Source organism: Shewanella sp. MBTL60-007 (genome assembly GCF_019654915.1).
Taxonomy (GTDB): Bacteria; Pseudomonadota; Gammaproteobacteria; order Enterobacterales; family Shewanellaceae; genus Shewanella.
Genome location: NZ_BPET01000015.1, coordinates 1 through 94,850, shown reverse-complemented (window position 1 = coordinate 94,850; position 94,850 = coordinate 1). Strand labels below are relative to the sequence as shown.

Here is a 94,850-nt window from a genome sequence, read left to right as displayed (position 1 = left end):
GTGCATTAGCAAACAGCAATCTAATCTCGTTGTTCCTCTACTAATTTAGACAAAAAAATTTGCTTTAGCTTGATTTTTATCACTCTTTACTCAAATAAATTTAGTTTTATTTCGACATTTAATTCCAATCAGACACTTACACACAAAAACCTTCACATTCATTAGCAAAAAAATCGCTCTAGCTTAAGCTAGAGCTCGCCCCCTAAGGCTCTCAAAGAATCAACACATTTGAGAGCTATATCTCAGTTTGTAATCCTTGCAAGTAAACACGAATGAAAACAGTTCTCAATTGCGTTATTTAATGTAGAATGCAGTGAACTTTTTAGCAGCTTTTAAACTTACAAGTAAAATTAGGTATACCTAGAAGTGCAAACTATAAAAATATCCTTACCTAAAACAGTGGATTCGGAAAAACTCAAGATAGGCTTTCGTGCCTTTTCCGCTATATTTGCTGGCTACCTTTTAGCCGCCACAGTATCAGGTTTGCTTGCCTTAACCCTTCCCTTTTCGCCGCTGGACAATGTACTCGCGGCCATGATGTTGTCGTTTGCTGTCTACGCGACCGCTGGAATATGGGCATTTAGTGTTCACAATCACTGGCGCGCATTAAGCGATCTGCTTTTAGTTAGCGGCCTTTTTTACCTGCTTACTCGCCTGATAGGTTAAACAATGAAAGAAACTTTTTTTCGCAGCATGACTTGGCTGCACACCTGGGTAGGCTTGCTTGTTTGCTGGGTATTATTGCTAGTGTTCTTTGCCGGAACCTTAAGTTATTACCGCTATGAGATGACGCTATGGAGCAAGCCTGAGCTACATAAAAACGTATTCCAGCAATATGATGCTAGCCAAGTTGCCAGTGAGCTTGAACGTGCTCAACGCTATTTAACTGAACATGCTCCAGATGCACGTGACTGGCGAGTCAACTTCCCAACGGATCGTAAACCTTATATGAGCTATGGCTGGCAAACACAGCCTGAAGAGGGGCAGCGTCGCGGTCAGTTTGTTGAACATATCGTACCAATCGAAGGTGATAAGTTAATCAGCGAGGTGCGTGAGTCTAAAGGCGGACACTTCTTTTATCGTTTGCATTTCGACCTCCATTACATGCCCGCAAAGATTGCTCGATGGATCGTAGGCTTCTGTACCATGTTTATGCTTGTGGCACTGATCAGTGGCATCGTCATTCATAAGCGGATCTTTAAAGACTTCTTCAGCTTTAGACGCAACAAAGGCAGTCGCTCATGGCTAGATGCCCATAACGTAAGCTCGGTTATTGCCCTGCCTTATCATCTAATGATCACCTACACAGGACTTGTAACGCTGATGGTGATGTATATGCCATGGAGTGTTATCACTGCCTACGATGGTGACTTTAAAGGCTTTAGCAAAGAGCTTAGACCTAGTCGAGTACTCGTTAAACCAGTGGGCGTTGAGGCGCAAACTGTTTCTTTGACTACACTACTCCCGCAAGTTCAAGAACTCTGGGGACAAGCACCACTCAAACAAGTGGTAATCAATAACCCTAGCGATCAAAATAGCCGAGTAAACTTTTATAAAGAAACGGGTGAAACCGTTACCGATAGAAGGACCGCCATTACCTTTAATGGCATCAACTCTGAATTGCTTAACCCAGGTGTAGAGCCAGACTCTGGTGTGCGTAATACCCACGATACGCTTATCGCACTGCATACTGGACGCTTTGCCGAGCCGATATTACGCGCACTGTTTTTCATCTGTGGTGTATTAGGCTGCGCTATGATCACAACTGGAACATTACTCTGGGCGGTGAAAATTCGCCAGAAACAGCAAAAGCAGATCAAACAAGGTGCCAAACCTAGCCTTGGCTTACGCCTAGTCGAGGGGCTAAACCTAACATTTATTACTGGTCTACCGCTTGCGACTGCCGCCTTTTTCTACGCTAACAGGCTACTACCTGTGGACATGGTTAATCGTGCACAATGGGAAGTAAACACCTTCTTCATTACACTTGCGGCTGTAGCGCTGTTGGCTTGTTTTAACCGTACTTTGACTGCCTGGCGTCTTGTCATCACCATAACCGCAGCAAGCTTAGTTGCAATCCCACTCTTAAATGCGTTGACCTCCAGTAGTCATCTATTAAGTAACATAGCCCAAAACCAGTGGCCGTTAGTGGGCTTTGATCTAATGTGTGTATTTATCGGCATGTCACTCTTTTTTGCTCGAACGAAACTAGTAGCTAAACAAGCTGTCACATCAAAGAGAAACGTCAATACCACCAGTAAAGGCCGTCAGATTACTATCGATGCCTCACCAGCAACGAAAGAAGGAGTATAAGCGGTGATAATAAGTCTCTTAGGATTTAGCTACCTCGCATTTGGGTTATTAGCTCTGGCTATGTTTTCCCACTACCGGGACACTTTTGGTAGCGCACCAAGCCCGACACAGGCTAAAGTTTTATATATTGCCGGATGGCTAGCCATCGGGGGCACTTATTGGGGATGTATAGCTAACCTCGGCACCGCTTACGGCAGCATTTTATTCTTTGGCTTACTCTCTTTTTCAGGACTGTTGGTCATTCTAATGCTGAGCTATCGAGCTAAGCTCTTACCTTACTCTATGGCATTGAGTACCCTATTTAGCTCTATTTTAGTCGGATTAAACTAATGATAACTGGACGTGAGCTAAAGCTCAGCCAGTCATAATTCAGCTAAGCAAGGTGTTCTGTATTATAAAGAGCACACCATCAATAAAGCCTTTTGCGTTAACTTTACGTTGATGCAAAAGGTTTTTTGCTCTCAATACCAAACGAAAGAATCAAACATAAACAACATGGTTCAGCTTACATTCAGCTAATAAGCGCTATGGTGATCCTCATAAAGAGTCGCCATGGAAAGATTATGCTTGTTTCAAATCCGCCGATATCAAATCATAGCCAACAGCATGTAGGCAACACGGCGCAATCAAATGACCAAGTCCAGGTCAGCTCAAGTTCACAATTAAACAAGCAGCGAGATCCTCACTCCACCAATGCCGCAGTGGTACAAATCGATACCGTGACTCTTAGCGCCAAGTCGATTGCACTTAGCAAGCAAGCTCCTGACTCCAAATCCCCACAGACGCTCCCTGCACAGCCAAAACTGCCTAACGAGGGAGAAAAAGTTGAAGCCTATGTGGAATATAAAAAAGCAAAGGTGCAGTACCAGATCTATGCAGACATTGCAGGCGTTGCCACAGGTAACGGCAACGGGCTCTCTCCTGCAACGGCTTACTATCTTTCAAACAATGATGACGCTCGCGCAGCAACGGTAAACGCTAAGGCCCAGCAACAACAGCTGGCAAGTATGCAAACTTATGTAGAGACTAGCCAAAACAGCAACAAAATGTATTAACTTTCAAAACCTTACAACAGCTCAGGTGACACATAAGCATAATCAGAACCGGAACTTGCTATGTTACTAAGCTGCTATCTCTCAAGGAACACGCCAAAGTAAATTCCTGCAGTTGATTAAAATCAAGCTATCAGTTCCCTTCTACGAGTACACTCCACTTTAGTTATTTGCAGTTGCAATCTATTGACTCAAAGAGTTAGCTTAAACACTTCCCCCTAGTCATTAGTCATGTATTCGCATATCCATCACTAGAAGAGTTAACAGTATGACTTTTAATATTAACCTCAGTTGGAGCGCCTCTGAGGAGCCTATTAACGATCCCCAAAGCTTTTGCCGTGACCACCAGATTAACTTTGGTAGCGGGCAGCAGATCCAAGCCTCATCCGCACCGGAATATAGCGGCAATGCCGCTAATATAAACCCTGAAGAGAGCCTACTCGCCGCACTGTCCTCGTGCCATATGCTAACATTTCTGACAATCGCACACCTAAAGCGCCTGCCTATCGTGTCCTATAAAGACAGTGCCTTTGCCGAGCTTGGCAAGAATGGCGCAGGCAAAATCTTTGTTAGTAAGATTGTCCTATGTCCAGAGATCGAATTTGCCACTGAAGTAAACCAAGAGGTCATCACTAAAATTCATGAGAAATCTCACGAGAACTGTTTTATCGCCAATAGCTTAAACCCTGAAACTCAGTTTGAGATTAAGTACTAAAGAGGTAGCTCAAACCTATCTCTGGACGATACAGATCTAGGCATAAAAAAAGCTAGGTCATAACCTAGCTTTTCTGCTTAGATAAGTGAGTGCTAACCGTCATTCTCAACGAAGTCATCGGTAAAGTCAGTTTCCCAATACTTATAACCTTGAACCGTAGCCTGAGCCGCGGCGCCCATCAAGTTAACTTGGTAAGTCTTCACACCAGACACATCAACCGACTGGTTTGCCGATGCCTGCTCACCACTGCCCTCATATTCGGCACTGGCTTCAGCCTGAGCCTGTCCTTCATAGCCCGACTCTTTAAAACGCGTTAATGCATCACGCTGAGTAAAAGCTTGTACAAACGCCATCTGCTTCCAGCCAATACCCGCACCAACACCACCTGTTGCGAAGCGATAGTAAGAGAGCTTGCTGCCTTCATGTAGCACGCAAATTCCACCACCAGTCGATAAAGCAAACAGATAGCTATTGCTACCGGTACACACCACATAACCAACTGAGTTAGCCACTGCCGTTTTCGCCGCAGGATGCTCGGTATAGATCTCCTGAAGCGCTGCCTGAGTCTCTTCTCTAGCATGCATCTTCTTAGATTCTGGGGTATCACCTGTTGCACAACCAACAAGTAATACAGGTAGGGCGACAGCTGCCAGTTTAAGTTTGTTTAGTCGAAACATAGTTTCATCCTTATCGGTAGATATTGATGAGTGTTCGATACACTCTCGTAGTATGTGGTGCTCAAGAACTTGCGCCATTTAACATATAGCACATGAACCAAGTTATTGATTCAGTTATATATCATAATTTTGCTTAACCAATCCTTTATCAAGCTTCATCTCTAAGGCGCATGCTCAATTAATTAAGATTTGTTAAAACAACCAAGCTATCCACAGCCTCACACTGTAAGTACTGGCCTCCATGTTATTGCGTATCACGACTGAATAATTGCCCTTTGGTGACACCATTCGCTAACAAGTTATTATCAGCCGATAAAAAAGCCTGATTACGCTGATTTATAAGCTATTGCGTTTTTTCAAGAACTTCCAATCTCTGGACTCTAAGAAGAAGGAGGCAAAAATCATATAAACGCCCACTAAAAATAGCTGCAAAATCCTAAGATAAAAATTCACCGCAACATCTTTATCCGTAGACGATGCCGTTGAGCCTACAACCACTAATAGTGCCGATAAAATACCAGCATAGAGGGGAGCTTTAGCTGGATCGGCATAGATCTTTTGCCCGAAAAATAGAGCCGCTAACATCGACATGCCAATATAAAATTGGACCTCTGGCACTATGGTGAGTAAGTTATAAAACACGACTGCTAAGGCACCACCGATACCGTTAGTGACCAAAAGGAATAGACTCACCTTAACGCTTTTAGCCCCCGCGGCCTGCAAAGACAAAATAGCAATAAAAATCATGGTTAGCAGCGCACCAGAGATCTCTAAGAAATAGAAGAAACAGATCACAGGAAAAGCGATAATAAGGGCGCGAAATGCCTCATGCGTTCGTTCATCATGGCTCTGAACTGCATCCGATAATTGCTCTTTCTTAGGTGACAAATCGGGTAACAAGGCGTGAAGTAACGCAAATATAGCCACAGCGACAACACCTGAAAAACTTAACCCCCCCCCTACAAGAATTGCGGCTCCGGGCTCTAATAAACTCAAATAAGGCAGTAGCAGCGTCGCCACGATGAAAATAGTGGCAAAGAAGTTCCATTTAGGGTCGCTAAACAGGTAATAGCCCCATAACATCATCATAGCGAGCAGTGGCAGTAACACCATAGGATAGTGAGTCGGTCCAAAACTCACCAACCAAGCTAAGCCGATAGTACAGATCATCGAGATAAGCAGCTCATACACGGTTTGTATTGTGGGCTCTTGCCTATCAACCAAAAACTTAGCTACAAATACCGGCACGATAAACGCGAGCGGCCATGCCCAAATAGCTGACACAGCAACGGCGAGACCTATTCCCAAGGTAAAACGCAGTACCCTGCGAGTGTAAATGGCCTCTGCAGTTACTCCTTGTGCTGCATTAGCAACGGCAAGTGAGCTGTCAGCTCGTTTGCTATCTGACATAAGAGAACCAGCTCACGAGGCGGATCCAGAACTTACCAAATAGATTGATGATACTGCTATCACTGGTATAGACAATCACATCGGCTTGACCACCGACACGTCTTAATCCCACCGCTTCATTGGCAGGCAGCACAATGGTAACCGGGAAGCGCTGGGATTGACGTAGCCAACCTGTTTGACCCGATACCTGCGCCAGCTTACCAGTCTGCTCACTCTGCCCCCAGTCGATACCGTAATCGATGCTGCCGACCTTAGCCTTAAAGACTTCACCGGGAGCGTAATCGAGGGCAAACTCAACTTCATCGCCAGGTTTCATATTGCCTAAACTGTTTTCTCTAAAATATGCCTCAATCCACACATCTTCCGATGAGATAAAGGTCATCACAGGCTGCCCAGCGCTAGCGTATATGCCCTCTTTTAACCTGAAATTTGAGGCAACACCATCGGTCGGTGCCGTGATGGATGTACGAGCCAAGTCCAACTGTGCTTTCTCTAAGCTCAACAAGGCTGACTGTACATTAGTATTGTTCTCACCTTCTGCGCCTAAACGCTCCTGCGCCTTAGCCAAATCAGCTTTAGCGCTAGCGACACCGGCTTCAGCCTTAGTCAACTCGGCTCTGGCATTATCGGCATCCGCCTGTGACATTACGGCTCTGTCAACCATGGCAAAAATACGCTTAGATTGAACCTGAGCATTTTTCAGGTTTGCCTCGGCATTAGTCACCTTTGCCTGAGCCGCAGCGACATTGGCCGTCTGAGCACCGACATTTTGCCCAGCTTTCTTGAGCGATTGCTCGGCTTGGTGCAGCGCAATTTCATAATCTTTTGGGTTAATTTTGGCCAGCACATCCCCGCGTCTTATAAGGGTGTTAGGCGCCACTAAAATGTCGATGATCTCACCGGACACTTGAGGACTAATGGGGACCACATAGCCGCGAATACGGCCGAGATCGGTTGAGGGGATAAATCTATCTGCGATAAGGTGAAAAACAAATAAGAAGCTGACAACAATTAAGATGATATTGGTCGCTTTACGGATTTTCGTGTTTTTCTTGTTTTCTGTCTGCTCGACCTCTTTACTGAGCTCATCATTAGCGGCGTCATTCCCACTTACACCTTTATCTTCAGTCATACTCATCCCTTTAGTAACCGATAAGCCTGTACCTAATGCCCATTAGTACAAGCCTCAATATTGGTGTCAATTAACACCCTAATTTTTGAACTATTTTTATCCAGTTTAGTGCCTTAAACAGTTAGCTTTCAATTATTTTTTGCAAAATATTTAATGGGCTATCTATTAATAAAACACTTTGAAATGATAGCTGAATAACAGCAAGGTTGATGCCATAAATAAGAAAATGGGCGTTATTAACTTATTGCTAATAACGCCCAAAATAATGAAGTAAAGCCAACCTCAATGTAAAAACGATTGGCGTGCTACTTATTTAAAACGCCTTATGAACGTCTTCAGCCATCCCCTTTGTAGGCATAGGTTTTGGTCTTAGCTCTGGAACAGGTTGCGCTTGCAGGGCCTCCTTTAAGTAGCTAATCGCTTTATTGAGCTGGGCATCTGTTCCCATAAACGTCGCATAAGGTAAGTTGTCGACCTCAATGTCGGGACTCACCCCGCGCCCTTCAATGATCCAACTGCCGTCCATCGCATATTGTGGATACTCAGCAACTCGTGCCATACCTTTATCTGTCAACGAATTACGACCAGATAACCATACACCTGCGCCCGCCGTCTGCTTACCAATCAAGGGAGCGATGCCTAGTGCCTTTACACCGGCCGAAAAGGTTTCACCATCAGAATAGGTGAGCTGATCGGTCAACACCACCAGCTGGCCCCTAAAGGTCTGCTGCATATTCCCCGATGGCGTGCCATGGGTCGGAGCCCAAAATGCCCATGTACGGCGCAGTAACTTTTCGATGATCCAACTATCAATATTGCCACCGCGATTACGGCGCACATCGATAATCAAGCCATCCTTGTCAACGTTAGCGTAAAACTCTCGAGCAAAGCTGGCAATATCACCGCTGCCCATAGCATACAGGTGCAAATAGCCTATCTTGCCGTCACTGTTTTTAGTTACTTCATCACTGTTGTGACGTACCCAATCTACATATCTTAGCTTGGCATTCTTAGAAGCAGTAACGGGTTTAATGATAGTCTGATGGGTTTTGCTACCGCGTTTTAGCGTCAGTAAGACCTGTTTGCCGTCTTGGTTACGCAAAAGCCTTGTTACATCGGCAATATTACTTAGCTTTTTGCCATTGATGGCGACTATCACATCACCAACTTTTGCATTAACGCCCATCTGCATCAGCGGAGCCGCCTGTGTTGGCAACTCAGGATCGCCCTGATAGATATGCTCAATCACCACGCCCGCTTTAGTTTGCTCTAATCGTGCCCCTAAGCTTGCCGACTTAGCCTTGTTAGGATCTTTAGGGCTATCACCACCACGCACCTGAGAATGCAGTGAGTCCAGCTCACCCATCATCTGCATAAAGATATCGTTGAGCTCATGACGATCTGTGAGTCGATCAACCAAAGGCTGATACTTGGCCTTGGTTGCCTGCCAGTCCAATCCGCGCATGCTCTTGTCATAGAAAGAGTCCCTATGCATTAACCACGCATCTTCATACATCTGTTGCCACTCAGCCGCTGGTTCAATCGCAAGTTGCCATAGTTCGGTTTGTACCTTGGCTTGCTTAAGCTCTTTAGGTAGCTTGTCAGCTGCATCGACGATCAACATCTCGCTGCCCTGCTTTGACTGCTTACGGATAAACAGCTTTTTACCATCTTGAGACAGTTGGTACTCGCCAACATCTTTAGAGAAAGTCTCAACCTTAGGGCTTAGAGCATCGAACTTAACCACTTTCAGCGTCGACTTACCACTCGTTGACGTATCAAGCAGATAGAACTTATCTTTTGCCATCTGCAACGAGCCATAGTTACCGGCGGCAATAGGGACTTGCCATAAACGGCTCGCTAATCCATCCCATTCAACCTTAGTTTCTACCTCATCGTCATCAGCTTGTGGGGCAGACATTAGCTCATTTGGCTTTTGAAAGGCAAAGCGTGCATCTTCATTCAGAGCGATAGCAAACACTTGCGTGCGCTTATCAAACATCGGGCCTAAGTTTCTATCTCCCCAAGGCGAGCTAGGCGTTGAGACAAACTGTCGATTAGACAGGAAGTATAACCAATCACCATCGGCGCTAAAGCTCGGTGAAAACGACTCATATTTATCACTCGTCAAAGATTCGGCGCGATCCTTATTTAGCGAGTACAGCACGATTTGTGGTCGCGCCTTGCCCATCTCAGCCTTGGTTAAGGCGATAAAACGGCTATCACCAGACCAGACGATATCCGCATACGGTCCAAGCCCCTCACCTTGGCTGATGATCTTCTTATTACTGCCCTTCTTAAGATCTAGCAACCAAACATTACCGTCATAATCATCATGGGCAAGGTAGCGGCCATCCGGAGACTGATGCAAATTAAGCCTTAGGCTTTTACCATCTTTAGTCAGTTGCTTAGACTTTTCACTGCCATCGGCGGCAAACTGCCAAACCTCTTGCTCGCCAGAGGCATCGCTAATACCGTAGACCCAAGCACCATCTTGACTCATTATCGCACTGCGAAGACGGCTATTTTTCGGCAGGGCAACTTCTACTAAACGCTGACCATCGGTGCCCGCAATCGCGACATGGCTGCGAGCGGTTATCACCACCTTATCGCCCTGAGGGGCTAACAGTGTCGAGGTTGCGTACTTCATCGGCTCTTTTACCCAGTGCTCTCGCTGCTGGGCAAAATCGGAAACGAGCTGAAGATCAAGGAGCTGCTCTTTCCCTGAAGCGATATCAAATAGCTTTATATCCGCCCCTTGCTGAAACACGATACGACCTTGATCTAATCGAGCCGTACGAACCTGCCACTCTTTATAATGAGTGTGCTGCTGTAGATCGCCTCCATCTGTCGCCATTGACCAGATGTTGTCATTACCATCACTGTCACTAATAAAATAGAGGCGCGACTGCCATAACATAGGTTGTCTTACAGAGCCTTGGTGGGATTGAGTCAGAGGTGTTGCCTCTTGTTTACTGCCTAATTTAAATTTCCACAGCTCGCCTTTAGCACCACCACGATAAACCTTGGCGTTATCGCCTGTTGTCTGCAGGCCAAATCGAGTGAAATAAACGTACTCTCCCTTGTCGTCTATCGCACCTTCAATCGCATCGGCTAACGGAAGATCAGTTGTTATCAAGGTTTCGGGATCAACGGTTCTTAGTACCCAGTAGTTAGCAGGGCCGAAGGCATTATCGGTTGAATAAAGCACCTTACCATCGGCAGTCCATCCTTGAACACGCACGCGGCTGTTTTCAAAGCTCACCCGCTTTGCTTGACCACCAGCAATGGGGATAACGTAGACTTCGGTCGATCCTTCGTAGTTGGCGGTATAGGCCACAGATTGTCCATCAGGGGAGATCGTCGCCCCTAACTCCTGCGCCGGTAAGCTTGTTAGACGTGTCGCTTTAGTATCAGCCAAAGATTGGGTCCAGAGGTCCCCTTCCGCCGTAAATACCAAGGTTTGCTGGTTCAATGCTGGAGCACGAAAGTAACCAGGCTTAACAGTGGACTGCGTGGCGAAAGCGGGGGAGATATTAATCGTGCCTAAGGCAAGCATACAGCACGCGAGAGAGTGACGGAGTTTCATCTGAGCTAGCAATCCTATTGTTTTTGTTCTTAATTGAGGCAATAAGGTAGCAAACTTTTCACAATACAGCAGCAAAACACTACCAAATAAGTGGTTAGCAAATGTGTTTATCCCCTTAAGTAATATTAAGCAAAACTTGCTTAGTTTCCGCTAATTAATAACTGCTAAGCTTAAAGTTAGTGCTTTGACTATATGAGGTATTAATGCCAAGAGAGTATGTCCGTCCATCACAAAAAGATGACATTCGCGTTAATCGCGCTTTAGGAAACATGCCTAAAGTTCATGCGGAAAGTTATTCTGAAACCCAATTACTCTATCTTAGGCGAGCATTAATGAATAACCGCTGGCAGAAACATATGATTGATAATCGTGGCAGTTTCTATCTTCCCTTTATTGGCTGGCGTTTTTTCTATGTCTTCCTGCTTGGACGCAATAAACGTGCATACAGTCGTAAAGAGAAGCAACTTTCCTTGGCCCTTTTCCTGCTCAGTATTGTTGCGTTTATCTTAATGTCTGTAGCCTTGGGGTTGCTTCTACTCTATTTGCTAAAATCTATGTTAGGTATCGACCTGTTTGAGGGGACTTCCCTTGGGGTTGGGGACTGGTTCAAATCGCTTTAATGGTGAGGCACTTTAACAATTAAAAATAGAATAAAGCCCGCAATGGCGGGCTTTATTCTGTGCGTTAATCGACGTTTTATACCAATCACTGCGAGCGAGATAGCAATTAATGACCCGACATCACCGCTTTGCGTAACTTAAGAAACCTCTCATTAAGCGGGTGAGTCGTCTGTAGCAACTGCGGTGCTTGCTCTGCCAACTGCTGAAGCAAGTCATAAGCTTCTGCGATCTCTTTGTCTCGGATAAGTTGCTCGATATTATCCAGTTGCGCCGTTAAATCAGCATCCACAGGAGCACTGTTCTGCACAGCCTGAATAACGTTGTCATCCAATTGCTCAGCCATTTGCTTAGGCGCGTCCATCGAGCGCATCATCTGTGGCTTAGGCGGAGATGACATCATCACGGGTTCCCCTTGCTCTAATACATCACCACTTTTCATCGCAGGGTTTATCACAAACAGAGTCACAACGACTAAGACCGAGGCGGCAGATGACAATGGCCAGCGATATTTACGCCAAAAAGATTGACTCTGAACAGGCTTAGCGACTCGACTACGCGCCATATTTAAGATCTGCTCATCGAGCTCTGTTGAGGGCTGCTCTTTATCAATTTTTTGATAAAGCGACTTAATTTCATCCTCTACTGCTTCATGCTCTTTATCTGTCATGCTCAGCTCCTTGCCATTTCAAGTCAACGCAATCCTTAAGCCCCTTATAGGCGTAGCGAATACGGCTTTTCGTCGCTTCTAGGGTTGCTCCTGCAATATCGGCGATAATCGCTGCAGTAAAGCCCATCTCGACATTAAGCAAAAATGCCTCTTTTTGCACTTGTGGCAAATTGGCCACACAGCCTTTAAGCAGCGTTGACTTTTGTCTATCTAACTCCTGCTCTTCAGGGTTAAAGTCATCATTACTGAATTGAGCCTCTGTATCTTGCTCAGGTTCAAACACCTCAGTGAAACTATTCACAGGCTTAACGGCTCTTACGTGGTCGACGATCAGGTTATGAGCGATTCGATACAACCAAGTGGTAAATTTAGCGCTGGTTTCATAACTGCTGGCTGCCTTTATCACTCGGCTCCAGGTCTCTTGATAGAGATCTTCTGCTAACTGTTGATCATAGATTTGACGAACGAAGTATCGGTATAGCGGACCTTTATGCTTACGGTACAGTAACTCAAACGCTTGAGCACTACCGGCTGCATATTGCAACATCAAGGCTTGATCTGAATCGACCTCATTGGACGGTTCGACTGAGGGCAAAGGCTGCTCCACGGTATCTTCCTTAGCTAATAAATTTTACACATTATCGACCGCTAAGCTTTGTATAGTTTAACTTAGATTGCAAGTGCTTAGGTCACGGGCTGAGTATTAGACTGGTAGCGAGAATTTACAGTAAAAAAGGAGGAGCAAAAATTTGAAGCGGCAAGAGGCTGCAAAACTTTCTGCAAATTGCTTGAACAGCTTTCCTCATAAAAAATGCCACCTAAATAATTATCTAGGCGGCATTTGATATTGACTGGCCAAGGGCCAGTTAAATTAAGCTAATTTAGCTTGTAGAGCAGCATCTTTAGCTTGAACGGCTTCAGCAGACTTAGCGCGCTCTTCTTTTACGGCTGCAGCAAGTGCATCATCGCCAACGGCTAGCATTTGAGCTGCTAGGTAACCCGCATTTTTAGCGCCAGCACTACCGATAGCAACAGTTGCTACAGGAACGCCGCCAGGCATCATAACGGTAGATAGAAGTGCATCGTGACCTTGTAGTGGACCACAATCAACTGGAACACCGATTACTGGACGAGTAGTGATACCCGCAACAGCACCGGCTAAGTGCGCAGCAAGACCTGCAGCACAAATAAAGACTTTACAACCACGCGCTTCAGCATCAGTAACATAGGCATGCGTAGCAGCAGGCGTACGGTGCGCAGAAGTTACCTTTGCTTCAAAGTTGATTTCGAATGTTTTAAGCACATCGAGGGTGGCTTGCATTGTAGGCAGATCTGAATCAGATCCCATTAATACTGCAACAAATGGTTTGCTCATTTTAAGTCCTTGCGTAGGGCGGTACATTATTATATTTGCGCGCATTATAATGAAATTTAGCGCACTTAGTAAACAGGCTTCCCCCAAGCCTGCGGCGCAATTATCCCTAAGGTTGGCCTCAACTGCAAATAACTTATTAATACATATGTATAACAAACCAGTAAAATTACACTGGTTTAATTGAACTCACGAAAGCGACTTCACTGTTAAGCCAGTTATGCTAGGGGCTTCGACAAATGTAACCCAGCTCTCATAATCAAGAATCACTGCAACAACTAAACTCTCATCTGGCTCGGATTTTGGTATAGTTATCGACTTTTCAAGTTATTTTTATCATTAAAATTAACATGATAAGTTTTCAAGTAGCTAATAAAAACTAAACGCTGGCACCTTTTGGGATCTGCCCATTTAAGTATCAGCCTTATTTAACGAATAAAGATAATCATGCTACCCATCAAAGATAGTTTAAAAAGAGAGATGATTGACTCACTAGGCCTAAAAACTCACCTTGTGCTTTTAGGCGTACCTATATTCTTACTGCTTACCTCTTGGGAAGGCTTACTCAATATTAGTGCCCCTTACAATCTTGTTATGGTTGTCTGCATTTATCTGTTCGGTTATGCCCTGAGCTATTACTTTCATCAGTGTCGCCTAAATCGGCTCTGGAGCCACTTGCAACAGGTGATCCATCTAAATAATACAACCTTCGATCTGATGAACAGCGCCAACCGATATCAAGACGAATCCAAGTTTTTAAATGCCTTATTAAGCAAAGCCGTTAATGGTGTTCAAGCCGCCGAGATGGGCTCTATTATCAGAGTCATACCCGACACCGATGAACTTTACTTTGAATCTACCATAGGTATTGATATCGAAAAGCTTAGAAAAATAAACTTTAATCTTAGCCAGTCCTTCGAATATCGGTTTTCTAAAGGCATCTGCGATCGAGTTGTATTGATTGATAATATGGCCAATATTAATGGCCATAGCACTCTCACACCTGAGGACCAAGAGGCACTATTAACCGCACCACTATCACCGATAAAGTCAACGCTATCGAGTCCAATTCATATCGAAGGTAAGCTTTATGGCATGCTTAACCTAGACAGCTCAAAAGTGAATGCCTTTAGCCATTACGATAGAAACCTCGCGGCGGTCTTGACCCATGAGGCAGCTAATGCCATCGCTCTTTATCAAAAGTCGCACCAAATTTATCAACTGGCAAACTTCGATAGCTTAACCGAACTATATAATCGCCAACACTTTGAGTCCGCTGAGAAAGAGTGGCAAATCAATAGTACTTTAGGCAGTTACTTAGTCATTTTGGACTTAGATAACTTAAAAACAATCAATGATAACGCGGGGCATCAAGCGGGAGACAAGGCGTTAAAAAGTCTCGCCTCAGCGCTAAAGCAGCAATGGCACCCAAAGCATCTAGTGGCGCGTTATGGCGGGGATGAGTTTATCGCTCTGTGTTACGGTCCCATATGCGAAATAGAGGATGATCTTAATCGGATCCAGCAAATTCTAGCAGCGCAGTACTCGCAGGAGAAAACTGCAGGAAGGCAAGCGATTGAAGTTAAGTTTAGCTTTGGCATCGCTAGCTACAGCCGTGGTTGGAGTCGATGCTTTAAAATCGCTGATGACAACATGTATCAACAGAAACGGAAAAAACAACGAGTATCGCTTAAAGAGTAAAGCTAATAAAAAAGCCTCTACATTTGTAGAGGCTTTTTAGCAGTCTTTCAAAAAAAGAGGTTTCTAACCAAAAAAGAGTCGCCATAGCCAAGAGGAATCTAAATCCTCCTGACACTGTCTGTACTGTGCAGCATAGCGTTTAGAACGAGCATCAACCTTACCTGCCACCTTAATTAACCAAGCCTTCTGGTTGTAGGTTTTGCGTTGGTATCCCCCCCAGCCTTCATGATAATTGAGGTATTGATTACGGGCATCCCACTTAGATACACCATTGATCTTGTGAGTTTTGTAGATAAACCAACCCATAAAATCCATGGCATCATCGAAGTTACTACGGCTCGACCAAGAGTTACCCGTCTCCCTCACGTAATCATCCCATGTCATAGTCTTAGCCTGAGCATAGCCATAGGCATCACTGGCACGTCCGATGGGAATAAAACCTAGAAAGTATTCCATTGGCGGCGCCGCATTATGTTTAAAGGAACTTTCTTGATACATCATGGCTAAGGGCACATGTACCGGGACGCCCCACTTCTCACGGGTATTTTTAGCGGCACTATACCAAGAACGGTTTTCGGTGTAGATCGAGCATAGGTTCTCGGGATCTTTTGGCGGAGGAGTTGCACACCCAGTCAACAGTGTTGCCAGAATAACAGTCGCAAATAATGCAGGCCATTTCATATAAAACAGTACCAATAGACAATAATAGCAAAGCGTTAGTGTCACACTGATAGGCTAAAGATGCAATTAAGCGTTTAGGGAATTGTGTTATAAATCAACTAGGGGAGAGATGGAACAAACCAGCTATAACTCTGGCGTAAATTCACAATCATGGGCTTCTTGTTGCCACACTTCAGGCTGCCAAAAGCCACTATCATTGCCCCGATACACCTTGTCGGTATTAAATTTTGCACCTATGTGATAGCGCTGATTATGCACAACATTAATCGTAAGCTGTTTAGGCGTGCGAGCGCTAAGTTTGACTTTCAGCTTGGGGGCATCGATTAACTCGGCAACCGTAAAGGTGTGCTCGCCGATACTCAGGCGGTAATTAGGCTGTGAAATAACAGGTTTACCATCGAGATGGGTCACAACTACGCGGTAAATATCGGCCTCACGGTCGGGCTCCATATAAGTCGCAACAATACCACACTGGTTAGCGGTATCGGGTTGTGAAGCACATCCCGATACTATCAATAGTAATGCAGTAATGCCGAGTACACTTTTGAAGCCCTGCATCATAGCAACTATACCTTGAAGTAATCTGCTAAGTATTGCTCGAAACTGACACTAGGCTGCGCCTCTAGCTGAGCCTGTTTCTCAAGTGATTCAACAGCGTCTTGCTGGTATCGCTTATCGATATGCTCTGCTAGCGGATAAGCTTTCAACTGCTGATGATACTGCTCAGCAAGCTCCAGCACCCATTGACTGTGCTCCACCTGCTCATTCTTTAAGCCTTGCATGATTTTGCCAGACAGCGTCTCGTCAGGATTATCGACCGCTTTATGCCACTTAGCCAATGCGACTTGATAGTCATCACTGCCATCATCATCGAGTAGTTGCGCAATGGCCTTTAAGTCGGTGAATAAGTTCTCTAACCAGCTTGCAAGTGCAACCTGCTCACCGTTTCGCGCCAGCATGAGTCCCGGCTTACGCCCCTCTAATACTACTGACTTAAGGTTAGCTGCAATTTCGACCTCTTCGTCGGCATCCGATGCGTGCGATGGCTGCAGCAGACAATTCAACAAAAACAGATCTAAGAAGCGGATCTGTGACTTTTCGATGCCAACAGCGCTATATGGGTTAACATCTAACGCCCTCACTTCAATATATTCGACACCAGCACGGGCAAGTGACTCCGATGGCTTCTCATTCCCCTTAGCCACACGCTTCGCACGAATAGGAGAATAGAATTCATTTTCTATTTGTAAGATATTGTCATTCAACTGACGGTATTCACCATCCACCTTCACGCCAATTTTGGCAAAGTTTGCCGACGGCATATTGATCGCCGCTTGCATACCCGTTAAATAATCACTAAGACTGTTATAACTGATATTTAAGTTATCTTGCTCTTGGTTGGTATAACCTAGGTCACTCATACGCAATGAGGTTGCATAAGGCAGGTACAAGGTGCCATTACCAATCACCTCAAATGGGAAATTACTGGTTTTGGGATCCTGAATAAAGGTGCTACACAGAGCAGGAGACGCCCCAAATAGATAGGGTAACACCCACACTAAGCGGCGGTAGTTACGAATAAGGCCAAAATAAGACTCAGAAATAAATTCTTCTAAACTTAAAGATTTATCCGATAGCTCATATAAGCTGTCCCAGAGCTGATCCGACACAGAAAAATTAAAATGCACACCTGAGATGATCTGCATTTGTGCGCCATATCGATAAGTTAAACCCTTACGATATAAACGCTTCATTTGACCAGTGTTAGAGCTGCCGTAGTCGGCAATTGGAATATCAGCACCATCGCCTAAATAGCAGGGCATACTCACAGGCCATAAACGTTGGCCATTGAGGTGACGCACGCTGTAGGCGTGGGTCTGAGTAAGATCGTCTACGAGTTCATCGATATCATTAAAAACTGGCGTAATAAACTCAAGCAAGGATTCACTGTAATCTGTGGTGATCCGCGAATTCGTCAACGCTGAGCCCAATGCTTTTGGATGTTTATCCAACGCCAAATGACCTGACTTTTCAATTCTTAACGCTTCACGCTCAATGCCTCTCTGCATCGATTTTAGCGCTTGTCGACTTGCCGGATCCGACAACTTACCAACTAATTCATTGAAAGATTTCAATATACTATTCTCTAGTGCGTGACTCTAACCTTATAGCTTGCCTGTTAGACCCGCTATAGCTTGCTTAAATTTCAAGTCGAACCAAATTCGCGTTTATTAACACCAGCCTAATAAACGATGAGATGGTGCCATAATCATGACACCATCTTTAAGATATATGGCCGAGCTGAGTCTTTTACAACTGTAAAATTTTAATTGGATAACCAAGTGTCGATAAATCAGACTCAATTTTAGCGCGATCACCTACAACTAAAATCACCATGTCATCAATACTCAACTGCTCTTTAGCCAATTTATTCAACTCATTACGGCTGATATTATTGGTGATAGCACTCTGCTGCTCACTAAAATTATCGTCCAAATTATAGCGCTGAATATTACGCATTAAGCCTGCTTTTTGATATGGCGTCTCATAATCGAGTGCTTTTGACTGTGAGATCGAGCTCTTCATGAAGTCTAACTCTTTCTCTGTCATTCCCGATTCTTGAAATGCATTAATCTCTTTTATAAATTCAATTAACGCCTCTGTTGTCACATCACTGCGCACACTTGCCGTAGCTTGATAGAAGCCTGCCTCAGGGCCACCAGAGAAATAACTTCTCGCACCATAGGTATAACCTTTATCTTCACGTAGATTCAGGTTAATGCGACTGTTGAACGCGCCACCTAACGGGTAGTTCATCAAATAAGATTTAAAGTACTCACCCGTGGCATCGAAGGGCAACGCACGCTTACCAATCTTGATCACCGACTGCGCTGCATCGGGCTTATCAAGAATAAAGATCTTACCACTTTGAAACTCTGGTAACTGGGCTAGCTCTGGCAGCGGTGTTGCCGCCCCTTTCCAATTTTCGAGACCCGAAAGTTTACTCAACATCTGAGGTTCATTGAGGTTACCCACTGCGACAATTTGCGCATTCCCCGCCGTATATTGCTGCTTATAGAAAGCTTTAATATCATCGAGAGTGATTGCTGATACCGTTGCGAGCGATCCACCACTGCTAACACCAAAAGGGCTCTTATCGCCATATAGCAAGCCACTAAATGCTATGTTTGCCAAATAGTTTGGCTCGGTTAGCTCACGCTGCAAATGCTGCAACTTTTGCTGTTTGACTCGCTCAAAGTCAGCCGGCTTGAAACCTGGCTCAAATAGCTTTTCCTGCACAATAGCCATCGTCTTATCGAGATTCGCGGTTAATGACGAGATCTTCACCTGACTTTGATAGCCACTGGCACTAAAGCTCACGTTACTGCCAAGCATCTCTAACGCTTGAGTTAACTCTTCGGCGCTACGCTTCAGGCTCGACTCATTCATCATCGCTGCCGTCATGGCCGCTAGTCCTGCTTGGTTAACATCGAGCAATCGATGCCCACCGTTTAGATAGATCACTACCTCAACCGTCGGTGTCTCACTGGTTTCGGTACCTATCACCTCGATATCATTGGCAAGTTTACCTTGCCAAAGCTCAGGCATGGTCAACACGGGAGCGGGACCTGTTGCCGGGATAACACTTCTATCGAATGATGAAACAATCTGCGGCGCAGCGGCTAGCTCCTCTACTGCAACCTTAGCAACCTTCTCCACTGGTGCAACGAAATTATCGGCCTTAGCGATAAGGTTTGTTTGTCCCTGAGGCACAACACTCATCACCACCATCGGCTTATCTTTTATGTACTTGTTAAATACCCGCATCACATCTTCTTTAGTGACATTGGCATAACGAGCCAGATCGAAACCAATCATATTCGGGTTATTAGAGAAGGTCTGGTTGAAGGCAAGGCTTGAGACCTTTCCTTGCACGCTTTGCAGACCAAAGATGGTTCCCGCCTCGAAGTTAACCTTTACTTTCTCAAGATCGTCGTCTGTCACGCCACGCTTCTCAAACTCTTTAATCGAGTCACGCATAGCCTGTTCGAGTTCAGCCAAGTTGCCGCCTCTTGCGGGGTTAGCTAATGCATACATGGAAAACTGACAGGCTAACTCTTGGCAAGGATGACTTACCCCGGCTTGTACTGCGAGACCATCTTTAACTAAGTTTTTATAAAAAAGTGAGGTTTTACCGCCACCTAAAATATTTGACAGTAGATCCAGTGCGGCTTCATCTTCATGACGCGCATAAACCGTCGGCATACCAATTCTAAGTAGTGGTAAATGTACCCGATCTTCCATCGACAAGTAACGAGTCTCATCGAGGGTCACTAACTCTTTTTTCGGTGCATCGACTTTAGGGCCTGATGGGATCTCACCAAAATACTTGTTCACCCACGCGAGTGTTTGCATCTCATCGAAGTCACCGCCTATGGTTAAGGTGGCGTTATTTGGACCATACCAACGCTGGAAGAAATGCTTAACGTCTTCCACATCGGCACGATTTAGATCCTCTGGCCAACCGATAACAGGCCAAGAATATGGATGCCCCTGAGGATAAAATGCTTGATTAAAGCGCTCTCCCATACGTCCATAAGGACGATTATCAATCCGCTGTGCACGCTCATTCTTAACCGTCTCACGCTGGACTTCAAACTTCTCTTCGGTCAATGCGGGGAGGAAGAAGCCCATACGGTCAGATTCCAGCCACAGCATTTTCTCAAGCTGATTATTAGGTACGGTTTCAAAGTAATTGGTTCGGTCAGTATTGGTGGTGCCGTTTAACGTCCCCCCCGCTTCAGTGACCATCTTAAAATGTTGCTCATCACCGACGTTTTGTGAACCTTGGAACATCATATGTTCAAAAAGGTGAGCAAAACCGGAGCGCCCTTCTAGCTCTCGGCCTGAACCAACGTGATAGGTCACATCAACATGGACTAAAGGATCGGAGTGATCTTCGTGCAAGATGACAGTTAAGCCATTGGCCAACTGGTATTTACGGTAAGGGATCCCTACCTGTTCGCCACTGAAACTAACTGTTTCTAGTAACGTAACTCCTTGCGGCAAAGAGGTTTCACTCTGTTGCTGTCCTGCGCAACCCATTAATGCAGCACTAACGGCTACAGCTAATATCCATTTCTTCAATGACTTTCTCCTTTATCCAACTGCTAACTTGTCTAACATTAGCCATGTTGTTGATTATTCCAGCTAGTATTACCTACAACAGATAAAACAACCAGCACTGAAACCTGAATTAATTTGCAATCAAACCTGTGGTTTTTTATAACAATAAACCACAAGTAAACGTGATTACTATCGACTATCGCGGTTTGAAGTAAGTTCCTTAGCTTGTGAATTAATAGATTTTTTTACACTTCCACAGCCAACAACCCTACAATGTTGCAACACGGTTAAAAATTAAAGTTATTAAAACATTCTCTCTTATCACAATAAGTTATAACCAAATAGGTTTGTGATGCAAGTGTGTCTATCTATAGAATGAACAGCAATTAAATAAGTAATTGGTAACAATTGCCTAAAACTAATACTGGAGTGAACAAAGATTCACCCGTAAAGTAACTTGATAAAAATTAAATAATTGGAATTCGATAATGTGGCAAGCGATTAAAAACATCCCATTTTGGCAGAAGGTTTTAGCGGCCTTTATATTGGGCGCTGGTGTGGGTGTCATTTTCGGTGAGTCGGCAACGGTATTAAAGCCACTTGGCGATCTATTTATCAGTGCGATTAAGATGTTAGTTGCACCACTAATTTTCTGTGCCATCGTTGTCAGTATCACCTCTTTAGGCTCTGAAGTGAGCCTAAAACGATTAAGCTTTAAAACCTTAGCCATGTTTATGCTGACTGGCACTATCGCATCGCTTATCGGACTAACCATAGGCTCAGTAATCGATATGGGCGGCTCGATGGAGTTAGCCGCTACAGAAGTTCGCGAGCGCAATGTACCCGGTTTCGCTCAAGTGTTACTCGATATGATCCCTGTGAATCCATTCGCCTCTCTTGCTGAGGGAAAGGTGCTGCAGATCATCATCTTCGCTGCGCTAGTGGGTATCGCAATCAATAAGGTAGGCGAAAAAGCACAGCCACTTAAGCGCACTATCGAAGCGGGTGCAGAGGTAATGTTCCAGCTCACTCGCATGGTACTGCAACTTACCCCTATCGGTGTATTTGGTCTAATGGCTTGGGTTGTTGGTGAGTACGGTCTTTCAACACTACTGCCACTGGGTAAGTTTATTGGTGCTATTTACCTTGCAGCCCTTATCCATATCATCTTTGTTTACGGCGGCTTGATTAAGTTTGCCGCTAAGCTAAGCCCTGTGCAATTTTTCCGTAAAGCTGTACCTGCACAAATCGTGGCATTTACCACAGCATCAAGCTTTGGCACCCTGCCAGCAAGTACCCGTTGTACAGAGTCGATGGGAGTATCTAAGCGTTATGGTGCATTCGTGCTGCCGCTGGGTGCGACCATGAATATGGATGGTTGTGGCGGTATTTACCCTGCAATTGCGGCTATCTTTATCGCGCAGATCTACGGTATCCCGTTGGATATGACTGACTATATGTTGATTGCAGTAACAGCAACGGTTGCTTCTGTCGGTACGGCGGGCGTCCCCGGTAGTGCCATGGTGATGCTAACCGTCACCTTAGGCGTTGTCGGCTTGCCACTTGAGGGCATCGCATTTATCGCTGCAGTTGACCGTATTATCGATATGATCCGCACCGCGACTAACGTCACTGGCGATATGATGACTGCGGTAGTCATCGGTAAGTCAGAAGGCCAACTAGATGAGGCGCAGTTTTATACTCAGGAGAATGGCACACTAGAGCAGGCCAGAAGCTAAACACCGTCATTTACTGAATAAAAAGGCCGCAATTGCGGCCTTTTTAATTTATACTTTTCAATATTATACTGGGTAACTAAGTTATTTAAGGAGTGGCTGGATATGACAAAACTCTTCATTCTTCCAATACTGCTTTCACTGGCATGGGCGCTTTTTCTTAACTATAACGGTGTACCATTAAAGCAGGGAAAGACGGGGTTTCTCTATATCATCGGCATCAGCCTGACCATAATTTTTGCCCTTACCTTTTTACTTTGGTTAACTGCGGGTCAAAATGTTCGTAATTAATAAAACAAACTTCAGCACGAGCAATTTTAGCTAAAACAGATTGAGGTAAGTAAGCGCATACGAAATACCAATGGGCTTAACATAGTATGTTAAGCCCATTGCCAATTAACGCTGCTATTGGCTTTTTCCTGTCAATGTTAATAGTGGAGAGTACAAATCTGGCCGCCTATCCCTAAATAGTCCCCAGCTATAACGTGCGAGCTGAGTTGCTTGAAGATCGATCTCTGCATAGATAACCTCCTCATGATCACGACTCGCTTCTGCTAGTAACTCTCCCGTGTGATCAGTGATAAAAGAGGAACCATAAAATCGTGTTTCAACTCCATCATCGGTTTCAACACCCGTACGGTTAGCCGCAATCACTGGTACTAAATTTGCGGCGGCATGACCTTGCATAGTACGCTGCCAATGTCCTTTTGAATCTAGACTTGGATCTTGAGGCTCTGAACCAATAGCGGTGGGATAGAATATTGCCTCGGCCCCCGCCAGAGTCAGACTGCGAGCTAACTCAGGAAACCATTGGTCCCAGCAGATCCCCGCCCCAAATCGACCGTAGCGGGTGTCCCACACTTTAAATCCTGTATCACCCGGGCTAAAGTAGTACTTCTCACTATAACCAGGCCCATCGGGAATATGCGACTTACGATAATTATCTAAAATCGAGCCGTCAGCATCTATCATCACCAATGAATTAAAGAAGTTATTGCCCGACTTTTCGAAGTAACTAATAGGTAAAACCACTTGTAAAGATTTTGCCAAATTACTCATTTTTTGGATTAAGCTGCTACTCTCCAACTCAGTTGCTAATTCAAAATATTTGGCATTTTGTTGCTTACAAAAGTAAGGTGCAGCGAATAACTCCTGAAGCAGGATGACTTGCGCCCCATTAGCTGCGGCCTCTTTTATCTTTTCAGTTGCCTTAGAAAGATTATGTTCAAGGTCCCAATTAATGGTGAGTTGGATAGCTGCAAACTTGACAAGTTTTGACATGCAAAGCCCCTTTTCTTTAATCATAATAATATGGTGCGAGCTACAAAGAGGGCTCAAAGTGAACCCTTCAATCGGAAGGTGTTAACGGTTATTGGCCTGTCTTGACACGAGTCCACATGCGATTCATTGCCCGTTCAAACTTCAGACTACGTCCCTTATCAGCGAAAAGGTTATTTAAAGTTTTTTCATCGGGATAAATGCCTGGATGGGAGGTAATTTGGCTATCGATATATTGCTGAGAGTCTGCATTTGCATTGGCATACCAGACGTAATTTGAGATCTCAGCAATAACCTTAGGCTCTAGAATATGATCCAAAAAAGCATAGGCCGCATCAACATTTTTAGAGTCAACAGTGATATTAAAGGTATCTGCCCAACCTTGTGCCCCCTCTTTTGGGATCACATAGTCGACATTTACCCCATTGTTAGCCTCAAGGGCTCTATTTGCAGCCATAAACACATCACCACTCCACCCCATAGCTAAACAGATATTGCCACTTGCAAGGTCGGTAACGTAAGAAGAACTATGAAAGTAGGTAATATAAGGGCGTATAGCCAAAAGTCGTTCCTCAACCAAGGCGAGATCCTCTAAACTCTGTGAATTAGGATCCTTACCTAGATACTTCAGCATGGCACTCACGACTTCGCTTGGCGCGTCAACCATGGCTACACCACACTCGGTAAACTTTGAAACCATATCGGCTTGAAATAGAAGGTCCCAGGTATTGACGGGAGTATCTCCTATTATTTCAGCGGCGTTATCTGTGTTATAACCAATACCCGTTGTGCCCCACATGTACGGAACGGCATACTTATTACCTTCATCAAAAGAATTAACGATGTTCAAGACCTTAGGATCGAGGTGATGATAGTTCTTCAAACGACTCTTATCTAAAGGCTGAAATACTCCAACCTTAATCTGTCGCTGTAGAAATGAGCCTGAAGACACCACAAGATCGTAGCCCGTCTTTCCCAGTAATAGTTTGGTTTCAGCAAGTTCTTGGGAATCATAAACATCGTAATTTACTTTAATCCCAGTTTTTGCTTCAAATGAGGCAATTGCTGCGTCACTTATATAATCTGACCAGTTATAAATATTCAGGGTGCCCTGTGCCGATACCGAGCCCGTAAATAGTGCTAATGTCATTAATAACATTTTAGATTGGTTATTCATCTTGTCTCCCCCTATCCTGATATGGTTTTGTTCACACGTTGATATGCTTTATGAGGTAATACCTGCATACTGGGGCTGAGTTATACAGGCAACATTACCTCCCCCCAGTAAAATTTCACGGGCATTTTGAATAGCGATAACCTTATGCTTGGGAAAAAGCTCTCGTAATATCGCTTGGGCAGGCTCGTCCATAGGATCGTCGTAAGCGGGAACCATGATCACCGAGTTTCCTACGTAGTAATTGATATAAGAAGCGCAGATTTTAGTGCCTACAACACGGCTATGGGTCCCCTGTGCCACGTCCAGTCCCGAGGCTTCTTCCTCCGTCCATTCCAATGCCTTAGGTTGAGGCATTTTATGGATCTTAATCTTTCGCCCCCTAGCATCGGTGCTCCGACTTAAGATCTCATACGCTTCTTGATAAATTTCATACTGTGGGTCGCTGCTATCATCAGTCCACTGCAGCAATAACTCTCCTGGTGCAATCCAACAAGCAAGGTCATCGATATGACCGTCAGTCTCATCGAACTTGCAGCCACGGGGTAACCAAATGATTTTTTCTACTCCCATGTAATCTCTTAGTTCCTGCTCAACTGCCGCCTTACCAAGATGACCATTTCGGTTAACGTTCAACAAGCATTGTTCGGTAGTAAGTAAAGTGCCTTGGCCATCGCATTGGATCCCCCCCATTTCCGCAATGAGCGATGAGCGATAACGGTCAAAGTTTTCTATTTCTAGGATTTTCTGCGCGATTTTCTCATCTTTATCCCAAGGAAAATAAAGGCCACCATTTAAACCGCCGTAAGCGTTGAACGCCCAGTCCGTGCCTCTAACGTCACCTTTATCATTGACGAGAAAAGCACATGCAGAATCCCTAAACCATGCGTCATTAGTGCTCATCTCCACGACTCGAACCGTTTCAGGCAACATATTGCGTGCATTCTCATACTGGGACTGAGACACACACACAGTCACCTGCTCACTCGAGGAAATAGCGGTGCAGATCTCAACCCAAACTTTCTGAGCTGGTTTAGCGCCATTGCGCCAAACATCGCTGCGCTCAGGCCAACCTAACCAACAGCCCTTTTTAGGTTCAAATTCGCCAGGCATTCGAAAACCGTCTTCTCGTGGAGTGGAGCTTAATGTTCGTGACATAGACCTAACCTTGTGTTTATTTGATTTGATATATCCAAACCTAACGAGATAAAAATGGAGGGTCTACTGAGAAAAGTTATCTAGATTGGTTAGCTTTATTCACAAGTAATAGCTGTATTTACTTATTAATCGTAAAATCATAGAGAAAAACTCACCTTATGACGCTAACGGCAAGTAAAGTGGTTTAATAGCAATTAGTATAAAGATTTGCTCACTGAGCGAGAGATTAGTAGTGATGAGGCAAGCTGAAGCTAGCGCAGATTTACCAACTAATTCGAAGAGGATTCTGTGCTGAACTTATTATTGATTTGAGTCAGTAGCCAGTTGATAAAAGTCATGAGTTTTACATCACCTTTTTTTCGCTTTTCAGCAACTAAATAATAGTTACCTAACGAGGGAACACTTTGTTCAAAAGGCCTAACCAACTTGCCACTTTCTAGCTCTGTACTCGCAGTAAAATTATCACCGATTGCCACCCCATACCCCGCAATTGCAGCCTCTAGAGACAATCCCGCATGAGCAAAGTTTAAGTTTTGTGGCGTATTTAAGATATGTGGCGCATGGGCTCCAAGCCAAGTCGCCCAAGTCTTACCATCTTGATCGTCGTGTAATAGACGCTGCGCACTTAAATCTAAAGGTAGACCCCCCTCTTGTTTTGCATCTAAACCCGAATTTTTATCGAGCTGGAGCAGCTTGGGGCTACACACAGGAAAAAACTCCATCCCTTTAATCGGTGTAACCCAGTAACGATTCCAGTCGGCATCACCAGCACCGTAGATAATCGAAAGATCTGCCTGAGGATTGATGTTCGTTTCATCGCTTGTGTGAACTAATAGACTGACATCGATTGAAGGGTAACGGATTGCAAAATCACCGATCTGTTTTATCAGCCACTTAGAGGAGAGTTCTGGAGGAGCTGAAATAACTAAACGACCACTTAACCCTGGCTCAACTGCTTTTTCACAGGCTTGACCTATGATATCGAAAGCCTCCTGTATTGCCGGTAATAAGTTGGCCCCCGACTGAGTCAATTTGGCGTTACGTCCCTGCTTCTCAAACAATTTAATCCCTAAAGCATCTTCTAATGTCTTCACTTGATGACTAATCGCGCTGTGGGTAACGCAGAGTTCATCGGCAGCACGAGAAAAATGCTCATGCCTAGCTGCAGACTCGAATGCTCTCAAAGGATTTAACGGCGGAAGACGTCGCATAAGCTAATAATCTTGTTGGTGAAATAAGTAACTAAATTAGACTATGTCAGAACAAATAAAATTAACAGCGACAATTGATCATGACTAAATAAAAATCCCGCATCAGAATACTGAATACGGGATCATACCAATTAACCAAGTACAGCCAGTAAAACACCTGCTGCGACCGCACTGCCTAATACCCCGGCAACGTTTGGTCCCATAGCGTGCATCAACAAGAAGTTTTGGTTATTAGCTTCAAGACCGACCTTATTCACCACTCGCGCCGCCATAGGCACGGCAGAGACACCTGCAGCTCCAAGCAGTGGGTTGATCTTACCGCCTGAAAGCTTGCTCATCAGCTTGGCCATTAACACACCCGCTGCAGTACCAATAGAGAAGGCAACAGCACCAAGAACCAAGATCCCTAAGGTTTCCATTTGCAGAAACTGTTCAGCAGAGAGCTTTGAACCTACAGCAAGACCTAAGAAAATAGTCACTATGTTGATAAGCTCATTCTGGGCAGTGCTCGATAACCTATCGACCACACCCGACTCTTTCATCAAGTTACCTAGGCAGAACATACCCACCAGTGGAGTGGCTGCAGGCAGGAACAAGATGGTTAAACCTAACACCATCATAGGAAAGATGATCTTTTCCTTCTTGCTCACCTCACGTAACTGCTCCATCTTAATTTTGCGCTCAGACTCTGTTGTCAGCAAACGCATAATAGGTGGCTGGATCAGTGGTACCAATGCCATATAAGAATAAGCGGCTACCGCAATGGCTCCGAGCAAGTCTGGCGCTAACTTAGACGCCAAGAAGATGGCCGTTGGTCCATCTGCACCACCAATGATGGCAATAGCCGCCGCATCGGTCATTGAGAACTCAAAGCCTGGCACCCAGTTAAGTGCAATCGCGCCGATTAAGGTGGCGAAAATACCAAACTGAGCCGCAGCACCAAGCAACAACATCTTAGGGTTAGCGATGAGCGCGCCAAAGTCAGTTAGTGCACCGACCCCCATAAAGATGAGCAAGGGAAATACACCTGTTTCAATGCCAACATAGTAAGCAAAATAGAGCAGGCCCCCTTCCTCAGTAAATCCACCATTAGGGATGTTAGCCAATATAGCCCCAAAGCCAATCGGTAACAGCAGTAATGGCTCAAACTTCTTTGCGATTGCTAAATATAATAACAAGCAACCTACACCCATCATTAGCACTTGGCCTGAGGTAAAGTTGGCAATGCCAGACTCAGACCAAAACGCGATTAATCCTTCCATGATGACCCCTAAGCTAATGCCAACAATTGGCTACCCGCTGCTACAGCGTCACCTTCTTTAACCCAAACCTTAGAGATTACTCCATCGGCCTCAGCACGAACTTCGGTTTCCATCTTCATCGCTTCGAGGATTATCACCACATCCCCCTCTTTAACACTATCGCCAGGCGATACATGTACTTTAAAGATATTGCCTGACAGAGGCGCATTCTGCTCATGCTTAACCGCAGACAGATCCACCACAGGTGCCGCTTGTACAGGAGCAGTAAACGGCACCACATTTTCAGTAGGTGTGATCTGGCTGATATCGCCACCTTCGGCAACCTCAACCACAAAGCTCTGTCCTTGAACGGTAACCGTATAAGTTTCTGGACCCTGCTTATTGGCTGCTGCAATCTCCGCTTGTTTAGCCTGCTCTAATGCTTTAGCAGCCACTTCCGGCTTTGGTTCAAACGCATCGGGGTTATTGCGATTACTAAGGAATTTAAGACCAATCTGTGGAAATAGCGCATAGGTCAGAACGTCATCATCGAGCTCTTCAGCCAGCGTAATGCCCTCAGCGGCGGCTTTCTCTTTTAGCTCTAAGCGTAATTTCTCTAACTCAGATTCGAGCAGATCTGCTGGACGGCAGGTAATCGCTTCGCGACCAGCGAGAACTCGCTGCTGCAGTTCAGTATTTACAGGGGCTGGAGTCGCACCATATTCGCCTTTGAGTACCCCTTCGGTTTCTTTGGTAAGCGACTTATAACGCTCGCCTGTCAGTACGTTAATCACTGATTGGGTGCCGACAATTTGTGACGTTGGTGTCACTAATGGTAAGAAACCTAAGTCTTCACGTACACGAGGGATCTCCTCAAGCACTAGGTCTAACTTATCTGCAGCGCCCTGCTCTTTAAGCTGGCTCTCCATGTTAGTAAGCATGCCACCTGGCACTTGAGCACGAAGAATACGTGAATCGATGCCTTTTAGCTCGCCTTCGAAAGCTGCATACTTCTTACGAACGGTTCTAAAATAGGCCGCGATCTCTTCTAGCAACGCCATATCATAGCCCGTTGCTCTTTCGGTTCCCTCTACCATAGCAACCAAGGTTTCTGTTGCGCTGTGACCATATGTCTGACTCATTGAAGAGATTGCCGTATCGAGTACATCGATGCCTGCTTCAATAGCTTTTTGATAGGTTGCCGTGCTCAGACCTGTGGTCGCATGACAATGTAGAGACAAAACTAGGTCGGTTTGTGATTTGATCTGGCTGATCAGTTCGAATGCTTCAAACGGCTTTAAAAGCCCTGCCATATCTTTAATGCATAATGAGTGACAGCCCATATCTTCGATACGCTTAGCCATGTCGACCCAAGTATCTAAGTTATGTACAGGGCTAGTAGTATAAGACAATGTGCCTTGCGCATGTCCGCCAACATCAATGACAGATTTAACTGCGGTTTCGAGGTTACGCACATCGTTCATGGCATCAAATACCCTGAATACATCGACGCCATTGGTATGTGCCCGCTCAACAAAACGGTGAACTAAATCATCAGCGTAATGGCGATAACCTAATAGGTTTTGGCCACGTAGCAACATCTGTTGGGGTGTATTTGGCATCACCTTCTTCAATTCACGAATGCGCTCCCAAGGATCTTCACCCAAATAACGAATACAGGAATCAAATGTCGCGCCGCCCCACGATTCAATAGACCATAGGCCGACTTTATCCAGTAGTGGCGCTATAGGTAACATATCTTCGGTACGCAAACGAGTAGCGAGAATAGATTGGTGTGCGTCCCTTAAGGCGACATCAGTTAAAGCCAATGGCTTGCTCATACAAAAACTCCCTACTTTTATTATGCTTTTTTACGGTGCTGATGAATTGCAGCAGTAATTACCGCGGCCATTAACGGGCTCACGGCGGATTGACTCGATTGCGGTTGACTATCGGTAACAGGGCTATCGCACTTAGGCGTAGGCCCAAACTGTCGAGCAACCAATTTCATCACAACAATAAGAATACTGAGAAAAACAAATACTAGTGACATGCCTAGTATCATGATCCCCAATGCGTCATATAACTGCTCAGATATTGAAGCCATCTCTTCCTCTCATTGGTATGAAGTTGTGAATATAATTGAAACTTTAGAAATAAATATTCACTACTTATTCACACACTATGCAATTTATTCCATTCATTTCAGGTACAGGTTTACTGTCAAAGGGCTAGTACCGACTTTAACAATAACTAATTTATAACAAAGTAGCGAACCAGTTGTAAATTGGTCATACCATAAAAACAATTATTAACTGGCAACGACTATTAAAAACACATTAAAACAAGGCTAAAACTGAACATACGATAATGAACAGAGTTAAACAGCGACTATTTCAAATTTAACAGCCTATTTACGGAAAAATGAATTCAGAAAAAAGAACAGATATTGCCAAAACAAACCGAAATGAAATTTTATGCAATCCTCAACATGGGTTTCTGGCATGGTTTTTAGGCAACGTCTGTGAACATAGAACTGTAGTTATGAATAAGAAGACCGTCACATGCCAGCGCAAGAGAAAGACACTGAAGGTACTGTTGAACGCGATAAGAGACGAAAAGAGATAGATGTTATACAAGCCGTTTAAAACGCTGTATTAGAGCGAGTATAAACCAAGAGCAGCAGCGTCAGATCGACTTATAACCTATTCATCTGGGTTGTCATATGAGAAGTGTTAGTGGCGAGAGAAGTCGTAACTCCTACACAGCTTGAGTAAATCACAGGTACAAAAAAACCGCACTAGGTGCGGTTATTTTGTATGAATGGCGGAGAAGGAGGGATTCGAACCCTCGATGGGAGTTAAAGCCCATACTCCCTTAGCAGGGGAGCGCCTTCGGCCACTCGGCCACCTCTCCGGCAAAACATGGTGCGCGTGGGAGGATTCGAACCTCCGACCGCCTGGTTCGTAGCCAGGTACTCTATCCAGCTGAGCTACACGCGCAAACTCGGTACAATCTAAATCTAACAGGTTTTATATGGTGCGGATGGGAGGATTCGAACCTCCGACCGCCTGGTTCGTAGCCAGGTACTCTATCCAGCTGAGCTACATCCGCTCATATAAAACTTTCACAATCATTCTGAGGACAAAAAACCGCAACATAGTTGCGGTTTTTTGTTCGAATGATGGCGGAGAAGGAGGGATTCGAACCCTCGATGGGAGTTAAAGCCCATACTCCCTTAGCAGGGGAGCGCCTTCGGCCACTCGGCCACCTCTCCGTCAAAACATGGTGCGCGTGGGAGGATTCGAACCTCCGACCGCCTGGTTCGTAGCCAGGTACTCTATCCAGCTGAGCTACACGCGCAAAATTCGGTACTATTTCATATGGTGCGGATGGGAGGATTCGAACCTCCGACCGCCTGGTTCGTAGCCAGGTACTCTATCCAGCTGAGCTACATCCGCTCATATAAAATATCTGCGGTAAACTGATTCTATGGTGCGGATGGGAGGATTCGAACCTCCGACCGCCTGGTTCGTAGCCAGGTACTCTATCCAGCTGAGCTACATCCGCGCATATAGAATGTTTACTGCTATAAATGATTTAATGGTGCGGATGGGAGGATTCGAACCTCCGACCGCCTGGTTCGTAGCCAGGTACTCTATCCAGCTGAGCTACATCCGCTCATCAAAACATTTATCACATCAATAGAAATGGTGCGGATGGGAGGATTCGAACCTCCGACCGCCTGGTTCGTAGCCAGGTACTCTATCCAGCTGAGCTACATCCGCATCGTTGTCTATTGTAAGAAATGGCGGAGAAGGAGGGATTCGAACCCTCGATGGGAGTTAAAGCCCATACTCCCTTAGCAGGGGAGCGCCTTCGGCCACTCGGCCACCTCTCCGTTTCTTGGCGCACATATTACTGTCTGCCGAAAATAAGTCAAACCCTTTTTAAGAAACCATTTCCGTTTGAGCTGTTTTTAAGCATCTTGTCTGCATAACAGTCTAACCTGCCGCTTAAAGCCGTTTATTTCAGCATATTATTTAGGATTAAATAACTCCAGATAATAGAAAAGCCAGTTATTTACTGGTTTTTTATTGGTGCTCAATGAGGCTTAAGTGACCCATTCAGCTCAAAAGTAACCGCCATCGAGAAGCGTACCTGACTTTTTAGGCTGAATAGGCAGGCAAATCTCATCATAGTAGAGAAACTTCTGCTTTGGGAATGAATGCTGAAGCACAACTCAAAAATCTATTCACACCGGCGCCTAAAACCCAAAAATAAAAAAGCCAGTTAAAAACTGGCTTCTAAAATTCTTAAGTGATCCATTCAGATCAAAAGTTACCGCCTTCTGACGGCGTACCTGACTTTTCAGACTGAATGCGCTGGTAAATCTCTTCACGATGTACAGAGACTTCTTTAGGTGCATTTACACCAATTCTTACTTGGTTACCTTTAACGCCTAATACAGTGACAGTTACTTCGTCACCAATCATCAGTGTTTCACCAACACGACGAGTCAATATTAGCATTACTTGCTCCTTTAGTTCCTAGTTCTGCTTTATACGGCATAATTCCGTTATATTTGTATTATAAGGTTAGCTTAGTACAAATTAACAGTATTCTATTAGAAAAGCGTCAAATAATTACACCTTTTTTCGTATTAAATCACAGTTATTTGCCTGAAACCTTTTTAACCATATTAAGAATGATCTTTACTCGATAACTGCAGTATCAAGCATTGACATTAAACTAACATGAAAGCGTATATTCCCCAAACCTGACGCCACATTGTCGATACTTTAATCAAACAAATAGCCATTTTCTTGGTGTTGGTTTATCCCTTTGATGATATTTTCGGCTAACTAATGAAGTTCTATGGTGAAGTAAAACTACAACTGAAGATACAGCGCCCTCTTCTCTTAAAACTAACCATTTTGTTTATTTCATAAAAAAACGCCCATCAAGGGCGTTTTTTTATCTGTTTATCACTAATGCTTAAGCAAGCTTAGCTGAGATCCATGGAATAACTTGCTCTAAGGCACCATCAAGGTTCTCTGGTTGGCTACCGCCAGCTTGAGCCATATCAGGACGTCCACCACCTTTACCGCCAACTTGCGCTGCGATAGAAGCAACCAACTCACCGGCTTTAACCTTGCCAGTAAGATCTTTCGTGACGCCAGCTATCAGATTCACTTTAGCATCACCCGCAATCGCTAGTACCACAATACCAGACTGTAGCTTCTGCTTAAGCTCATCTTGCAAACCGCGTAGTGCGCCCGCATCAACGCCCTCTAACTTCTTCACAAGGACTTTAACGCCATTAACGTCAACGGCGTCTCCTGCAAGATCAGCACTGGTCGCTGCAGCCAACTTATCTTTTAACTGAGATAACTCTTTTTCAAGTAACTTAGTCTTATCAAGCTGAGCTTTTAGCTTAGCCACGACTGAAGCGCTATCGCCTTTCAATAGTGCAGCCGCTTCTTCAAGCTGTGCTTGCTGCTTGGCAACATAAGCCATCGCCGCTGCGCCTGTTACCGCCTCAATACGACGTACGCCTGCTGCGATACCGCCCTCAGAAGTGATCTTAAATAAACCTATATCACCAGTACGGCCTACGTGAGTACCACCACATAGTTCGATAGAGAAATCCCCCATAGTAACAACACGTACTTCTGAATCGTATTTCTCACCAAATAGTGCCATAGCACCTTTCTCTTTGGCGGTTTCGATATCCATCACTTCTGCAGTCAGTTCGTGGTTACGGCGAATTTGGGTATTCACTAACTCTTCTACTTCTTTTAGCTCGCTGGCTTTAACACCTTCAAAGTGAGAGAAGTCAAAACGTAGACGCTCAGGATCAACCAAAGAACCTTTCTGAGTCACATGTGTCCCTAACACTTGGCGAAGCGCCGCATGAAGAAGGTGAGTCACCGAGTGGTTTAGTTCTGTTCTATGACGAAGTTTCTTATCAACATTCGCAGACAATGCTTGGCCAGCTTTGATTTCACCAGTGATAACGCGTCCGATATGACCAATCGCTTGACCATACTTCTGTGTGTCAGTCACAGCAAACTCGATACCATCAGCTATCAGTACACCTTTGTCACCACACTGACCGCCTGACTCACCATAAAATGGTGTGCTATCTAGAACGATAACCGCTTCTTCGCCAGCAGCGATAGACTCAATAGCATCGCCCGCTTTATAAATTGCAGACACGACAGCCTTATCGTTCAGCTCAGTGTAACCGGTAAAGCTGCTTTGCTCGTCAATCTTAAGACCTTCGTTATAGTCAGTATCGAATTGACCGGCAGCTTGTGCACGCTTACGCTGTTCCGCCATAGCGGCTTCAAAACCCGCCTCATCAACTGTGATATCACGCTCACGACAAACGTCAGCAGTCAAATCGACAGGGAAACCATAGGTGTCGTAAAGCTTAAATGCAGTTTCGCCATCTAACTCTTTGCTTGTTAGTTCATTTAGCGCCGCATCTAAAATACCTAGGCCGCGTTCTAGTGTACGAGCAAACTGCTCCTCTTCCGCTTTTAGTGATTTCTCAACGATAGCCTGAGTCTCTTGCAAGCCTTTAGCTGCATCGCCCATCACTTCGATCAAAGTTGGCACTAATTTATAGAAGAAGCTATCGGTTGCACCAAGCTTGTTACCGTGACGCACGGCGCGGCGGATAATACGACGAAGTACATAACCACGACCTTCATTAGAAGGCATCACACCATCTGCCACTAGGAATGCGCACGAGCGAATGTGGTCTGCGATCACGCGCAAAGATTTATTTTCAAGATCCGTTACGCCAAGAATAGATGCCGTCTTCTTAATCAAAGCTTGGAAAATATCAATTTCGTAGTTTGAGTGTACGCCCTGCATAATCGCTGCAATACGCTCAATACCCATACCCGTATCAACCGATGGCTTGGGTAGTGGCTTCATTTCACCGTCAGCTTGACGGTTATACTGCATAAATACGATGTTCCAGATCTCGATAAAGCGGTCGCCATCTTCTTCAGGCGTGCCAGGACGTCCACCCCAGATATGATCGCCGTGATCATAGAAGATCTCTGTACAAGGACCACATGGACCTGTATCGCCCATCTGCCAGAAGTTATCAGAGGCGTATGGTGCACCTTTGTTGTCGCCAATGCGGATAACATTTTCTGCTGCGACACCAATTTTTTGAGTCCAAAGATCAAACGCTTCGTCATCGGTTTCATAAATCGTGACGCAAAGACGCTCTTTCGGTAGCTTTAGCTCTTCAGTAAGGAAAGTCCAAGCAAAACGAATCGCGTCTTCTTTAAAGTAATCACCAAAGCTGAAGTTACCCAACATTTCAAAAAAAGTATGATGACGTGCTGTGTAGCCAACGTTGTCTAAGTCATTGTGCTTTCCGCCCGCACGAACGCAGCGCTGTGAAGAGGTTGCTCTTGTGTAATTACGCTTATCAGCCCCCAAAAACACATCTTTAAACTGGTTCATACCCGCATTGGTAAACAGTAGAGTCGGATCGTTCCCTGGAACGAGTGAGCTACTATCAACGACCTGGTGACCATTTGTGCGGAAATATTCCAAAAAAGCACTTCGCAGTGCCGCAGTGGTTTGATACATGAAACCGTCCTGAATTAGGTTGAGCAAATAGCCCTAAAGAGCTGAGTGATAAATTTTTATGGATAGCATTATAAGCAGAGTCATGCCCAACAACCAGCCCTGTTAATGCAAAACTGCGTGAGGAGCATAAATTAACAGCCTAAAACGCGATAGCGACTAACTGAGGGATATTAAATAGTGGCTTACTATTGGAGAAAACCTGATGAATTTAGGCTATACAGCCGCTTTTAACGAAAAAGAGCTAATGTTATTGAACGACAGCTCTAAACAAACTAGAAGTGAGAGTTTAAACAGAAGGATTTAGGGTCAGTGCTTTTCGAAGATTGCTAGATAGCAGACTAAGTCGTCTGCTATCTAGCTGGCAAGCTTAAAATACTTCGCCGGTCTCTAAGTCGATGTTATCGCCAGCGGTATCAGCGGGTTCTGCACTCACCTTCTCACCATTGCCTAATAGCATAGCGCGCAGTGTCGTTTCGATTTCATCTGACACTGCAGGGTTTTCGATTAGGTATTTACCAGCATTTGCTCGGCCTTGACCAATCTTGTCACCTTTATAGCTATACCAAGCACCAGACTTTTCGATTAGCTTGTGCTGCACACCTAGGTCAACTAGCTCACCTGTGCTGTTGATACCTTGACCATAAAGGATCTGGAACTCAGCTTGTTTGAACGGAGCAGCGATCTTGTTCTTAACCACTTTTACGCGAGTCTCGTTACCGATCACTTCTTCTCTATCTTTAATCGCACCTGTACGACGGATATCTAGACGAACAGAAGCATAGAACTTAAGTGCGTTACCACCAGTAGTGGTCTCTGGGTTACCGAACATAACACCAATCTTCATACGAATCTGGTTGATGAAAATAAGCAGTGTATTTGACTGCTTAAGGTTACCCGCAAGCTTACGCATTGCTTGGCTCATCATACGCGCCGCAAGACCCATGTGAGAATCACCAATCTCGCCTTCAATTTCAGCCTTTGGTGTCAATGCTGCAACCGAGTCAACGATAATCACGTCTACTGCGCCGCTTCGAGTCAGTGCATCACAAATCTCAAGCGCCTGCTCACCAGTATCAGGCTGTGAACATAATAGATTGTCGATATCTACACCTAGCTTTTGAGCGTAGATAGGATCAAGTGCATGCTCAGCATCGATAAAGGCACAGGTCTTACCCTGCTTTTGCGCTGCAGCGATAACTTCAAGAGTTAACGTTGTTTTACCTGAAGATTCTGGACCATAGATCTCAACGATACGACCCATAGGTAAGCCGCCTGCACCTAACGCCACGTCCAAAGCTAATGAGCCAGTAGAAATCGTTTCTACGTCCATTGAACGGTCTTCGCCTAACTTCATGATTGAGCCTTTACCAAACTGCTTCTCAATCTGTCCTAAAACGGCGTTCAATGCTTTCTCTTTATTTGGATCTATCTTCATTCCTAATATCCTCTGGATCATAGCGCAAACACAGTTGCACACTGATTTATCATTTGAGTGACGACTCAATTTGCCTTCGCTAGAGCCTCAATATGAAACTAGTATACTGTACAATCATACAGTATCAAGTACTGTGTAAAAATATTTTATATCTTCAAGTAAATCATGCACTTGATAAGCATAGAGATTTATCCACAGTAATTTATTACCGAAACACTGTAAGAATTACGCCTCAATGCTGCAAAATATTGTTAATATTGACACCAATATTGTTTAAGGCACTTCAAGCTGCCACAGTAAATGACAGGCAAAACAAATCGATGACCGCTATTGATCCTCAAAGCTTAGAAAAACACACTCCTATGATGCGTCAATACTTGACGTTAAAAGCCCAACATCCTGATATGTTGCTCTTTTACCGCATGGGCGATTTTTATGAGCTCTTTTATGAAGACGCTAAAAAGGCATCTGAACTACTCGGGATCTCCTTAACGGCCCGAGGCAAAAGCGGCGGCGACCCTATTCCTATGGCTGGCCTGCCCTACCATGCGGTAGAAGGCTATTTAGCAAAACTGGTTCAGTTACGCGTATCTGTGGCTATTTGTGAGCAGGTTGGTGATCCAGCCACTTCTAAAGGTCCAGTTGAGCGTAAAGTGGTGCGGATTGTAACCCCGGGTACATTAACCGATGAGGCGCTACTGCAAGAACGTCAAGACAATCTGCTCGCGGCGCTCTATCAAGGTAAGACTGGCTACGGCTATGCCACATTAGATGTCGCATCGGGGCGCTTCGTCATTACAGAGCTTGCCGATACCGAAGCGCTAGAAGCTGAGCTACAACGTACCAACCCTGCTGAACTGCTTTATAGTGAAGACTTCTCTCAGATGAGTCTAATTTCAGGCATGAACGGTACTCGCCGTCGTCCAGAGTGGGAGTTTGATTACGATACTTGCCATCGTCTCTTACTTAATCAGTTTGGCACCAAAGATCTCAAAGGCTTTGGTATTGAAGACGCACGACTTTCCTTACAGGCTGCTGGCTGCTTAATGCAGTACGTGAAAGACACTCAACGTACGGCTCTGCCCCATATCAACTCTATCGTGCGTTTTAATCAGTCCGACAGCATAGTGCTAGATGCCGCTACCCGTCGTAACTTAGAGCTCACGGTAAACCTACAGGGTGGACGTGAAAATACCCTAGCATCTGTGCTCGACAATACTGTGACGCCTATGGGCAGCCGCATGCTGCAACGCTGGATCCACCAGCCTCTGCGCAATCATGACATTATTCGAGCGAGACAAAGCTCGATTGAAGAGCTGATGTCCACTGGTCACTTTGAGGTCCTATCTGAAGATCTTAAAGCGCTCGGTGATGTGGAGCGTATTACTGCGCGTATCGCACTGCGCAACGCCCGTCCGCGAGACTTTGCCCGACTACGTCAAGCCTTAGCACTATTGCCTCAATTGCAACAGACGCTCACTCAGGCCAATGCACCTCATCTTAAGTATTTGTCGCAAGTCATCGGTGAGTTTCCTGCAGAGCTCGAGCTATTGTCTCGCGCCGTTGTCGATAATCCGCCTATGCTTATTCGCGATGGTGGCGTGATCCGTGAGGGTTACTGTGAAGAGTTAGATCAATGGCGCAAGCTGAGCGAAGGTGCCACCGATTATCTACAAGAACTCGAATCACGTGAGAAAGAACAGACGGGGATCTCAACTCTCAAAGTCGGCTATAACCGCGTCCATGGTTACTATATTGAAGTCAGTCGCCGCGAATCCGATCTGGTGCCCTTAAGCTACCAGCGCAGACAAACGCTAAAAAATACCGAACGCTACATTATTCCTGAGCTTAAGGAACATGAAGAAAAGGTCCTATCGAGCCAAGGCAAAGCACTGGCACTTGAAAAGCAGCTATGGGAACAGCTGTTCGATCTTATCTTGCCTAAGCTATATGAACTGCAAGATTTTGCTAAAGCATCAGCAGAACTTGATGTGTTATGTAACTTTGCCGAACGTGCTGAAAGCTTAAATTACCATTGTCCAGAGCTATCAAACACGTCCGGGATCCAGATTGAAGCAGGTCGTCACCCCGTTGTTGAGCAAGTTAGCCAAAGTCCATTTATCGCTAACCCAGTGACCTTAAATGCCCAGCGAAAGATGCTGATCGTTACAGGCCCGAATATGGGCGGTAAATCGACCTACATGCGCCAAGTTGCCTTGATCACACTCATGGCACATATCGGCTGTTATGTACCAGCTGAGCACGCAGTGATTGGCCCTGTCGATAGAATATTTACTCGTATTGGCGCATCAGATGACTTGGCCTCTGGTCGCTCAACCTTCATGGTAGAAATGACAGAAACCGCCAATATCTTACATAATGCCACGCCAAACAGCTTAGTCTTGATGGATGAAATTGGTCGCGGAACCTCTACCTATGATGGCCTGTCGCTTGCTTGGTCAGCAGCTGAGTATTTGGCGAAACAGTTGCAGGCAATGACGTTGTTTGCCACCCATTACTTCGAGCTGACTCAGCTGCCAGAGCAGTTATCAAATGTCGAGAATGTGCATTTAGATGCGGTCGAACATGGTGACAGCATCGTATTTATGCATGCTGTCCAAGAGGGAGCCGCCAGCCGCAGTTATGGACTGCAGGTAGCTGCACTCGCGGGTGTGCCAAATTGTGTCATCAGCGCTGCAAAACATAAGCTACATCAGCTGGAAAGCCGAGATCATGAAGTTAATCATAACGATACCCAACAGCCTCTACAGCAAAGTATTAGCTTCTCATCACCAGCTCCCTCTCCTGTGCTTGAAGCCCTAGAGAAGATGAACCCCGATGAATTGACGCCAAGGCAGGCTCTTGATTATCTCTATAACCTTAAGAAACTGGCTTTATAGCCCCCTTTAAGCCTAGTTAAACACGAGATAGATAGAGGCAGGATCAAAAAAGCGCAGTTGATTAGCAACTGCGCTTTTTATTTATCTTATCTCGATTGATGGTATCAAACGCTATACTCTAAATATCGCTTCAACCGATAGTCCCTGTGCTCCTAGCAAGTCTTTCAAACGCTTAAGCGCCTCAACTTGGATCTGTCGTACTCTTTCTCGAGTCAGTCCTATCTCTTTACCCACATTTTCTAAAGTAGAAGGCTCATAACCTAGCAAACCAAATCTGCGCGCTAACACTTCTCTTTGCTTGGTATTAAGCTCATCTAACCATTTCACTACTGACTTAGACATATCTTCGTCTTGCACTTTATAGTCAGGTCCAACTTTATCATCGTCTGCGAGTACATCTAGTAATGCTTTGTCGCTTTCACCGCCTAAAGGCGTGTCGACGGAAGTTATTCTTTCATTGAGCTTAAGCATTCGGCTTACATCTGCGCTCGGCAACTCTAGCTGATCAGCAATCTCTTCTGCCGTAGGTTCATGGTCTAACTTATGCGCCAGTTCTCGAGCTGTACGCAGATAAACGTTTAGCTCTTTGACAACATGGATGGGAAGTCGAATGGTTCGCGTTTGATTCATGATCGCTCGCTCAATCGTCTGTCTAATCCACCATGTGGCATAGGTTGAAAATCTAAAACCACGTTCAGGGTCAAACTTCTCTACGGCGCGGATCAGGCCCAAATTACCCTCTTCGATAAGATCAAGCAGCGCTAAGCCGCGATTATTGTATCGACGCGCAATTTTAACGACCAATCTGAGGTTACTTTCAATCATGCGGTTACGAGACTTTTCACACCCTTTAAGGGATTTACGTGAAAAATACACTTCTTCCTCCGCACTAAGGAGAGGGGAAAATCCAATTTCACCTAGATACAACTGTGTGGCATCTAAGTTTTTCTGTAAATCATCTTGTACTTGTTGTTCTAATTCCGCTTCTTTTACATCCTGTTTAGTAAGATCACTTGATGAATCTTCTGCAGAGTGGCTGTTAGGTTGCTCTGCGACAACGGCACTATTTAATCTGCCCATAATATATCTCCCGAATTTTACATTTAACTACTGCACTTCACTATCCTCCGATTTGCCAAAATGGCGGCCCAACAACTATTGTTTAGGCAAAAAATTAAGTGGGTTTACTGACTTTCCATGGTAGCGGATCTCAAAATGTAACATGATCCGATTTGTGCCAGTGCTTCCCATTGTTGCTACTGTTTGTCCAACATTAACAGTTTGCTTTTCTTTAACTAAGATCTTATCAGCGTGGGCATAAGCACTTAAGTAATCGTCACTATGTTTAATAATGACTAAGTTCCCATACCCCCGAAGTGCACTACCTGCGTAAACGACTCTACCGCTTGCAGCCGCTTTAATTGCATCACCTCGGTTACCGGCGATCTTTATCCCTTTATTTCCCTGCTCTTTGGCAGAGAAAGTTCCAATCACCTTACCCTTCACAGGCCAGGACCATCGACTCACTTTCGTTGGGAGCTCGGCTGGCTTGTGGACAACTCGGTTAACATCTTGTTGACCGCTTGTTACAGAATACGCAGGCTTTGTGGCAGGATCAAGCTGTTTTTTTGACCCATTACTTTGGCTATTCGATGTTGCAGGCTTACTACTAACAGTTTGTTTTTTAGCACTTTCATTGCTTTTAGAGGCCGTTTTAACCGTTGAATTAGACGTTTTCTTGACGCTTTGGCTATTTGTAACAGTTTTTTTAGAGTTAAGACTCAATACTTGCCCAGGGTAGATGGTATAAGGCTTTGGTAGGCGATTTTGCTTGGCAAGATCCACAAAATCTTTATTCGCTCCCCAAGCAATAGAATATAAAGTATCGCCTGTTTTAACGATATAACGACTTCCCTTAATCGATCCTTTACTGATCGATGGGGTCTGAGGACCATTGATAGATTCTACAGGAGCAGGCCTTTCAGATTGAAAACTACAACCTGAAAGTAGCAACGTGCAGACACAATAAAAGCAAACGAACCTCATTCTTAACTCTTCACCCCAAACCATCCTGTTGTCTATACGACTAAGTTATTATCTGTCGCTAAATGTGCCAGTGCTAAGCCTAAGCAAGTTCGCCACTAACAAGTGGTACAAAACGCACGTCCTCAATAACCTCTGATGTAAACTGCTCGCCAATGCGAGTCACCTTTAACAAGCGCTGTTGGGTCTCTCCTACTGGGATCACTAACACACCACCTTCGGCAAGCTGTGCCACTAACGCCTCAGGAATTGAGCTTGCTGCCGCCGTTACCATTATCGCATCGTAGGGACCTTTACTCGGCCAGCCCTGCCAGCCATCACCGTATTTAAAAGCGATATTGTGTAAGTTAAGCTTTTTTAACCTTTGCCTTGCTTGGATCTGCAGGCTTTTAATTCGTTCAACCGTACACAACTGAGGCACTAACTTTGCTAAAACCGCTGCCTGATAACCCGAACCTGTGCCAATTTCAAGCACTTTAGTCGGTTTGGCTTGCAAGATAATCTCAGTCATTCTCGCCACAATATAGGGCTGGGAAATGGTTTGTCCCTGACCTATAGGCAGGGCGGTATTCTCGTAGGCTTTATGTCCAAGCGCCGGATCGAGAAACTGCTCCCTCGGCGTATTTGCCACAGCCTGTAATACTGCTTCATTGCGGATCCCAGCCTCATACAGACTTCTTGCAAGATTCAATGCTGATGTTGAGGCAACAGGGTTCATAGATCTATTTTCCAATATTTATTACGATAATTAACACTGTGATAGCCCGTCTCAATAGGGCTATCGGTAAAAGCTTTTCATCGGCAATATGCCGTAAAGCGCTGATTATAGGCCTGTGCTAGTCCGATATTTTAGCTAACCAGTTATCTAATGTCTTAAGCTGCTCAAAAGCCGTTAAGTCCACTGTGAGTGGAGTAATAGACACATAGCCATTGGCCACCGCATAAAAGTCGGTGCCTTCACTGGCATCTTGCTCATCGCCCGGTGGACCTAACCAAAAGATCTCCTTCCCTGCTGGATCTAGGGTTCTCACCATACCTTCCGCTCTATGTCTTGCACCGAGACGGGTGATCTTCATTCCCTTAACTTCAGACAACGGCAAATCTGGTACGTTGATGTTCAAGATCTTATCTTGAGCGACAGGGTTTTCCTGCAAAGCTTTGACAATTTTTAACGCGTAATGAGCCGCCGTTTCATAGTGTTCATAGCCAACCAGCGAGATGGCAATCGCAGGGAAACCCAGAAAGCGCCCTTCCATTGCTGCAGCAACAGTCCCCGAATACAAGGTATCATCCCCCATGTTCGCACCCGCGTTAATACCTGAGACCACCATATCGGGCTCATCTTGGTATAGCTCTCGGATCGCTAAATGGACGCAGTCTGTCGGAGTACCACTTACAGAGATAAAACCATTGTCTAAGGTATTCAGTCGCAGCGGGTTGGTCAAGGTTAACGAATTACTCGCCCCAGAACAGTTTCTATCAGGTCCTACAGTCAGGGTTTCAGCGATCTGGCTCATGGCTCGAGTTAAAGCCGCTATGCCTTCGGCATTCACTCCGTCATCATTACTGATCAGAATCTTCATTGCTGCGCCTCAGCATTTCTTTGCTCAGCCAGCATTTGTTGGCGTGCCACCTCTTGAACATCTTGGTATACAAACAGCTCACGTAGCACCGAAGTGGCATAAGAACCTGATGGTAATGCAAATTTTAAAATAATGGTATCTTCATCGACTTCATATTGCAGATGTTGTGGCTCAAGTAACAATGCACGTCTTTCTTGATTGAGTCCCGCTTGCTCCAAACCGTCTTTATCTATCGCAAGGGACTCAAGTGCTGCCGCCTCACACTCAGCAGCCTCAGCTTGCGCAAGTGGTAAACCACGCCCCCATAACGGCGCAGATAACTGGATATCCTTTTTTGCTAGACGTTCTAACAGAGTCTCATCCCAAGTTTCAGCGACAAAGTAGCTCTTACTTCCCGCTAACAATACGCAATCGCCTGCTAACGGTGTGACACCATGAGCCGCTAAACGAGCAGAGCAGGCAAGATTAAACAGGTTGGAGCGCACTGCAGACAGGTACATGCTGCGCTTATTTCTATCTTTGACTTTGCGGCCGGTAAACATCTGACGACCAAACATTAAGTTTTTACCATCATGACCAAAGCGCTGCTCACCAAAGTAATTAGGCACCCCCTGCTCACTAATAAGCTCAATACGTTTAACCACATCAGCCATATCGCTGACATTACGCAAAGTTAAGGTAAAACGGTTACCTGCCAATGCGCCGATGCGTAGCTTCTTACTGTGTCTTGATGCGCTTAGCACTGTTATCTGCTCGCTATTGAGCTGCTGCCAGTCAGGGGTCTCTTTGCCTGGAATACGCACACCAAACCATTGCTCGGTAATTGCATGTTTATCCTTTTGACCTGCATACGTCACCTCTTTAGGGTGCACATGGGCAAAGCTCGATAGCTTCTTAGCGACTTCAACTGTATTCAGTCCCTCTTTGCGAATATGCAACAGGTGATGCTCACCTTCGCCCGTAGGTGCAAAAGGCAGGATCTCCTGTACCTGAAAATCGCTATTATGGGTCCGAAGATCAGCCGTCGAGGTTGGCTGACCGTATAAATAATGTAGTTCGCTCATAATCTGTTTATCTTCTATCTATAGCTTAATTTAACTATGACTTAGCCTTTCTATAAAAAGCTTTTTTATGACTTAGCCATCAGCACCACAGCTTCTACTGCAATGCCTTCTTTTCTGCCAGTAAAACCAAGCTTTTCGGTGGTAGTCGCCTTGACGTTGATATCGCTAATATCCGATGCTAAATCCTCTGCGAGCACGGTGCGAATGGCTTCGATATGCGGTGCCATTTTAGGTGCCTGAGCAATCACAGTCACATCAAGGTTTGATAAGCTATAGCCCATATCGTTAGCCAGTTTATAGCAGTGTCTTAATAGCACTCGGCTATCGGCGCCCTTGAAGTCCGGATCGGTATCGGGAAAATGCTTACCTATATCTCCCAGCGCCATTGCTCCAAGAATCGCATCAGAGATCGCATGTAGGACCACATCTCCATCTGAGTGTGCGATCAAACCGACCTCATAGGGTACGGTAATGCCACCGAGAATTAGTGGCGACTCGCCACCAAATTTATGCACATCAAAACCATGACCAATTCGAATTTTCATCGGTATTCCCGTTTATCTATCTAAATAAGTTTTTTAGCTCAGCCTATTGAGCGGCACTCTTAAGAAAGAGTGAGGCCAGCTGCAGATCATCTGGGTGAGTCACCTTAATATTATCGGCGCGCCCTGCAACAATCCCAGGGGCAACACCTGCCCACTCCATAGCCGAGGCTTCGTCAGTAATTAGTGCACCTGCTGCTAGAGCGTCACCTAAGTTTTGCTTTAGAGTTTGGGCAGGGAAAAACTGCGGCGTCAGTGCATGCCATAGATTTTCGCGGCAAACGGTCTCAGTAATTAAGCCCTGTGGGTTACTTCGCTTCATGGTGTCACGCACCGGAGCCGCTAGAATAGCGCCCTGTACAAAAGTGGCAGCCGAGGCAATTAACTTGTCGATATCTTGATGGGTGAGGCACGGGCGCGCCGCGTCATGCACTAAAACCCAGCTATCTTCGGCTGCAACCATTAAAGCAGAAAGCACAGAATCGGCACGCTCTTTGCCGCCGATTACAGCCTGTAACTTTGAATGCTTGGCCTGCGCTAAATCTGCAAAAAATTCATCTTCCGGATTTAGCGCGACAATCACCTTTTCGATGCTAGGATGGGATAAAAGACAGTCCAATGTATGTCCTAAGATACTCTGTTCATTGAGCTGTAAATACTGCTTAGGAATTTCTGCGCCCATACGACTACCAATTCCGGCAGCAGGAACAATCGCAATAATATGTTTAGGGGTTTGGCTCATGCTAGAGCTCCATGTAATAGCGGCATATTTCTATAATTATTTAAGCAAAAATCAGTGACTAGGGTTATCCCCACGATCACCTCCAACGACGCGGAAAAAGGTCTCCCCCTCTTTAACCATACCCAACTCATTGCGGGCTCGCTCTTCTAAGGCCTCGGTGCCACTGCGAAGATCATTGATCTCCTCTCTTAAGACTTGGTTTCGAGCAACCAATTGCGCATTACTTTGCTGCTGCAGCCTGATTTGCTCCTGCAGATGAAAAGAGTCAGCAAGGCTCTTATCACCCAACCACAGGCGATACTGGAGCATGGCAAGTAGAGCAATTAATACAAAAAGAAGCCGTTTCATGATTCTAAATAGCAAGAAATTGAGAATATTAACCAGATAGTACAACAAAAAAGGCCACCGAGTGGTGGCCTTTTTAAAGTTTATAGCGATTTATGCTTGACCTTTGATCTCTTTAAGACCGTTGTAAGGTGCTTTCTCGCCTAACTGTTCTTCAATGCGAAGCAGCTGGTTGTACTTAGCAACACGGTCACTACGGCATAGTGAACCCGTCTTGATTTGACCAGCAGAAGTCGCAACCGCTAGATCTGCAATGGTTGCATCTTCAGTTTCACCACTACGGTGTGAAATCACAACTGTGTAACCTGCATCTTTCGCCATGCGAATTGCCGCTAGAGTCTCAGTTAGTGAACCGATTTGATTAAACTTAATAAGAATTGAGTTTGCAATACCATTGTCGATACCGCGTTTTAGGATCTTAGTGTTAGTTACGAACAAATCGTCACCAACAAGCTGGATCTTGTCACCCATGATTTGAGTCTGGTAAGCCCAACCATCCCAATCTGACTCATCCAAGCCATCTTCGATAGAAACAATTGGATACTCTTCAGTTAGTGACTTAAGGAAGTCAGAGAAACCGTTCGCAGAGAAAACCTTGCCTTCACCCGATAGATCATACTGACCATCTTTGTAGAATTCAGATGCCGCGCAGTCTAGTGCTAATGTTACGTCAGTACCTAGCTTGTAACCCGCTTGCTCTACAGCAACCTTGATGATTGCTAGTGCGTCAGCGTTCGATGCTAGGTTTGGTGCAAAACCACCTTCATCACCTACAGCAGTGTTCAAGCCTTTAGACTGAAGTACGCTCTTTAGGTTATGGAAGATTTCAGCGCCCATACGTAGTGCTTCACGGAAGTTCTTAGCGCCAACAGGCTGAACCATGAACTCTTGGATATCGACATTGTTATCAGCGTGCTCACCACCGTTCAAGATGTTCATCATAGGAACTGGCATAGAGTACTGGCCTGGCGTGCCATTTAGGTCGGCAATGTGCGCGTATAAAGGAACACCTTTAAATGCTGCAGCCGCTTTAGCAGCAGCTAAAGAAACAGCAAGAATCGCATTCGCGCCTAGCTTATCTTTGTTCTCAGTACCGTCTACATCGATCATGATCTGGTCAAGTTCAGCTTGAGCCGTCGCATCTTTACCCATTAACGCATCGCGGATAAGTCCGTTGATGTTCTCAACAGCCTTTAGTACACCTTTACCCATGTAACGGGCTTTGTCGCCATCACGTAGTTCCAGTGCTTCACGGCTACCTGTTGATGCGCCTGACGGTGCAGCAGCCATACCCATGAATCCGCCTTCTAAATGAACTTCGGCTTCAACTGTTGGGTTACCGCGAGAATCCATGATTTCGCGACCGATAATGTTAATAATCTTAGCCATAATGCCCTCGATTTAAGTTTTAAAGATAAATTTAAAGATAAAAGTAAAACGAAATTCTGTGCAGTTATTACATCGCTAGAAACAAAAAAACCGCCCCCATAGCATGGGAGCGGTTCTGCGTAATTAGTCTTCTAAATCACGTTTTTGGTAGGCAGCTGCGGCAGCAACAAAGCCTTCAAATAACGGCTGACCATCACGAGGAGTCGATGTAAATTCTGGGTGGAATTGACCCGCTACAAACCATGGGTGGTTTGGTAGCTCGATCATTTCAACCAATGAGCGGTCAGATGATAGACCACTAAAGATTAGACCCGCTTTCTCAAGACACTCTTTGTAGTTGTTGTTCACTTCGTAACGGTGACGGTGACGTTCGACACAAGTGTTAGCCTTATAAGCTGCTGCGGCTTTAGTGCCTTCTTCTAAGTGACATAGCTGAGCACCTAGACGCATAGTGCCGCCCAAGTCAGACTCTTCATGACGCTCTTCAACTTGGCCATCTTCGTTGATCCACTCAGTGATCAAACCAACAACTGGATGCGGAGTATCTGGCTTAAATTCTGTTGAATGCGCACCTTCAAGACCTGCAACATGACGTGCAAACTCAATCAGTGCAACCTGCATACCTAAACAGATACCAAAATATGGAAGGTTATTCTCACGAGCGTACTTAGCCGCCATGATCTTACCTTCAACACCACGCTCACCGAATCCACCAGGAACTAGGATACCGTCTAAGCCTTGTAAGACTTCATCGCCCTTAGCTTCAACGTTTTGTGAGTCAATATACTTGATATTAACTGATACACGGTTGAATAGACCGGCATGCTTTAGTGCTTCGTTAACTGACTTGTATGCATCAGGTAGTTCGATGTACTTACCAACCATACCAATGGTAACTTCACCCGTTGGGTTAGCTTCTTGGTAAATAACCTTTTCCCACTCAGACAGATCAGCTTCTTTACACTCAATACCGAAACGCTTAGTCACAAGCTGATCTAGACCTTGTGCTTTTAACAGCGCAGGGATCTTATAGATACTGTCTACGTCTTTTAGTGAGATAACTGCACGCTCTTCAACGTTACAGAATAGCGAAATCTTAGCTTTTTCATTTGCAGGGATTGCGCGATCACCACGACAAACCAATACATCAGGAGCGATACCGATTGAACGTAGCTCTTTAACTGAATGCTGTGTTGGTTTAGTTTTCACTTCGCCTGCAGCGCCTAAGAAAGGCACAAGTGTTAGGTGCATAAATAGGGTTCTATCACGACCAAGCTCTACGCCTAGCTGACGGATAGACTCTAGGAATGGTAGTGATTCGATATCACCAACCGTGCCACCGATTTCAACGATAGCAACGTCATGGCCTTCGCCACCAGCAAGCACTTTCTCTTTGATAGCGTTAGTGATGTGTGGGATAACCTGAATGGTTGCACCTAAGTAGTCACCACGACGTTCTTTACGCAATACTTCTTCGTAAATACGACCCGTAGTAAAGTTGTTACGACGGTTCATCTTAGTACGGATGAAACGCTCGTAGTGACCTAAATCTAGATCAGTTTCAGCGCCGTCTTCAGTCACAAACACTTCACCGTGCTGTGTTGGACTCATGGTACCTGGATCGACGTTAATATATGGATCCAGCTTCATAATAGTTACGTTAAGGCCGCGAGCCTCTAATATTGCAGCCAAAGAAGCTGCTGCAATGCCTTTACCTAGTGATGAAACCACGCCACCAGTAACGAAGATATACCTTGTAGTCATGCTGAACCTGAGAAAATGAGTTGGAAATATGTGCTTGTAAGAAAGCACTAGGACGGGGCAATATTATACCAAAGCAACCGGGATTCGACAAACTAGAATTAACTTAAAACTTAAGTTATTTATTCGACTCATCCTGTTTGACTTGATCCCAGTAGCCATCCAGCTCTTCAAGAGTGTGTTCGTTTAAGGCTCGACCATCGGCTTGCGCATAGGCTTCGACACCTCTAAAGCGTCGCTCAAACTTTTGATTCGCTTGCCTTAACGCTTTTTCTGGCTCCACACCTAAATGCCTAGCAAGATTCACTACGGCAAATAAGAGATCGCCCATTTCGTCTTGCACTTTCGTCTCATCGACTGTGTCTTGTTCAACTTCAAAAATAACCTCGTCGATCTCCTCATGGATTTTGGCGACCACAGGCTTTAGCTCTGCCCAGTCAAACCCCACCCGCGCGACACGTTTTTGGATCTTCATCGAACGCGATAACGCTGGCAGCGCCAGAGGTATATCATCGAGCACAGATTCAAGCGAGCGCTGCCTACGCTCATCCGCCTTTAACTGTTCCCAATTTTGCTTTATCTGTGCGGTGCTGTTGGTGGCTAAACCTTCAAATACATGCGGGTGGCGACGAGTGAGCTTAGTGCAGATCCGCTCAACCACAGTATCAAAATCAAAAAGCCCCTGCTCTTTACCAAGCTGGCAATAAAACACCACCTGAAACAGCAAGTCTCCTAGCTCATCGGGCAGTTCATCGAGTGCCATACGCTCAATGGTATCGGCGACCTCATAGGCTTCCTCTAGGGTAAAGGGCACAATAGTTTGAAATTCCTGAGCCCTGTCCCAAGGGCATCCCGTCTTGGGGTCACGCAGCTTTTGCATAATTGCTAACAAAGGTTGGGTGTCACCCATTTTCTTAGTCATTTAAAGGATCCTAATTTGTCTCTAATATTGTTTCGCGGCTAGCAGCTATTGTAATTGTGCTTGATAGAGCCGCAAATAAAAACGGCAACCTGAAGTTGCCGTTTTATCAATCTGTATTCAGTTATAGTCTGCGTGCTTGGATGACGCCATCTACCTGGTTTATTTTCGATAACACTTTCGATAAACCATCTAGATTGTATAACTCAAGCTCCAGCTCGATGGTTGCCGTTTGTGTTTTGACATCTGAGCTTGAACTCATCGCCATCACATGGGTCTTCTCAGCGGCTAGTACCGAAGTTAAATCCCGCAGTAAGCCCGAACAGTCGTTGGCTAGGATACTTAAACGGATCTTGTAACCACCGGAATAGTTCTCGCCCCAGACCACATCGACCGAGCGTTCAGGTGCGGCGCGTATAAGCTCTTTAACTTGATCGCAGTCGGCTCTGTGAACCGATATCCCGCGCCCCTTAGTAATAAATCCGAAGATCTCATCACCCGGTACAGGCTGACAACACTTGGCAATATGGCTCATCAAGTTACCAACACCGTTGACCTCGACCTGGCCCTTGCCCTTTTGGGGTGCCTTACTCTGGCTCTTCTTAACTAAATCTTCAACCGCCTCTTCGTCGGTGAGCTCTTTAGTACGAAGGCGACTTTGAACATGGTTCACCACTTGGTTAAGGCGCACATCTCCGCCACCAATCCCAGCGAGTAGATCGTCCATGCTCACCAAGTTGAATCGCTCTACCGCTGATTGTGCATCCTTTATGTGAAGATTAATTCGAGACAGCTCGGCTTCAAGCATCTCTCGACCAGCGACAATATTCTTATCTCTATCTTGCTGTTTAAACCAGTGCTGGATCTTCGAGCGAGCACGGGAGGTCTGAATGTAGCCCAAGTTTGGATTGAGCCAATCACGCTTAGGGTTCGGGTGCTTAGAGGTTATAATCTCGATGCGCTGTCCCGTCTCGACCTGATAGGTAAACTGCACGATGCGGCCATCGACCTTGGCACCGATACACTTATGCCCAACATGGGAGTGAATATAGTAAGCAAAGTCGAGTACAGTTGACCCCAACGGCAAATCGACCACTTCGCCACTTGGCGTGAACACATAGACTCGGTCCTCAAAGACCTGACTACGCACCTCATCGACCAAGTTGCCACTTTCGGCCACATCTTCTTGCCACTGCAGAATTTTGCGTAGCCAGTTGATCTTATCTTCATAGCCGCTCTGTTTACCGCTGGCACTGCCTTCTTTATACTTCCAGTGCGCCGCAACCCCAAGCTCAGCATCTTCATGCATCTGCTCGGTACGGATTTGGATCTCGACGGTTTTCCCCTCCGGCCCAACCACCACGGTATGAATAGACTGATAGCCATTAGGCTTAGGGTTAGCCACGTAGTCATCAAACTCACGTGGAATATGGTGCCATAGCGTATGCACCACCCCTAAGGCGCCATAACAATCTTGCAAGCGATCGGTCACGATACGGACCGCACGGACGTCAAATAGCTCATCAAATTTGAGCTGTTTGCCTTTCATCTTCTTCCAGATACTGTAAATATGCTTAGGTCTGCCATAGACCTTCGCGCGGATCTGGTCTTGATCTAGACGCGCCTGTAGCTGACTGACGAAGTCATCGATAAAGGTCTCTCTATCGAGGCGTTTACCATCGAGCTGCTTGGCGATATCTTTATAAGTTTGCGGGTGCAGGTAACGGAATGAGATATCCTCTAGTTCCCACTTAAGCTGACCAATACCAAGACGGTTAGCCAGTGGCGCATAGATATCGGCAATCTCGCGAGCGATAAGGACTTTCACTTCTTCATCGGCATTCTTAATCTCACGTAGCAAACAGATACGCTCTGCAAGTTTAATCACCACCGCACGCACATCTTCCACCATGGCCAATAACATCTTACGAATATTATCGATCTGCGGCTCACCACTGCGGGTCTGGTTGTCGACCTTAAGCGCCCCGATGGCGTTCATGGTCTCTACACTCGACACCAAGACGGCCAGCTTTGCGCCAAACTCCTCTTCGACATCTTCTTGGGAGATAATCCCCGCATCAAACACCACAAACAAAATAGCGGCCTGTAAGGTTTCAATATCCATATTCAGTGGCGCAAGGATCTCAATCATCTCACGCGCACGTCTTAACACGGTAACGTTCGCTTCTTTCTTTTGGCCCACAAGCAGTTCGACCCGCTCGATTAAGGCCAATAGAATTTGAGCTTCCGAAGCATCACTAATATAACGTTGCACCCACTCATCTAATTGAAAATCAGGGTCGCTAAAATGTGCTTCACGAACAGATACCATTAAATTTGATTCCTTTACATACCCCAGATAGAGGTTAACAAACGCTTAACCCTACCCTTTAAATTGATAAGCACTATATTCGCCATTCAGCCGTTATTGTCAATGCGCAAAAGCAGACAATTGCGACTAAAAACACCTATAGTGCCAGACTTTGATTTGTATGAGTTATATTTAAGCAAAAGGTTTCACTAAATGTATCTATTTGTGTCTTTTTGTTTAATTCTTTAACTCAAACAGTGCCATCGACTCCAAATGATGGGTTTGTGGGAACATATCCACTAATCCAATCTTTTTAAGTTGATAACCTTGCGACAAAATCACTTCACTATCACGGGCTAGGCTAGCTGGATTACAAGAAACATAGACTAAGGCCTTAGGCTTTAGTTTCTTCAGTGATTGCATGCTCTCATAGGCCCCCGCTCGAGCCGGATCGATTAGCATCTTATCGATCTTACCTAACCAAGGTTCTTTCGATAGGTCTGCGCTGAGATCCGCATGATAAAATGAGACCTTATCTAAACCGCTCTGTTTAGCATTAACTCTTGCCTGCTCAACCATAGCCTGCACACCTTCAACACCTATCACCTCGGCGCCATCTTTTGCTAACGGCAAACTAAAGTTGCCGATCCCACAGAACAGGTCTAACACTCGCTCCCCCGCCTTGGGTGATAGCCACTCAACGGCTTGACTGACCATGGCGTGGTTAATCTGACCGTTCACTTGAATAAAGTTGCCTGGTGAGAAGTTAAGTTTTACTTGGTTATCATCGAAAGTATAATAAGGTTGCTCACCCGTGCCATTTAAATGCTCGCATTGCCCCTCATCACCTTGTAGTAACACGAACACTGCATGCTTTTCGGCAAACTCAACTAACTTAGCCTTATCTTTATCCGAGAGTGCCTTAGTCACACGAAGCACCACAAAGTTACCGTTATCAGCTTGTGTGAGTTCAACATGGCCTAGGGCTTTCTTACCGCTTAACTGATTAAGCATGAAAGCCAAGTCTGGAATTAACGCCGACAATGGCTCGGCTAACACGGCGCAGGACTGGATCTCAACCACGTCACTGCTGCTACTCGCCCTAAAACCTAAGCTAATATGCTTGGTGTTTTTATCAAACCATGTGGCTAAACGGGCACGACGGCGATAGTGCCATGCGTTATCGCTTAGGGGCTCACACACTTCCCCCGCCTGGGTTTGAGCAAACTTATTCACCAAATCGACCAAGGTATTGGCTTTATGTTGACGCTGAGCGTCAATATCTAGATGCTGCAGATCACAGCCGCCACATTTATCGAAATGTGGGCACAGAGGTGAAACTCGCTCGGCAGAGCGCTTCTCAATTTTCAGTAACTTGCCTCGAGCAAACTTTTTCTTCTGCTCCGTTAGCTGCACCGATACGGTTTCATCAGGCAGCGCGCCATTGATAAAAACAATCTTACCGTCGTGGTGGGCAATACCTGCACCTAGGTGATCCAGTTGCGTCACCTTCAGCGATAACTTCGACGATAATTGCTTAGATCTATTTGGTTTTGCTTTAAAAAATTGTGCCATTTTACTCTCAAAATAGATAAAAAACTGGCCAACACAGGTCAATATCTGGCAGTCTATCGATTACAAACACTATATTTAATGGTAACCCATACAAAGAATGAATAATGCCAACGATATGACCAAATACAGCCTTCGCTCGTGGGTTCTGGTACTGGCGTTAGCCCCAACAATCTTAGTGGGTTTTTTATTAGGTAGTTATTTTACCATAAATAGATTCTATGAACTCGAAGAAACACTCATAGGACAAGCTAGCAATATCATCGAGCCCTTAGCAATCGCTGCCGAAGTGGGCCTTGAGACCAAAGATTTCGAAACCAGCAAACGGTTAATCACCTCCGCACAATTAAATAAAGCTTCGCTGGTGCAGTTTATTGCTATTTTCGATGCCAATAACCGGGTGGTCGTCACCTCGCATCATTATAAGAACCACGAGATGATGCGCTACGATAACAACCTAGACTCTATGCTGCGTACCGAGCTAGAACAGGTTGGCGACAGCATGATTTTACGTAGCCCCATCTATAAGAGCAGTGATGCGCCAGTAATCGGTTTAGACAGCGCCACGCCCGCCACTCGCTCTAATGCCGCGAAAATCGGCTATATAGCCATCTTAATCAACAAAGAAAACGCACTCTTACAGCAACATAGAGCTGGAGTTATCGCCTTTATTATTGTGATGATTGGCGTACAGTTAAACCTGTTTTTTACCTTTCGTTTACTTAAGAACGTAACTCAACCTATTACCGATATGGTTCGGGTAGTCGCCAAGATCCGTGAGGGTAAACTCGATACACGCTTAAACGGTAACCTGATTGGTGAGCTGGACCTACTTAGAAGAGGCATCAATGCAATGGCCGGCTCGCTATCGGAATACCATGATGAGATGCAACAAAACATCGACCAAGCCACTTCAGACTTACGCGAGACACTGGAACAAATCGAGATCCAAAACGTCGAACTGGATATGGCAAAGAAACGTGCACAAGAGGCCAGCCGTATCAAGTCAGAGTTCCTAGCCAACATGTCCCACGAGCTTAGAACCCCACTTAACGGTGTGATCGGTTTTGCAAAGCAGCTATTAAAGACTCCTTTGCATTCAAGCCAACAAGACTATATTCGCACCATTGAGCGTAGCGCCACCAACCTGCTAAGTATCATTAACGATATTCTCGACTTCTCTAAACTCGAAGCAGGCAAAATGGTACTCGAAAACATCCCCTTCTCACTACGTGAAACTGTAGAGGAGACGGTTACCATGCTATCGAGCAGTGCAAGAGAGAAGGAACTGGAGCTGGTGATTGATGTCGACTCGGGGATCCCTGAGGATGTCACCGGCGATGCAATGCGCTTTAGTCAGATCATCACCAACTTAGTCGGTAACGCCATTAAGTTCACGGATAAGGGGAGCGTTCAACTCAAGTTACAGCTCGAAGAAATTATCGATAACAAAGCCCACCTACGCTGCGAAATCATCGACACAGGGATCGGCATCGATGCTCAGCAACAAGCATCGTTGTTCCAAGCTTTTGGTCAAGCAGACTCCTCCATTTCTCGCCGTTTCGGTGGTACAGGACTTGGACTCGTCATCACCAAGCGTTTGGTCAATCGCATGGGTGGGCAAATAGGTTGTTATTCTGAGCCAGATGTAGGCTCAACGTTTTGGTTCTCTCTGCCACTCAATATCAGTCAGTACCCCATCAACAATACTGTGCCACTCATGTCGCTTGAAGGTAAGAGCATCCTGTTGTTTGAGCCTAGTACACTGTCTCAGCACGCCATAGAACTCATGTTGCAGCGTTGGGGAATGAAGGTCACCCTAGCAAAATCAACTAAGCAGCTTGAATTTATTACCACTCAGTCTCAGCATAGTTTTGACTATGCACTAATAAGCTGCCGCGCCATCACCGCATCAGATGAGCCTGCCGCTGTACTGAGCTTGGCCAAAAAGAAAATTGATAACTTATTACTGATCTCCGACTGCAGCGAACAAGAGGCTATCTACTCCCAGCTGCGCCCCTATATCGACCAGCAGCTCTCTATGCCTATCGGAGAGAAGAAGCTCGCCAATTCACTACTTAATCCTCATTCAGATATCGTAAGTGAGGCGCTTGCTGCTCCGACAGCGATACAAGCCCCTGCTAAACTGGAGAGCCTGAGTGTTTTAGCCGTTGACGATAATCCAGCCAACCTAAAACTTATCGACACCCTGCTCAAAGAGCTCGTCACCCATGTACAGGTAGCCGATAACGGCGAACTTGCCGTAAAGCTGGCAAAAGAGCGCAGTTACGACTTAATCTTTATGGACATTCAAATGCCGGGGACGGACGGCATTACGGCGACCAAGCAGATCCGAGCCAACTCGGCAAACCGTAACACACCGATTATCGCGGTCACCGCACATGCAATCGCCGAAGAGCGAGAGCGGATCTCCTCTAGCGGCATGGATGGTTATCTGCCAAAACCTATCGATGAAGCCGCTCTGAAAGGGGTCATCACTCGCTGGCGAAGCAAACCAAAGTTTACCCACTTCGATCTGCGCACACTTAATTGGGAACTTTGTTTGACCCAAGCGAATAACAAGCCAGACTTAGCACTGGACATGCTAAAGATGCTATTAAAATCACTCCCAGAGACGGTTGAGCATATTGAGCTCGCGCTCGCCAGCTCTGATAATGACAAGATGCTTGCATGTATCCATAAGCTTCACGGTGCCTGCTGTTACTGTGGCGTGCCAACGACTCAGGCACTTTGCCAAGAAATTGAGTCAGGATTAAAGCGTGACGTGCCAGTAGAAGATATCGAACCGGAAATACTTGAGTTACTTGATGAACTAACTAAGGTAGAATCTGCCGCTAATCAAGTGATCTCCCAGCTATCAGTGGATATATAAGATGACAAACAAACAGGGATTTTTTAAACGCCTAAAAGCACTAGAGTTACCCCAGAAAAAGCTTTTTGCGGTTGCCCTATGCCAACGCATGCTACCTAACTATCAGCTTTTTTCTGAAGTGTGTGAATTTGGCGACCCAAAAGTACTCGATACCTTGCTAAACCTACTTTGGCAATCGATGTACGACAACAAGCTCAAGCTGAACATAGATATCTACCTTGAGCGCCTAGAAGATAACACACCAGATCCTAGCGATTTTGATGTTTACGGTGTATATCCTGCGATGGATGCCGCAGTCGCATTGACCTCGCTGATCAGCGCACTACAGAGCAAAGTAGAAGAAGATATCACTAACATCAGTAAGCTATCATCATCGACAGTCGCCAACTATATTGAAGCGACCTGTGAGCAAGAGTTTAAAAATGAAGATGCACTCGATGACTATATCTTCGGTCATGAAGTGATGCTTGAAGAGAAAGAGATGCAAGAGTCTCTTTTACAGATCATCGAAGAAAATCCTTCGATGAAGGCCGATTTCATCAAAGGGCTACGCAAAGAAATCGTTGAGATTGGTGTATCAAATATCGGTATTGAAGCCACCCGCTAATACAGAGCAGCTCGCAACTATGAGCGCGTAACGGATAACTCTTATCGTTAGGCGCCCATCAAACTCACATCAAGCATCCGCATAAGGCACAGATCTTAATCAACTCTCCATCGAAAACAGGCTGTGCGCCTTTGATTGCATAAACTCGATAAACAGCTTTACCTTCAGCGGCTGATGACTGCGCTGATGATAGAGGATCGAGATCCGCCTCTTCTCACCTATCCATTCTGGCAGCACAACTTGCAAGGCACCTGACTTAATCTGCTGCTTAACAAACAGCTCGGGGCCGTAGAGAATACCGCCATCATCAACCGTCGCTTCGACCGCTCCATGCAGGTCACTTAAGGTCAGCTTGGCCTTACCATCGTAGTAAAATGACTCGCCAGAGGGGTGTTTAAGCGACCAATTATACAGAGGCCAAACCTTGATTAAGCTATGGTTAGCCAGTTCGCTAGGATGGTTCAACTCAGGGGCATTGTCGATATAATGAGGCGAAGCAAACAGACCATAATTAAGCACCCCCAATGAACTTGAGATCCAAGAGGAATCTGGTTGAGTGCCACCAACGATAGCCACATCGACGCCCTCATCGATCAAGTCGATAACGTTATTGTTTTGCGCAATATGCAGTTGAATGTCCGGATATTGCTCGCAGAACTCATTAAGGGTCTTGATGAAAATCATCGAGATAATCGACACCGGCGCGGCAATACGTAAGGTGCCCTCAGGCTTATCCACACTAACACCGCTAATGCTATCAAACTGAGAGATAATAGACTGATATTGCTGAAATAGCGCAATCCCTTCTTCGGTTAGCCTCAGCTTACGGGTATTACGCATCAGCAGCTGTTTATCTAATACCGTCTCCAACTTCGTCAACTTACGGCTCACAGTAGCAATCGGCATATCCAACTCTTTGGCGGCCTGAGAAAAGCTACCCGCATTCACCAGATGCACAAATTGATAGATCAGCTGCAATTCCAAACCAAAGTTGGTACTCATTAATAAAACCTTAGTATCTAAACACGATTATTTAACCGTTCTACGACCTAAGCTCAATATTACACTAAAGCGGAATTATGATAATGTTTCAGCTCAATCATTTGCTCGTTTCATTTCTAGCAGTAAACAAAATAGAGCCGATATGCCTACGATATTAACCCCATTAGTTGCCGTATTTGGCATTATGCTGTTAGGAACCTTAGTGCAAAAGAGTAAACTTTTGCCAGCGGAAACCGATCAAGTTCTAAATCAATATGTCTACTACATCGCCTTTCCGGCCATAATGTTGATTACGTTAGCGCAAACGCCAATCCAAGACATTCTCCACTGGGGTTATATCTTCGGCTTTAGCCTAGCTATGCTTAGCTGTTATTTTTTAAGCTACTTTGTGTCACGCATAATCACTTCAGCCCAAAATGCTTGTGCCACCATGCGCGCACTCAATGCTACCTTTGGTAATACCGCCTTTATTGGCATTCCTTTAATGGCCATGCTGTTCCCAACTGAGCAAATTGCTTTAGCCGCTGCAGCAATTGCCAGCTTACTGTCGGTATTTATGTTTGCTATTGCCCTTGTCTCTCTCGAGATGAATGTTAATAAAAGCAAAAATTCTGCACCCAAAATCATTTTGCTAGCGTTAGGCAAAAACCCAATCGTTGTGGCGAGCTTAATAGGCATAGGACTTTCCTCTTTAAGTTTTGATCTACCACAAAGCCTAGCTCTGATGATTAGGCAACTAGGCATGACATCAAGCCCCTGTGCATTATTTGCTATCGGTATGGTGTTAGCTAAGTCTGGACAATATCAAAGCTCTTCGCGTTTTATCAATATCAATCAGGCGGTAGAAATAAGTGCTATCAACCTAGTAAAACTCGTTGTTCAGCCCGCCCTCACCTATGCATTAATGCTTTGGCTTAATGTCGAACCGCAATTAATTGCCATGGGTGTGATTTTAGCGGCATTACCGACTGCTGCGAGCGTTTATCTACTTGCACAACGTTATCAAACTCAAGTAATTACTAGTGCGCAGGGGATTTTATTAGGCACCCTTTTTACTTTTGCTAGCCTACCTCTGCTGGAACGTTTTTTACTTTAGCCTAGCTCAACTAACCTTACTCAACAGTAGCAAGAATGCGTGACAGTTAGTCATTTCCTATCAGCGTAACGCCATTTACTTTGGTTTGATGCATAACAATCACTTAACTCAATACGACTTTTTAGATATTGCGATACCAAGGTATTACGCAACAAACAATGAGCAAAACGACGACTAAATCAATCTTTCATTAGCGACGATAGGGCTAAATTGAATAGGCTAATATTCAAGGTCTTAAGTACATCAATAAGTGCTAAAAATAAATTGGCCAAAAACTCGTTTTAGATTATGATGCGCAACCTTTTTTATTAACTGCTCAAAAAATGACACGCGGACTTGTCTTTCTGTTGTTATTCACTAGCTTATCAAGCTCTTCTTTCACGCAGCCTTTGGCTGTTAGCCCACAAGAGTTAGCTCAGTTGCAGCCCAAAATGGCCATTGCCGCGGGCACAATAACGAACAGTGCCCCTGAAATCTCTATCACCCCTGATATCACACCAAAGAGCCAAGATGGTTACAGCGAAAATCAAGAACGACATGGTGAGCACCTGACAAGTAATACCCTGTTATTTTTCATCGCAGTGTGCACTCTGCTGCTAGCCTTTAGCCTCTTTCGTAATAACAGGCGTAAAGCCTTTCTATCTGACGCCCTTGCCAGTGGACAGGCAAGCTATGAGCAGATGCAGTGGTTAATAGCCGTGCTCGATAACTTCCCAGGCATGGTGTTGATCTGTGATGCCAATGGCAAGCCCCTACTGAGTAACAGGGCCTATAACGACTGCCTAGCGAACAACATCAGCCAATTAGGCGACAGTCCGTCAGCATTTATCTCTGCCAACAATTGCCAGAGCGATGAATGTGTAATTAGCGACAAATATTACCGGATCTCCCGTGAAGTTGTGCGCCATAACGATGGCCATCAATACCACATCACGGTATTTGCAGACTTCACAGAGTTAAAGCAGCGCAAGCAAGAGCTTAAGCTTTCGCAGCAGCAAGCTGTGGAGGCCTTAAAGGCAAGAGAGTCATTCTTGGCAATTATCAGCCACGAATTAAGAACACCCCTAACCGCAATGATAGGCTTAATGGAGCTGCTCAAGCCTGAGCTTAAATCGAGCCAAAACCTAGAATTAATGCAAAATGCTCAGACCTCCGCCGAGCGTTTAAAAGCCCTAGTTAACGATCTCTTAGATTTTTCTAAAATGGAAGCCAACCAATTACAACTCGATGCTTACCAAGGCAATATCTTTGATGAAGTTGGCTCCATGCTCAGAACGTTAGAAGCAGGCGCCAGCGTCAAAGGGCTCGATTTTCGAGTCGATTGGCAACCTACAATATTCTGCCACGCCGAGCTCGACTGGCTCCGACTCAGCCAGATAGTCAACAACTTGGTGGGTAATGCAATTAAGTTCACCAAGCAAGGCTCGGTCAAGGTATCGATAGCCAATACAGAACAAAGACTATATCTGTCGATTGAAGACAGCGGTTGCGGCATGACACAGAGCCAACTCCTCCGCTTATTTCAGCCATTTGTACAGGGTGATCCGAGTATTAACCGTAACTATGGTGGCACAGGCCTAGGCATGTCTATTGTGAAGCACTTAGTGCAGTTGATGGGAGGAGAGATAAACGTAGAGAGTCGACAAGGCCACGGCACGCTGGTTTGTGTGAATATGCCGGTTAAATTTCGGCCTTTAGAGCTTAGGTTCATGACAGATATAAAAACTGAAAATGACAAGCTACAAAGCTGGCTTAAGCAATGGCGGGATAACTCATGCCCTAGCGGTGAAATCGCCACTCATAGCATAGCGGTTCAAGCGTTAGAACTATGCCAAAACATCTATCCCGACCAATTGTTAAGGGCGCTGTCATGGCCAAATAAGTCTGAACAAGCCGATGCCCCAAAAACGAAAAGATATACAGGCAAGGTATTAGTAGCCGATGACGATCCAATTAACCGCTTCCTATTCCAGAAACAGCTTAAAAAGCTCGGCTTAGAGGTGGTCACTGTTAATGATGGTCAAGAGGCACTCAACTATTTAGCTCAACATTCAACCAGCATCGATCTGCTCCTTACCGACTGCCATATGCCTAACCTCAATGGTTATGACTTAGTACGTCAGCTAAGAGCTCGAAGCGAGTTTAAAGCCTTAGCAATAATAGGCTGTACTGCTGAAGATTCACGCTTAGTCGCCGAAAAAGCGCAAAGTGTCGGTATGGATGAGATCATCTACAAGCCCTATACCTTTAACTCGCTTAGCGATGCGTTAGGACGTTACTGTCAACTGCAAGCCATTGAGTCAGATTTAGATAAACTCGAGTGGTTAAATGCATATGAGATAGAGGAGCAGCTTGAATTTTCGGCCGTCGTGAAAGACTCACTCATTGCCGATAAAGCGCAGCTTCTCGAGCAGAGCCTACCGCTAACGGCAATAAGTCACCGCATTAAAGGCGCGGCCAATACTCTCAATTTAACTGAGCTAGCGTCCCTCGCCTACGCCTGTGAAACAGTATCTAGCAGCAACGCCCCATTAGCCACCAAGCAACTCATCGATGAGATTGATGCCGTCATCGCTGCGATTAACAACTGGCTCAGTAAACAATATTTGTGATTATCTCGCTGCTTTGTGGGATCTATTATTGAACCCGCCTCCGAGACTTAGTTATTTGGACAACAACCTTTATGCAATCGTTTCAGTCATTAAAAGTCCTTGTGATAGATGACGCCCCAACCTTCCTTTTTACTATCAAAAGCATGTTGGTGAAATTAGGCTTTTTAGAAAATAGTGTACAAACCTGTAAGTCGGTTAAGGTCGCTCTGGATCTCACATCAAACAAGCAGTTCGATGTAATTATCTGTGACTATAACTTTGGCACAGGCATGAATGGCAAACAGCTATTTGAAGAGTTTAAGCACTTAAATCTATTGACCGATGAGACGGTATTTATTCTGGTTACTGGCGACAATTCTGCAGCAACTGTCAGGCCTATCATCGAGCTAAAACCCGATGAATACCTGCTTAAACCTTTTAATGCCGTGTCTTTAAAAGAGCGGATCTCTGTCGCTATTCGGCGCAGACAAAAACTATCTGGGCTCTACGCCGCAGAACGTACACTAGACGCCCAAAAAGGCTTGCAGTTATGTGATGACCTGGCGCCGTTTCATCCTGAATATTACTTCGTAATTAAACGCTTTCGCGCCTCATTTCTCACCATGCTACAGCGCCATGAACAGGCAAAATTAGTCTATGAATCGACACTGGAAAAGAAGGAACTAGACTGGGCTAAAGTCGGCTTGGCTAACTCCCTAGCAAATCTTGGCCAAACAGATGAAGCAGAAAAGATCATCAACCAATTACTGCAGAGCTCCCCGAATGATACTCGAATTAGAACCGAGGCCGCCTATCTAAGACTGAAAAGCAACGACACCCCAGCGGCAATTTCGCACCTAGAGATCGCCAGCCAACTGGTGCCCGGCAATTCAGAGCGAGAGCTTATCATTGTCAACTTATGTCTATCGGTTGAGGATTACCAGCAAGCGCTTAACCGCTACCGTTTGTACCTCGAGATCAACAAAGACACCTACCGCAACAATGAGTTTGCCAAATTAACCTTGATAAGAGTGCTACTTTACGCCTGTCGAACCAGCCCCAATAAGGCCAATTTAATCGAGGAGGCCAAGCATCACTTTAGGCTACTAATGGAGTCAAAAAGCGACGCGATCCAGTCTGAAATGCAGCTAATTAAAGCTCATATAGCCTTAGAGTTAGGTTACTTTCGCTCAGCAATCAATATGCTTAGAGAGCTGCATTCACAAGAGCGTTTTAACCATTTCTATGGCGCATATCATTACGCTTGGTTACTTAATACCATGAGTGTTGAAAGTGAATTTAACCACGCGATACATTGGTGTAGCCAAACCTTAGGTTATGAGCAGAGTCAGATAGTGTTTTCCAGTAAAATGGCTATGCTAGACAAGTTGAAAAAGAGCAACGAGTCGAAGAAAGCTTGGCTGAAAGAGAAGTATCTCCTAGTAAAAAGTGACAATATCGACAGCGCAACCCTGCTAGAAACCTATCTAGCGATCCACGAGAGGGCACCGCTACTAAAAATGGTGTGCTTGAATATTATCAAGTCGCTGTCTTACGTCTGGCCGCAGCGAGCTGGCGTTACCCAAGTCAGAGAGATCATCAGCCGATGCGACAATGTTGTTAGGCAACTTTACGCCGAGCAGGAGTTAACGAATATCAATTACCAAGGCTACTATCAGTCGGCGATAGATAAATGCAAAGGTCGTTCAGAGTAGCGCTTAAGGATAAGCGCTGATAATCCTTCTATTAAGTTTAAGTCAAACTTCGCTTTATAAAGGACGGGGGTTGGAAGTTAGACTGCGTCTAACTCAAGCATGCTTAATGCTCGCCCCCCTCCTATAGAAAGGTCAGGACTTTATCGTAAGCCCCTTTTTCAATTTTTGAAAAACTAATCTTTTATTCCTACACTCATAAAAAGCTAACAAAGCTCTGTAGTAAATAAGCTATGGGATCTAGCCGAAAACGAGCATAAATCTACGATACAACAAACTTAAATCAGAGCTAAAACCAAACCAAAGCCTGACGAAAACGAAGCGAACCCAAAATAAGCTAGTACAAAACCAGATTGAAAACGTGATTCAACTCAACGGATTTATCAACTGGGTATTTACTGTATAGATAAACAGTATATACTGTTTAACCATACAGTGTTTTGATAAAGGACATCACTATGCTTTGCCAACTCAGCATCAACAACTTTGCTATTGTGCGTTTCTTAGAACTCGACTTTAAAGCCGGCATGACCAGTATTACTGGTGAAACCGGGGCGGGTAAATCGATTGCTATCGATGCCCTCGGCCTATGTTTAGGTAACCGAGCCGACGCCAATACCATTAGACCTGGTGCCACTAAGGCCGAAGTGAGTGCCCGCTTTTTATTAAATGATACCCCAGCGGCTAAACGCTGGCTTGAAGATAACGATCTTGAACTCGATGACGAGTGTATTCTACGCCGCACCATTAGTAGCGACGGCCGCTCGCGCGCTTATATCAATGGTAACCCTGTGCCACTGGCGCAGATTAAGTCCCTTGGTCAATTGCTTATCGGTATTCATGGTCAACATGCTCACCACGCTATGCTAAAGAGTGAGCATCAACTAACCCTGTTAGATAGCTATGCTAACCATAAGATGCTGCTCGACAGCGTTGCAGCCAGCTATCACAGATGTAAGACTATTGAGAAGCAACTTCACCTACTTGAGATGTCGCAGCAGGAGCGATTAGCCCGCAAACAGTTACTGCAGTATCAAGTTGAAGAGCTAAACGAATTTGCCATTAATGAGGGCGAGTTCGAGTCTATTGAAGCCGAGCATAAGAAGCTGGCTAACAGTACGGCACTAATTGAGCTTTGCCGTAATCAGCTACATATTTTACAAGACAACGAAGAAGGCAGCGTCGAGTCGCTGCTCAACACTTCTATCAGTCAGGGACAAGATCTCGAAAGTTACGATCCAGAGCTTGGCAGCGTACTGACCATGCTCAATGAAGCACTTATTCAGGTGCAAGAGAGTAGCAGCGAGATTGAGCGTTACTTAGATGGCTTAGAGCTAGACCCTGAGTATTTTGCTCATCTGGAGCTGCGCCTATCAAAGACCATGCAGCTTGCCCGTAAGCACCAAGTTATGCCTGATGAGCTATACACTCATCATCAAAGCTTACTGGAAGAACTTGAAGACCTAGGTTCAGATGACGACAAATTAGATGATATTCGTGAGCAGCTAAACGCGAATCGCGAAGCTTACCTGCAACATGCCAAAAAGCTCAGCCAAAGCCGTAGCCGTTACGCCAAAGAGCTGGATAAACAGGTAACTCACTCTATCCATGAGCTGAATATGCCTAAGGGTAAGTTTACTATTGCGGTGAACTTCAACGAGTCGGTTATCACGCCAACAGGTTGTGACAGCATTGAGTTTTTAGTGTCAACCAACCCAGGTCAACCGCTGCAGCCGATTGCAAAGGTCGCATCGGGTGGTGAGCTGTCGCGTATCGGTTTAGGCATTCAAGTGATCACCGCCAAGAAGGTCTCGACTCCAACACTGATCTTCGACGAAGTCGATGTGGGTATTTCAGGACCAACTGCGGCAGTTGTAGGTCGCATGCTGCGTAGCCTTGGTGAGTCGACGCAAGTGTTCTGTGTGACCCACTTACCGCAAGTTGCGGGTAACGGCCATCAACATATGTTTGTCAATAAGAGCAGCAAGGCGGGTCAGACCGAAACCTCTATGGTAGCGCTGGATAAAGATCAACGTGTCGAAGAGTTAGCGCGTCTTTTAGGCGGTGATACCATTACCAGTAATACCTTGGCAAACGCTAAAGAGCTGCTGCTCAGTTAACGACTCTGCGCTACTGAAAACAAAAATGCAGAGCTTAACTCTGCATTTTTTTTGAATCGATATTTTTAGACTAATCGCATTAAGCAAAGTAATAAGCTAAGCCTTGCAAACATAGCATGGCAAATATACCTGCTAATACATCGTCAATCATAATACCAAAGCCACCATGAACCTTGGCATCTAGCCAGCGAATTGGCCATGGCTTTAAGATATCGAAGATGCGAAACAGCACAAAGCCCACAAGCAACCATTGCCACCCCGCTGGCGCAGCAATCATTGTGATCAATAGCCCAGCGACTTCATCCCAGACAATGGCGCCATGATCATGAACGCCCATATCTTTCGAGGCCTTGTCGCAGATATAAAAACCTGCCAACACACTCAATACCGTTAGGGCGATATACCAAGGTAGACTCAACGGTGCCATCAGTAGAAAAACAGGGATAGCAGCCAAAGTGCCAAAGGTACCCGGCGCTTTCGCCGCGAGTCCTGAACCAAAGCCTAGGGCAAGAAAGTGAATAGGATTCTTCAGTGATAGCTTTGCAAGCACTGGATCTTTAGAAAGTAGGTTCATCAATTAAAGTGCTCAAAGCCTAAGTTGATCGGTTCAAACGGCTGGTTATCACTAAGTAATTTAAGCTTACCACCAGTGCAGATCTGACCTATCTGAGTAAACTTAACACCTGATTCAGCCAAGGCGACTTCTAGCATGCCCTTTTGCGCTTCAGGTACTGTAAACAGCAGTTCATAGTCTTCGCCTCCTGTTAGTGCATAACTGCGCGCCATTTCAGGTGAAACCGTCGCCTTTAGTGGCTCAGACATAGGCAAGCTATCTACATTAATCACAGCGCCAACATTAGAGGCATTAAGCACGTGCTGAATGTCAGACATGATACCATCTGAGATATCGATAGCGCTTGAGGCGATATTTCGAAGCGATTGACCCGCAAGGACTCTTGGTGTGGGTCGGTAATGACGATTGATAAGATAAGCTCTGTCATTTGTACTCGCCTGCACCTTATCACGCAGCAGATCTAAACCTAGTGCTGAATCACCTAAGGTGCCGGTGACATAGAGCCAATCACCGTTTTTTGCACCACTACGGGTCAAACCTTTATCGCTAGGCAGTTGGCCATTGATGGTCACGGTAATAGAACGTGGACCGCGGGTGGTGTCGCCGCCCACAAGCGCAACACCATAGTACTCAGCAATATCAAACAGACCGCTGCTAAATTCAGCTAGCCAAACTTCATCCACTTCAGGCAAAGTTAATGCCAGCGTCATCCATGCAGGCTCTGCGCCCATAGAAGCAAGATCGGACAGATTAACGGCTAAAGATTTATAGCCAAGATCGGCTGCTGGCATATCAGGGAAAAAGTGGACATTTTCCACTAAGGTGTCGCAAGAGATGGCAATAGACTTATTTTCGGCGGGTTGCACAATCGCACAATCATCACCAATGCCAAGGGTTACATCCTTGCGGGACTGGGCGCGCCCAGTAAAGAAGCTTTCGATTAATTGAAATTCTTTCACAATACCAATCACAAATAATAGCAAGTGTTCAGGGAGAGGTGAGATAAGTGTAGAACAGGCCGTCACTCAAGCAAAAAAGCAAGCTACATAGGCTTGGCTCGACGTGGTAAATACGCAGACTGCCCTTACCTCCCTGCCGGAGATAACAAAAACGGCATCCGAAGATGCCGTTTCTACTACTTATTGCGTGCTACCAGCTTATCTAGAATGCCGTTAACAAACTTATGTCCATCTTCTGCGCCGAACGCTTTTGCAAGCTCGATAGCTTCGTTAATCGCTACCTTGTAAGGCACATCCTTACGGAATGTCAGTTCATAAGCTGCGATACGTACAATCGCTTTTTCAACTGGATCCACTTCATCGAGTGGACGAGTCACGAACGGAGCAATCGCTTCATCCAATTGACTCTTCTTCGTTGCAACGCCACCTAATAGCTCACGGAAGTAAGCGATATCGACGCCATCAACTTCTTGTTCAGTTAGAAACTCATGCTCAACATCAGCAATATTGTTACCACTTAGCTGCCATGAATAGATGGCCTGAACGGCTAAACGGCGTGCCTTACGGCGCTCTGAAGGCTTCATTAAATTGTCCTAAATTACAGCTGTTCTTCAAGTGCTTGCAGAACGTTAACCATCTCTAGCAGACCAAGTGCAGCTTCACCGCCCTTGTTACCTGCTTTAGTACCCGAACGCTCAATAGCTTGTTCAATGGTATCAGTGGTTAATACGCCGAATGAAACTGGGATATCAAACTCAAGTGCAACCTGAGCCAAACCTTTATTACATTCACCTGCTACAAAATCGAAATGAGGTGTACCACCACGGATTACCGCACCTAGTGCGATGATTCCGTCAAATTTTCCGCTCGCCGCAACACGACGTGCAGCAAGTGGCAGTTCAACAGCGCCTGGGACTCTGACTACAGTGATGTTTTCATCTGCAACTTGGCCGAAACGCTTAAGAGTGTCTACCGCGCCATCGAGTAAACTATCAACAACAAAGCTGTTAAAACGTGAAACTACGATCGCAACTTTGGCGTTTTTCGATTCGATATTACCTTGAACTACGTTCATTTATCTTACCTAAATTAGCTTAATTACCCAGCATAGGGGCGGAAGAGGCGGTATGATACCACACCACTCCGCGCTGATCTCTATGCAATTAATAAGAAAAGTGTGAATTTAAGCCTCTGGCTGACAATCAGCTAAAGGCCGGTATTTATTCTGCAATATATTCAGTTACTTCAAGGCCGAAACCTGAAAGTGAATGATAACGCTTTGGTGAACTTAGTAAACGCATAGAGGTCACGCCTACGTCAGCCAAAATTTGTGAGCCAACGCCTACTTGACGTGACGTACCTTGCCTCTGCGCGGCAACAGGTGCACTGCCGTTATCTTCGGCTTCGAATGCCTTCACCTTAGCAAGAATGTCGCTGCTGTGTTCCTGATGGCCCAGTAACACCAATACGCCGCCCTCTTCGCCGATACGCTTCATCGCCTTCTCTAGTGGCCAGCTACGCTGCTGATCACGCTCTGAATGCAATAAATCGTTGAAAGTATTTTGCAGGTGAACGCGTACTAAGCTGTTTTCTGTTACATCACCTTTAACCAACACATAATGCAATTGGTTGTCGATAGTGTCGCGATAAGTCAGCATTTCGAACTCACCAAAACGGGTTGGCAGCTTACATTTTGCTTCACGTACGACTGTGGTTTCTTTAGTGTTACGGTATTCGATAAGGTCGGCAATGGTGCCCATCTTCAAACCGTGCTTTTCAGCGAAGATTTCAAGATCGGGACGACGCGCCATGGTGCCATCGTCATTAAGAATTTCAACGATAACCGATGAGGGCTCGAAACCTGCTAGACGGGCTAAATCGCAGCCTGCTTCGGTGTGGCCAGCACGAATAAGTACACCACCTTCCTGCGCCATCAAGGGGAAGATATGTCCTGGTTGAACGATATCCGATGGCTTAGCCTCTTTTGCTACCGCTGCTTTAACAGTCACTGCGCGGTCTTGAGCCGAAATACCCGTTGTCACGCCCTCTGCCGCTTCGATTGAAACGGTGAAGTTAGTGGAGAACTGAGCATTGTTGTTGGTAACCATTAACGGCAGGTTAAGCTGCTGACAACGAGCCTTAGTCAAGGTTTGACAAATTAGGCCACGGCCAAATGTTGCCATGAAATTAACCGCTTCTGGCGTCACCATGTCGGCAGCCATGATTAGATCGCCTTCATTTTCTCTGTCTTCGTCATCCATCAAGATCACCATCTTGCCTTGACGAATATCTTCAATGATCTCTTCTATACTATGTAACGCCATTTCCAGACCTTTATTTTTTGTCACTGAACTGAGACCTAAGCCTCATTAGAGTAATAACTCTACCACAGTGAGTAAATGTATTGATTATTCTATTTTATTAAAGCAAAGCCTACCGTTAAACCAGTCTCTATCTTAAGAAACCTGAGCGAGCTAACAGTTCCATAGTGACTTCAGACTTAGGACCGCTCTCTTGCTCTTGGCTGGCATAACTCATTAACCTTTCTAAGTGACGCGCTATCAAATCCACTTCAATGTTGACGCTATCACCCGCTTTCAGATCCACTAAGGTAGTTTCGCCTGCGGTGTGGGGGACAATCGTCAGCCTAAAGCGATGACCTTGCACCTCATTAACGGTCAAGCTTACGCCATCAATTGTGATCGAGCCTTTATGGGCGATGTAGCGACCAAGTTCGGCAGGAGGAGTCAGCCAAAACTCGATAGCTTGCCCACGAAATTGCCTGTCATCCACATGGGCAATGCCATCCACATGACCGCTAACCATGTGTCCGCCTAAACGGGTCGTTGGTGTGACCGCTTTCTCTAGGTTAACGGCTTTTCCAACCTGATAATGAGAGAAGCCCGTCAAACTAACCGTCTCGGCAGAAATGTCTGCCACATAACCGTCACTCATCAATTCAACAACAGTTAAACACACACCATTAGTGGCGATACTGTCGCCAAGCTTGACGTCAGACAAATCCAGCTTGCCACTGGCAACCGTTAAGCGAATGTCATCACCGCGTCGCTCTACTTTACGTAAGTGTCCGACAGACTCAATTATTCCAGTAAACATAAACTAATTACTCACTCTTAACGTTAAACGGGTATCTTTGCCCACTTTACGTTCATCGATTAGGTTAATCTTTGGCACATCAGACATCGCCTGATAATCATCTAAGGCGAGCATATTACGCCCCTGTGAGCCTAAGATCTTCATCGCCTGATAAAGTACTATCTCGTCGGCCAGCCCTTGATTCACAAAAGCCCCCGCAAGTGTTGCCCCGGCTTCAACCAATACCGAATTGCAGCTCTGGCCAAGTAAGTCCAGCAGCGCATTAAGGTCGATACGGGAATCCATTGCTGGCAACACCTGACTTTGAACATGGCTTGGCCAAGCAGCCTGTACACTTTGTGGATACGCCTGAGTCGACACCAATAAAATAGGGCTCTCAATTTTAAACAAGTTTAGATCATTACCAAGGCGTGCATGACTGTCTAATACGACTCGCAGTGGCTGATGAATTTCTGCAGGAGCTAGCTGATTCGCCAGCGAGCCTAACTCACTGTGGCGCACATTTAAACTCGGGTCGTCGGCAAATATAGTCTCAACGCCTGTCACTAAGGCGCAGTGGCGCGCCCGCAGTCGCTGTACATCACTGCGCGCTTCTGGGCCTGTGATCCACTTAGACACGCCATTAGACAAGGCGGTCTTACCATCGATACTGGCGGCAAGTTTTACCGTCACCCAAGGCAGGCCCTTTTCCATACGCTTTAAGAAGCCTAAGTTGACCTGTTTCGCTTCTTGGGTCATCAAGCCAACATCGACTCGAATCCCTGCTTCACGCAACATGGCAATACCGCGACCACTAACTTCAGGATTAGGGTCGGTTACGGCAATAACCACTCGGCTTACGCCGTGTTCGATAAGCGCCTTGGCGCAAGGTGGTGTACGGCCGTAATGGCTACAAGGCTCAAGTGTGACGTAAGCGGTAGCGCCTTTAGCATCACTACCAGCCATACTCAGGGCGTAAACTTCCGCGTGGGGACCGCCAGCACGTATATGGTAGCCCTCACCTACTATCTCGCCATCTTTAACGATAACGCTGCCCACACTTGGATTTGGACGGGTGGTGTACATGCCCTTTTGTGCCAACTCAATGGCGAGGCTCATCATTTGACTGTCTTCGATAGACCACATAATGGCGGCGATTCCGATTGTTCGATTGATGAAGGGGGAAGCGCTGCACTTCCCCCCGTTTGCGTAGGTTACTTTTGCAGTTTGGCGATCGCTTCCCCAAACTCTGAGACGTCTTCGAAGGCACGATAAACAGATGCGAAACGAATGTAGGCAACCTTATCTAGGTTGACTAATTGGTCCATCATCAAATTGCCGATCATCTCTGATTTCACTTCACGCTCGCCAGTGGCACGCAAAGTCGACTTAATCTTAGTCAATGCCTGTTCGATTTGGTCCATAGATACAGGTCTTTTCTCTACGGCTCTTAACATACCGCCACGCAGCTTTTCTTCATCGAAGGGCTGGCGACTGCCATCTTGTTTCACCACGCGAGGCATCACAAGCTCGGCCCCTTCGAAAGTAGTAAAACGTTCATGACACTGAACACACTCTCTACGTCGACGCACCTGATGGCCGTCAGCGACTAATCGCGAATCAATCACTTTTGTGTCAGTTGCGCTGCAAAATGGACAATGCATTTAGCCTCCGTTTAGAAAAAAATGTTATGACTCACTGGATTTATACCTAACCTACTAATTATGTCACCTTTGACAAGAATTAAAATGTGATAGGTACGACTTAAAACCTCAGAAAGTATGCTCTATTACATACAAAAATGGCCGCATAAATGCGGCCATTGGAGTCTAACTGATTTAACGCGTAAGGTTAACCGTAAACAGGGAACTTAGCGCACAATTCCAGAACCTGAGCCTTAACGCGTTCGCTAACAGCAAGATCTGAAATATCATCTAAGATGTCACACATCCAGTGAGTCAACTGCACACACTCCTGCTCACCAAAACCACGACGTGTGATTGCTGGAGAACCAATACGCAGACCTGAAGTCACAAAAGGTGAACGTGGGTCGTTTGGTACTGAGTTCTTATTTACTGTGATGTTCGCGTTACCAAGGGCGGCGTCAGCGTCTTTACCTGTGATGTCCTTGCTGATCAAATCTAACAGGAACAAGTGGTTATCAGTACCACCAGAAACCACGTCATAGCCACGTTCGATAAACGTACGAGCCATCGCCTTAGCGTTAACCACTACTTGCTCTTGGTAAGTAGTGAACTCTGGGTCTAGCGCTTCTTTAAATGCAACCGCTTTAGCAGCGATAACGTGCATCAAAGGACCGCCTTGACCGCCTGGGAATACTGCAGAGTTTAGCTTTTTGTAGATCTCTTCATCATTGATTGATGAAAGGATCAAACCACCACGTGGGCCAGCAAGTGTCTTATGAGTTGTGGTTGTCACAACGTGTGCGTGCGGCATTGGGTTTGGATAGATACCAGCAGCAACTAGACCCGCAACGTGCGCCATATCAACGAATAGGTATGCGCCCACTTTATCAGCGATTTCACGGAACTTGCCCCAGTCGATAATACCTGAGTAGGCACTGAAACCGGCGATGATCATCTTTGGCTTGTGCTCAAGCGCTAAACGCTCAACTTCAGCGTAATCGATTTGACCAGTCGTTTCGTCAATGCCGTACTGAACAGCGTTATATAGCTTGCCAGAGAAGCTCACGTGAGAGCCGTGAGTTAGGTGACCACCGTGGGCTAGGCTCATGCCTAGAACCGTGTCGCCGCCTTGAAGTAACGCCATGAATACCGCTGCGTTAGCTTGAGAGCCAGAGTGTGGTTGAACGTTGGCATAAGTTGCACCAAACAGCTCTTTTGCACGTGAAATAGCTAACTCTTCAACAATATCGACATGCTCACAACCACCGTAGTAACGCTTACCAGGGTATCCTTCGGCATACTTGTTGGTTAGCTGAGTACCTTGTGCTTCGATTACGCGAGGACTTGTGTAGTTTTCTGAAGCAATGAGTTCGATGTGCTCTTCTTGACGGCGCGTTTCATCTTCAATTGCTGCAAATAGTTGTGGATCGTAATCCGCGATATTCATATCTTTTTTCAGCATTACTCACTCCAGCTGTAAAGTCTTGTAATAGGGTTGCGCGGTATTCTACAGCGCATTCGATCACAATCCCAGCATTTACAACATGAAATTACTTGCAATTCTAGATGAGTGAGTTTCGTAAAAAGGGTTAATCGGCATAAAAGTGGACTCGTCAACAATCTAGGACAACGGCCTAAATGTTCACGTTAAACAACGCTAATTCAGATTTAAGTTCTGCAGCGGATCTTGTAGAATTGCCGCCATTCCCGATTCAAAAACAGTCAAAGAGAAATAACATGGCTCAGTTTGTATATAGCATGCTTAGAGTGGGCAAAATTGTTCCGCCTAAGAAACAGATCCTTAAGGACATCTCATTAAGTTTTTTCCCTGGCGCTAAAATTGGTGTTTTAGGCCTTAACGGTTCAGGTAAATCTACCCTACTGCGCATCATGGCCGGTATCGATACCGAAATTGAGGGTGAAGCGCGCCCAATGCAAGATCTTAAGATTGGTTACCTACCACAGGAACCAAAACTAGATCCAAACCAAACCGTACGTGAAGCGGTAGAGGAGGCGGTAGCCGAGGCAAAGAATGCATTGGTTCGTTTAGATGAAGTCTACGCCCTTTACGCCGAGCCAGACGCCGATTTCGATGCTCTTGCTAAAGAGCAAGGTGAGCTAGAAGCGATTATTCAATCTCAAGATGCCCATAACCTCGATGTGGCACTAGATCGTGCGGCAAACGCACTACGCCTTCCTGATTGGGATGAGAAAATTGAGGTGCTATCAGGTGGTGAACGTCGTCGTGTGGCAATCTGTCGCCTGCTACTTGAAAAGCCAGACATGCTATTGCTCGATGAGCCAACCAACCACTTGGACGCAGAGTCAGTTGCTTGGTTAGAGCGTTTCTTGCAAGAATACACAGGAACAGTTGTAGCGATTACCCACGATAGATACTTCCTTGATAACGCTGCAGGCTGGATCTTAGAACTTGACCGTGGTGAAGGTATTCCATGGGAAGGTAACTACTCTTCATGGCTTGAGCAGAAAGATGCGCGTCTACAACAAGAGTCGGCCACCGAAAGTGCTCGTCAAAAGACCATTGCCAAAGAACTTGAATGGGTACGTCAAGGCTCTAAGGGCCGTCAGTCTAAAGGTAAGGCGCGTATGGCTCGCTTCGAAGAGCTTAATACCAACGACTACCAAAAGCGTAATGAGACTAACGAGCTATTCATTCCGCCAGGACCACGCCTAGGTGATAAGGTTATTGAAATTAATAACCTCACTAAGTCTTATGGCGACCGCGTATTGATCGATGACTTAAGCTTCTCAGTTCCTAAAGGCGCGATTGTCGGTATTATCGGTGCCAACGGTGCGGGTAAGTCAACCCTATTCAAGATGATCTCTGGCGCTGAGCAACCAGATAGCGGTAGCGTTGAGCTAGGTGAGTCGGTACAGATCGCATCGGTTGAACAGTTCCGTGATTCTATGAATGACAAGAACACCGTTTGGGAAGAGATCTCTGGCGGCCAAGATATCATGCGCATCAACAACACAGAAATTCCAAGCCGTGCCTATGTAGGCCGCTTTAACTTCCGTGGTGGCGATCAGCAAAAGATCATTGGCACTCTATCTGGTGGTGAGCGCAACCGTGTGCACTTAGCTAAGCTGCTACAAGCGGGCGGTAACGTACTGCTTCTCGACGAACCAACCAACGACCTAGACGTTGAAACGTTACGTGCACTTGAAGAAGCGCTACTTGAGTTCCCAGGTTGTGCCATGGTGATCTCGCACGACCGTTGGTTCCTAGATAGAATCGCGACCCACATCCTAGACTACCGTGATGAAGGTAAAGTGAACTTCTACGAAGGTAACTACACCGAATACTCAACTTGGTTGAAAGACACCATGGGTACCGATGTTATTGAACCACATCGCTTAAAGTACAAGCGTATGGTTAAGTAAGTTTTACCACTCGATTTAAAAGGAGGCCTCGGTCTCCTTTTTTATTACACAGCTCCAATGCTGTCATTTAATCTCCAACCGCTCTACTTCCATAAACAAGCCTCTAAATATAATCTGCACAAAAAATTCGCAGTTCAATAACAAAAAGCTTAATAATTATGCCAAAATGCCATTTGGTATAAATTAGCCAATCGAAATAGCAGCGGTTTCTGTCGCTAGAATAATAACAAGACGCTATTAATGGACGATAATGCAATGGACGATAAAGCTAACGCAACTAAGGTGGAAGATAAAGCTGACGCGACGACGGTGGAAGATAACACGCTAAACACCTCATCCACTTCAGGGAGCAATCCCCCAGTGGAGACTCAGGCTCAAGTTCACACTCAAACTAACAAGTCCAGCGGCTTCTTAAACAGTATCAATCACTTTCGTGGCATCGCCATTATCTTTATCGTTATGGCCCACTGCTACCGCCCTGCTGGCTGGCAGATAGAAACCTTCGCCGACAAGGCTTGGTTTAACTTGATGATGAATGGCACGGTGTTTTTTGTGTTTATCTCAGGTTTTTTGTTCCACCACGTGTTTTATCACCGCTGGGACTATAAGAAGTATATGAAGAGCAAAACCAAGTTTGTTTTTCTGCCCTACCTTCTACTGTCACTGCCTTGGATTGTTTGGCATATCACGGTCGGCACCGATCCTATGATGCATAAAGAGCTCGCCGATATCACCGCGCCTGCACAAGCCGCTAGTTGGTATGTCATCACCGGCCGCACCCTTACCGCTTATTGGTATATCCCCATGGGTATGATGCTGTTTGCACTGTCTCCTTGGGTCATGTATCTCATTAAGAAACAACAAGTACTCTACTACGCCATTCCGCTGTTATTGATTGCCATCATGGTGCATAGACCGATTTCTAACCTCAACGCGATCCAGTCCTTAGTCTATTTTTTACCTGTGTACTTGCTTGGGGTTTGGGGTTCAGCCCATCGCGATAAGCTGTTTCCATTTATCGACAGGTATTGGTTGCCGATGTTGCTGGGTGGCATTGCCTTAGCACTGATCCAAGCTGAGTATTTCGGTGCTGGGGTATTGAATAAAGCCCCATTTGAGATGACAGTACCGGACCTAATGCTGCCGCAAAAAATCCTACTGACCTTAGTCATACTGGCAATTTTAAATAAGTTTGAACATATCTCGATTAAGCCATTACAAAAACTGGCCGAGGTCAGTTTTGCCATCTACTTTATCCACCCTTGGATCACCACACCTTGGTGGATGATCTACGACAGCCCAGATCTATTCGGTCTCGCGGGTCAAGGCAATATCTTTACCACCTTAATCGTTACCCTTGTGGTAGTAACCATCTCATACATGATTGCGATAGTGATAAAGAAACTGCTCAGTAAGCGTAGCCGCTATCTGATTGGTTGGTAATGACGGACATGAACCTAAGCTAGAACTAAAAATAACAACAGCACCATCAATAAACACTGCTCATAATAACGATTAATAAGAAACTAAAGATTATGCTCAAAGCCCTACTTTACACCACAGTACTCGTTGGCCTATCAGGTCAGTTAAGCGCTAATGAAACCAGCCACTATCAGTTTGATGGCCCCTATGTCATCCAAGACAAAAGTGCTGTTCAAAGTGCATCCCAACAAACTGCCTACTGGATCTGTAATAGCAAACTGACGAGTTACCAAGTAAGTCAGCACTCGCTAAAGCGACCAGAAAACTGCGGCAACTTGCCTGAGCCGCTGCTCACCGATGATGTCAAACAAGTCATGCCTGACAGCTATGATGGCGTGAAAAAAGTCGTTGCCCTCAGTGATGTCCATGGCCAATACGATGTGTTAATCACCCTTCTTAAGAATCAAAACATCATCGATGCCGATAACAACTGGGCCTTTGGCGATGGTCATATGGTGATGACTGGCGACATGTTTGATCGCGGCGATCAAATTAACGAAGTGCTGTGGTTTATGTATAAGTTAGACAGGCAAGCCAAAGCCGCTGGCGGCATGCTGCATTTGCTGATGGGTAACCATGAGCAGATGGTGCTAGGTGGTGACTTAAGGTACGTCCATGAGCGTTATGACTTAGCCAGTAAACTACTCAACAGAAGCAACGATGCTCTCTATGGCGAAGACACAGAGATTGGCCAATGGCTGAGAAGCAAGAACACCCTAGTCAAGATTAATGACGTACTCTATATGCATGGCGGCATTAGTAATGAATGGCTCGAGCGTCAGTTGACTATCGCAGAGGCTAACCAGTTATTTCGCGCTAACATAGGCCGGCCTAAGGCGGAGCTAAAACAAGATGACCTGCTCAGTTTTCTGTTCTACGGCAATGGCCCCACTTGGTATCGCGGCTACTTTTCAGATGCCTTTACAGAAGCAGAGCTCGACAAGATACTCAGCTATTTTGACGTTAACCACATCACCGTGGGGCACACCTCTCAAAAACAGGTGTTAGGCTTATTTGATAATAAGATTATTGCTATCGACAGTAGTATTAAACTTGGAGAACAAGGTGAGCTGCTACTTATCCATGAAGGAGAGTTAACTCGCGGTCTTTACGATGGTTCTCGCCAATCACTCTAATATTAGCCCCTAACAATTAGCACGACGAGTATCAGAGAAGAGTCAACCAGCCCGATGGTTGACTCTTTGCTTTTAGCTGCTATTAACATCTAGGCAGACTTCAGGGCAATTTTGACGTTTAGTTCGTTAAGGTCACTCACTCTATACCTCCCCAAACTGCTACCTATGCAAACCTCACGATAACAATATTTCAAGTTTGTAAAACTTGCTAATGCATTGATCTAAAAACGTAAAACGTTAACTTCTAATTTTCTTTACTTTACATTGCTTTACTCTATATCAGTGTATTTTTCTCTAAAATAATCCCAACTTTGGCTCTGTTAAGTAATCACTCATGAAACCATCTTATTACCTTGTTCCCATATTGCTCATTGTTGTTGGCGCAATTTCCTATAGTAGTTTCTCAGAAGCGAAACGCACCGATAACAAGGAACGCCCAGTCCGTACCGTGCCCGTCGTCACTGGCATCGTTGAGCAACATGAGCTTTCTCAATCACTTTCTCTAATAGGTAAACTCGATGCAGAGCAATCGGTCTTTATCGCACCGCAAATTGCTGGCAAGATTAAGTCGATCCGAGTCAATACTGAGCAGGAGATAGACCAAGGACAAATATTAGTGCAGCTTGATGACGCCAAAGCACAAGCCGCTCTAGCCGAGGCCGCTGCTTACCTAGCCGATGAGAAACGTAAACTGAAAGAGTTTCAGAAGCTTATCGATCAGAACGCCATCACTAAAACAGAAATTGACGCCCAAAAAGCCAGTGTCGACATGGCCAGTGCTCGCTTAGCCGCGGCTCAAGCCGATCTAGATTACCACTATCTCAGTGCACCGTTTTCAGGCACGGCAGGCCTTATCGATTTTAGCCAAGGTAAAATGGTGAGCGCAGGCACAGAGCTACTCACTCTCGATGATCTCTCAAGTATGCGCCTCGATTTACAAGTGCCTGAGAACTACCTATCACAGCTCAGCGTGGGCATGTCAGTGAGTGCTAACAGCCGTGCTTGGCCGCAAAAGGAGTTTATCGGCAAGGTGACAGCCATCGACTCACGTGTAAATCAAGATACCTTGAACCTCAGGGTTCGAGTGCAATTTGATAATCCAGCCCACCAGCTAAAACCCGGTATGATGATGTCAGCAACCTTGCTGTTCCCAAGTATTGCAGAGCCGGTGATCCCAGTACAGGCACTTGAGTACTCAGGTACTAACCGCTTCGTCTATGTAATTGGCGAGGACGGTATTGCAAAGCGCACCAAGGTGACGCTTGGTGCTCGCGTTGAAGATCAAGTACTCATCAGTCAAGGCCTGACAATTGGCGATAAAGTAGTAGTACAGGGACTCGTCAATATGCGTGATGGGCTAATGGTCAAGGATCTTACAGAGCCTGCATTGGCACAAAAAGGCGCAGTAAAAGACGCTGAAGAACAGCAAGCAAGGGGAAGCATCTAAATGTGGTTGTCCGATGTTTCAGTAAAACGCCCTGTCGTTGCCATAGTACTGAGTCTACTGCTTTGTGTTTTCGGCGCCGTATCATTTAGTAAGCTTGCCGTGCGCGAGATGCCCGATGTGGAAAGTCCGGTTGTTACTGTAATGACCACCTATGAGGGGGCTTCTGCCACCATCATGGAAAGCCAAATAACCACGGCACTAGAAAGCGAATTAACTGGTATTAGTGGTGTCGATCAGATTGAATCTATCACCCGCAACGGCATGTCGCGTATTACCGTGACCTTCTTGCTAGGGTGGGATCTCACCGAAGGGGTGAGCGATGTACGCGACGCAGTAGCCCGTGCTCAAAGACGCCTACCAGACGAAGCCAATGACCCGATTGTTTCAAAAGACAACGGCTCTGGTGAGCCTGCGGTATATGTCAATTTAAGCTCATCGGTTATGGATAGAACCCAACTGACCGATTATGCCCAGCGCGTACTAGAAGACAGATTTAGCCTTATCTCCGGCGTGAGCAGTGTTAATATTTCAGGCGGCTTATATAAGGTGATGTATGTACAGCTCAACCCAGAGCTGATGGCGGGACGAAATGTCACCGCTGGTGATATCGTCAGTGTTTTAAATAGAGAGAACGTCGAGACCCCGGGCGGTGAAGTGCGAAATGACACTACTGTGATGGCGGTGCGTACAGCACGCTTGTATCAGACTCCCGATGATTTCAACTATTTAGTACTACGCACTGCAGCAGATGGCTCGCAGGTGTATCTAAAAGATGTCGCCAATGTGTTTATTGGTGCAGAGAATGAAAACTCGACCTTCAAGAGCGATGGCGTGGTCAACATCAGCCTAGGCATAGTGCCTCAATCTGATGCTAACCCCCTTGAAGTTGCACAAGACGTACATAAAGAAGTGGAGCTGATTCAGAAGTTTCTGCCCGAAGGCACCAAGCTGATTGTCGATTATGACTCTACCGTATTTATTGACCGCTCGATTGATGAAGTTTTCAGTACGCTAGCCGTAACCGCTCTACTGGTTGTGTTAGTGCTGTATATCTTCATCGGCCAAGCAAGGGCAACTCTGATCCCTGCGGTGACGGTTCCGGTGTCACTCATTTCCGCCTTTATCGCCGCTAACATGTTTGGCTACTCGATTAACCTACTGACCCTAATGGCGCTGATCCTATCTATTGGCTTAGTGGTCGATGATGCTATCGTGGTAGTTGAGAATATCTTCCATCATATTGAAAAGGGCGAACCACCGATCTTGGCCGCCTATAACGGCACCCGAGAAGTTGGCTTTGCCGTTATGGCAACCACGGCGGTACTGGTGATGGTATTTCTACCTATCTCCTTTATGGAAGGCATGGTGGGGCTACTGTTTACCGAGTTCTCGGTCATGTTGGCCGTATCTGTGCTGTTTTCATCGCTGATAGCCCTTACTCTCACACCGGTACTGGGTAGTAAGATCCTCAAAGCCAACGTTAAACCTAACCGTTTTAACCTCTGGGTTGAGTCAATATTTACTCGTCTTGAAAACTTCTATCGTAAGATGGTGACCAAAGCCGTTTCACTCAGACTGGCTGCGCCACTGGTAATTATCGCTTGTATCTTAGGCAGCGGCTGGTTAATGCAGCAGGTGCCAGCCCAGCTTGCGCCGCAAGAAGACAGAGGGGTAATTTTTGCCTTTATTAAGGGCGCGGAAGGTACCAGTTATAACCGTATGGCAGCCAACATGGAGATTGCCGAAGATAAACTGATGCCGCTACTGGGTCAGGGGGTAGTGAAATCATTCAGCATTCAAGCCCCAGCCTTTGGTGGTCGTGCTGGTGACCAAACGGGCTTTGTGATCATACAGCTCGAAGATTGGAATGAGCGTACAGTCAACGCCCAGCAAGCTCTTGGGATTGTGGCAAACGCCCTAAAAGGCATTCCCGATGTGATGGTGCGACCGCTACTACCTGGCTTTAGAGGCGGCTCAAGCGAGCCAGTGCAATTTGTTCTTGGCGGCTCAGATTATCAAGAGCTGTTCAAATGGGCGCAACTACTGGAGGAGGAAGCACTGTATAGCCCTATTCTCGACAGCCCTGAGATCGACTATAAAGAAACCTCACCAGAGCTGGTGGTAACCGTCGATAAAGAGCGCGCCGCTGAGCTTGGAATAAGTGTAGCCGAGGTATCTGAGACCCTAGAGATCATGCTCGGCGGGCGCAGTGAAACTACCTTTGTTGAGCGTGGTGAAGAGTACGATGTTTACCTTCGTGGCGATAAGAACAGCTTTAATAACGTGGCGGACTTAAGCCAGATCTATATGCGCTCGGCCAAAGGCGAGCTGGTAACTTTAGATACCATCACCCATATTGAAGAGGTGGCATCGGCGTTGAAACTGAGCCATAACAACAAGCAAAAATCGATCACCTTAAAGGCCAACTTAGGTGAAGGTTATACCCTGGGAGAAGCCCTGGATTTCTTAGATCAAAAAGCCATTGAGATGCTACCGAGCGACATTTCAGTTGCCTACACCGGCGAGTCTAAAGACTTTAAAGAGAATCAAAGCAGTATCTTTATCGTATTTGGCTTAGCCTTGTTGGTGGCCTACCTAGTATTGGCTGCGCAGTTTGAGAGCTTTATCAACCCGCTGGTGGTGATGTTTACCGTGCCAATGGGGGTATTTGGTGGCTTCTTAGGCCTGTACCTGACCGGACAAGGCCTGAATATCTACAGCCAGATTGGCATGATCATGCTGATAGGTATGGTGACCAAAAATGGCATCTTGATTGTTGAATTTGCCAATCAGCTAAGAGACAAAGGACTTGAGATTGAGCAAGCGATTATCGATGCCTCGGTAAGACGCTTACGCCCAATTCTAATGACCGCCTTCACCACGCTTATCGGCGCGATTCCGCTTATCCTTTCGACAGGTGCAGGCGCGGAGAGCCGCATCTCTGTCGGTACAGTAGTGTTCTTTGGTATGGCCTTTGCCACCTTTGTCACCCTATTAGTTATTCCGGCTATGTATCGCTTAATTTCTACTGCAACTAAGTCTCCTGGTTTTGTTGAGTCGCAGCTTAATCAGGCGATTGCTGAACACCAGAAGACGCTAATCAGTAAATAAGATAAGCAGCAAATAACATTAACAAAATAAGGAGCTAAGCCTTTCGGCTCGGCTCCTTTCGCTTCACCCGCTCTAACTTAAGCCATCCGCAAGCCACTTATCTCGATCAACTCGAACCAATCACTGAAAACTTGGCTTGGTACTAGGTGAGTGATTCTTATCTATACTTAACACTTATTGTCATCCGTCAGGTTATGCCTATGCAAAAACCACAGCCGAACGTTCTAGAACCCATGTTATATGAAACCTTTAATATCAATGGTCAATTTATAACGGAGCGCCGTACTCGCATAGATAGGCGAGTCAACGAACAAAACAATAGGCTTGATTTGTATGACCGCCGCCAAGCCCCCCAAAGACGCATGGCTCATGTAGACCTCTATATTTAGCATCATTAACTATCGCGGTTAACATCACCAATAAAACAGCCTTTATCGTGTTGTTATATCGATAATCTCTCGCTAAAAGCGTCGCTATTTTTACGCCTATGCAATAGTATTCTTTATACTCTAGTGCCCTTTGCAGTAGCGCACACACCTTAATTTTCAAGCTAACCAAACGAGCATACAGTGAAAAAAATAGCCCTATTTGTCGATGTGCAAAACATCTATTACACCTGCCGCCAAGCCTATGGCCGCCAATTTAATTACCGCAAACTTTGGCAACATCTCGGTTATGAAGGTGAAATTACTGCGGCTACCGCTTATGCCATTCATCGTGGTGACGATGGTCAGCTTAAGTTTCAAGACGCACTCAAGCATATCGGCTTTGAGGTAAAGCTTAAGCCTTTTATCCAACGCAGCGATGGTTCTGCTAAGGGAGATTGGGATGTGGGGATCACTATCGATATTATGGAAGCCGCTAGTGAGGTTGACGCAGTGATCTTACTCTCTGGTGATGGAGACTTCGATCTCTTGATGCAAAAAATTCACCAAAAATATGGTGTCGAAACACAAGTGTATGGTGTGCCAAGCTTAACGGCAAAATCACTTATCGATTCTGTAAATCAGTTTCATGAGATAGATAACAGCCTACTCCTTTAACCGTTTTGGCTGGTTAAGCACCAGATTTAGAGCAATTAACGAGCCATAAGTCACTTTATTCGCCCTTTCATGTCATAAAATTACAAGATAAGGAAGATAGATCCAACTTTCGAGCGAATTCTCAGCCAACCCTAGCGATTGTTAGAGCAAGATCACACCTTTATACCATTAGTGTTGGTACTTTAATTACCAGAAAAGATAACAACTTTTAACATTAAGCGTATAGGTGATTCTTATGGCTGCTAAATTTTTCATCCCATCTGTCAATATCTTAGGGCAAGACGCCGTCACTGAAGCCATTGGTGACATCAAGTCACTGGGCTTCAAAAATGCATTAATTGTTACAGACAAACCACTCGTCGAAATCGGTCTTGTCGCCCAAGTCACCGACAAACTTGCCAGCAATGATATTCGCTCGGTGGTGTTCGATGGCGTTCAGCCAAACCCAACTGTTGGCAACGTTGAGGCGGGTCTTGAGATCTTAGCCGCTAACAACTGTGACTTTGTCATCTCTTTAGGTGGTGGCTCACCCCACGACTGTGCAAAAGGCATCGCACTTGTTGCCACCAACGGCGGCAGCATTAAAGACTATGAGGGTTTGGATGTCTCTACTAAGCCACAGCTTCCCCTCGTTGCGATTAACACCACGGCGGGCACTGCAAGTGAAATGACCCGTTTCTGCATCATTACTGATGAAGAGCGTCATATCAAGATGGCTATCGTCGACAAGAACACCACACCAATCTTGTCAGTTAATGATCCTGAACTAATGCTACTTAAGCCTGCCGGCCTAACGGCTGCAACGGGTATGGATGCACTGACTCACGCTATCGAAGCTTATGTTTCTATCGCGGCGAACCCTATTACAGATGCCTGTGCAATTAAAGCTATCGAGCTTATTCAGGGGAATTTGATTGAAGCGGTTGAAAACGGTCAAAGCATCGAAGCACGTGATCAGATGGCTTATGCCCAGTTCCTTGCGGGTATGGCATTTAATAACGCTAGCCTTGGCTATGTTCATGCCATGGCGCATCAATTAGGTGGCTTCTACGACTTACCTCATGGTGTATGTAACGCGCTGTTACTCCCCCATGTTCAGGCCTATAACGCACAAGTTGTTCCTAGTCGTCTGAAAGATGTAGCTAAGGCAATGGGCGTTGATGTGTCGGCAATGACTGACGAGCAAGGTGCAGAGGCTGCGATTACCGCAATTAAAGCCCTCTCCGTAGCGGTAAATATCCCAGAAAACCTCACCAAACTAGGTGTGAAGGCTGAAGATATTCCGACACTTGCCGACAACGCCCTAAAAGATGCCTGCGGGTTAACAAACCCTAAGCAGGCAACCCATGAGGAGATCTGCCAAATCTTCACTAACGCACTTTGATACTGAGCCTCTGTTAATTGGGTAAGAGGTAACGGTAGCAGGCAAATTACGCTCCCAACAATGAGCTTGCTATCGTTCACTTCTCACTTCAGCGGCCTATTACTGAAATATAATCATTTGTAAACTTAACTTATAAAGAAGTAAAAAATCTAAAATGATGTAAAATCCAGCACAACATCACTATTTAAGACTATTTTAATTTTAAATGGTGATACAAAGGGATACATATTTGGTATAATCGACTGGTTCGCTTTTTCCCTGCAAAAGTTAAAGCAAGCTTAGAAGCCCACTCCTTGGAGTGGGCTTTTTCCTTTCGGCACTTTCGGCACTTTCGGCACTATGGTCATCGCTATTCAGTCGCAACGCTCCCTAGATATTCATAACTAAGTTTAAACGCCCAGTTCAAACCACCTGCTTAAACGGCTAGGCTTAACCTGTCAATAAAGCCTTAATTGTCCCTCACAATGAACACTTCTGGCCTTTCGACCAGCATCGCCTGATGACGCCGCAGAAGCATTGACTGCGGCGCAGATTAGAAGTTGCTGTAAAGACGAACTCTACTGAAGATGGTGGGGTTAACAATAAAAAGGCCTGCTATCAAAGCAGGCCTTCATTCTACAGCTAGCACTCTACAACTAGCATTCTACTGTCATAAGTTAATTGCCTGTCTTGCAGCCTTAAGACTGACCTTTCACCTTTTCTCGCATCTTCTGCATAATGACGTAAAACACTGGCACCAACAATGTACCTACGATTGTGGCCGCTAACATGCCGCCAAACACTGAGTAACCAAGGGCGCGGCGGCTACCGGCTCCAGCTCCTGTAGCGATAACCAGTGGTAGTACACCTAACAGGAAGGAGAATGCCGTCATCAGTACCGCACGAAAACGCAGCCTTGCCGCCGTCTCGCCCGCTTCAAGAATACTCTTGCCCTCTTCTCGTAGCTGCTTAGCAAACTCTACAATTAAGATGGCGTTCTTACAGGCGAGGCCAATAAGCAACACCAAACCAATCTGGGCGTAGAGGTTTAAGTCTGCCCCCACCAGCAAAATATTGAGGAATGCACCCAATACCGCAATCGGTACTGCTAGGATAACCGCAAATGGAATGGTCCAACTTTCATATTGCGCAACCAAAAACAGATAGGTAAAGATTAACGCTAGGCCGAAAATCAGTGGCGCGAGATTGCCCGCCTTAATCTCCTGATAAGTTTGTCCCGTCCATTCAAAGGTGTAACCCGTAGGCAGAGACTCGTTAGCCGCACGCTCCATCGCGCTAATAGCATCACCAGAGCTAAAGCCTGGCGCAGGGAAACCGTTGATGGTGGTCGAACTGAACATGTTGTAGTTGTTCATCACATCGGGACCAAGGATCGGCGTAACCGTCACCAGCGTACTCAGCGGCACCATCTCCCCAGTATTAGAGCGTACGTAGAAGCGTGATATATCTCGGTCTGAATTACGATACTCAGACTCAGCTTGTAAGATAACCCTAAACACCTTACCAAAACGGTTAAAGTCGTTGACGTACATAGATCCAAGCATAGTTTGCATGGTCGCGAATATCTCATTAAGCGAAACCCCCAGCGCCTTAGCCTTATCTCTATCAACATCAACAAACATCTGCGGTACATCGGCGCGGAAGTTGCTAAAGGCCATGGCAATTTCTGGCTGCTCATTGGCCTTCATAATCAAGGCGCGCATCACAGATGCCAGCTCTTGAGGACTGCGCCCTTGGGTGTCTTGCAGAACAAACTCAAAGCCACCGACACTACCCACACCAGGTATAGGCGGCAGTGAGAACGCCATCGCCTTCACTGCAGGATTAGCTGCATATTTAGCTTGCAGCTTGGCCACAATTGCCGACTCCACCATATCCGGAGAATCACGTTCATCCCAAGTCGACAGAGTAACAATCATCAAGCCACCGTTTGAAGAAACTGAGCCCGTTAAGATACTAAAGCCACTAGCGTGAATGACATTCTCCACTCCCGGCTCGGCAAGTGTCAGCTCCACCAGATCACGCATCACATCTTCGGTACGGTTAAGCGATGCACCATCGGGCAGCTGAATATCCACCATAAAGGCTTTTTTATCTTCCATGGGGACAAAGCCCGACGGTAAGATTTTGGCGACACCGCCCGTAAGCAAGATTAAGCAGGCATAGACAATGCCCACTAATACAAGCTTGCGTGTCAGTGACGACACTAGCTTCATATACTTACCAGTAAAGCGTTCAAACTGCTTGTTAAAGGCCGCATGAAAGCCTTTTTCGTGCAGTTTAGGTGCTCGCAATAGTGAAGCACACAATGCTGGACTGAGAGTTAACGCGTTAATCGATGAGATTAATACCGCAATACAGATGGTTACCGAAAACTGAGCATACATCTGGCCGGTGATCCCCGGCATCACCGCTGTTGGTGCAAACACGGCTAGCAGTACCAAAGTGGTCGCAACAATGGGACCGGTTACCTCTTTCATCGCCTTAGAGGTCGCCTCTTTGGGGGATAACCCCTCGTCTTGCATCAGACGGGTGACGTTCTCCACCACAACGATAGCGTCATCTACTACGATACCGATAGCGAGAATAAGTGCGAATAGCGAAACTGTGTTGATGCTCATACCAAACAGTAACAGGAAGGCAAACGTACCGATAAGTGATACTGGAATGGCAATCCCAGGCACTAAGGTTGAACGCGCATCCTGCAAGAAGATGAACACCACAAAGACCACTAGCGCAATTGAGATAAACAGAGTCTGTACTACCTCTTTAATTGAGGTCTCAACGAACTCAGTGGTGTCGTATAGCACTTCATACTCTAAATCATTGGGAAAACGCTCCGATAACTTCTCCATCTCGGCTTTAATCGCCTTACCTACCTCCAATGCGTTTGCATCCGGAGACTGGTAAATAGCAATAATCGCCGATGGCTTGTTATTTAACTTACCTTGAGCATCATAGGTTTGAGAGCCAAGCTCTACCCGTGCTACATCACCAACGACCACTTTTGAGCCATCGTTATTAGCGCGGATCATCACATCATAAAACTCTTGAGGATCTTTAAGGCGACCCTTTGTCTGCAAGGTGTACTGGAACTGCTGATCGGGATCCACTGGTGCAGCGCCAATCCGCCCCGCTGCCACCTGAATATTTTGCTCCTGCAGCGCGCCGATTACATCGGTAGCGGTCACCCCAAGGCTTGCCATTTGATCGGGATCGAGCCAAATACGCATCGCATAATCGAGTGCACCGATAACCTGCACCTTAGACACACCATACTGACGCGCCAGCGCATCTTTTACATTAAGACCGGCATAGTTAGTGATAAACAGTGAGTCGAAGGTTTCATTAGGGGAAACAAGGTTCACCACCATCAACATGTTGGGGCTCTGTTTCTCAACCTTCACCCCTTGACGTTTCACCTCTTCTGGCAAACGCGGCATCGCCTGTTGCACACGGTTTTGCACCTTTACCTGCGCCATATCCGCATCGGTACCCACATCGAAGGTCACATTTAGCGAGTAACTACCATCGTTAGCACTCTTAGACTCCATATAGAGCATGCCTTCAACACCGTTAACTTCGGCTTCAATAGGCTGAGCAATGGTGTCTTTAACGATATCGGCACTGGCACCAGAGTAACTGGTTGAAACACTCACCTGGGGCGGTGCAATTTCAGGAAATTCTGCAACCGATAAAACTGGAATCGAAATCAATCCGACCAAAGTCAAAACGGTTGAGATCACAAAGGCGAACTTGGGCCTATTAATAAAAAATTCACTAATCATGACATTCCCCTGTCAGCCCAAATATTAAGGCTTGGCAGCTCATAATGCTGCTAATTACGAAGTGAACGAACAAAGATATTGGTCTCATTTCTCACTCCGATTATGATTTTTCATCTTCTTTGAAAGGCACTACTTCTTGCTCCACCGGGTTAACTTTGATGCCGGGGCGGATCTTCTGTAACCCCTCGACCACAATACGATCACCATCTTCTAAACCACTCAGCACTCGCCACTCAACACCGAAACGTTCGCCAAGCTCAACCACACGTTTTTGCACTTCATCTTGATCATTTAGCACCATTACAAAACGGCCCTGCTGATCTTCTTGTACTGCCGCCTGAGGAATAAGCAGTGCATTTTCGGTTATTGGTGACTCAACAATTAAGGTTACAAATAGACCGGGTAACATCAGGCTATTGGCATTTTTAAAGGTGGCACGCACTGGCAAGGTACCTGTGGCCGCATCGACTCGGTTACCAATAAAGTCGATATGACCGACCTCATCGAACATGGTGCCGTTCGGTAGGCGCAATCGCATGACGAGATCTTCAATCTTCATGTCGATATTTTTAGCCTTAGAGAACTGTTGCTGTGCCGTGATTAGGCCTTTTTCTGGCACTTGAAAGTTGACCCACATTGGCTGTAGCTGAACGATATTTGCCATTTCAGTCTGAGGCGTGATGATGTCACCAATACTGACCTTTGAATGACTGACACGCCCTGAAATGGGGGCATAGACCTTGGTATAGCTAAGTTGAAGTTTGGCAGCATCGACTGCCGCCTCAGCCTGTACGACACCTGCCGCCGTTGTTAATTTGCGGCTAGTTAATTCATCCATATCCTGAGCACTGATCATGCCATCAGGCAACAAGCGACGACCACGCTCCCAATTCATCACAGCCACATCTCTAGAGGCTTTAGCCTGCTTTAATACCGCTTGATGCTGAGCAAGCTCCGCTTCATAGGTAGAAGGGTCGATTTCAAACAAGAGGTCGCCAGCACTAATATCTTCACCCTCAACGTAGCTACGCTTGAGTAATTGCCCCTGAATCTGCGGTTTTATCACCACATCTTCTGACGCTCTAGTACGGCCAACAAACTCAGACTTAGGCGTAATCATCTCTTTATGGGCGGTATTAACGATCACGCTGGGAAGCACGGCTTGCTGCGGCGCTGGCGCATCACCGCACCCAGAAATAACAGCGGCGCTGAGAATTAGCATCGACAACTTAATTTTTGAAACGGATGAAACGGCCATTTAAGCCTCCTGATAGATAGGATATGTGCTTTATTTTTATCCTGAAATTATAGGCTTAAGTTACACACAAAATAAACCTAATATCAGCAAATCAGTAACCATAGTAACAGATACGTGATATATAACCTGCTCAAACTGGCTAATAATCAAACTCAATGACTCTAGAAGATCGCAATTCAACTGTTGCTTTATTAGCCAAAGCAGCTACTTATTCCCCCTCATCAATAAAAGTGCGATCTGGGACAAAGTTATCAACGTAAATGTCATGGTAAACAGGAGGTACAGCGACTAAGGTTTTAACTAGCATATAGAAAATAGATAACAAGCTAACTTAATAGCATTTACTGATATGTAGATAAGTTTATAGAGTTGCTAAGTTAGCTAAACTTGGATATGCACAGAAAAACTATAGGTTTCAGTTAATTAATCGTTGTTCAAAGAAAAAGCATAAAATACGCCCAAACCACTAACGTGGTTGACCAAGTAAAAAAACAGTGCCTAAGATGGTACTAGTCACAGCGAACAGGTAGGTAATTTATGACAGCAATCTCTCATGTATACAACTACACAGTCCGATGCCCTCACATTAAGGATCCCGCGCACCCAACAAGCTGGCGCAATCATATTGAGTTGAACCGCTCATGTGAAATTGCACTCGACAGAATTACTAAGTGGCACGGCCATTCTGGCAACCGACTATTTGAACATGATGGATATGTTGTTAGAGAATGTGAGCAGGAGAAAGCCTACTTTGCCATGCAAAATAGTCGTCTCAAAGATGACAAACATGCCTTGGTCACGTTCAAAGTCTTTATGGATAACAAAACTAAAGATACCTCAGTGCAAGAGATCATGGAGCATGTTATCGAAGACTATAAGTCACGCTTAAGCAAGCTTTAATAGTAAGTCGGCATGCTTTACCAATAGAGCATGCCGCCTTTCTTTCACTGCAATAAATAGCGCAAGATCACACTTCTTACTTTCCTTCAGCAATTTCCCCCGTATTAGCTTAGTAAAACATAGGCTCCAAAAGGGTTGTAAAGTTTTATAAATAAAACCATAAGACATTAAAATTCAATAACATAAAAAAGATAACCCACAACTTTTAGCCATTTAAAGCTTAAAGCATCGAAAATTGCCGTTTTCCATATCTACTGCTACACTTTTTAAGCATATTTTTGGTGACTATTCTCGATATAGAACAATAGATAACCAAAGTTAATATTCTCGTAAAGTGCTGTTTAATCACTGGCATTGATTAATATTTATTTTACAGTTCCATCGACTTAAGGATTAAAAACTCATGCATGAAATGGCCAATATTGTCATCGTTGGTGGCGGCGCTGGTGGAATGGAGATCGCCACTAAACTCGGTCACCATTTAGGGCGTAAAGGAAAAGCGAGAGTCACACTGGTTGATTGCGCCGAAAGCCACATTTGGAAACCGCTTCTGCATGAAGTTGCCACAGGTGCATTAGACATAGGCATTGACGCGATCAGTTATCGTGGCCATGCAGCCAGTCACGGTTATCACTTCCAACAAGGAGCGATGACGGATATTGATAGAGAAGCAAAGCAGGTTATTCTTGCACCAATTAGCGATAACAAAGGCCGTGAGCTATTGCCCGCTCGTCGCATCGATTATGACTACTTAGTCATTGCCATTGGTAGCATAGCCAACGACTTTAATATCCCCGGCGTTCGAGAGCATTGCGTATTTTTAGATAGCACTGAGCAAGCGATGGAAATTCGCACCATGCTACTTAATAAATTTATGCGCTATGCTAGCCACCACCAACTCGATGACAAGATAAAAATTGCTGTCGTTGGCGCTGGTGCCACCGGTGTTGAAATGTCAGCGGAGATGCATCACGCCGTTGAGCAGCTACGCGGTTTCGGTTATAAAATCGATAGCAGCCTACTGGAAATTACCCTTATTGAGGCTGATGAGCGTATTCTACCTAAGGTAGAGAAAGAGGAGATCTCGGCCTCTGTCGCTAAAGAACTCACCGCTATTGGTGTGAAAGTGATGACCAACACTCGCATCAATCAAGTTACCGAAGAGGGTCTGCATACTACTGAAGGTGAATTTATTCCGTCTGATATGGTGATCTGGTCTACTGGAGTTAAAGCTCCAGATTTCTTGAAAGATATCGGCGGCCTTGAAAGCAACCATATCAACCAAGTGATGGTGCAGCAAAACATGCAAACCACTCGCGATCCAGCGATATTTGCTATCGGTGACTGTGCGGCTTGTCCACAAGAAGATGGCAGCTGGGTACCACCACGCGGTCAATCAGCCCGCCAAATGGCACTGATGACAGCAGACAACATCAAGTTACTGCTAGCTGGTAAACCCGCTTCAAATAACTATGTCTATAAAGACTTAGGTGCATTAGTGAACCTATCTAAGTTCCACACTGTGGGTAATTTGATGTCATTTATCGGTGGCGGCGTCATGGTAGAAGGTAAGATTGCTCGCTTTGTCTATACCTCACTTTATAGAAGGCATTTAATTGAGTTACACGGTCCGATTAAAGGCACCCTATTAATGTTTGCCAAAGGGATCAGCCGTATTATCCATCCACATTTGAAGTTGCACTAACTACTGTTCTGAATGTTGCTGGTATTGTGCCAGCAACATTTTTGCTTGCCCATCTGAGTTGGCTTGCTCAGCCCTGCGACACTTAAAAATCAAACTTCGTTTGATAAAAAATCCACAAAGACTCTATATCTTCAGGCTAAGAGTGGCCTCCAACAAAAGTGGTTCCAATGGCCTGCGGCCAGCGCATGTGCAGACACTTCTGAGGCGCGCAGCATTCTTTATGAAAGACAAGGTCTCTGGAAGCTCTGCGATGGCATCCATGCCATCGAAGGCCTCAGCGGTATCAGCACTGAGTTAGAAAAGCACATTCTTTGAGTTTAGTGTTATGACTAAAGGTCTAGCAGGTTATTGGGTATTAAAGCCTTATTGTTATAACGCCAAACTAAGGAGCAAATAATTAGCGTGGCTAAAACATGGAACCCAGTGACAAAAGCTAAGCTTTATCTGTCCAGCTTTAGTTTCTTATTATGTTCCAATTGTGACTTAAATATACCAATTAAGCTTAACCCAAAAACAATATAAAAAGCCTTAATTGAAGAAAACTCTATTACACTTGATACGTTATTTAGATGACTGTATAAAATTGAACTTGAAACAACCTCAACTGCGGTTAGCACGAACGGATAACAAATTAAGGTTAATCCTGACCATTTGGCAAGATGATAGTTCTCAGGCTTATTGATGAATAAAGATATAAAAATTAGTGATAGAGCCAATGTTATATTTGCAAACAATAAAACAAAAGAAGCTTTTTGTACCTGAATGTCACTTGCGCCACTAGCTTGAGGATATACTTCAATAAGTTCTAATAG

The 94,850-nt window shown here is 45.5% G+C and carries 73 protein-coding genes and 10 tRNA genes; 26 read left to right on the top strand and 57 right to left on the bottom strand.

Annotated elements, in window-relative coordinates:
• Positions 1 to 366 precede the first annotated feature (366 nt).
• The 5 genes from K5Q92_RS07470 to K5Q92_RS07450 all read left to right on the top strand — a co-directional run bounded on the left by K5Q92_RS07470 (position 367) and on the right by K5Q92_RS07450 (position 4,080).
• Entirely contained in the window at positions 367 to 666 is a 300-nt protein-coding gene (locus K5Q92_RS07470) for a hypothetical protein (RefSeq protein ID WP_220768379.1), read from the top strand.
• 3 nt (positions 667 to 669) lie between these two features.
• Positions 670 to 2,313: a PepSY domain-containing protein gene (locus K5Q92_RS07465; protein WP_220768378.1), complete on the top strand. Its 1,644-nt coding sequence runs from the start codon at positions 670 to 672 to the stop codon at positions 2,311 to 2,313.
• 3 nt (positions 2,314 to 2,316) lie between these two features.
• Positions 2,317 to 2,643 carry a DUF3325 domain-containing protein gene (locus tag K5Q92_RS07460; protein WP_220768377.1) on the top strand — a complete coding sequence of 109 codons (327 nt, stop codon included), beginning with the start codon at positions 2,317 to 2,319 and terminating at the stop codon, positions 2,641 to 2,643.
• A gap of 233 nt (positions 2,644 to 2,876) precedes the next feature.
• Positions 2,877 to 3,368 carry a hypothetical protein gene (locus K5Q92_RS07455; protein WP_220768376.1) on the top strand — a complete coding sequence of 164 codons (492 nt, stop codon included), beginning with the start codon at positions 2,877 to 2,879 and terminating at the stop codon, positions 3,366 to 3,368.
• A gap of 265 nt (positions 3,369 to 3,633) precedes the next feature.
• The gene (locus tag K5Q92_RS07450) at positions 3,634 to 4,080 is read left to right on the top strand and encodes an OsmC family protein (protein ID WP_220768375.1); all 447 of its coding nucleotides are present in this window, start codon (positions 3,634 to 3,636) and stop codon (positions 4,078 to 4,080) included.
• Positions 4,081 to 4,172: 92 nt separating this feature from the next.
• Here K5Q92_RS07450 and K5Q92_RS07445 read toward each other — a convergent pair whose 3' ends face one another.
• The 4 genes from K5Q92_RS07445 to K5Q92_RS07430 form a co-directional block, all read right to left on the bottom strand.
• Positions 4,173 to 4,757, bottom strand: a complete 585-nt coding sequence (locus K5Q92_RS07445; RefSeq protein ID WP_220768374.1) for a hypothetical protein — start codon at positions 4,755 to 4,757, stop codon at positions 4,173 to 4,175.
• A gap of 336 nt (positions 4,758 to 5,093) precedes the next feature.
• Positions 5,094 to 6,167, bottom strand: a complete 1,074-nt coding sequence (locus tag K5Q92_RS07440; protein WP_220768373.1) for a DUF2955 domain-containing protein — start codon at positions 6,165 to 6,167, stop codon at positions 5,094 to 5,096.
• Positions 6,157 to 7,299 carry an HlyD family secretion protein gene (locus K5Q92_RS07435; RefSeq protein WP_259649517.1) on the bottom strand — a complete coding sequence of 381 codons (1,143 nt, stop codon included), beginning with the start codon at positions 7,297 to 7,299 and terminating at the stop codon, positions 6,157 to 6,159. The genes K5Q92_RS07440 and K5Q92_RS07435 overlap by 11 nt, the downstream gene beginning before the upstream one ends.
• A 313-nt stretch (positions 7,300 to 7,612) precedes the next feature.
• Positions 7,613 to 10,888 (bottom strand): S41 family peptidase, encoded by a 3,276-nt coding sequence (locus K5Q92_RS07430; RefSeq protein ID WP_220768371.1) that lies wholly within the window; start codon positions 10,886 to 10,888, stop codon positions 7,613 to 7,615.
• 203 nt (positions 10,889 to 11,091) lie between these two features.
• On the opposite strand from K5Q92_RS07430, the gene K5Q92_RS07425 reads away from it, so the two are divergent.
• Positions 11,092 to 11,508 (top strand): hypothetical protein, encoded by a 417-nt coding sequence (locus K5Q92_RS07425; RefSeq protein ID WP_220768370.1) that lies wholly within the window; start codon positions 11,092 to 11,094, stop codon positions 11,506 to 11,508.
• Positions 11,509 to 11,614: 106 nt separating this feature from the next.
• On the opposite strand, the gene K5Q92_RS07420 is transcribed toward K5Q92_RS07425, so the two are convergent.
• The 3 genes from K5Q92_RS07420 to purE form a co-directional block, all read right to left on the bottom strand.
• A complete protein-coding gene (locus tag K5Q92_RS07420; protein ID WP_220768369.1) occupies positions 11,615 to 12,175 on the bottom strand; it encodes a hypothetical protein in 561 nt (186 codons plus the stop codon).
• Positions 12,165 to 12,722, bottom strand: coding sequence for a sigma-70 family RNA polymerase sigma factor (locus K5Q92_RS07415; RefSeq protein ID WP_220768385.1), 558 nt, complete (start codon positions 12,720 to 12,722; stop codon positions 12,165 to 12,167). Before K5Q92_RS07415 ends, K5Q92_RS07420 begins: the two co-directional genes overlap by 11 nt.
• A 324-nt stretch (positions 12,723 to 13,046) precedes the next feature.
• Positions 13,047 to 13,550: a 5-(carboxyamino)imidazole ribonucleotide mutase gene (purE, locus tag K5Q92_RS07410; protein ID WP_220768368.1), complete on the bottom strand. Its 504-nt coding sequence runs from the start codon at positions 13,548 to 13,550 to the stop codon at positions 13,047 to 13,049.
• A 444-nt stretch (positions 13,551 to 13,994) separates the two neighbouring features.
• Here purE and K5Q92_RS07405 point away from each other — a divergent pair, with 444 nt between their 5' ends.
• Positions 13,995 to 15,248 (top strand): sensor domain-containing diguanylate cyclase, encoded by a 1,254-nt coding sequence (locus K5Q92_RS07405; RefSeq protein ID WP_220768367.1) that lies wholly within the window; start codon positions 13,995 to 13,997, stop codon positions 15,246 to 15,248.
• A gap of 63 nt (positions 15,249 to 15,311) precedes the next feature.
• Here K5Q92_RS07405 and K5Q92_RS07400 read toward each other — a convergent pair whose 3' ends face one another.
• The 4 genes from K5Q92_RS07400 to K5Q92_RS07385 form a co-directional block, all read right to left on the bottom strand.
• Positions 15,312 to 15,929: a hypothetical protein gene (locus K5Q92_RS07400; RefSeq protein WP_220768366.1), complete on the bottom strand. Its 618-nt coding sequence runs from the start codon at positions 15,927 to 15,929 to the stop codon at positions 15,312 to 15,314.
• 123 nt (positions 15,930 to 16,052) lie between these two features.
• Positions 16,053 to 16,487, bottom strand: a complete 435-nt coding sequence (locus tag K5Q92_RS07395; protein ID WP_220768384.1) for a hypothetical protein — start codon at positions 16,485 to 16,487, stop codon at positions 16,053 to 16,055.
• A gap of 8 nt (positions 16,488 to 16,495) precedes the next feature.
• Complete coding sequence (gene gshA / locus K5Q92_RS07390) at positions 16,496 to 18,064, bottom strand: glutamate--cysteine ligase (protein ID WP_220768365.1); 1,569 nt, start codon at positions 18,062 to 18,064, stop codon at positions 16,496 to 16,498.
• 175 nt (positions 18,065 to 18,239) lie between these two features.
• Positions 18,240 to 21,077, bottom strand: coding sequence for a pitrilysin family protein (locus K5Q92_RS07385; RefSeq protein WP_220768364.1), 2,838 nt, complete (start codon positions 21,075 to 21,077; stop codon positions 18,240 to 18,242).
• Positions 21,078 to 21,544: 467 nt separating this feature from the next.
• Here K5Q92_RS07385 and K5Q92_RS07380 point away from each other — a divergent pair, with 467 nt between their 5' ends.
• Positions 21,545 to 22,795, top strand: a complete 1,251-nt coding sequence (locus tag K5Q92_RS07380; protein WP_275660467.1) for a dicarboxylate/amino acid:cation symporter — start codon at positions 21,545 to 21,547, stop codon at positions 22,793 to 22,795.
• A gap of 102 nt (positions 22,796 to 22,897) precedes the next feature.
• Positions 22,898 to 23,083 (top strand): hypothetical protein, encoded by a 186-nt coding sequence (locus K5Q92_RS07375; RefSeq protein ID WP_220768363.1) that lies wholly within the window; start codon positions 22,898 to 22,900, stop codon positions 23,081 to 23,083.
• A gap of 114 nt (positions 23,084 to 23,197) precedes the next feature.
• On the opposite strand, the gene aguB is transcribed toward K5Q92_RS07375, so the two are convergent.
• The 20 genes from aguB to recA form a co-directional block, all read right to left on the bottom strand.
• Positions 23,198 to 24,073 (bottom strand): N-carbamoylputrescine amidase, encoded by an 876-nt coding sequence (aguB, locus tag K5Q92_RS07370; RefSeq protein ID WP_220768362.1) that lies wholly within the window; start codon positions 24,071 to 24,073, stop codon positions 23,198 to 23,200.
• Between the two features lie 88 nt (positions 24,074 to 24,161).
• Positions 24,162 to 25,247 carry a polyamine ABC transporter substrate-binding protein gene (locus K5Q92_RS07365; protein WP_220768361.1) on the bottom strand — a complete coding sequence of 362 codons (1,086 nt, stop codon included), beginning with the start codon at positions 25,245 to 25,247 and terminating at the stop codon, positions 24,162 to 24,164.
• A 48-nt stretch (positions 25,248 to 25,295) separates the two neighbouring features.
• Positions 25,296 to 26,402 carry an agmatine deiminase gene (gene aguA / locus K5Q92_RS07360; RefSeq protein WP_220768360.1) on the bottom strand — a complete coding sequence of 369 codons (1,107 nt, stop codon included), beginning with the start codon at positions 26,400 to 26,402 and terminating at the stop codon, positions 25,296 to 25,298.
• A gap of 269 nt (positions 26,403 to 26,671) precedes the next feature.
• Positions 26,672 to 27,613, bottom strand: coding sequence for a LysR substrate-binding domain-containing protein (locus tag K5Q92_RS07355; protein ID WP_220768359.1), 942 nt, complete (start codon positions 27,611 to 27,613; stop codon positions 26,672 to 26,674).
• Between the two features lie 131 nt (positions 27,614 to 27,744).
• Complete coding sequence (locus tag K5Q92_RS07350; RefSeq protein ID WP_220768358.1) at positions 27,745 to 28,875, bottom strand: sodium ion-translocating decarboxylase subunit beta; 1,131 nt, start codon at positions 28,873 to 28,875, stop codon at positions 27,745 to 27,747.
• A gap of 8 nt (positions 28,876 to 28,883) precedes the next feature.
• Positions 28,884 to 30,695 carry a sodium-extruding oxaloacetate decarboxylase subunit alpha gene (gene oadA / locus K5Q92_RS07345; protein ID WP_220768357.1) on the bottom strand — a complete coding sequence of 604 codons (1,812 nt, stop codon included), beginning with the start codon at positions 30,693 to 30,695 and terminating at the stop codon, positions 28,884 to 28,886.
• Positions 30,696 to 30,715: 20 nt separating this feature from the next.
• Entirely contained in the window at positions 30,716 to 30,961 is a 246-nt protein-coding gene (locus K5Q92_RS07340) for an OadG family protein (RefSeq protein ID WP_220768356.1), read from the bottom strand.
• Between the two features lie 717 nt (positions 30,962 to 31,678).
• A tRNA-Ser gene (locus K5Q92_RS07335) sits at positions 31,679 to 31,770 on the bottom strand.
• A gap of 9 nt (positions 31,771 to 31,779) precedes the next feature.
• Positions 31,780 to 31,856, bottom strand: a tRNA-Arg gene (locus tag K5Q92_RS07330).
• A 35-nt stretch (positions 31,857 to 31,891) separates the two neighbouring features.
• Positions 31,892 to 31,968 (bottom strand) — tRNA-Arg (locus K5Q92_RS07325).
• A 71-nt stretch (positions 31,969 to 32,039) separates the two neighbouring features.
• Positions 32,040 to 32,131, bottom strand: a tRNA-Ser gene (locus K5Q92_RS07320).
• Positions 32,132 to 32,140: 9 nt separating this feature from the next.
• Positions 32,141 to 32,217 (bottom strand) — tRNA-Arg (locus tag K5Q92_RS07315).
• 21 nt (positions 32,218 to 32,238) lie between these two features.
• Positions 32,239 to 32,315, bottom strand: a tRNA-Arg gene (locus tag K5Q92_RS07310).
• A 32-nt stretch (positions 32,316 to 32,347) separates the two neighbouring features.
• Positions 32,348 to 32,424: transfer RNA gene (locus K5Q92_RS07305), tRNA-Arg, on the bottom strand.
• Positions 32,425 to 32,458: 34 nt separating this feature from the next.
• A tRNA-Arg gene (locus K5Q92_RS07300) sits at positions 32,459 to 32,535 on the bottom strand.
• 30 nt (positions 32,536 to 32,565) lie between these two features.
• A tRNA-Arg gene (locus K5Q92_RS07295) sits at positions 32,566 to 32,642 on the bottom strand.
• 21 nt (positions 32,643 to 32,663) lie between these two features.
• Positions 32,664 to 32,755: transfer RNA gene (locus K5Q92_RS07290), tRNA-Ser, on the bottom strand.
• 433 nt (positions 32,756 to 33,188) lie between these two features.
• The gene (gene csrA / locus K5Q92_RS07285) at positions 33,189 to 33,386 is read right to left on the bottom strand and encodes a carbon storage regulator CsrA (protein WP_006082602.1); all 198 of its coding nucleotides are present in this window, start codon (positions 33,384 to 33,386) and stop codon (positions 33,189 to 33,191) included.
• Positions 33,387 to 33,852: 466 nt separating this feature from the next.
• On the bottom strand, positions 33,853 to 36,477 hold the full coding sequence (alaS, locus tag K5Q92_RS07280) for an alanine--tRNA ligase (RefSeq protein WP_220768355.1): 2,625 nt from the start codon (positions 36,475 to 36,477) through the stop codon (positions 33,853 to 33,855).
• A gap of 367 nt (positions 36,478 to 36,844) precedes the next feature.
• Positions 36,845 to 37,912 carry a recombinase RecA gene (gene recA / locus K5Q92_RS07275; RefSeq protein WP_220768354.1) on the bottom strand — a complete coding sequence of 356 codons (1,068 nt, stop codon included), beginning with the start codon at positions 37,910 to 37,912 and terminating at the stop codon, positions 36,845 to 36,847.
• Between the two features lie 320 nt (positions 37,913 to 38,232).
• Here recA and mutS point away from each other — a divergent pair, with 320 nt between their 5' ends.
• Complete coding sequence (gene mutS, locus K5Q92_RS07270; protein WP_220768353.1) at positions 38,233 to 40,812, top strand: DNA mismatch repair protein MutS; 2,580 nt, start codon at positions 38,233 to 38,235, stop codon at positions 40,810 to 40,812.
• Positions 40,813 to 40,923: 111 nt separating this feature from the next.
• Here the strand turns inward: mutS and rpoS are convergent, their stop codons facing one another.
• The 13 genes from rpoS to rlmD all read right to left on the bottom strand — a co-directional run bounded on the left by rpoS (position 40,924) and on the right by rlmD (position 55,086).
• Positions 40,924 to 41,892, bottom strand: a complete 969-nt coding sequence (gene rpoS / locus K5Q92_RS07265; protein ID WP_220768352.1) for an RNA polymerase sigma factor RpoS — start codon at positions 41,890 to 41,892, stop codon at positions 40,924 to 40,926.
• A gap of 75 nt (positions 41,893 to 41,967) precedes the next feature.
• Complete coding sequence (locus K5Q92_RS07260; protein ID WP_220768351.1) at positions 41,968 to 42,858, bottom strand: peptidoglycan DD-metalloendopeptidase family protein; 891 nt, start codon at positions 42,856 to 42,858, stop codon at positions 41,968 to 41,970.
• Between the two features lie 79 nt (positions 42,859 to 42,937).
• The gene (locus K5Q92_RS07255; protein ID WP_220768350.1) at positions 42,938 to 43,573 is read right to left on the bottom strand and encodes a protein-L-isoaspartate(D-aspartate) O-methyltransferase; all 636 of its coding nucleotides are present in this window, start codon (positions 43,571 to 43,573) and stop codon (positions 42,938 to 42,940) included.
• 118 nt (positions 43,574 to 43,691) lie between these two features.
• Positions 43,692 to 44,438, bottom strand: coding sequence for a 5'/3'-nucleotidase SurE (gene surE / locus K5Q92_RS07250; RefSeq protein ID WP_220768349.1), 747 nt, complete (start codon positions 44,436 to 44,438; stop codon positions 43,692 to 43,694).
• The gene (truD, locus tag K5Q92_RS07245; RefSeq protein WP_220768348.1) at positions 44,435 to 45,502 is read right to left on the bottom strand and encodes a tRNA pseudouridine(13) synthase TruD; all 1,068 of its coding nucleotides are present in this window, start codon (positions 45,500 to 45,502) and stop codon (positions 44,435 to 44,437) included. The genes surE and truD overlap by 4 nt, the downstream gene beginning before the upstream one ends.
• 65 nt (positions 45,503 to 45,567) lie before the next feature.
• Entirely contained in the window at positions 45,568 to 46,047 is a 480-nt protein-coding gene (gene ispF, locus K5Q92_RS07240; protein WP_220768347.1) for a 2-C-methyl-D-erythritol 2,4-cyclodiphosphate synthase, read from the bottom strand.
• Between the two features lie 43 nt (positions 46,048 to 46,090).
• On the bottom strand, positions 46,091 to 46,786 hold the full coding sequence (gene ispD / locus K5Q92_RS07235) for a 2-C-methyl-D-erythritol 4-phosphate cytidylyltransferase (RefSeq protein ID WP_220768346.1): 696 nt from the start codon (positions 46,784 to 46,786) through the stop codon (positions 46,091 to 46,093).
• A 51-nt stretch (positions 46,787 to 46,837) separates the two neighbouring features.
• Positions 46,838 to 47,134 (bottom strand): cell division protein FtsB, encoded by a 297-nt coding sequence (ftsB, locus tag K5Q92_RS07230; protein WP_220768345.1) that lies wholly within the window; start codon positions 47,132 to 47,134, stop codon positions 46,838 to 46,840.
• Between the two features lie 90 nt (positions 47,135 to 47,224).
• Positions 47,225 to 48,520 (bottom strand): phosphopyruvate hydratase, encoded by a 1,296-nt coding sequence (eno, locus tag K5Q92_RS07225; protein WP_220768344.1) that lies wholly within the window; start codon positions 48,518 to 48,520, stop codon positions 47,225 to 47,227.
• Positions 48,521 to 48,643: 123 nt separating this feature from the next.
• Complete coding sequence (locus K5Q92_RS07220) at positions 48,644 to 50,284, bottom strand: CTP synthase (RefSeq protein ID WP_220768343.1); 1,641 nt, start codon at positions 50,282 to 50,284, stop codon at positions 48,644 to 48,646.
• A gap of 115 nt (positions 50,285 to 50,399) precedes the next feature.
• Positions 50,400 to 51,203, bottom strand: a complete 804-nt coding sequence (gene mazG / locus K5Q92_RS07215) for a nucleoside triphosphate pyrophosphohydrolase (protein ID WP_220768342.1) — start codon at positions 51,201 to 51,203, stop codon at positions 50,400 to 50,402.
• 121 nt (positions 51,204 to 51,324) lie between these two features.
• A complete protein-coding gene (gene relA, locus K5Q92_RS07210) occupies positions 51,325 to 53,532 on the bottom strand; it encodes a GTP diphosphokinase (RefSeq protein ID WP_220768341.1) in 2,208 nt (735 codons plus the stop codon).
• 216 nt (positions 53,533 to 53,748) lie between these two features.
• Positions 53,749 to 55,086, bottom strand: coding sequence for a 23S rRNA (uracil(1939)-C(5))-methyltransferase RlmD (gene rlmD, locus K5Q92_RS07205; protein ID WP_220768340.1), 1,338 nt, complete (start codon positions 55,084 to 55,086; stop codon positions 53,749 to 53,751).
• Positions 55,087 to 55,183: 97 nt separating this feature from the next.
• Here rlmD and barA point away from each other — a divergent pair, with 97 nt between their 5' ends.
• Complete coding sequence (gene barA, locus K5Q92_RS07200; RefSeq protein ID WP_220768339.1) at positions 55,184 to 57,976, top strand: two-component sensor histidine kinase BarA; 2,793 nt, start codon at positions 55,184 to 55,186, stop codon at positions 57,974 to 57,976.
• Position 57,977: 1 nt separating this feature from the next.
• Positions 57,978 to 58,583 carry a YjaG family protein gene (locus tag K5Q92_RS07195; protein WP_220768338.1) on the top strand — a complete coding sequence of 202 codons (606 nt, stop codon included), beginning with the start codon at positions 57,978 to 57,980 and terminating at the stop codon, positions 58,581 to 58,583.
• Between the two features lie 99 nt (positions 58,584 to 58,682).
• Here K5Q92_RS07195 and K5Q92_RS07190 read toward each other — a convergent pair whose 3' ends face one another.
• The gene (locus K5Q92_RS07190; RefSeq protein ID WP_220768337.1) at positions 58,683 to 59,585 is read right to left on the bottom strand and encodes a LysR family transcriptional regulator; all 903 of its coding nucleotides are present in this window, start codon (positions 59,583 to 59,585) and stop codon (positions 58,683 to 58,685) included.
• A 142-nt stretch (positions 59,586 to 59,727) separates the two neighbouring features.
• On the opposite strand from K5Q92_RS07190, the gene K5Q92_RS07185 reads away from it, so the two are divergent.
• The 4 genes from K5Q92_RS07185 (at position 59,728) to recN (ending at position 67,104) form a co-directional block, all read left to right on the top strand.
• On the top strand, positions 59,728 to 60,681 hold the full coding sequence (locus K5Q92_RS07185) for an AEC family transporter (protein WP_220768336.1): 954 nt from the start codon (positions 59,728 to 59,730) through the stop codon (positions 60,679 to 60,681).
• Positions 60,682 to 61,100: 419 nt separating this feature from the next.
• Entirely contained in the window at positions 61,101 to 63,293 is a 2,193-nt protein-coding gene (locus K5Q92_RS07180) for an ATP-binding protein (protein WP_220768335.1), read from the top strand.
• Positions 63,294 to 63,364: 71 nt separating this feature from the next.
• Positions 63,365 to 64,987 (top strand): response regulator, encoded by a 1,623-nt coding sequence (locus K5Q92_RS07175; RefSeq protein WP_220768334.1) that lies wholly within the window; start codon positions 63,365 to 63,367, stop codon positions 64,985 to 64,987.
• A gap of 455 nt (positions 64,988 to 65,442) precedes the next feature.
• Positions 65,443 to 67,104, top strand: a complete 1,662-nt coding sequence (recN, locus tag K5Q92_RS07170; RefSeq protein WP_220768333.1) for a DNA repair protein RecN — start codon at positions 65,443 to 65,445, stop codon at positions 67,102 to 67,104.
• A 79-nt stretch (positions 67,105 to 67,183) separates the two neighbouring features.
• Here recN and K5Q92_RS07165 read toward each other — a convergent pair whose 3' ends face one another.
• From K5Q92_RS07165 to glyA, 9 genes are all read right to left on the bottom strand, one after another.
• Entirely contained in the window at positions 67,184 to 67,678 is a 495-nt protein-coding gene (locus K5Q92_RS07165; protein ID WP_220768382.1) for a phosphatidylglycerophosphatase A, read from the bottom strand.
• Positions 67,678 to 68,637, bottom strand: coding sequence for a thiamine-phosphate kinase (thiL, locus tag K5Q92_RS07160; protein ID WP_220768332.1), 960 nt, complete (start codon positions 68,635 to 68,637; stop codon positions 67,678 to 67,680). Before thiL ends, K5Q92_RS07165 begins: the two co-directional genes overlap by 1 nt.
• A gap of 176 nt (positions 68,638 to 68,813) precedes the next feature.
• Positions 68,814 to 69,221 (bottom strand): transcription antitermination factor NusB, encoded by a 408-nt coding sequence (gene nusB / locus K5Q92_RS07155; protein ID WP_220768331.1) that lies wholly within the window; start codon positions 69,219 to 69,221, stop codon positions 68,814 to 68,816.
• Positions 69,222 to 69,235: 14 nt separating this feature from the next.
• Entirely contained in the window at positions 69,236 to 69,712 is a 477-nt protein-coding gene (gene ribE / locus K5Q92_RS07150) for a 6,7-dimethyl-8-ribityllumazine synthase (protein ID WP_202722445.1), read from the bottom strand.
• Positions 69,713 to 69,857: 145 nt separating this feature from the next.
• The gene (gene ribBA, locus K5Q92_RS07145) at positions 69,858 to 70,961 is read right to left on the bottom strand and encodes a bifunctional 3,4-dihydroxy-2-butanone-4-phosphate synthase/GTP cyclohydrolase II (protein ID WP_220768330.1); all 1,104 of its coding nucleotides are present in this window, start codon (positions 70,959 to 70,961) and stop codon (positions 69,858 to 69,860) included.
• Between the two features lie 127 nt (positions 70,962 to 71,088).
• Positions 71,089 to 71,754, bottom strand: coding sequence for a riboflavin synthase (locus tag K5Q92_RS07140; RefSeq protein WP_220768329.1), 666 nt, complete (start codon positions 71,752 to 71,754; stop codon positions 71,089 to 71,091).
• A 3-nt stretch (positions 71,755 to 71,757) separates the two neighbouring features.
• On the bottom strand, positions 71,758 to 72,879 hold the full coding sequence (ribD, locus tag K5Q92_RS07135; RefSeq protein WP_220768328.1) for a bifunctional diaminohydroxyphosphoribosylaminopyrimidine deaminase/5-amino-6-(5-phosphoribosylamino)uracil reductase RibD: 1,122 nt from the start codon (positions 72,877 to 72,879) through the stop codon (positions 71,758 to 71,760).
• Between the two features lie 68 nt (positions 72,880 to 72,947).
• Positions 72,948 to 73,397, bottom strand: coding sequence for a transcriptional regulator NrdR (gene nrdR / locus K5Q92_RS07130; protein ID WP_012154416.1), 450 nt, complete (start codon positions 73,395 to 73,397; stop codon positions 72,948 to 72,950).
• A gap of 187 nt (positions 73,398 to 73,584) precedes the next feature.
• Positions 73,585 to 74,841, bottom strand: a complete 1,257-nt coding sequence (gene glyA / locus K5Q92_RS07125) for a serine hydroxymethyltransferase (protein ID WP_220768327.1) — start codon at positions 74,839 to 74,841, stop codon at positions 73,585 to 73,587.
• A gap of 275 nt (positions 74,842 to 75,116) precedes the next feature.
• On the opposite strand from glyA, the gene ettA reads away from it, so the two are divergent.
• The 8 genes from ettA (at position 75,117) to yiaY (ending at position 86,387) form a co-directional block, all read left to right on the top strand.
• A complete protein-coding gene (ettA, locus tag K5Q92_RS07120; RefSeq protein WP_220768381.1) occupies positions 75,117 to 76,784 on the top strand; it encodes an energy-dependent translational throttle protein EttA in 1,668 nt (555 codons plus the stop codon).
• A gap of 240 nt (positions 76,785 to 77,024) precedes the next feature.
• Complete coding sequence (locus tag K5Q92_RS07115; RefSeq protein ID WP_259649516.1) at positions 77,025 to 78,227, top strand: acyltransferase; 1,203 nt, start codon at positions 77,025 to 77,027, stop codon at positions 78,225 to 78,227.
• A gap of 92 nt (positions 78,228 to 78,319) precedes the next feature.
• A complete protein-coding gene (locus tag K5Q92_RS07110; protein ID WP_220768326.1) occupies positions 78,320 to 79,402 on the top strand; it encodes a metallophosphoesterase in 1,083 nt (360 codons plus the stop codon).
• A gap of 334 nt (positions 79,403 to 79,736) precedes the next feature.
• Entirely contained in the window at positions 79,737 to 80,849 is a 1,113-nt protein-coding gene (locus K5Q92_RS07105; RefSeq protein ID WP_220768325.1) for an efflux RND transporter periplasmic adaptor subunit, read from the top strand.
• The gene (locus K5Q92_RS07100; RefSeq protein ID WP_220768324.1) at positions 80,850 to 83,960 is read left to right on the top strand and encodes a multidrug efflux RND transporter permease subunit; all 3,111 of its coding nucleotides are present in this window, start codon (positions 80,850 to 80,852) and stop codon (positions 83,958 to 83,960) included. It begins immediately after the preceding gene.
• A 200-nt stretch (positions 83,961 to 84,160) separates the two neighbouring features.
• The gene (locus K5Q92_RS07095) at positions 84,161 to 84,349 is read left to right on the top strand and encodes a hypothetical protein (RefSeq protein ID WP_220768323.1); all 189 of its coding nucleotides are present in this window, start codon (positions 84,161 to 84,163) and stop codon (positions 84,347 to 84,349) included.
• A 180-nt stretch (positions 84,350 to 84,529) separates the two neighbouring features.
• Entirely contained in the window at positions 84,530 to 85,003 is a 474-nt protein-coding gene (locus K5Q92_RS07090; RefSeq protein WP_220768322.1) for an NYN domain-containing protein, read from the top strand.
• Between the two features lie 235 nt (positions 85,004 to 85,238).
• The gene (gene yiaY / locus K5Q92_RS07085) at positions 85,239 to 86,387 is read left to right on the top strand and encodes an L-threonine dehydrogenase (RefSeq protein ID WP_220768321.1); all 1,149 of its coding nucleotides are present in this window, start codon (positions 85,239 to 85,241) and stop codon (positions 86,385 to 86,387) included.
• Between the two features lie 677 nt (positions 86,388 to 87,064).
• On the opposite strand, the gene K5Q92_RS07080 is transcribed toward yiaY, so the two are convergent.
• Entirely contained in the window at positions 87,065 to 90,175 is a 3,111-nt protein-coding gene (locus K5Q92_RS07080; protein ID WP_220768320.1) for an efflux RND transporter permease subunit, read from the bottom strand.
• Between the two features lie 100 nt (positions 90,176 to 90,275).
• The gene (locus K5Q92_RS07075; RefSeq protein ID WP_220768319.1) at positions 90,276 to 91,433 is read right to left on the bottom strand and encodes an efflux RND transporter periplasmic adaptor subunit; all 1,158 of its coding nucleotides are present in this window, start codon (positions 91,431 to 91,433) and stop codon (positions 90,276 to 90,278) included.
• 537 nt (positions 91,434 to 91,970) lie between these two features.
• Between K5Q92_RS07075 and K5Q92_RS07070 the strand changes: the two genes are divergently transcribed.
• Both K5Q92_RS07070 and K5Q92_RS07065 read left to right on the top strand, forming a co-directional pair.
• On the top strand, positions 91,971 to 92,333 hold the full coding sequence (locus K5Q92_RS07070) for a cytoplasmic protein (RefSeq protein WP_220768318.1): 363 nt from the start codon (positions 91,971 to 91,973) through the stop codon (positions 92,331 to 92,333).
• A 403-nt stretch (positions 92,334 to 92,736) separates the two neighbouring features.
• The gene (locus tag K5Q92_RS07065) at positions 92,737 to 94,038 is read left to right on the top strand and encodes an NAD(P)/FAD-dependent oxidoreductase (RefSeq protein ID WP_220768317.1); all 1,302 of its coding nucleotides are present in this window, start codon (positions 92,737 to 92,739) and stop codon (positions 94,036 to 94,038) included.
• Positions 94,039 to 94,478: 440 nt separating this feature from the next.
• Here the strand turns inward: K5Q92_RS07065 and K5Q92_RS07060 are convergent.
• Positions 94,479 to 94,850 (bottom strand): hypothetical protein (locus tag K5Q92_RS07060; protein ID WP_220768316.1); only part of this gene is annotated, 372 nt, incomplete at its 5' end.

Excerpts from the sequence above, each read along its gene's own strand:
- ispD (WP_220768346.1), bottom strand. The coding sequence starts at position 46,786 with ATGAGCCAAACCCCTAAACATATTATTGCGATTGTTCCTGCTGCCGGA.
- K5Q92_RS07065 (WP_220768317.1), top strand. The coding sequence starts at position 92,737 with ATGCATGAAATGGCCAATATTGTCATCGTTGGTGGCGGCGCTGGTGGA.
- mazG (WP_220768342.1), bottom strand. The coding sequence starts at position 51,203 with ATGACTAAGAAAATGGGTGACACCCAACCTTTGTTAGCAATTATGCAA.
- K5Q92_RS07430 (WP_220768371.1), bottom strand. The coding sequence starts at position 10,888 with ATGAAACTCCGTCACTCTCTCGCGTGCTGTATGCTTGCCTTAGGCACG.
- K5Q92_RS07105 (WP_220768325.1), top strand. The coding sequence starts at position 79,737 with ATGAAACCATCTTATTACCTTGTTCCCATATTGCTCATTGTTGTTGGC.
- relA (WP_220768341.1), bottom strand. The coding sequence starts at position 53,532 with ATGGTATCTGTTCGTGAAGCACATTTTAGCGACCCTGATTTTCAATTA.
- barA (WP_220768339.1), top strand. The coding sequence starts at position 55,184 with ATGAATAATGCCAACGATATGACCAAATACAGCCTTCGCTCGTGGGTT.
- K5Q92_RS07420 (WP_220768369.1), bottom strand. The coding sequence starts at position 12,175 with ATGACAGATAAAGAGCATGAAGCAGTAGAGGATGAAATTAAGTCGCTT.
- recN (WP_220768333.1), top strand. The coding sequence starts at position 65,443 with ATGCTTTGCCAACTCAGCATCAACAACTTTGCTATTGTGCGTTTCTTA.
- K5Q92_RS07185 (WP_220768336.1), top strand. The coding sequence starts at position 59,728 with ATGCCTACGATATTAACCCCATTAGTTGCCGTATTTGGCATTATGCTG.
- oadA (WP_220768357.1), bottom strand. The coding sequence starts at position 30,695 with ATGAGCAAGCCATTGGCTTTAACTGATGTCGCCTTAAGGGACGCACAC.
- K5Q92_RS07100 (WP_220768324.1), top strand. The coding sequence starts at position 80,850 with ATGTGGTTGTCCGATGTTTCAGTAAAACGCCCTGTCGTTGCCATAGTA.
- K5Q92_RS07425 (WP_220768370.1), top strand. The coding sequence starts at position 11,092 with ATGCCAAGAGAGTATGTCCGTCCATCACAAAAAGATGACATTCGCGTT.
- K5Q92_RS07465 (WP_220768378.1), top strand. The coding sequence starts at position 670 with ATGAAAGAAACTTTTTTTCGCAGCATGACTTGGCTGCACACCTGGGTA.
- K5Q92_RS07415 (WP_220768385.1), bottom strand. The coding sequence starts at position 12,722 with ATGTTGCAATATGCAGCCGGTAGTGCTCAAGCGTTTGAGTTACTGTAC.
- ribE (WP_202722445.1), bottom strand. The coding sequence starts at position 69,712 with ATGAACGTAGTTCAAGGTAATATCGAATCGAAAAACGCCAAAGTTGCG.
- K5Q92_RS07435 (WP_259649517.1), bottom strand. The coding sequence starts at position 7,299 with ATGACTGAAGATAAAGGTGTAAGTGGGAATGACGCCGCTAATGATGAG.
- K5Q92_RS07070 (WP_220768318.1), top strand. The coding sequence starts at position 91,971 with ATGACAGCAATCTCTCATGTATACAACTACACAGTCCGATGCCCTCAC.
- ftsB (WP_220768345.1), bottom strand. The coding sequence starts at position 47,134 with ATGAAACGGCTTCTTTTTGTATTAATTGCTCTACTTGCCATGCTCCAG.
- alaS (WP_220768355.1), bottom strand. The coding sequence starts at position 36,477 with ATGTATCAAACCACTGCGGCACTGCGAAGTGCTTTTTTGGAATATTTC.
- ribBA (WP_220768330.1), bottom strand. The coding sequence starts at position 70,961 with ATGGCGTTACATAGTATAGAAGAGATCATTGAAGATATTCGTCAAGGC.
- K5Q92_RS07175 (WP_220768334.1), top strand. The coding sequence starts at position 63,365 with ATGCAATCGTTTCAGTCATTAAAAGTCCTTGTGATAGATGACGCCCCA.
- nusB (WP_220768331.1), bottom strand. The coding sequence starts at position 69,221 with ATGAAGCCTTCAGAGCGCCGTAAGGCACGCCGTTTAGCCGTTCAGGCC.
- mutS (WP_220768353.1), top strand. The coding sequence starts at position 38,233 with ATGACCGCTATTGATCCTCAAAGCTTAGAAAAACACACTCCTATGATG.
- nrdR (WP_012154416.1), bottom strand. The coding sequence starts at position 73,397 with ATGCATTGTCCATTTTGCAGCGCAACTGACACAAAAGTGATTGATTCG.
- ispF (WP_220768347.1), bottom strand. The coding sequence starts at position 46,047 with ATGAAAATTCGAATTGGTCATGGTTTTGATGTGCATAAATTTGGTGGC.
- K5Q92_RS07195 (WP_220768338.1), top strand. The coding sequence starts at position 57,978 with ATGACAAACAAACAGGGATTTTTTAAACGCCTAAAAGCACTAGAGTTA.
- K5Q92_RS07395 (WP_220768384.1), bottom strand. The coding sequence starts at position 16,487 with ATGCAGGGCTTCAAAAGTGTACTCGGCATTACTGCATTACTATTGATA.
- K5Q92_RS07095 (WP_220768323.1), top strand. The coding sequence starts at position 84,161 with ATGCAAAAACCACAGCCGAACGTTCTAGAACCCATGTTATATGAAACC.
- K5Q92_RS07140 (WP_220768329.1), bottom strand. The coding sequence starts at position 71,754 with ATGTTTACTGGAATAATTGAGTCTGTCGGACACTTACGTAAAGTAGAG.
- yiaY (WP_220768321.1), top strand. The coding sequence starts at position 85,239 with ATGGCTGCTAAATTTTTCATCCCATCTGTCAATATCTTAGGGCAAGAC.
- purE (WP_220768368.1), bottom strand. The coding sequence starts at position 13,550 with ATGAGCAAACCATTTGTTGCAGTATTAATGGGATCTGATTCAGATCTG.
- K5Q92_RS07190 (WP_220768337.1), bottom strand. The coding sequence starts at position 59,585 with ATGAGTACCAACTTTGGTTTGGAATTGCAGCTGATCTATCAATTTGTG.
- glyA (WP_220768327.1), bottom strand. The coding sequence starts at position 74,841 with ATGCTGAAAAAAGATATGAATATCGCGGATTACGATCCACAACTATTT.
- K5Q92_RS07115 (WP_259649516.1), top strand. The coding sequence starts at position 77,025 with ATGGACGATAATGCAATGGACGATAAAGCTAACGCAACTAAGGTGGAA.
- K5Q92_RS07260 (WP_220768351.1), bottom strand. The coding sequence starts at position 42,858 with ATGAGGTTCGTTTGCTTTTATTGTGTCTGCACGTTGCTACTTTCAGGT.
- K5Q92_RS07255 (WP_220768350.1), bottom strand. The coding sequence starts at position 43,573 with ATGAACCCTGTTGCCTCAACATCAGCATTGAATCTTGCAAGAAGTCTG.
- ettA (WP_220768381.1), top strand. The coding sequence starts at position 75,117 with ATGGCTCAGTTTGTATATAGCATGCTTAGAGTGGGCAAAATTGTTCCG.
- csrA (WP_006082602.1), bottom strand. The coding sequence starts at position 33,386 with ATGCTAATATTGACTCGTCGTGTTGGTGAAACACTGATGATTGGTGAC.
- truD (WP_220768348.1), bottom strand. The coding sequence starts at position 45,502 with ATGAGCGAACTACATTATTTATACGGTCAGCCAACCTCGACGGCTGAT.
- K5Q92_RS07455 (WP_220768376.1), top strand. The coding sequence starts at position 2,877 with ATGCTTGTTTCAAATCCGCCGATATCAAATCATAGCCAACAGCATGTA.
- surE (WP_220768349.1), bottom strand. The coding sequence starts at position 44,438 with ATGAAGATTCTGATCAGTAATGATGACGGAGTGAATGCCGAAGGCATA.
- K5Q92_RS07375 (WP_220768363.1), top strand. The coding sequence starts at position 22,898 with ATGACAAAACTCTTCATTCTTCCAATACTGCTTTCACTGGCATGGGCG.
- K5Q92_RS07350 (WP_220768358.1), bottom strand. The coding sequence starts at position 28,875 with ATGGAAGGATTAATCGCGTTTTGGTCTGAGTCTGGCATTGCCAACTTT.
- rlmD (WP_220768340.1), bottom strand. The coding sequence starts at position 55,086 with ATGGCACAATTTTTTAAAGCAAAACCAAATAGATCTAAGCAATTATCG.
- K5Q92_RS07355 (WP_220768359.1), bottom strand. The coding sequence starts at position 27,613 with ATGCGACGTCTTCCGCCGTTAAATCCTTTGAGAGCATTCGAGTCTGCA.
- K5Q92_RS07220 (WP_220768343.1), bottom strand. The coding sequence starts at position 50,284 with ATGACTACAAGGTATATCTTCGTTACTGGTGGCGTGGTTTCATCACTA.
- K5Q92_RS07075 (WP_220768319.1), bottom strand. The coding sequence starts at position 91,433 with ATGGCCGTTTCATCCGTTTCAAAAATTAAGTTGTCGATGCTAATTCTC.
- eno (WP_220768344.1), bottom strand. The coding sequence starts at position 48,520 with ATGGCTAAGATTATTAACATTATCGGTCGCGAAATCATGGATTCTCGC.
- K5Q92_RS07165 (WP_220768382.1), bottom strand. The coding sequence starts at position 67,678 with ATGAACCTACTTTCTAAAGATCCAGTGCTTGCAAAGCTATCACTGAAG.
- K5Q92_RS07340 (WP_220768356.1), bottom strand. The coding sequence starts at position 30,961 with ATGGCTTCAATATCTGAGCAGTTATATGACGCATTGGGGATCATGATA.
- K5Q92_RS07450 (WP_220768375.1), top strand. The coding sequence starts at position 3,634 with ATGACTTTTAATATTAACCTCAGTTGGAGCGCCTCTGAGGAGCCTATT.
- K5Q92_RS07440 (WP_220768373.1), bottom strand. The coding sequence starts at position 6,167 with ATGTCAGATAGCAAACGAGCTGACAGCTCACTTGCCGTTGCTAATGCA.
- rpoS (WP_220768352.1), bottom strand. The coding sequence starts at position 41,892 with ATGGGCAGATTAAATAGTGCCGTTGTCGCAGAGCAACCTAACAGCCAC.
- K5Q92_RS07405 (WP_220768367.1), top strand. The coding sequence starts at position 13,995 with ATGCTACCCATCAAAGATAGTTTAAAAAGAGAGATGATTGACTCACTA.
- K5Q92_RS07380 (WP_275660467.1), top strand. The coding sequence starts at position 21,545 with ATGTGGCAAGCGATTAAAAACATCCCATTTTGGCAGAAGGTTTTAGCG.
- K5Q92_RS07445 (WP_220768374.1), bottom strand. The coding sequence starts at position 4,757 with ATGTTTCGACTAAACAAACTTAAACTGGCAGCTGTCGCCCTACCTGTA.
- K5Q92_RS07080 (WP_220768320.1), bottom strand. The coding sequence starts at position 90,175 with ATGATTAGTGAATTTTTTATTAATAGGCCCAAGTTCGCCTTTGTGATC.
- aguB (WP_220768362.1), bottom strand. The coding sequence starts at position 24,073 with ATGTCAAAACTTGTCAAGTTTGCAGCTATCCAACTCACCATTAATTGG.
- aguA (WP_220768360.1), bottom strand. The coding sequence starts at position 26,402 with ATGTCACGAACATTAAGCTCCACTCCACGAGAAGACGGTTTTCGAATG.
- ribD (WP_220768328.1), bottom strand. The coding sequence starts at position 72,879 with ATGTGGTCTATCGAAGACAGTCAAATGATGAGCCTCGCCATTGAGTTG.
- K5Q92_RS07110 (WP_220768326.1), top strand. The coding sequence starts at position 78,320 with ATGCTCAAAGCCCTACTTTACACCACAGTACTCGTTGGCCTATCAGGT.
- K5Q92_RS07365 (WP_220768361.1), bottom strand. The coding sequence starts at position 25,247 with ATGAATAACCAATCTAAAATGTTATTAATGACATTAGCACTATTTACG.
- K5Q92_RS07400 (WP_220768366.1), bottom strand. The coding sequence starts at position 15,929 with ATGAAATGGCCTGCATTATTTGCGACTGTTATTCTGGCAACACTGTTG.
- recA (WP_220768354.1), bottom strand. The coding sequence starts at position 37,912 with ATGAAGATAGATCCAAATAAAGAGAAAGCATTGAACGCCGTTTTAGGA.